Genomic DNA, 112455 nt, shown 5'->3' on the forward strand with positions numbered 1-112455 from the left:
AGGTAGGGGATGAGGTGTGATTAGGAGTGAAAAGCTAATCGAACCCGGAGATAGCTGGTTCTCCTCGAAAGCTATTTAGGTAGCGCCTCATATGTATCCTCTCGGGGGTAGAGCACTGTTATGGCTAGGGGGTCATCGCGACTTACCAAACCATTGCAAACTCCGAATACCGAGACGGACTGTATGGGAGACACACGGCGGGTGCTAACGTCCGTCGTGAAAAGGGAAACAACCCAGACCCACAGCTAAGGTCCCAAATTTTGTGCTAAGTGGAAAACCATGTGGAAAGGCACAGACAGCCAGGAGGTTGGCTTAGAAGCAGCCACCCTTTAAAGAAAGCGTAATAGCTCACTGGTCGAGTCGGTCTGCGGGGAAGATTTAACGGGGCTAAGCACAGAACCGAAGCTTGGGGTGCATAACTTTGTTATGCGCGGTAGAGGAGCGTTCCGTAAGCCGTTGAAGGTGGATTGAGAAGTCTGCTGGAGGTATCGGAAGTGCGAATGCTGACATGAGTAACGATAATGCGGGTGAAAAACCCGCACGCCGAAAGCCCAAGGTTTCCTTGCGCAACGTTAATCGGCGCAGGGTGAGTCGGCCCCTAAGGCGAGGACGAAAGTCGTAGTCGATGGGAAGCAGGTTAATATTCCTGCACCTCGCGTAAGTGCGATGGAGGGACGGAGAAGGTTAGGTGTACCAGGCGTTGGTTGTCCTGGGGAAAGGCGGTAGGTTTGGATCTTTGGCAAATCCGGGATCCTCTAAGACCGAGCACCGAGACGAGCCTTTAAGGCGAAGTCACTGATACCACGCTTCCAGGAAAAGCTCCTAAGCTTCAGCTTACGCAGACCGTACCGTAAACCGACACAGGTGGGTAGGATGAGAATTCTCAGGCGCTTGAGAGAACTCGGGTGAAGGAACTAGGCAACATGGCACCGTAACTTCGGGAGAAGGTGCACCCTTTTTGGTGGCTCGTGCGAGCTATAGCTGAAGAGGGTCGCAGTAACCAGGCCGCTGCGACTGTTTATCAAAAACACAGCACTCTGCAAACACGAAAGTGGACGTATAGGGTGTGACGCCTGCCCGGTGCTGGAAGGTTAATTGATGGGGTCAGCCGCAAGGCGAAGCTCTTGATCGAAGCCCCAGTAAACGGCGGCCGTAACTATAACGGTCCTAAGGTAGCGAAATTCCTTGTCGGGTAAGTTCCGACCTGCACGAATGGCGTAACGACAGCGGCGCTGTCTCCACCCGAGACTCAGTGAAATTGAAATCGCTGTGAAGATGCAGCGTTCCCGTGGCAAGACGGAAAGACCCCGTGAACCTTTACTATAGCTTTACACTGAACGTTGAGTTCGTCTGTGTAGGATAGGTGGGAGGCTATGAAACTGTGGCGCTAGCTGCAGTGGAGCCATCCTTGAAATACCACCCTGTCGTGCTTGACGTTCTAACCTGGGCCCATTATCTGGGTCGGGGACCGTGTATGGTGGGTAGTTTGACTGGGGCGGTCTCCTCCTAAAGAGTAACGGAGGAGCTCGAAGGTACGCTCAGCGCGGTCGGACATCGCGCACTGTGTGCAAAGGCATAAGCGTGCTTGACTGCAAGATCGACGGATCAAGCAGGTAGGAAACTAGGACTTAGTGATCCGGTGGTTCTGTATGGAAGGGCCATCGCTCAACGGATAAAAGGTACTCCGGGGATAACAGGCTGATACCGCCCAAGAGTTCATATCGACGGCGGTGTTTGGCACCTCGATGTCGGCTCATCACATCCTGGGGCTGTAGTCGGTCCCAAGGGTATGGCTGTTCGCCATTTAAAGTGGTACGCGAGCTGGGTTCAGAACGTCGTGAGACAGTTCGGTCCCTATCTGCCATGGGCGTTGGAGATTTGAGAGGGGCTGCTCCTAGTACGAGAGGACCGGAGTGGACGAACCTCTGGTGTTCCGGTTGTCACGCCAGTGGCATTGCCGGGTAGCTATGTTCGGAAGCGATAACCGCTGAAAGCATCTAAGCGGGAAGCGCGCCTCAAGATGAGATCTCCCGGGGCACAAGCCCCCTGAAGGAACCATGTAGACTACGTGGTTGATAGGTCAGGTGTGTAAGTACAGCAATGTATTGAGCTAACTGATACTAATGATCCGAGAGGCTTGACCATATAACCTCAAGTTGCCTTGGCTTTACGACAACGTCGTAAGAGCATCCAAGTGCACGCTACGTCACAAGAACTACGAGAGGCAGGCGCCTTATCCAGCTGTATCGGATGGCGACGCTCCAACCGCCTCCCTGGTGAAATTAGCGCTGTGGAACCACCCGATCCCATCCCGAACTCGGAAGTGAAACGCAGCTGCGCCGATGGTAGTGTGGCTCAAGCCATGCGAGAGTAGGTCATCGCCAGGGTTTATACCCAAAACCCCGCTGCTTACGCAGCGGGGTTTTTCTTATTAAGTGAAGGCACTGCATTTTCCGGGTGCCTTCCGCCCCAAGGGCAAGATCGCGAAGCTGGCGCTGCAAGCGCTGCTGCAACCGTCTCCCTGGTGAAATTAGCGCTGTGGAACCACCCGATCCCATCCCGAACTCGGAAGTGAAACGCAGCTGCGCCGATGGTAGTGTGGCTCAAGCCATGCGAGAGTAGGTCATCGCCAGGGTTTACACCCAAAACCCCGCTGCTCGCGCAGCGGGGTTTTTCTTTGTGCGCGCGAAATGCGGGTAGTGCCGGCCGATGGCCGGCAACCCGACGGCGTTACATCGCCCCATAGATCCACGCCATGCGTGGAGGCCCTCTGCGAGGAACCATGGCGCCAACCAAGGTTGGCAGCTACCAACAGCAGGCCCACACAGCGATCATTTGCCGGCCAGCGGCAGGCACTACAAGTAGATCCACGCCATGCGTGGATGCTCTCTGCATGGAACCACGGCGCCAACCAAGGTTGGCATCTAAAACTGCAGGGCGCGATCACACACAAAAAAGCGGCGCCCTTGCGGGCGCCGCCTTGGCTTGCTTCAGTACTCAGTCGAGCAAGCTCGACGCTACTTCGCCGCAGCCGGGGCCTTGTCCTTCATCATCGCGTCGCGGGCTGCCTTGAACGGGTTGCCTTCGTACCAGTTCGGCCAACGATCACCACCGGCCAGCTCCTTGCCGACACCGTACATCAGCTGCAGGTCTTCGACGGTGCCGTCCAGCTTCCAGGTGGCCGCATCGAACTCGTCCTTCGGGCCGTGGTAGCGGTTGGCGCCGTAGTCGGCTGCAGCCTTGCGGCCCGCGTCCACGCCACCCTCGCGCAGGTCTTCGCCGCCATCGGCGTACAGGGCCGGCACACCGGCCTTGGCGAAGTTGAAGTGATCGGAACGGAAGTAGAAGCCACTCTGTACCGAGGTCTCGCCGTGCAGGGTACGGTCCTGAGCCGCGGCCAGCGGCTTGAGGATGTCTTCCAGCTCCGAGCTGCCGAAGCCGGTGACGGTAACGTCCTTGGCACGGCCGGCCACCGACATCGCGTCGATGTTGATCACGCCGGCGATCTTGTCCAGCGGGAAGGTCGGATGGGCAACATAGTACTTCGAACCCAGCAGGCCGGATTCTTCCAGGGTCACCGCCAGGAACACCACCGAGCGCTCCGGCTTCGGCTCCTGGTGGGCCATGGCTTCAGCCACCTCGAGGATGCCGGCCACGCCGGTCGCGTTGTCGACCGCGCCGTTGTAGATGTTGTCGCCGGTCTCGCCCTCGTGCTTGCCCAGGTGATCCCAGTGCGCCATGTACAGCACGGCCTCGTCGGCACGCTTGCTGCCGGGCAGTACGCCCACCACGTTGCGCGATTGCTTCTGCGCGATCTGGCTCTTCAGATCGACTGCAGCGGTGGCCTTCAGCGGCACCGGCTTGAAGCCGCGCTTGCTGGCGTCCTTGTAGGCCTGCGCCAGGTCCAGGCCGGCACCGGCGAACAGCGCCTTGGCAGCGTCGGCACTCAGCCAGCCCTGCACCGGAATGCGGGCTTCCGGGTCATCCTTGGCCGGCAGGTCGTACTGCGGGCCTGCCCAAGAGTTCTTCACCACATCCCAGCCGTAGGAAGCGCCGGCGGTGTCGTGCACGATCAGCGCGGCAGCGGCGCCCTTTCGCGCAGCCTCCTCGAACTTGTAGGTCCAGCGCCCGTAATAGGTCATGCGCTTGCCGTCGAACAGCTTCGCGTCATCGACATGGAAGCCCGGGTCGTTGACGAACATGACGACCGTTTTGCCCTTCCAGTCCTGGCCGGCGTAGTCGTTCCACTTCTGCTCCGGCGCGTCGACGCCGTAGCCGACGAACACCAGGTCGCTGGCATCGACCTTCACCTCGGCCTGGCCGGTACGGGTACCCACCACCATGTCGGTGCCGAACTTCAGCTCGGTGGTCTTGCCGCCCTGGGTGATCTTCAGCACGGTCGATTCGTCGGCCGTGGTCTCGGTCATCGGCACATCCTGGAACCAGCTGTCGCCGTTGCCGGGCTGCAGGCCGATGCGCTGCATCTGGTCGCGGATGTAGTTGACCGTCAGTTCCTCGCCCTTGCTGCCCGGGGCGCGGCCTTCGAATTCATCCGAAGCCAGCGTCTTGACCATCTCGGCGAAGTCGCCGGCGTTGATCTCCGGCGAGAACGCATGGGCCGCCGGCTTGGCAGTGGCGGTGTCGGTGGCCGGCGCGGGCGCCGGAGTGTCTTCGCCTTTGCAGGCACTGAGCGCGGCCGCAGCGGCCAGGCACAGGAGGAGTTTGCGGGGCATCGTCGATTCCTGGAAAACAAAGGGCGGCCGCACCACGTGTACGACCGGTAACAGCGAGTATCACCGAACCGATGGGCGCGGTGTGCTCAGTCCGCCGGAGCGGTTTCGGTGTCGAACGGGATCGGCTCGGCGCCGGTGACCGGGCCGATGCGGGCCGTGCGGTGCACGTACAGCACCACCTCGCGTTCGAACTGCAACGGGCCGTCCACCACGGCATTCGGACCGATGATCACGCGTGGCTTGCGGCTGGCGGTCAGCGAGACGCTGAAGTTCGGCTTGCGCACGTGCACACCGCCCTTGACCTGCGAACCGATGCCCACGGTGATGTCACCGTTGACGGTTTCCACGTCGTTGCCGACGCGGCTTTCGACCAGCCCGATGCCACCGTTCACGGTGTCAACGCCGCCTTCGATCTGGCTGCCGCGATCGCTGAAGATGCTGCCGTTGACGGTGCTGACGCTGCCGTGTGCGATCACTTCGCGGCCCAGGCGTACGCCGCCGTTGACCGTTTCGATCTTGCCGGTGCGCGCGCGATCGGCGACCTTGACCCCGCCGTTGACGGTGTCGATGCTGCCGGTCTCGACACCTTCGCCGACACGGATGCCGCCGTTGACGGTGTCCAGCTTGCCGTAGCGCTGGCCGGGTTCGGCGCTGATGCTGCCGTTGACCTTGCTGATGTTTTCCTGCGCTGCCACTGGCCCGGTGACCAGCAGTACGCCCAACAGCAGCGGAATGGAGAGAGCTTTCATGGGGACCTCGATGGATGTGCGGCTGGCAGGCCGCGTGCGGAGATGTCACCATTCCCCGGTACCCCCTGCAACTGCCTGAAGTCACTGGAAAGCCCTTGCGCAACAACGCCTTCCCATCACGCCGACATCACATCGCCGCTGCTCGCGGCGGGCGCTGCCTGCTGTTGGGGCTGGCCCTGGCACTGGCGTTGCCGCTGCCGGGTGCCGCGCAGACCACGCGCGAGACCGAGCGCAAGCTGCAGAAGCTGCGCAGTGAGCTGAAGGGCGTGGCGCAGGAGCGCCGGCAGATCGAAGGCCAGCGTGGCCAGGCCTCGCAGCAGCTGCGCGAGGCAGATGAGAAGGTGGCCCGCACCGGCCGTGCGCTTGCGCAGACCGAGACCGCGCTGCGCGAGCAGGGAAGGGCCCTGGCCGAGGCCGAACAACGCCGCAGCACGCTGCAGGTCAACCTCGCCCAGCAGCATCGCGAGCTGGCCGGCCTGCTGCGTGCGGCCTACCAGCTGGGCAACCACGCACCATTGAAGCTGCTGCTGTCGCAGGACACGGTGGCCGATGCCAATCGCGCCCTGGCCTACCACCGCTACCTGCAGCGTGAGCGGGCCCAGCGCATCACCACGCTGACCGCCGACCTGAAGGAACTGGAAGCGCTGCAGGCGCAGATTGCCGAGCGCAAGCAGAAGCTGCAGGGGGCGCAGCAGGACCAGAAGCAGCAGGCAGCGGCGCTGGAAGCCGACCGCCGCGATCGTGCAAAGACCGTGGCCTCGCTGGACGAGCGCTTCAAGGACCAGCGCGAGAAGGAACAGGCGCTGGGCCAGGACGCCAAGGCGCTGGAAACACTGCTGGCCAATCTGCGTGCGGCCGCCGCCCGTGCCGAGGCCGAGCGTCGCGCGGCTGCGCGCCGTGCGGCCGCGGAGAAGGCCGCTGCCGAACGTGCCGCACGCCAGGCCGCGGCACATGGACGGCCGCCACCGCCCACCAAGGTTCCGCCGGCGGTGGCTTCCGCACCGGCGCCGAAGGTGGGGGGCCTGGGTTGGCCGTTGTCCGGCAACCTGCTGGCCCGCTACGGCGGCAAGCTGCCTGACGGGCGTACCAGCAGCGGCGTGCTGATCGGCGCACCGGCCGGCAGCACCGTCACCGCCGTGGCCGACGGTACCGTGGTGTTCTCCGACTGGATGACCGGCTACGGCATGATCCTGATCGTCGACCACGGCAATGGCTACATGAGCCTGTACGCCCACAACGACACCCTGCTCAAGGACGCCGGTGCACGGGTCAGCCGTGGCGATGCGGTGGCCAAGGTCGGCAACTCGGGGGGCCAAGGGGTCACCGCGCTGTACTTCGAGCTGCGTCGTGGCGGGCAACCGGTGAATCCGGACAGCTGGCTGCAGCGGCGCTGAATCCCGGCTCGCCACGTGCGGGCTGGATTCAACGGGAATTTAGCTGTGCTTCGCGCATAATCGGTGCATGTGCCTTGGGCACCATGCCACCGTCGACAGGAGTGATCCATGCGCGCAGCCCGTACCGCCACCCTCTTGCTGGCCCTGTTGCCAGCGCTGTCCTGGGCGCAGCAGACCGCGCCCGCCCCGAGCCAGGAAACCGGCGGGCAGGCAGCGAGCAGCGAGGAGGCGGTGACCTCGAAGGTGCCGCTGGAGGACATCCGCCGCTTCGTGGCCGTCTACAACGCAGTGCGGGCCGCCTACGTCGATCCGGTCGATGACAAGAAACTGATGCAGGCAGCGGTGCGTGGCCTGCTGCTCGACCTCGACCCGCACAGCACCTACTTCAACAAGGAAGACGCGCAGGCCTTCGACGAACAGGCCACCGGCGCCTACGAAGGCATCGGCGTGGAGCTGCAGCAGCAGCCGGACAACGCCAGCATGAAGGTGATCTCGCCGATCGACGACACGCCGGCGGCCAAGGCCGGCATCCTCGCCGGTGACCTGATCATCGCCATCGACGGCAAGCCGATCAGCGCGATCGATGCCAGCGAACCGCTGCGCGGCCCGGCCGGCAGCAAGGTGGTGCTGACCATCGTGCGCGAAGGCAAGCCCAAGCCGTTCGATGTCAGCCTCACCCGCCAGACCATCCGCGTGACCAGCGTGCGCAGCCGCTTGCTGGAACCGGGCTATGGCTACATCCGCCTGAGCACCTTCCAGGCCGACACCGGTTCGGACTTCCAGAAGCACGTGCAGCAGCTGCAGAAGCAGTCCGGTGGCCAGCTCAAGGGCCTGGTGCTGGATCTGCGCAGCAACCCGGGTGGCCTGCTGACCGCTGCCGTGCAGGTGGCCGACGACCTGCTCGACAAGGGCAACATCGTCAGTACCCGCGGCCGCATCAGCATCAGCGATGCACGTTTCGATGCAACGCCGGGCGACCTGCTGAAGGGCGCACCGGTGGTGGTGCTGGTCGACGCCGGTTCGGCCAGTGCCTCGGAAGTGCTGGCCGGCGCACTGCGCGACAACAAGCGCGCCCGCGTGGTTGGCAGCCGCACCTTCGGCAAGGGCTCGGTGCAGACCGTGCTGCCGCTGGACAACGGTGACTCGGTGAAGCTGACCACCGCGCGCTATTACACCCCCAGCGGCAAGTCTATCCAGGCCACCGGCATCGTGCCGGAGGTTGAACTGAAGCCGGCCGCGACGCCGGCGGACGATGCACTGCCGGCCAGCCTGAGCGACTACAGCGAAGCGACCCTGCCCGGCCATCTGCGGGGCGATGACGAAGGTACCGAGGGCTACCACGCCGGTGCGGTGCTGCCGGGCGATGGCCCGATCAGTGACGCATTGGCCGAGCTGAAGACCCCCGGCTCGGTGGCGGCCCGCCTGAAGGCAGAAGCCGCCAAGGCGGACGCAGCCAAGGCAGCGAAATCGGCTGCGGTGAAGCCGGAAGCGAAGGTAGAAGCCAAGCCCGAAGCCAAGCCCGAAGCCAAGCCCGAAGCCAAGCCCGAAGCCAAGCCCGAAGCCAAGCCGGAAGCGAAGCCCGAAGCCAAGCCCGAAGCCAAGCCCGCACCTGTCCCGGCCAAGCCCTGATTCTGTAGAGTCGGGCCATGCTCGACTGCGCTACGAACGAGCGGGCGAGCGTGGAGCCGGCCAGTGACCAGCACCATCAGGGATCAGAAGCCGTGCCGCTTGCGCAGCCGACGCGCGATCGCGGCGCGCACATACACGCCGTACAGCAGACCGAACACGAAGCCGCCGATGTGCGCCCACCAGGCCACCATGCCGAAGCTGGGGCCGATATGGGCGAACACCACCTGCAGCGCCGCCCAGACACCAATCAGCAGGTAGGCCGGGGCGCGCACGAACTCCAGGAACAGGCCGAGCGGAATGACCACGCCCAGCCGGGCGCCCGGGAACAGGGCCAGATAGGTGCCGATCAGTGCGGACACCGCGCCGCTGGCACCGATGATGATCTGGTCCGGGCTGCCCATGGTGTAGATCGCCACCAGATTGGACACCGCACCGCCGACCAGGAACAGCAGCAGCAGCCGCCACGGCCCCAGCACCCGCTCGGCGGGCAGGCCGAAGATCAGCAGGAATACCAGGTTGCCCAGCAGGTGTGACCAGTCCGCGTGGAGGAACAGGGCCGTGAACAGGCGCAGCACGCTGCCGTCCTGCAGGGTCGCCCACCAGTCCAGCGGGTGGGTCAGGCCGGTGGACAGGGCGCCCCAGTCCAGCCAGAGGCTGCCCCGGGCGTCGTCCGGACGCGAGATCGACCACAGGAACGCCAGCCACAGTGCCGCAAACAGCACGGGCGTGGCCCAGCGCAGGGCCGCCTTCTTGCGCGACGGGAGGGAGACGAACATGGGCAATAGCCTAGCGTGCGGGCGCTTACGGCGGGGATTGTCCTGTTCAGCTTCTGGGACGAAAAAAGCGCCTGCGCTGTTATTGTTTCATTAACAGCTCTGGGTAATACTCGCATACGGCGTCGTATGTCGGGAGGGGAATCCGGCGCGCTCCGAAGGGCCCCAAGGCCTGCCGGGCGCAGGCGCACTCAGAGCACCATCACCGCTTACCGGAGAGAGAACTACGATGCAAACCGCTTCCACCATTGCCCGTCTGACCCTGCTGGCCGTCGGCGTTGCCGGTGCGCTGGCCGCCGCCGACGCCAACGCTGCTGCCTTCCAGCTGAAGGAAAACAGCGCCAAGGGCCTCGGCCGCGCGTTCGCCGGTTCCGGCAGCGCCGAAGGCGACGCCTCCATCATCGCCGTCAACCCGGCCGGCATGCGCCAGCTGGAAGGCACGATGGTCCAGGGCGACCTGAGCGCCATCAGCTTCAAGGCCGAGTTCAAGGGCCAGGGCCGCAATGCGGCAGGCCGCCCGCAGACCGGTGGTGACGGCGGCGACGCCGGCATGATCGCTCCGGTCCCGGCTGCGTACTTCCACATGCCGATCGGCGAGAAGGCCCACTTCGGTGTGTCGCTGACCGCACCGTTCGGCTTCAAGACCGAATACGACAACGGTTGGGTGGGTCGTTACAGCGGCCTGAAGACCGATCTGAAGGCCATCGACCTCGGCTTCGCCGCGTCGTATGACGTCAACCCGTACGTGTCGTTCGGCGCGTCGGTGTTCGTCGAGCACCTGACCATCGAGCTGAGCAACGCCGTCGACTACGGCAGCATCCTGGCCGGCGCCGGCGCTCCGGGCTTCGCCCCGGGCAGCGCGGATGGCACCCTGAAGATCGAGGGTGACAACAATGCCGTGGGCTGGACCGTCGGTGGCCTGTTCTCGATCGACGAGAACACCCACATCGGCCTGAGCTACCGTTCGAAGGTCGAGCACAAGATCACCGGTGGTGATGCGACCTTCAGCGGCGCCGACCGCGCCCGTTCGCTGCTGACCAACTCGCCGCGTACCCGCGGTTGGTTCATGGACACCAGCGGCAAGGCCACGGTGACCATGCCGGCCTCGGCCACCCTGAGCGTGACCCACAAGGTCAACGACCGCTGGACCGTGATGGGCGACGTGACCCGTACCGCCTGGTCGACCGCCTTTGACAGCGTCACCGTCGACTACGCGTCGCCGCAGGCGGACTCGGTCCTGGAGTTCGGCTACCGTGACACCACCTTCGTGTCGCTGGGCGCCGACTACAAGCTGAGCGACACCGTCACCCTGCGCGGTGGTGTTGCGCTGGACCAGACCCCGACCACCGATGCCCACCGCGACGTGCGCGTGCCGGATACCAGCCGCAAGTGGCTGTCGCTGGGTGTGGGCTGGACCCCGTCGGCAAACACCGAGTACAACTTTGGCTACACCCACCTGTTCACCAGCGATCCGAACGTGAACGTGCGTGCGACCACTGCCAACCAGGGCAACTCGCTGTCGGGCAAGTACAAGGTCCGTGGCGACGTGCTGGCGGCTTCGTTCCAGTACAAGTTCTGATTCGGGCCTCGGCCTGACGCAGCACACGGAAGGCCCCGCGCAAGCGGGGCTTTCTTTTTCTGTGGCCACGGGCCATCCACGCGTGGTATGGATCTACTGAAGAGCGCAGCCATCCACGGTGCGGATCCACGACAATAGCGCCATGAACCTGTCCGATCCGAACTTCCAGCTGGAGCTGGCTGCCAACATCGCCGTCGCCGGCTCGATCCTGCTGGCCGGCCGCAACAACGTGCACACCTGGTGGCTGGGCATCGTCGGTTGCGCACTGTTTGCCGCGGTGTTTGAGCGCTCACATCTGTACGCGGACATGGTGTTGCAGTTCTTCTTCATTGCCATCAGCGTGCTGGGCTGGTGGCAGTGGCTGCGTGGCGATCACGGTGCGCCGCTGCCGATCACCTCATTGCGACCGCGTGCATGGGCCTGGCTGGCGCCGCTGGCGGTGGTGGCCACGTTCGGCTACGGCTGGATGCTGACCCGCCTGACCAACGCCTACGCGCCCTACATCGATTCGGCGGTGCTGGTGCTGAGCGTGATCGCGCAGATCCTGATGATGCGGCGCAAGCTGGAATCGTGGTGGGTGTGGCTGTTGGTGAACACCGTGGCGGTGCCGCTGTACTACAGCCGTGGCCTGCACCTGACCTCGATCCTGTACGTGGGCTTCTGGATCAACGCGCTGGTGGCGTTGCGTCATTGGCGGCACCTGATGCGCAACGAGGCCAGGGCGGCCGATGCCGCTGCCTGAGCGTGCTGCGCGGGGGCTGGTGGTGGGCAAGTTCTGCCCGCTGCACCTCGGCCATGAACGACTGATCGACTTCGCCGCCACGCGCTGCCAGCAGCTGCTGGTGATCGGCTGGTCGCAGCCGGGCTTTGCCGGCTACAGCGCCGAGCGCCGTGAGCGCTGGCTGCGTGCGCGTTTCCCGCAGGCGACGGTAGCAGTGCTTGACGACGCGCGACTGGCGGCATTGTGCATGCAGCATGGCTTGCCAGTGCGAGCGCTGCCGCAGGACAGTGATGACGAACAGGTGCAGCGCGACTTCACCGCCTGGCTGTGCCTGAACCTGTTCGGTGGGCCGGTGCAGGCGGTGTACACCGGTGAGGACTATGGAGACGGCTTCGCGCAGGCGTTGGCCACGCACTTCGGCACACCGGTGCGCCATGAGCGGCTGGAGCGCGCGCTGGACGTCGGGCAGGCCTGTGGCACCCAGCTGCGCACCGATCCGCATGCGCATCGCCATGGCCTCGCATCGCAGGTGTATGCCGACCATGTGCAGCGCGTGGCCTTCATCGGTGGCGAGTCCAGCGGCAAGACCACGCTGGCGCGCGTGCTGGCCGAGCGCCTGCAGACCGCCTGGGTGCCGGAGTATGGCCGCACCCTGTGGGAGCAGCAGGGGGGAGAACTGGCGCCGGACGATCTGCTTCGCATTGCAATGACACAGCCACAGCACGAAGACGAGGCCGCGCGGCGCGCGCATCGCTGGCTGTTCTGCGATACCACGCCGTGGGTAACGCTGGGGTACAGCGGCTGGATGTTCGGCACGGCGCCGGAGCCGCTGCGGCAGGCGGCACGACGACGCTACGACCTGCTGTTCCTGTGCGCGCCGGATATTCCGTTCGACCAGGATGGTACGCGCGTGGGCGAAGCCTTCCGGTCGCAGCAGCATGCGTGGTACCTGGCGCAGCTGCAGGCAGAGGGTGTCGAGTACGTGCTGCTGGAAGGCGATCTGGAGACGCGCATCGTACGCGTGCAGGGCGAGCTGGCGAAGCGGGCGGACAACCGGTTCAGTGTCACCCCGCCACTGTAGAGCCGATCCAGTGCCCGCTGCACCATGCAGGCCGAGCGTGGGCTCGGCTCTACAGGAATAAAAAGCACAAAAAAACCCCGCTTTCGCGGGGTTTTTCGTTCACCGCATGACGCAGGCGATCAGTCGCCCAGGGTCAGCAGGGAGGCGTTGCCGCCGGCGGCGGTGGTGTTCACCGTCACCGTCTTTTCGGTGGCAAAGCGCAGCAGGTAGTGCGGGCCGCCGGCCTTCGGGCCGGTGCCGGACAGGCCCTGGCCGCCGAACGGCTGCACGCCGACCACCGCACCGATCTGGTTGCGGTTGACGTAGACGTTGCCGACGTGGACGCCGTTGCTGATGCGGTCGACGGTCTCGTCAATGCGCGAATGCACGCCCAGGGTCAGGCCGTAGCCGGTGGCGTTGATCTGGTCGATCACCGCGTCGAGCTGGTCGCCCTTCCAGCGGATCACGTGCAGGACCGGACCGAACACTTCCTTCTGCAGCTGGCCCAGGTCCTTCAGTTCGTACGCACGTGGCGCGAAGAAGGTGCCATTGGCCGCTTCGGCAGACAGCTCGGCGGCAGCAATCAGGCGCGCTTCGCGGTCCATGCGTTCGGCGTGGTCCTGCAGGATCTTCAGCGCGTCGGCGTCGATCACCGGGCCGACGTCGGTGGACAGCAGGCCGGGGTTGCCGACCTTCAGTTCCTTCATCGCGCCGGCCAGCATGGTCATCACCTTGTCGGCGATGTCGTCCTGCACGAACAGCACGCGCGCGGCCGAGCAACGCTGGCCGGCAGAGGTGAAGGCCGAACCGATCGCGTCCTTGACCAGCTGTTCCGGCAGTGCCGAGGAGTCGGCAATGAAGGCATTCTGGCCACCGGTCTCGGCAATCAGCACACCGATGGCGGCGTCACGTGCGGCCATCGCGCGGTTGATCGCACGGGCGGTGTCGGTGGAGCCGGTGAAGGCCACACCGGCCACGCGCGGGTCGGCGGTCAGCGCGGCACCGACGGTGGCACCGTCGCCCGGCAGGAACTGCACCACCTCGGCCGGCACGCCGGCGTCATGCAGCAGCTTCACCGCGTAGTAGCCGATCAGGTTGGTCTGCTCGGCCGGCTTGGCGATGACGCTGTTGCCGGCGGCCAGGGCGGCAGCGACCTGGCCCAGGAAGATCGCCAGCGGGAAGTTCCACGGGCTGATGCAGACGAACACGCCACGGCCGTGCAGTTGCAGCTCGTTGGACTCACCGGTCGGGCTCGGCAGCTTCTCGGCGTGGCTGAACTGCTCGCGCGCCTGCTTGGCGTAGTAGCGCAGGAAGTCCACCGCTTCGCGCACTTCGGCGATGCTGTCGGGCAGGCTCTTGCCGGCTTCCTTCACGCACAGCGCCATGAACTCCGGCATGCGCGCTTCCAGCTGGTCGGCGGCGTGCTCGAGGATGGCGGCGCGGCTGGCGGCCGGGGTGCGGTTCCAGGCCGGCTGCGCGGCCACGGCGTTGGCCAGGGCCTTCTGCACGGTGGCGGCATCGGCGGCCAGCCACTGGCCGACCACTTCGCGGGTGTCGGCCGGGTTGGTCACCGGCAGCGCGGCGCCGGCCGGGTTCGCACCCGGCACCAGCGGGGCGGCCTGCCACGGCTTCACTGCAGCGTTGATCTGCTCGGCGAGGGCGCGCAGTTCGTTGTCGTTGGCGAGGTTGGCGCCCATGGAGTTCTTCCTGTCGTGGTTCTGGCTGCGCAGCAGGTCAACCGGCAGCGGGATCTTGGGATGCGGAATCGATTCGAACGAAGCGACCATCTCGACCGGATCGCGGATCAGGTCGGCGATCGGCACGCGTTCGTCGGTGATGCGGTTGACGAAGCTGGAGTTGGCGCCGTTTTCCAGCAGGCGGCGTACCAGGTACGGCAGCAGGTCTTCATGCGAACCGACCGGCGCATACACGCGGCAGGGCAGGTTCAAGCGGTCGGCCGGCACCACTTCGGCGTACAGGTCGTCGCCCATGCCGTGCAGCTTCTGGTGCTCGTACACGCCGCCATTGGCGATGCTGCGCACGGCCGCGATGGTGTGCGCGTTGTGCGTGGCGAACATCGGGTAGATCGCGTCGGCATGCGTGAACAGGCGCTTGGCGCAGGCCAGGTAGGAGACATCGGTGTTCTGCTTGCGGGTGAACACCGGGTAGCCCGGGTAGCCTTCGATCTGCGCGCGCTTGATCTCGGCGTCCCAGTAGGCGCCCTTGACCAGGCGCACCTGCAGGCGGCGACCGGCGCGGCGGGCCATGTCGGCCAGGTGGTCGATCGTGTACGGCGTGCGCTTCTGGTAGGCCTGCACGACCACGCCGAAGCCGTCCCAGCCGGCCAGCGAGGCGTCGGAGAAGACCTGCTCGATGATGTCCAGCGACAGTTCCAGGCGGTCGGACTCTTCGGCGTCGACGGTGCAGCCGATGCCGTAGCTCTTGGCCAGTTGTGCCAGTTCCAGCACGCCCGGCACCAGGTCCTTCAGCACGCGCGCGCGCTTGGCGTGCTCGTAGCGCGGGTACAGCGCCGACAGTTTGATCGAGATGCCCGGCGCGTTGTTGACGTCGCCGTCCGGACGGCCGCCGCGTGCCTTGTGGTCGCCGCCGATGGCGTGGATCGCACGACGGTAGTCTTCCAGGTAGCGCAGCGCGTCCTTCATGGTCAGCGCGCCTTCGCCCAGCATGTCGAACGAGTAGCGGTAGTTCGCGTTGTCGCCCTTGTGCGAGCGCGACAGCGCTTCGCTGATGGTGCGGCCCATGACGAACTGGTGGCCCATGATCTTCATCGCCTGGCGCACGGCCAGGCGCACCACCGGCTCACCGACGCGGCCGACCAGGCGCTTGAACGCGCTGGGCGCATCGGCACGGGTGGCGTCGTTCATCTGCACCAGCTTGCCAGTCAGCATCAGGCCCCAGGTGGAGGCGTTGACCAGCACCGAGTCGCTGCCGCCCAGGTGCTTTTCCCAGTCGGCATCGGCCAGCTTGTCGCGGATCAGCTTGTCGGCGGTGTCCTGGTCCGGAATGCGCAGCAGCGCCTCGGCCACGCACATCAGCAGCACGCCTTCCTCGCTGCCCAGGTCGTACTGGCGCATGAAGGCTTCGATCGCGCCCTGGTCCTTGGCACGCACGCGCACGCGGCCGACCAGGTCGGCGGCCAGCGCCTGCACCTTGGCCTGCTCTTCGGCGGGTAGGCGGGCCTGCGCCAGCAGCTCGCGCACGTGGCTGGCCTCGTCCTTCAACCAGCCATCGGTGATGGCCTGGCGGAACGGGTTGGGGGGCGCCGGCAGTTCCGGCGACAGCAGCGCGCCGGGACGCGGAGCGTCGTGGGCGGCAGGGGAGGAGGAAGGTGCGTTCATGCCGGTCCGGCCAGTGGAAAACTTGGCGATTTTAATCATTTTTGCGGGTTGCGGAAGTGCCCAACAGCCACCTTCGTGAAGCGCTGATAGCCCCTAGCTGCAGTGGATTCAGCGTGTTCAGCAAGCTTGGCAGGATTTGTGCTGAATTCGTCATTCGTGCCGCCGACCTCATGCTGTGTTGCAGCATGGTAAAAAGTGTGAATGCACCCTTGCTACCGGCGAGAGGGCGGGGCTACCATCGAGACGTTTCCCGCGGCAGGAACGCGGTTGCGACATGATCGAGGTGCTTCCAGCTCCGGATGGGTCAGGTACGCAGCTGCGGCTGCGTCCCCCACGGGCGCTCGATGCCCGGCAGTTCGTCCTGTTGTTCACCGTGTTGTCGGGTGCGATGTGGCTGGTGTCCGCCCTCGGGTGGTTGGCCGGCAATGCATTCGCCCCCCTGTTCGCGCTGCTGTACAGCCTGGTGCTGGCGGCGGCACTGCGTGCCTTGTGGCGCAGTGGTGAACGGCAGGAGGAGATCCGGGTAGTGCCGGCGTACGTGGAGGTCATCCCCGTACCCGGTGGATCGCCGGTGTTCCGGGCCCACCCCCACTGGGTGCGCCTGCTCACCGACGACGAGAGGGTCCGGCTGGCATCCAGCGGCCGGCAGGTGGAGGTGGGGAGTTTCCTCGCGCCGGCCGAACGTCAGACGCTCGCAGAGACACTTGAAAGCTTGCTCGCCGCCAGCGATGGCGGCAACCGACGACGCTAAGGGTCTAGGCAATGAAGCAAAGCAGCAGGTGGGGCACGAAGTGCGTTGCAGCGGTCGCCGCCATGGTGGCCGGGGGACTGATGCCGGCGTTGGCCTGGGCCCAGGCGGCCGATCCCAAGCCGTGGCAGCTGAACATGGGCAAGGGGGTGACCCAGACCTCGCGCCTGGCCTGGGAATCGAACAATCTCTCGTTGATCATCTGCACGGTGATCGGCGTCATCGTGTTCGGGGCGATGGCCTACGCCATCTTCAAGTTCCGCAAATCCAAGGGCGCGGTCGCCGCCACCTTCAGCCACAACACCAAGGCCGAGATCATCTGGACGGTGATCCCGGTGATCATCCTGATCGTGATGGCATGGCCGGCCACGGCCAACCTGATCAAGATGTACGACACCCGCGATGCCGAGATGACGGTGAAGGTCACCGGCTACCAGTGGATGTGGAAGTACGAGTATCTCGGCGAGAACGTCACCTTCACCAGCCGCCTGGACCGCGAGTCCGACCGCGTGCGGCAAAGTGGCATCGTGCCGACCCGCGAGACTCACCCGCATTACCTGCTGGATGTCGACAACCGCCTGGTGCTGCCGGTCGATACCAAGGTGCGCTTCGTCATCACCTCCGACGACGTGATCCACGCCTGGTGGGTGCCGGCGCTGGGCTGGAAGCAGGACGCCATCCCCGGTTTCATCAATGAGGCCTGGACCAGCATCGAGCAGCCCGGCGTCTACCGCGGCCAGTGCGCCGAGCTGTGCGGCAAGGACCATGGCTTCATGCCGATCGTGGTCGAGGCGGTGTCCAAGGAAGAGTTCAAGCAGTGGCTGGCGCAGCGCAAGCCGGCGCCGCCCGCCGAGCCGGCAACGCCGGCGGCACCTGCCGAACCGGCTGCACCGACTGCACCGGCGAGCGAGGCACCGGCTGCGCCTGCTGCTGCAGAAGCGGGCAGCGCGCCTGCCACCGCGGCCAGTGGAGCGTGATGTAAAGCCCGCGGCCGTTCGCGGCCGTGGTGACAACCGATTCTGAGAGGTGTTTTGCAATGGCGCACTCGGCAGTTGGGCACGACGATCACCATCACCAGCAGAGTTTCTTCGAGCGTTGGTTCTTCTCGACCAACCACAAGGACATCGGCACGCTGTACCTGGGTTTCAGCTTCATCATGTTCATCATCGGTGCGGCGATGAGCGTGGTGATCCGCGCCGAGCTGGCACAGCCGGGCCTGCAGTTCGTCAAGCCCGAGTTCTTCAACCAGATGACCACCGTGCATGCGCTGGTGATGATCTTCGGTGGCGTGATGCCGGCCTTCGTCGGACTGGCCAACTGGATGATTCCGCTGCAGATCGGCGCGCCGGACATGGCGCTGCCGCGCATGAACAACTGGTCGTTCTGGCTGCTGCCGGTGGCCTTCAGCCTGCTGCTGCTGACCCTGTTCCTGCCCGGTGGCGCACCGGCCGGTGGCTGGACGCTGTACCCGCCGCTGTCGCTGCAGGGCGGCTACAACGTCGCCTTCAGCGTGTTCGCGATCCACGTGGCCGGCATCAGTTCGATCATGGGCGCGATCAACATCATCGCCACCGTGCTGAACATGCGTGCGCCGGGCATCGACCTGCTGAAGATGCCGATCTTCTGCTGGGCCTGGCTGATCACCGCGTTCCTGCTGATCGCGGTGATGCCGGTGCTGGCCGGTGCGGTGACCATGCTGCTGACCGACAAGTTCTTCGGCACCAGCTTCTTCAACGCCGCCGGTGGCGGTGACCCGGTGATGTACCAGCACATCTTCTGGTTCTTCGGGCACCCCGAGGTCTACATCATGATCCTGCCCGCCTTCGGCGTGGTCAGCGAGATCATCCCGACCTTCAGCCGCAAGCCGCTGTTCGGCTACCAGGCGATGGTGTACGCCACCGCCGCGATCGCGTTCCTGTCGTTCATCGTCTGGGCCCACCACATGTTCACCGTGGGCATGCCGCTGGGCGGCGAGATCTACTTCATGTTCGCCACCATGCTGATCTCGATCCCGACCGGCGTGAAGGTGTTCAACTGGGTCAGCACCATGTGGCGTGGCTCGCTGACGTTCGAGGCGCCGATGCTGTGGTCGGTGGCCTTCGTCATCCTGTTCACCATCGGTGGCTTCTCCGGCCTGATGCTGGCCATCGTGGCGGCGGACTTCCAGTACCACGACACCTACTTCGTGGTCGCCCACTTCCACTACGTGCTGGTGACCGGCGCGGTGTTCGCGCTGATCGCGGCGGTGTACTACTGGTGGCCGAAGTGGACCGGGCGGATGTACAGCGAGAAGTGGGCCAAGGTGCACTTCTGGTGGTCGATCGTGTTCGTCAACCTGCTGTTCTTCCCGCAGCACTTCCTCGGCCTGGCCGGCATGCCGCGTCGCATCCCCGATTACAGCGTGGCCTTCGCCGACTGGAACCTGATCAGCTCGATCGGTGCGTTCGGCATGTTCGTCACCCCGTTCATGATGGCGGCGATCCTGCTGTCCTCGCTGCGCAACGGCGAGAAGGCCGAGGCCCGTTCCTGGGAGGGCGCGCGTGGCCTGGAGTGGACGCTGCCGTCGCCGGCACCGGCGCATACCTTCACCACGCCGCCGACCATCCGCCCGGGGGATCTGGCGCATGACGACATCACGCATTGAGGTGGGGCATGCATAACGAGAGCCCGCTTCCGATCGGTAGCGTCGAGCCAGGCTCGACTGACGAAAAGCAGCCGAGCATGGCTCGGCTCTACAACAACGAAGAGCAGCCGGCCAGCGGTCGGCTCTACCAGGGCGGAAGCATCGAACAGCAGCGCCAGCGTGCGAAGCGCACGGCGATGTGGGTCGGCGCCATCGCCGTGCTGGTCTACGTCGGCTTCATCCTCAGCGGGGTGATCGGCCGATGAGCGAGGCACCGGCCAGCACACCGTCCCGCAGCGCCGGGCTGCCGCGCCTGATCGGTGTGGCGGTAGCGGTGTTCCTGCTGACGTTCTCGCTGGTGCCGCTGTACCGCATCGCCTGCGAGAAGGTGTTCGGCGTGCGTCTTGAGCGCGGCCCCGGTGGCGAAGCCAGCGCAGGTGCAGCGGCTGGCAAGCGCACCGTGCGCGTGGAGTTCGATGGCGGCGTCAATTCGCGCCTGCCGTGGTCGTTCCATCCCGAGCAGCTGACCATGGACGTGGTGCCCGGCGAACTCAACGAAGCGCTGTACTTCGCCCGCAATGACAGCCAGCAGGCAGTGGTCGGCAGCGCGGTGCCTTCGGTGGCGCCGGCGCGTGCGTCGGGCTTCTTCAGCAAGACCGAGTGCTTCTGCTTCACCGCGCAGACGCTGCAGGCCGGCGAGAAGCGCGACATGCCGGTGCGCTTCATCGTCGATCCGGACCTGCCGCCGGAGATCAAGACGATCACGCTGTCCTACACCTTCTACCGCAACGACGCGCTGTCCGATCGGCTGGCTCCGGCCGCCACCTCGGAAGGCGCGCACGCCGCACCCTGACCCCGGATACCGACATGGCCCAGACACCGACCGACGCCAACGTGTACTTCGTCCCGGCCCAGAGTAAATGGCCGTTCGTGGGTTCCATCGCGATGATGGTGACCATGGTCGGTGTGGCCAGCTGGCTCAACGATGCCAGCTGGGGACGCTGGACGTTCTACATCGGCATCGCGATGCTGGTGCTGACCCTGTTCTGGTGGTTCAGCGACGTGGTGCGCGAATCGCAGGCCGGCAACTACAACCATCAGGTCGATGGCTCGTTCCGGATGGGGATGATCTGGTTCATCTTCTCCGAAGTGATGTTCTTCGGTGCGTTCTTCGGCGCGCTGTTCTACACCCGCAACCTGGGCCTGTCGTGGCTCAGCGGCGAAGGCCGCGGGGTGATGACCAACGAGCTGCTCTGGCAGGGCTATTCCGCCGGATGGCCGACCAATGGCCCGGCGGCGATCGGTGGCGCGTTCCAGACCATTCCGGCCTGGGGCCTGCCGCTGATCAACACGCTGATCCTGCTGACCTCCGGCGTGACCCTGACCATTGCCCATCACGCGCTGAAGGCGGGCAACCGTCGCCAGCTGCTGATCTGGCTGGGCCTGACCGTGGTGCTCGGCCTCGGCTTCCTGACCCTGCAGGCGGAGGAGTACATCCACGCCTACAAGGAACTGAACCTGACGCTCGGTTCGGGCATCTACGGTTCAACGTTCTTCATGCTGACCGGCTTCCACGGCGCGCACGTGCTGCTGGGCACGATCATGCTGATCGTGATGTGGCTGCGTTCGGCCAAGGGGCACTTCACCCGCGACAACCATTTCGGTTTCGAAGCCGCCGCGTGGTACTGGCACTTCGTCGACGTGGTGTGGCTGATGCTCTTCATGTTCGTCTACGTGCTTTGACCGCGCACGTATCGGTGGCCTCAGCCGCCGATGCCGTGCGGTTTGATCCAGCCCATGTAGATGCTCACGATCACCAGTACGATCAAGGCCACCGACACCCCGATGCGGCGTGTCAGTGCGTTGACCGTGCGCTTGGTCTGGCCGCGGTCGACCAGCAGGTAATACAGGCCGGCGCCCAGATTCCAGACGATGACGATCAGAAACGCGATTACCAGCAGGGTCTTCAGCGAATCACTCATGCGCGGCTCGAGGGCAGGGTGGATGCGCCTATCTGACCGCGTTTGCGCGGACTTGTCATGATGCGCCAGCACACGCGCGTGATCGGCTGGCTGTTGGCGCTGCTGGCGATGGCTGCTTTCACCGCGTTGGGGCTGTGGCAGCTGCAGCGCATGCATGCCAAACAGGCAATGTTGGATGCACAAGGTCCAGCCGTGGCACAGGCGCTGCCACTGGCGCAGGCTCTGGCGGCGCCCGGCGCGTTGCACGGCGTGGCCGACCACGGCCGCTTCCTGCCCGGCGTGGTGCTGCTGGACAACCAGACCCGGCATGGTCGCGCCGGGGTGAAGATCTATCGTCCGTTCCGCAGTGACGGAGGCAGCGTGCTGCTGGTCGACCTCGGCTGGCGCGCGCTGCCGCCGGATCGCACGCTGCCGGATGTGCCGGCGCCGCCTTCGCCGGTGGCGGTGCGTGGGTTGTTGGCGCCGCCGCCGTCGGCGGGACTGGCACTGGGCGCGGCGTTCTCCGCTACCGATGAAGCCGGGCGTTGGCTGGCCAGCCGTTTGCCCGCCGAAGGCCTGGCGCGCGCGCTGGGGCTGCAGGCGTTACCCGAACGCGTCCTGCGCCTGGACCCGGCACTGCCATTCGGCGACGAACGCGATCTGGACCTGCTGCCGAACACGCTGCCGCCGCAGCGTCACCTGGGCTACGCCGTGCAGTGGTTCGGCCTGGCCCTGACCGTGCTGGTGGTCGCGCTGGTGCTGGAGTGGCGCAGGAGACGTGCCGTGGCCCGGTAGTGCCGGCCGCTGGCCGGCATCCCCTCGGATTCCTGGATGCCGGCCAGCGGCGAGCACTACCGGGGCACCACACCCGCATCCCTTACCCAACCATGAGAAAATGCCCCGCATGAACACTGCTACGTCCCCGCAGGCGCGCGGCTCCGGCCGCCGGACCCTGGTGCTGCTGTTTGCCGTGTTCTTCGGGGCGATGGCACTGGCCGCCGTGCTGCGCTTCTCCGGCTGGCAACCGACCGGGCACCGCAATGCCGGCCAGCTGCTGAAGCCGCCGGTGGACCTGCGCCAGCAGGCGCCGACCCTGGCCAGCGGCCAGCCCTACGCCTGGAACCCCGAGGCCCGTACCTGGCGCCTGCTGGTGGCGCCGGCCGGTGCCTGCGACGCGCAGTGCGTCACTTTGTCGCAGGGACTGGGCAAGGTGTGGCAGCTGTTCGGCCATAACGCCGATAATGTCGAAATCCTGTGGCTGGGAACGCCACCGGCGTCGATCGCCTCGCTGCCCGCGCTGCGGCCGCTGGCTCCGTCGCCAGCACTGCGCGCGGCCCTGCCCGGCGTCGACGATCCGGCTGGCCTGCCGGTCTACGTGATCGATCCGAACGGCTTCGTGATCATGCGTCATGCCCCGGGCACCGACCTGGGTGGCCTGCGCAAGGACATGGCCACGTTGCTGAAACTGAAGTGAGTCCCGTTTGATGAGCCTTTCCGCGCGTCCGGCGCTGCACCGCAATTTCCACCGCCTGGCGTGGTTCGCCATGATCATGACCGCGAGCACGATCATGTTCGGCGCGTTCGTGCGCCTGTCCGATGCCGGCCTGAGCTGCCCGGACTGGCCGACCTGCTATGGCCAGGCCACCTGGCCGCAGCACGTGGAAGAGACCATCGGCCACCCGGCGGCGGAGATCCGCCCGCTGGAGACCCACAAGGCCTGGCGTGAGCAGGTGCACCGCTTCCTGGCTGGCGCGCTGGGCATCGAGATCCTGACCCTGGCCCTGTTGGCCACGCGCAAGCGGCGATTCGGAAGCACGGCGGTGGTGACCGCCTGCGTGCTGGTGGCGGCCGGCATACCGCTGTACATGATGGGCTGGCATGGCACGGCCAGCGTGCTGGCGTTGATCGGTGAGGCGATCCTGCTGATCGCCGCGCTGCGCTGGAGCAACATCGACCTGGCGCGCGCTGCATTGCTGACCCTGGCGGTGGTGATCTTCCAGGCCTTGCTGGGCATGTGGACGGTGACCCTGCTGCTCAAACCCATCGTAGTGATGGGCCATCTGCTCGGTGGCATGCTGATGTTCGGCCTGCTGGTGTGGATGGCCTGGCGCGCGACGCACATGCCGATCACCCTGGCCGAGGCGCCGAAGCTGAAGTGGCTGCTGCGCATCGGCGTAGCGGTGCTGGTCACCCAGATCGCGCTGGGGGGCTGGGTCAGCGCCAATTACGCGGCGCTGGCCTGCGGCGGTGGCAGCGCCTCGCTGGACAACTTCCCGCGCTGCGCCAACCAGTGGTGGCCGCAGCACAACTTCGTCGAAGGCTTCACCCTGTGGCGTGGCATCGGCGTGGACTACGAAGGCGGCGTGCTGGATGGCGCCTCGCGTATCGCCATCCAGATGGCGCACCGCCTGTTCGCGGTGGTGGTGGCTGTCTACCTGCTGTGGCTGGGCGTGCGCCTGTTCCGGTTGCCGAGCATGCGTGGCTGGGCCAGCGCGTTGATCGCGCTGCTGGTGCTGCAGGTCACCCTCGGCATCCTCAATGTGAAGCTGGCGCTGCCGCTGGAAGTGGCGGTGGCCCACAACGGCGTGGCCGTTGCCCTGTTGTTCGTGCTGGTCAGCCTGCTGGCCCGCCTGCGTGCCCCGGACTGATTCCATGTTTTCCAATTACCGCCAGTACTGGGACCTGACCAAGCCCAAGGTCGTTGCCCTCATTGTCTTCACCGCCCTGGTCGGCATGGTCCTGGCCATCCCCGGCGTGCCCAGCTGGGAGCAGGTGCGCGCAGGCGTGCTCGGCTTCCTCGGTATCTGGCTGGCCGCTTCGGCCGCCGCGGCGATCAACCAGCTGCTGGATGCGCACATCGATGCGCAGATGGCGCGCACATCGTGGCGTCCGCTGGTGGTGGGCAAGGTCAAGCCGTGGCAGGTGCTGGTGTTCGCCGGCGTGCTGATCGTGTTGTCGATGGTCATCCTGGTGCTGTGGGTGAACCTGATCACCGCCGTGCTGACCTTCGCCTCGCTGATCGGCTACGCGGTGATCTACACCGTGTACCTCAAGCGTGCGACCTCGCAGAACATCGTCATCGGTGGCCTGGCCGGCGCGATGCCGCCGATGCTGGGCTGGGCTGCGGTGACCGGCATGCAGGGTTCGTCGGACTGGGCGTACTCGTCGCTGCTGGTGCTGATCATCTTCATCTGGACGCCGCCGCACTTCTGGGCGCTGGCGATCTTCCGCCGCGAGGATTACGCCAAGGCGGAAATTCCGATGCTGCCGGTGACCCACGGCGTGGTGCACACCCGCAAGCAGATCATGGTGTATTCGGTGGTGCTGGCGCTGGTCTGCCTGCTGCCGTACCTGGTGGGCATGAGCGGTGCGTTCTACCTGGGCGGCGCGATCGTGCTCAATGCGGTGTTCCTCTGGTACGCCTGGCGCATGCTCAATCCGCCGGACGAACTGTTCTCGATGAAGATGTTCTATTACTCCATCGTCTACCTGATGGCGCTGTTCGCCTTCCTGCTGGTGGACCACTGGATCCTGCCCTGGTTGTGAGGGGCTGCCCTTTGTAGAGTCGAGCCACGCTCGACTCAGGCCCGGTCTGATGGCGGGAGCATCCACGCACGGCGTGGATCTACTTGAACCGCGGTTGCTGCGTCGCCATTGCTGTTCCTGACCGCAAAGGAAAGGAAGGCGCAGGGATGCATTCGATCTTCCGTTGGACCACCGCGCTGCTGCTGGCGCTGGGTGTGGCCCTCACCGCGCATGCCGATGACACCGCCGCGCAGATCCGCCAGCATGCCGGTGAGCACCGCCTGCTGGTACTGGGCGAATTCCACGGCACCCGCGAGACCCCGTTGCTGGTACGCCAGCTGGTGGACGACTACAGCCGCAACGGCCCGGTCCTGCTGGCGCTGGAACTGCCACGCGCCGAGAACCCTGTGCTGCGCGACTATCTGGAATCCGATGGCGGGGCCAGGGCGCGCCGGCACCTGCACGGCCGCGCGTTCTGGACCGTGCGCGATGACCAGCATGATGGTCGCCGCAGCCGCGACATGCTGGCGATGATCGAAGGCCTCCGTGTGCTGAAGGCGCAGGGGCGCGTGATCGAAGTGGTTGGCTATGACGTCAATGCCAGCAGTGGCGGCAACCAGGCGCGCGATGACTTCATGGCAGCCGAATTGCGACGGCTCTATCGAGGGTTGCCAGACAATGCACGCATGCTGGTGCTGACGGGCAATGTCCACGCCATGCTGCGGCGGCCGGAAGGTATGCCGCCGGAAATGCAGAGGCAGCCGATGGCCTCCCAGCTGCGGGACCTGGATATCTACAGCGTGCGGTTGGGTGCGCTGCGTGGCCAGGCGTGGGCGTGCGCGGACCGTTGCATGGCGCGGCCACTTCCAGAGCAGGTGGCCACGGCGCCGCGGGTCGATGCCGATGCGAAACGGCCGTACGACCTGTGGGTGTGGATGCCGGAGTTGAGCGTCGGCACGCTGGTGGGCCCGTAACGGCAGGCAACCCATCCACGCATGGCGTTGATCTACTGGTGGTTCACGCCATCGGTGGGAGTAGAGCCACGCCATGCGTGGATGGGCTCTCACGGAACCCGGCGCAGCCAGTGTCGGGTTTCGCCCGGGAGGGCTGCAACTGCGCCCATCGACCAAGCCGTCGCGCTGTAGGGTTTTGCCGCGCTGTCAGCTTCCTGCACGCAAGGCGTCACAGATACCGACTGTTCCACCAGACCGGATCATCAACAGTAGATACACAGGTATTGCGGGATGACTCGCAATTCTGTGGAGCAATCAATGAGATGTCATGTTTCTCTGCCCATCGTTCTGTGTGCCGCGCTTACCAGCCTGGCTGGCAATGCGGCAGCAGAAATAAAAGCACTGAGTCGGGCCAACTGCATTGGATTCATCAACGAATCCGTGACCTATGAACGGCCCCAGTTTCGCAATTTTCAGGGGTCGGCCGTAACCAGGCACGTTCCCCTCGGGAACATTGAGCCGAAGCATGCTTTCGGTGCGCCTAACAATGGACTGTACTCCTGGCGATTTTACGCAGGCGATGGCAGTGATCCAGAACGAATGGTTGTTCACGGATATCACACATGGGTGCTGGGCGGACGCGTATTTACGCAACCCATGAGTGCGGTCGATTGCCAGCTTTCGGAGTGGTGAGCATCATGAAGATTCTTTGCTTTATCGCATTCTCGCTGGCCATGTCGATGTCAGCTCAAGCATCCCAGAATGAACCTGCTCCCGATGCGGTAGGGAGCTGGCTACACCAACGCGCCATGCAGGCTGCAATGCAGGAGGCCTCGGCAATGGGAAGATCGTCCGCCAGCGTGGGCAGCTACCAGATGGTGAAACTGGCAGACCTTGATGCCCCCCGAGAAGTGAAGCAGCAGCTTCGCGATGACATCGAACGATCCAACGGTGTCGTGCGGGTTGCAGCAGGGAGCATCCCAACGCAGGCCGAAATGCTGGCTGCCGTGCCGCGGACTCACCGCTCAACTCCAGAACTACGCCAGCGCCTGCCGCAGCCCCCCAGCAGGCTGGAAAGCAGCCTGCTGGGCGCAGCCGAGATGATTGGCATGGAGCCCAGTGGTGCGTTGGAGGGTGGAAAGTCCTCGGGCTTGAGCCGTTTCTACCGGCTGGAGGGTGTCGGCATCGTGGAGTTCAGCGAGAACAACTTCCTCGCTGCGGGCATGCAGATCGAGGTCATCGCGGAGGCGCAGAACACCGTGGTGGACGGCAAGCCCGCTCACCTCGGGAAGGTTGTGGATAGTGTCGGCCGTACTCGGGTTGAGCTTGCCTGGACGGGAGACAGCAAGACCTACAGTCTGACCGTCACGGGCGAGCCGGGCAGCGACGTGGAGCGCAACGCCCGAGTGCTGCACGACATCGCCGCGGCCATCGTGGATTAGCGGCGGCGTATGCGTCATCCACGCATGGCGTGGATCTACTGCGGGTTCACGCCATCCGCGGTTTGGTAGATCCACGCCGCGCGTGGATGGGCTCTCTACAAAAACCCGCGCGCCCAATCAGGGCGCGCGCTTCGCATACCGCTGCGCGATCACACCGCAGACGATCAGCTGGATCTGGTGGTAGATCATCACCGGCAGCACGATCGCGCCGAGACTGCCGCCGGCGAACAGCACCTTGGCGATCGGCACGCCGGTGGCCAGGCTCTTCTTCGAACCGCAGAACACGATGGCGATCTCGTCCTCGCGGTTGAAGCGCAGGCGACGCGCGATGAAGGTGATCAGCGGCATCGCGATGCCCAGCAGCACGGCGGCCACGACCGCCACGGCCAGCAGCGAGAGCAGCGGCGTTTTGCTCCACAGGCCCTCGGTGACGGCTTCGCCGAACGCCGAATACACCACCAGCAGGATCGTGCCCTGGTCGGTGTAGCGCAGCAGCGCGCGCTGCTTCTCCACCCAGCCGGCAATCCACGGCCGCAGCAGGTGGCCGGCCACGAACGGCACCAGCAGCTGCAGCATGATGCCGCCGATCGCGTGCAGTGGGTCATGCACGCCGCCGGAGGTGCCGGCCAGCGCGGTCAGCAGCAGCGGGGTCAGGAACACGCCGAGGATGCTCGACAGTGAGGCACTGCACACCGCTGCCGGCACGTTGCCGCGGGCCATCGAGGTGAACGCGATGGACGACTGCACGGTGGAGGGCAGGGTGCACAGGAACAGCACGCCCAGATACAGCTCCGGAGTCAGCAGCCAGCCCGACAGTGGCTTGAACATCAGCCCCAGCAGCGGGAACAGGAGGAAGGTGCAGGCCAGGATGGTCAGGTGCAGCCGCCAGTGCAGCATGCCGCCGATGATCGACTCGCGCGGCAGGCGCGCACCATGCAGGAAGAACAGCGCGGCGATGGCGACGGTGGTGACATCGTCGAGCACGATGGCGGCGGCACCCTTCATCGGCAGCAGCGAGGCCAGGCCGACGGTGCACAGCAGGGCGAGGGTGAAGTTGTCCGGTCGCAGGCGCGACCACCAGCGGGTCATGGTGGGCAGAGTCCTTGGTGCGGAGGGTGGTTCAGGGCGAGATGACCGGTGTGGCCAGGCGCTGGCGGGTGGCGGCTTCCAGCGACTTCAGGCCGGCGCGCTGGCCGAGCTGAAGCGCCTGCTCCGGGCTGGCATGCTCATAGCGGGCATTGACCAGGCCGAGCACGGCACCAGCGCGGTTGCCGGAGGCGCAGTGCAGCAGCACCGGCCCCTGGCTCTGCTGCAGGGCCTGGTGCACGGCGCGTACATTGGCCGCATCCAGGCCCTCGGCGCCGGCCACCGGAATGCGTACGTAGCGCAGGCCCAGCGATTCGGCCGCGTGGATTTCATCGAAGCCCCGGTCCTCGCCAGGCTGGCGCAGGTCGATCACCGTGCGCACGCCCTGCGCGGCGAGGGCCTGCAGCTGTGCGGCGCTGGGCTGGCCACCGGCATACAGGCCGGGGCGGACTTCGTTGAGCGGTGCATCTGCGGCCAGGGCCGCCAGCGGCAGGCAGAGCGACAACAACAGCAGGCAGGTCAGGCGCAGCAGCATGGTCCTCTCCGTGAAAACGTTCTGCCGCTACAGGCGCAGTCCGGCGCGCGCCTTCAGCAGCTCGCGCAGTTCGTATTTGTCAGTATCGTCCAGGCCCTGCTGACGCTGCTTTGCCAACAACTCCTCCAGACGTTGCACCAGCAGCTGTTTCTCCAGCTGGGCCACCGCGTCGTGCAGTTCCTGGGTCCAGCTGGCTTCGGTGCCAGGCAGTGTCTGCGCCGCCAGTGTGTGCAGCGACGCCTGTTCCTCACGCCCGTCGAAGTGTTCCAGCAGGGCGCCGGTGCTGATGTCCGGGCGCTGTTCGACCAGCCCCAGCAGCTCCAACAGCAGTTCCACACCGGGCAGGCGCAGGCCCTGGAAGTGATGCTGGCCGCCCAGCGTCAGCGCCAGCGACGGCTGCTGCAGCAGCACGGCGATCGCGCCGCGCACCAGACTGCGCTTGGCCACGGGCTGGATCGTCCGCTGCGGCTGCCGTTGCGGCATCGGCGCGCGCGTGACCTGGGCAGTACCGCCCAGGCCGGTCAGCTGCGCCAGCTGCTGCTTCATCAGGTCGCCGAAGGCACCGTCGGGAATCTGCGCCAGCATCGGCTTGGCCCGCTCGGCCAGGCGTGCCTTGCCGTCCAGCGTGCCCAGGTTGATCTCGCGGGTCAGTTCATCGAAGAAGAACTGCGACAGCGGCGTGGCCTGCTTCAGGCGCTCGTTGAAGGCCTCGGCGCCTTCCTTGCGCACGATGGTGTCGGGGTCCTCGCCATCGGGCAGGAACAGGAAGAAGGCCTGGCGGCCATCCTTCATGCGCGGCAGCACCGACTCCAGCGCCTTCCAGCCGGCGCGGCGGCCGGCGGCGTCGCCGTCGAAGCAGAAGAACACATCCGGTGCGTTGCGGAACAGCAGCTCGGCATGGTCCGGCGTGGTCGCGGTGCCCAGTGTTGCCACCGCCTGGGTGACCCCGAACTGGAACAGCGAGACCACGTCCATGTAGCCCTCGACCACGATCAGCCGCTCGATCTTCTGGTTGGCCTGGCGCACCTGCCACAGGCCGTACAGCTCGCGGCCTTTGTGGAACAGCGCGGTCTCGGGCGAGTTGAGGTACTTGGGGCCGTCGTCCTTCTCGAACACGCGGCCGCCGAAGGCGATGACCCGGCCGCGGCGGTCGAAGATCGGGAACATCACCCGGTCGCGGAACTTGTCGTAGACGTGACCGCGATCGTTCTTGGAGAACAGGCCGGCGCGGTCGAGCAGCTTCATCCGCCGCTCGTCCTTGCCCAACGCATCGCGCAGGCCGCTGTAGCCATCCGGCGCGTAGCCGATCTGGAAGCGCGCGCGGTTCTCTTCATCCACGCCGCGGCCATCCAGGTAGCTGCGGGCCTTGTCGCTGCCCTGCAGGTTGCTCTGGAAAAACTTCGTGGCCGCCTCAAGCGCCGAGTACAGCTCGCGGCTGTCGTCCTGCTGCTGGGGGCTGCGCGGGTTCTCGCTGCGCGGCACTTCCATGGCTGCGCGCTTGGCCAGTTCATCCACCGCGTCGAGGAACTCGAGGCGGTCGTAGTTCATCAGGAAGCTGATCGCGGTGCCGTGCGCGCCACAGCCGAAGCAGTGATAGAACTGCTTGGTGGGCGAGACCGTGAACGACGCCGAGCGCTCGTCATGGAACGGGCAGCGGGCGGCGTACTCCTTGCCCTGGCGCTTCAACGGCACGCGGCTGCCCACCACCTCGACGATGTCGGTGCGGGCCAGCAGATCGTCGATGAAAGCGTCGGGGATACGGGCCATGGGCAACAGGGCAGGGCGCGGTACAGGACCACGCGACGGAACCGGGGGCGGTTGCCCTAGTTTACCCCCTGTCGGGCACCTGGCTGGCGGTGGCCGGATCGATGCCGGCGGCGGCCAGGTGATGGCGCGCGCGCAGGCGCTCATCGATCACCGCGGTCATCAGCGCGCCAACGAAGAAGACCACGGTCGCGTAGTAGATCCAGACCAGTGAGATCACCAGCGCGCCCATCGAGCCGTAGGCACTGCCGGGGGCCACGGTGGCGATGTAGACGCCGATGCCGTAGCGGCCCAGTGCGAACAGTGCCGAGGTGATGACGCCGCCGATGAAGGCCTGGCGCCACGCCACGCGGCGGTCGGGCAGGTAGTGGTACATGAAGGCGAACCCCACCGCGTACAGCAGCAGGCTGGTGACGTACCCTAACGCGGGGAGGATCGAGGGCAGTTGCGCGAAGGCCACCTGCAGTACCGTGGTGGCAGTCATCGACAGGATCAGCAGGAAGCCCAGGGCCAGCACCACGCCGAACGAGAACACACGCTTGCGCAGCCATGCCTTGATGCCCTCCAGGCGCACGCCACTGGTGCGGAAGATCAGGTTGAGCGCGTTCTGCAGCTGCGCGAACACGGCGGTGGCGCCGACGAACAGCAGCAGCGTGCTCCACAGCCCCGCCAACGAGCCGACGTCGGGCTGGTTGTCGGCGTTCTTCAGGACGGTTTCGGCCACCGTAGCCGCGCTGCTGCCAGCCACCGAGCTGATCTGGTCGATCAGCGCCTGCTGTGCCGGCGGGTACAGCGAAGCGGTCAACCACAGCAGCAGCACCAGCAACGGCGCCATCGACAGCAGCGCGTAGAAGGAGACGGAAGCTGCTTGGGTCAGCACGTCGACGTCGATGAAGCGCTTGGCCACCGCCATCGGGAAGCTGTCCTGCAGGCGCTTGATGTACTTGTGCAGTGACACGGGAACGTTGGGCTCGGGTTCAACCATGTGTGCGGTTGTAGCAGGCGACCGACGAAGGTGCGGTGAAGCGAGTGCATCAATGGGGTCAGAGCCCTTCCGCGTCGCGGAAGGGATCCGACCCCAAGTGCTGGATTACGCCAGCTGCTGCTTGACCAGCTTGGACACCAGGCCCATGTCGGCCTGGCCGGCGAGCTTGGGCTTCAGTGCGCCCATCAGCTTGCCCATGTCGGCCGGGCCGGAGGCGCCGGTTTCGGCGATGGCGGCCTGGATGGCGGCCACGATCTCGGCTTCGCCCATCTTGGCCGGCAGGTAGGCTTCGATGACCACGATCTCGGCGCGCTCGATCTCGGCCAGGTCCTCGCGGTTGGCGGCCTCGTACTGGCTGACCGAGTCCTTGCGCTGCTTGACCATCTTGTCGAGCACGGCGATCACGGCGGTGTCATCCAGTTCGATGCGCTCGTCCACTTCACGCTGCTTGATGGCGGCATTGATCAGGCGGATCACGCCCAGCTTGTGCTTCTCGCCCGCCTTCATGGCGGCCTTCATGTCTTCGGTGAGCTGCTGCTTCATGCTCATGAGGAACCTCGTGGTGGTAGGTGGGGCGGGGCGGATGCCCGAACCCGGAAACGCAAAAAGCCGGCGACGCTCGCGCGTGCCGGCTTCGGCTCCATCGCGACGGGCAGGCCCGCCGCAATGAAGATGCGTCCGATCAGTACAGGCGCTGACGCTTGGTGACGTCGCGCGACGAGCGGCGCAGCTGACGCTTCACAGCAGCGGCGGCCTTGCGCTTGCGCTCCTGGGTCGGCTTTTCGTAGAACTCGCGCTTGCGGGTTTCGGCCAGCACACCGGCCTTTTCGCAAGTGCGCTTGAAGCGGCGAAGAGCAAACTCGAAGGGCTCGTTCTCGCGGACTTTGACGCTGGGCATGGAATCTCCGGGACACAGTAGAACCGGGTCACGCCCGGCGAGCCGCACATTATAGCGGCGAATAGACAAACTGCAAGCGACCAACCCTGAATACGGGCCGGCGGTTCGAAAGCAGTGAGATCTGCACGTCCCCCGAGGGGGCGGCAGGGGCGTCATAATAGCAGGCATGCGAGTCCTTGGCATCGAATCTTCCTGTGATGAGACCGGCGTGGCGGTGTATGACACCGACCTGGCCGGCAGCGCGGCCCTGCGCGCCCATGCGGTCTACAGCCAGATCGCCCTGCACGCCGAATACGGTGGTGTGGTGCCCGAACTGGCCAGCCGCGACCACGTCCGCAAGCTGCTGCCGCTGGTGCGCCAGACCTTGGCCGACGCCGGTCTGGGCGTAGGTGATATCGACGGCGTGGCCTATACGGCCGGTCCCGGTCTGGTCGGCGCACTGCTGGTCGGCGCGGGCGTGGCGCGGTCGCTGGCCTGGGCGCTGGAGGTGCCGGCGGTGGGCGTACACCATATGGAAGGCCACCTGCTGGCCCCGCTGATGGAGGACGACCCGCCGGAAGCGCCGTTCGTGGCGCTGCTGGTGTCCGGTGGCCATACCCAGCTGGTGGCGGTGGACGCGATCGGCCAGTACCGCCTGCTGGGCGAGACCCTGGACGACGCGGCCGGCGAGGCCTTCGACAAGACCGCCAAGCTGATGGGCCTGCCGTACCCGGGTGGCCCGCAGCTGGCCAGGCTGGCCGAGCAGGGCACGCCGGGCGTGTACCGCTTCGCGCGACCGATGACCGACCGCCCGGGGCTGGATTTCAGCTTCTCCGGCCTGAAGACCCAGGTCCTGATGGCCTGGCGCGACAGTGACCAGAGCGAGCAGACCCGTGCCGACATCGCCCGGGGCTTTGAGGACGCGGTGGTCGAGACCCTGTCAATCAAGTGCGAGCGCGCGCTGGAAGCGGCCGGGACCAACGTGATCGTGGTTGCCGGCGGTGTAGGTGCCAACAAGCGCCTGCGCGCCCGCCTGCAGCAGATGGCCGAGCGTCTCGGCGGCCGTGCCTGCTTCCCGCGGCCGGCACTGTGCACCGACAACGGCGCGATGATCGCCTTCGCCGGCGCGCTGCGGCTGCAGGCCGGCCAGCACAGCCCGCCGAAGGTGGACGTCACCCCCCGCTGGGACATGGCGACCCTGCCGGCGGTGTGAGCCCCCGGCCGCGCGAACCGCTCGATCGGCGTTTGTAGAGTCGAGCTTGCTCGACTGGGCGCAATGACGAACACAGAGCAGTCGAGCAAGCTCGACTCTACAGGCAGGCCTCCGTAGCGCCGGGCCACGTCCGGCGAACGTATTACCGGCGCACTGCCAACGGCGACGCCGCCAATACCGTTGTCGCCCGCTCATGGCGCTGCAGCCAGCCCAGCGTATGCGGGCAGCGGGCGTGGATCAGCCGTCCGATCGCCGCCAGGTCGGCACCGATGTCGCGTTCCAGGATGGGTTCGTGGTGCGCGATGCGGTTGCGCAGGTGGCGAATGCGTCCGATGTCAGCGTGGATGGCTTTTCTGATGACGCTGGGATGAGCTGAGGGTGCATGCCGCAGAACTCCATTGAGTGCGGGTATCCACAGCGTGTCGTCGAAGCGACAGGTGAAAAGCTGCTGCCAGAACACCATCGGCAGCTTGGCGACGATTTCGGGTGTATCGGTCGTGCGGCCAGCAACCTGTTCCAGTGCTGCACGTGCGGAAGTACAGGACGAGGTTGGCAGCCTGCGTCGGAAGGCATCATTCCAAGGCCAACGCGGGCCATGATGCTGGGCGAGCACGGTAGCAGCGGCGTTACGGGTGACCACTTCGCACAGATGGACCGGCATCATCAGTGCACCGCACATCCGCATGTTCCAGAGGTACAGGGATTCGGCCGTGACGTCGGGGCTGCAGGTCGATGCGATTCTCTCGTAAGTAGACAGACGCTCCGCTGACAACGCACGCCGCAGTACATCGTGTGGAGCCATCGTCATGTGCGGTGGTGAAGGAGGGATCGATGTTCGCGAGAGTGGGCGGCGGCCACCATCAGGGAACGTCGTTGTCTGCGCGGCTGATTCTCTGCGTTTGACCTCGGACGACTACCTGACCTGCCCTGTCGGAATTGGCCTTGACCGGTGATCTCGTCTTTACCTAATCTGCGTGCCTGCGCCACCGGGACCCGCGGCTGTTCAACAGCTCCCCCCGGGGACAAACGGTAGTACCAAAGGGCCCTGCTAGCGGGGTCCTTTGTCTTTTCTGGAGCCGCGCCCCTGCCGGCCACTCACCGCCCGTTCCGGGCAGGCTCACCGTCGTGCCGTTACCATGGCCCCCTGTATTCGGGCTGGTTAAGCGCAATGGACAAGGTTTTCATCGAGGGGCTGACGATCGACGCCCTGATCGGTATCTACGATTGGGAACGACGGATCCGCCAGGACCTGGTGTTCGACCTGGAGATGGGCTTCGACAACCGTCGTCCGGCGGCCTCCGACGACATCGCCCACACCCTGAACTACAAGGCGGTCAGCAAGCGCCTGGAGCAGTTCGTGCGCGAGTCGGAATTCGGCCTGGTCGAAACCCTGGCCGAGCGCTGCGCACAGATCGTGCTGGACGAATTCGACGTGAAGTGGCTGCGCCTGAAACTGAGCAAGCCGGGCGCGGTGCGTGGCGCGCGCGCGGTGGGCGTGATCATCGAGCGCTCGCGGGACTGATCCGGTAGTGCCGGCCGCTGGCCGGCACCCCCAACAACAACGACAACGCAAGGAGACAACTGATGGTGGACGCGGTGGTGGCGGTACAGTGGCTGGAAAAGCTGCAGAACACACTGGAACCCTATCCCGGCGCCTACCTGGCGTTGATGATCTCGGCGCTGCTGATCGCTGCGGGCTTGGCCAACTGGGTTACCAAGCGCATCCTGGTGCGTGGCCTGCGGCGCCTGCTGCAGCGCCTGCCAGGTGCCGAGTCCGGGCGCGGCAGCCATCTGATGCGGGTCATCTCGCGCCTGTCCAACGTGGTGCCCAGCCAGGTGATCGCCTCGGGCATCACCCTCATTCCCGACCTGCCACCCGGCCTGGTCAACGTCATCATCAAGCTGTGCATCGTATGGGCCGTGCTGACGGTGTCGATGGCGTTCTCGCATGCGCTGGACGCGGCCAACAGCCTGTACGAACGCAAGCCCGATGCGCGCAACAAGCCGATCAAGGGCTACCTGCAGGTGGTCAAGATCGTGGTGTTCGTGGCCGCCGGCCTGTCCATCATCGCCACGCTGCTGGGGGTGAAACTGGGGCCGTTGGTGACCGGCCTGGGGGCGGCCACGGCGGTGCTGATGCTGATTTTCCAGGACACCATCCTGTCGCTGGTGGCCAGCGTGCAGATCAGTGGCGATGGCCGTGTGCGCATCGGCGACTGGATCGAAATGCCCAGCCAGAACGCCGACGGTGACGTCATCGATATCGCGCTGCACACCGTCACCGTGCAGAACTTCGATAAGACCATCACCACCATTCCGACCAAGAAGCTGGTGACCGAGTCGTTCAAGAACTGGCGCGGCATGCAGGAGGCCGGTGGCCGCCGCATCAAGCGCGCGCTGTACCTGGACCAGCACAGCGTCGGCTTCCTGGACGAAGGCGACTTGGCCTTCCTCGGCCAGTTCGCGCTGCTGCGTGATTACCTGCAGGAGAAGGAGCAGGAGCTTGGCCAGTGGAACGGGCGCCTGCGCGAGCAGGGCGTGGCCGAGGTCAACAGCCGCCGGGTGACCAACCTGGGTACCTTCCGGGCCTATGTGGAGCGTTACCTGCGCAGCCACCCGGGCATCCATACCGACATGACCCTGCTGGTACGCCAGCTGCAGCCGACCACCGAAGGCCTGCCGCTGGAGCTGTACTGCTTCACCCGCAGCACCGCCTGGGGCGAGTACGAGGCGGTGCAGTCGGACATCTTCGACCACCTGCTGGCGATCCTGCCGGCCTTCGGCCTGCGGGTATTCCAGGCCTCCAGCGACGCCATGTTGATGGCCGGGCAGCGCCAGCTGGCCGGCTCGGAGTAAGCTGCGGTGCCCCCGGCGGGGCCATACGGACCCCGCTGGTGGCTGAAACTGAATGAACAAACCCCTCGCCAAATCGCCCGGGATCGCTAGAATGCCGGGCTTGTAAACGTTTTCATCAAGGACTGCCGGTGGCCTCCGATCGCATCGAATCCCTCATTGCCCAGATGACCGTCGAGGAAAAGGTCGGCCAGCTGGGTGTCTTCGCGGACATGGTCCGCCCGTTCGCCCCGGACGTGAACCCGGAAGCCAACGTGCGCAATGCCGACCAGGTGCTGCAGCAGGTGCGCGAGGGCAAGGTCGGCTCGCTGTTCAATGGTGTGGGCGCCGAACTGGGCCGCCGGATCCAGCAGGTCGCCACCGAAGAGAGCCGCCTGGGCATCCCCGTGATCCTGGCGGCCGACGTCATCCACGGCATGCGTACCGTGTTCCCGATTCCGCTGGGCGAGGCCGCCAGCTTCGAGCCGGAGTTGGCCGAGCGCACCGCGCGCGCCACCGCCATCGAAGCGACGGCCGCTGGCCTGCACTGGACCTATGCGCCGGCCGTGGACATCGCCCGCGACCAGCGCTGGGGCCGTGGCGCCGAAGGTGCCGGTGAGGACGTGGTGCTGGGGTGTGCGTTCGCCGCCGCCCGCGTGCGTGGCTTCCAGGGCAGCGACCTGCGCGCCGCCGATTCGCTGCTGGCCACGCCGAAGCACTTCGCCGCCTACGGCGCGGTGATGGCGGGCATGGAATACAACATGGTGGACATCTCGCCGCAGACCCTGCGTGACGTGCATCTGCCGCCGTTCAAGGCCGCCTTCGATGCGGGCGCGATCACCGTGATGTCCTCGTTCAACGACATCAACGGCGTGCCGGCCAGTGCCAATGCCGAACTGCTGACCGACATCCTGCGCGGTGAGTGGAAGTTCCCGGGCGTGGTGATCTCCGACTACACCGCCGACATGGAACTGGTCGCGCACGGCTATGCCGCCGATGACCGCGATGCCACCGCCAAGGCGTTCACCGCCGGCCTGGACCTGAGCATGCAGAGCGGCTTCTACGCCGAGCACCTGCCGGGCCTGGTCGAGAGCGGCGAGGTGCCGATGGCGGTGCTGGATGAAGGCGTGCGCCGCATCCTGTGGCTGAAGGAAACCATCGGCCTGTTCGACGACCCGTACCGTTCGCTGGACCCGGCGCGCGAAGCCGATACCTCGCACATTGCCGCACATGACGCGCTGTCGCGCGATGCCGCGCGCCGTTCGATCGTGCTGCTGAACAACCGTGAAAACGTGCTGCCGCTGCAGAAGACCGGGCAGAAGATCGCGCTGATCGGCCCGTTCGTGCAGGACCGCGAGAACATTGAAGGCTGCTGGACGCTGTTCGGCGACAAGCAGCGCTACGTGGACCTGGAAACCGGCGTTCGCGCCGCCATCGGCGATGACGCGCTGCTGGAAATCGTGCCGGGCTGCGAACTGGAAGTGGCCATCCCTGGTGGCACCGAAGCGGCCGTGGCCGCCGCGCTGCGCGCCGACGTGGTGGTGCTGGCGCTGGGCGAGCCGCAGCGTTACAGCGGCGAAGCGCAGTCGCGCGTGGAAATCACCCTGCCGCCGGCACAGCAGGCGCTGGCCGAAGCGGTGGCGATGACCGGCAAGCCGCTGGTGGTGTTGCTGCGCAATGGCCGCGCGCTGGCGCTGCAGGGCGCGGTGCGCAATGCACAGGCCGTGGCGGTGACCTGGTACCTGGGCACCCAGACCGGCCATGCCGTGGCCGATGTGCTGTTCGGTGACTACAGCCCGTCCGGCCGCCTGCCGGTCAGCTTCCCGCAGGTGTCCGGCCAGCAGCCGTACTTCTACAATCACCCGCGCACCGGCCGCCCGGAACTGCCGACCATGTCGGAGTTCAAGGCCCGCTGGCGCGAGATTCCGAACGAGCCGCTGTACCCGTTCGGGCATGGTATCGGCTACACCACCTTCGCCTACGGTGCGCCGCAGCTGAGTGCGGCGCAGCTTGGCTGGGACGACAGCCTGACCATCACCACCACGCTCACCAACAGCGGCGACGTGGCCGGCGAGGAAGTGGTGCAGCTGTACATCCACGACCGCGTGGCCAGCCGCGTGCGTCCGGTGCGCGAACTGAAGGACTTCCGCAAGGTGGCGCTGCAGCCGGGCGAGTCGACCGAAGTGGTGTTCACCCTGACCCGCGAGCAGCTGGCGTTCACCGGCCGCGACGGCGTGCTGCGTGCCGAGCCGGGCCAGTTCGACCTGTGGGTCTGCGCCTCGTCGGCAGCAGGCGAAGCCGTGCAGTTCGAGCTGCTGAAGGCCTGATCGAGAAAAAGGGGACGGAGGGGATTAAGTCGTTTGTGCCACTAACGACTTAATCCCCTCCGTCCCCTTTTTTGTTGTCCTCACTGGGGCGGCGCTACCATCGGTGTTCTTGAACCGATGGATGCCCGCGCATGCGCACGATCGCTGTGTTGATTCCCGCCCTGTTGCTGGCGGCCTGTTCGCAGCCGGCACCGCCGGCCGAGCCTGCGGTGGACGCACCGCCGCCGATGGAGGCCAGTGTTGCGGCGACGCCTGCGGCTGAACCGGCGAAGGCTGCTGCCGAGCCGGCCGGCGCCGCACCGACGGATGCGCCCGCGGAAGACGCGCGTGCACGCATTGAGACGCTGCTCGGCGACGCCGCGCAGTACGAGAAGGTGTTCAACGCGTTCAAGTCCGCGGTGGTCGGCGGTGATCGCGCTGCGGTGGTGGAGGAAGTGCGCTTCCCGCTGAATATCGCTAACGGAAGGAAGATCACCGGCCCCGGTGAGTTCCAGCGCAACTACGAGAAGATCATCACCCCGGCGGTGGTCAAGGCGGTGTCCGAACAGGACTTCGGCAAGGTCTTCGTCAATCAGCAGGGTGTGATGATCGGCGATGGCCAGGTGTGGTTGAACGGGCAGTGCCTGGACCAGGCCTGCACGAAGACCGAGGTGAAGGTCATCACCATTCAATGAACGCAGACGGCCCCGCGTGCGGGGCCGTTGCGGGAAAACGTGCCGGCCAGCGGCCGGCACTACCATCCTGTCAGGTTTTCGGGGTGAGCTTCAGCAGGCGCGCCTTGTTGCCGTCCTCCAGCAGCCACAGTGCGCCATCCGGGCCCTGTTCCACTTCGCGGATGCGCTCGCCCATGTTGAAGCGTTCGGCTTCGCGCGCGCTGTCGCCGTCGAAGGCCACGCGCACCAGCGAGGTGGAGGACAGGCCGCCGATGAAGCCGCTGCCCTTCCACTGCGGGAACAGGTTGCCGCTGTAGATCACGAAGCCGGCCGGCGAGATCACCGGCGTCCAGGTCACCTTCGGCGCGGCGAATTCCGGGCGGGTGCTGTGGTCGGGAATCGGCCGGCCGTCGTAATGGTCACCATTGGAAACGATCGGGTAGCCGTAGTTGGCGCCGCGCACGATCAGGTTCAGCTCGTCACCGCCGGCCGGGCCCATCTCGTGTGCCCACAGCTTGCCGTTGGCATCGAAGGCCATGCCGAGGATGTTGCGGTGGCCCAGTGACCACACCTGCGCGGCCACGCCGCCCTGCGAGGCGAACGGGTTGTCGGCAGGCAGGCTGCCATCATCGTTGAGGCGGATGATCTTGCCGAGGTTGCCGCCCATGTCCTGCGCCGGATCGAACTTCTGGCGCTCGCTGGAGCTGATCCACAGCTTGCCGTCCGGGCCGAAAGCAAGGCGATGCCCGTAGTGGCCTTCACCACTCACCTTCGGGCTCTGTCGCCAGATCACCTTCAGGTCCTTCAGCTGGCCGGCACCGTTGGCATCCAGCGCCAGCGTGGCACGGGCCACGGCAGCGCCGCGGGTGTCCAGCGTGCCTTCCTCGGCATAGCTGAGGTAGATCACGTGGTTGCTGGCGAATTGCGGGTGCAGGATCACGTCACCGAAGCCGCCCTGGCCGCCGTAAGCGACCTTCGGAACGCCGGTAATCTCATGCTTCTGGCCGCTGGCCAGGTCCAGGTGCTGCAGCTTGCCGCGCTTTTCAGTGACCAGCAGGCTGCCGTCCGGCAGGAAGGTCATCGCCCACGGCTGGTCGAAGCGGCTGATTTCGGTGGCGGTGAACGGGCGCTGGTCGGCAGTGGTGGAGGCTGCGGGCGCTGCGGTCTGGGCGCCGTTGGCGGCCGGGTCGGCGGCATTGCAGGCGGAGGTGGCAAGGATCGGCACCAGGCCGAGGGCGAGCAGCAGGGGCGTGCGGGTCATGGGTATCTCCAGTGCGGGGATGCGGATGGCCGGGCTGTCCCTTGTATACCACTGGCGTCGTGAGCGTCGTGGCCCGAAGGTCCTGCGACCCCTGTGCGAGCGCGGCGGGATCGTCTAGGGTGGGCACGCCCGGGCAAAGCGTGCCCGTCTGCCTGCCAAGGATCTGCAATGAACACTGCCATGCCCCACAAGCCCTCCACCGCCTTCATCGCCGCCTCATGGGTGGCCCTGCTGCTGGGTGCGGCGGCCTACCTGATCGGTCTGTTCAACGCCACGATGGCGCTCAACGAAAAGGGCTACTACCTGACCCTGCTGCTGTTCGGCCTGTTCGCGGCGGTGTCGCTGCAGAAGAGCGTGCGTGACCGCGTCGAGGGCATCCCGGTGAGTGGCCTGTACTACGCGCTGTGCTGGTTCGCACTGTTGTCGGCGTTGATGCTGCTGCTGGTTGGCCTGTGGAATGCCACGCTGGCACCGAGCGAGAAGGGTTTCTACGGCATGGCGTATGCACTGTCGCTGTTCGGCGCGGTGGCGGTGCAGAAGAACACCCGCGACCTGATCGCCGCCGGTGGCGGTGAAAGCAAGCGCAGCACGGCCGTGCCGCCGCTGCCGGAACAGGAATGATGCAGCAATGGTGGCGCCGGGCCATGCCCGGCGTTGCCGCATAACGGGTCCGTCAGGGGCCGCGTGCCAGGCGCGGTTCCACCTGCTGCGCTTCCTCCCAGCCACGGCGCACGGCACTGCGTGCCTGCGCCCATTCCAGCCGGCTGCGGCCACGCTCGCTGGCCCAGCGCGACTCCAGTTCAGCTTCGACCTGTTCGTAGGCGCGGATCATGTCCTGCGCACGCGCGGCATGGCCGATGCGGTAGGCCGGTTCATAGTCCTCGAAGAACAGCTGATCGTCGTAGTACGGCTCGGCGGTGTAGCGCTCGCGCCAGTAGTTGCTGACCGCGTCACGCGGTGTGCTGTCGTCCGGTACGCGGCCGGGGATCTGGTACTCGGTCATGGAAGGGCTCCGTTGTGGACGAAGCCTGATCATGTCTGCGTGGCGGTTAACGGCCCGGTCCGGCAGCGTGATCGCCAGATCAATCCGCCGGGCATGGCCCGGCGCTCCGCTCACCCGGCGTCGGCATCCTTGCGCGGCAGCTTGTAGATCACCGCGCCGATGGCAAACGCGACCAGTGCGGCGGCGATGTTCTGCCAGCTGGCACTGGCGAACAGCGCAACGCACAGCAGCAGCGCCAGCACCGGAATCAGCGGGCCACCGGGCAGCTTCAATGCACCGGGGCGGTCGGCGTAGAGCTTGGCCAGTACCAGCACTGCCGCGGCAGTACCGATGTAGGCGAACAGGCGCGTGGTCATCGACAGCAGCGCCAGCTGCACGAACGAACCGGACAGGGCCAGGCCGAGTGCGATCAGACCCTGGCACAGGATCGACGCGGCCGGCGTGTGGAAGCGCGGATGCACCTGGGCCAGGATCTTCGGGCCGTAGCCATCGCGGGCCAGCGCGAACAGGAAGCGCGGGCCCATCATCATCGTGTTGCTGTTGGTGCCGAGGATGGAGATGGTCGCGCCGATGGTCAGGATCAGCGCCAGTGCCTCGCCACCGAAGCCGGCGGCGGCATCGGCCAGCGGCGTGGCCGAGCTGGCCAGGCCGGCCAGCGTGCCCTGCGCCACCACCTGCACCGCGCCGTAGATGACGGTGACGGTGATGATCATGGTGATCAGGGCGAATGGAATATCGCGGCGCGGATTACGGTACTCGCCGGCGGCGGCCGGGATGTTCTCGAAACCCGCGTAGGCATACAGCAGCAGCAAGGCGGCTTCGCCCATGCGCTGCAGGTCATGCGGGTCCGGGCGCTGGCCGGAGAAGGCCAGCTGCGGATCGATGTAGAACGCACCGATGGCCACGAACAGCAGCAGCGGCAGCATCTTGCCGATCACCAGCACCACGCCGGTGCGCGCGGCCGAGCGCACGCCGATGATGTTGACGCCGGTCAGGAAGCCCAGCGACACCACGATCACCGCGATGCGCCCCATGCCGGCACCGGCCCACGGCCAGAAACGCGCGACGGCATCGGCCAGCGCGTTGCTGAGTGCGGCCGCCGAGCTGATGCGGGTCAGCCAGATCATCCAGCCGATCTCGAACCCGGCGAAGCGCCCGAACGCCTCGCGTGCATACAGGTAGCTGCCACCGGGCTCGTCGAAATAGCTGGCGGCCTGCGCGTAGCACAGCACCAGCAGGGCGACCACGATGCCGGCGGCGACCACGCCCCACAGGCTGAAGGGGCCGAGCAGGGCGACGGTGGCGGCCGGCAGCAGGTAGATGCCGCTGCCGATCACATCGTTGATCGACAAGCCGACGATCTGCCAGCGGCTGACCGCGCGCTGCAGCTGCGGTTCGTCCTGCGCGCTCAACGGGCGTCTCCACGCAGTGCGGGCAGTTGCCACTGGGCCTGCAGGCGCGTGTACTCGGCGCGCGGCAGCAGCACGAAGCGCGGCGCATCCTGCGGCCGCAACCAGTCCAGCAGGGCCTGCATGCGGGCCTGCGGCATGGCGGTGCAGCCAGCCGTGGCCTCGCCGGGCTGGCGCCACAGGTGGGCGAAGATGCAGCTGCCCTTGCCGGGCTGGTTATCCGGGTTGTGGGCGATGACGAAGCCTTCCCGGTAGCGCACGTCGCCCTTGTTGTGCAGGTCCAGCCGCATCGGCTCGGTGGAGCCCTTGACCGCTGCACTGCCGACCTTCTTTTCATCCACGATGCGGTTGTAGAACGGAGAGCCGGGCACATCCATGCAGTAGCTGCTGTCCAGCATCGGCTGGTAGGGCATGGCCGTGCCGGGGCGTGTAACGGCATAGCCGAACGCGCTGCCCAGCGCGAACACGCCGGCCGGGCTGCGGCCATCGCCTTCCTGCTTCTGCGGGCCGTCGGCCTGTGCCGGATGCAGGCCCAGGCCCCAGGCGCTGCCGGTACGGCCGAGCGCCACCGGGAACGCCTGTCCATGCGCGTGCCAGCCCTTGCCATCGCGCACATAGGCCTGCAGCTGGCCCTCGGTGCTGTCCCAGCCATCGCTGGTGACCACGATCAGCTGGCGCGCACCATCCAGCGGCGCCGCGTATACGGACACCGCTGCAGCAAGCAGCAGCGCAGCGGTAGCGAGGCGAACCAGCGATCTCATCAACAGGTGCTCCGGTCAGGAATCCAGCAGGTGGTCGATCCGCTCCAGGTTCACCGCGAGCTGCTGCTGGCGATCCGGATTGGCGTGGCAGAGCAGCACGAACAGGAAATCGAGCAGCGCGTGCATGGCGCTACGGTACAGCAGCTGCGCGACCTGCGGCGTGCGGTCGTGCGCACACACCACCAGCGTTGCATCCGCATGCGCGCGCAGCGGGTTGGCGGTGTGGCGGGTGATGGAAATCACCTTGCCACCCATGTCCTGGAACTGGCGCGACAGCTGCGAAAGCTGGGGCAGGTTGCCGAACTCGGAGAACATCAACAGCACGTCACCCGGGCGTGCCGCCGACAGGTTGGCCAGCATCAGGATCGGGTCGGTATGCGGCACCACCAGCAGGCCGAGCAGCGACAATCGCATGGCGAACTCACGCGCGTACAGGCCGTCATCACCCAGGCCGTACACGAACAGCTTCGGCGCGCCGTCGATCAGCTGCACGATGCGCTCGATTTCCCCGCGTGGATTGGCCTGGCGGGTTTCCTCCTCGGCTTGTGCCTTGCTGCGGCGCAGGGCCTCGCCCAACCGCAGGTAGTCGTCGCCGCTGTCGGGTTCGCTGGGCGCCTGTTGTGGATCGGCACCGGCGCGTGCCACATCCTGGCCGATCGAGTACTTCAGGTCCGGGTAGCCCTTGAAGCCGAGCTTCTGGCTGAATTTCACCACGCTGGACTGGCTGATGCCCAACGCGCTGGCCAGCTGCTGGGACGAGTAGTCGCGCAGCAGGTGTGCGTTGTCGAGGATGAAGTCGGCGATGCGGCGCTCGATGGCCGACATCTGCCCGCGCTCGGAACGGATCTTCAGCAGGGGCGGCATGCGGGGAGTCCGGGCAAGGATAGGCGCGTTGCGGTTGGCAGCGTAGAGCGTGTCATGGAATGGGCCGGGCGGGTGCCAGACGCGAGGGGGATACTGGGTAGAGCAGAAGCAGGAGCATCCACGCATGGCGTGAATCTACGGGGTGCAGTTGTTGCCTTTGACGTTGAGTCCGCCTTCAAGCGAGCCGAGCACCGCAGGTCCGGCGAGGGCGAAGAGGCGCGGGTGTCTGAGCGCAGCGAGTTCCGCGCCGTCCCTCGCCGGACCGAGGAGCGCAGGGCACCGGCGTGCGCAGCACGTCGGCTCGCGGCTGGCGGAGCGTTTCTTTTGGTTACTTTTCTTTTCGCGAAAAGAAAAGTAACGCCCGACCAAGCATCAGATACGCACGGCCCTTGTAGAGTCGAGCCATGCTCGACTGCGCGGTTCAACCCAGCATCTCCAACCCGCGCACTTCAGTGATACCCAGCCCCGGCACGTCGCTGATGCTGATCTCCGATTCGTTGAAATGCACGCCACCGCTGACCGGGTCGAACTGGCCCAGCGAGGGGCCGTCGAGGTCGACCTTGGTGATCACATCACTCTTGGCCACCGCGAGGTGCACAGCCGCAGCCACGCTGATGCTGGACTCGATCATGCAGCCGATCATGCACGGCACGCCGTAGATGCCGGCGATGTCGGCGATGCGGATCGCGTTGGACAGGCCGCCGGTCTTCATCAGCTTGATGTTGATGATGTCGGCTGCGCGCTGCTGGATCAGGTCCATCACCTGGCTCGGGCTGAACACGCTTTCGTCGGCCATCACCGGTGTGTTGACGCGGTCGGTGACGTACTTCAGGCCACTGATGTCGGCGGCCTTTACCGGCTGCTCCAGCAGTTCCAGCACCACGCCGGCTTCTTCCAGCGTGCGCATTGCGTGCACGGCCTGCTTGGCGGTCCAGCCCTGGTTGGCGTCCAGCCGAAGCAGGGCGCGGCCTTCCACGGCGGCGTGGATCGCCTTGACCCGTTCGATGTCCAGACCGATGTCCTTGCCGACCTTGATCTTCAGCGACTCGAAGCCGCGTTCGATCGCCGACAGCGAATCGGCCACCATCTTGTCGATGTAGTCCACGCTGATGGTAATGTCGGTGGTGATCACCGGGTCGCCGCCACCCAGCATCTGGTACAGCGGCGCGCCATGCAGCTGTGCCCACAGGTCGTACAGCGCGATCTCCACCGCGGCTTTGGCGCTGGTATTGCGCTCCATCGCGGTCTGCACCAGCGTGCACAGATGGTTGAGGTTGACCACGTCCTGGCCGATCAGGCGCGGTGCGATGAAGTGGCGGATCGCCTCGATGATCGAGCCGTGGGTATCACCGGTGATCACCGCGGTGGCCGGCGCTTCGCCGTAGCCGGTGTGGCCGGTGTCGGTGCGGATCAGCACCACTACGTCTTCCACGGTTTCCACCGTGCGCAGGGCGGTCTTGAACGGTGTTTTCAGCGGCACGCGCAGCATGCCCAGTTCGATGGCAGTGATCTTCATTCAGGGGGTCTTGGCACGCAGGCGTTGGATGTTGGTGATGCGGTCGATGTAGCGGACGCTGTCGCTGGCCATCATCGGCTCCAGCGGGGTGACCGAAACACCATTGAGATGGGCCTGCACACGCTTGCCGTCAGCACCGAACCAGCTGCCGCCCGCCGTATCGTGGATCACCCATGTGCGGCCGTCGACGTGGCCGATGGCCATCATCACGTGGCCGGGGATGTAGACCAGATCGCCCACCTGCAGATCGGTGACGGCGCGGTCGCGCACGGCCTTGCCGTCCTTGCCGGTGAACGGTACGCGGTCCAGCGCCGGACTGATCGCCTGAGCACTGGTATTGCGCGGTAGGAGCACGCCGAAGCTGCGGTAGATCTCGGAAACGAAACCGCTGCAGTCGCGGGTGTCGTAGTCGTGGCCCCAACCGTAGCGCTCGCCGAGGAACTTGAAGGCCTGCTGCAGCAGCAGGCGTGGGGTCAGCGGCAGGTAGTCGGCGGCGGTGTCCTGCGAGCGCGGCAGCAGCGCCGGCACCAGCTTCAACCGGCCATCGGCTTCGCGTACCGGCAACTGCACCACCCACGAGGCGTGCGCCTGCTGGCCGTTCACCGGCTCCGACGCCGGCCAGTCGGCCAGCACCGGCAGGCGCACGCCCATGTCCAGCTGCAGGCGCGAGACGCGCGGTTCTTCCGGGGTGTAGGCGGTCTGTGCGGTGGCGCCGGTGACGATCCGGTACGGTCCCTTCGCGCCGTAGCCGAGCACGGTGGCTTTGTCGCCGCTGGCGATGGCATCGGCCTCGATCCATGCGCTGTAGCGCTCGCTGTGCACGAACAGCCAGCGGCCGTCGGCGCTACGATGGACCACGGCAACCTTGTCGCCGGGGAACAGCGCCGATTCCTGGAAGCGATCGATGTCGGTGTCGCCGATGCTGCTGAAGACGCGCTCGCGGGTGGGGAAGGTACGCAGTGCCGCGCGCTTCACCACCAGCCCGTATTGCGGTGTCGTCTGCGCGGGAATGGACTGCAGGCCCAGATTGGCTTCGGTCGCGCTGCGCAGTGCCGTCGCAATGGCTTTGCCCTTGTCGTTGTACAGAGTGCGGGTGGGCCAGCTCGACAGCGAGGTGATGCTGGCGCGCACCGCCGCCGCATCAAGCTGCGCGGGCAGTGCGGCGATGTCCTGGATGTGGCTGTCCTGTGACCGCATCCGTGCGTTCTGTGCCTCGATCTGGCTGCGGTCCAGGATCGGCACATCGGCGTTGTCCAGGCGCGCGGCCCAGTACTGGGGGGTGAGGTAGGCCTCGTGCAGGCCGATCACATAGGGCAGCGGCGCGCCGGGATCAGGCCTCGGGGAAGCGAGTGCGAAGGCCGGTGCGGCCAGCAGGCACAGGGCCAGGGTCAAGCGGCGTGGCCAATGCCGATGCCGTTCGCGGGAAGCCAGGATCATGCGCTGCACACCCTCCTCGAATGCCTGCTGGAATATTTATTCCTTTTGGCATCGAAAGCAAGAATAAATTATTGACCGGCATCCCGGCCCGTGTTACACAGCCGTTACCACCCGCGCTGGGGAAGTGTCGCTGTGGATCCTGCCGTTCGCAAACCACGTCTGCCTGCCACTGCCGGCCTGTGTGCCGCGCTGCTGCTGTGGGCGTGGTCGGCGGGAGCGGAGCCGCCACCCTCGGCCATCCAGTTTGCGCGGGTCGTGCAGATGATCGACGCGGGACGGTTCTCCGAAGCCGGCAGCGAACTGAACACCTGGTTGGCTGCGGACGCGGCGGAGCCTGGCGTCAGTTTCGACGACATCGCGTTCCAGGAAGAACGCATGCGCCGCATCCGCCTGGATTTTTCCCTCGACGAGACCGCCGCCAAGTCTGCCGTGCGCCGCTGGATTCCGGACCTGACCGACGAGGAATTCGCGCGCTGGGATCAGCTTGGCCTGATCGAGCATCTCGACATCGATGGCACGCGTTGGTATTTCAAGCGCGCACCGTCGAACCTGTTCCTGCTCAGCGACGAGGCACGTGCGCGCCGCCGCGCGGATGCACCGATGCCGGCGCCGGGCCCAAACGAGGTGCTCAACGCGCACCACGCACGCGTGCTTGCCGCAGCGGAACAAAGTGGCCAGGCGTCGGTACTGCCGCAGCGCATTGAATTCACCCAGTCGCTCACGGTGAAAGCCGATGCGGTGCCGGCCGGCGAGACCGTACGCGCCTGGATTCCGTACCCGCGCGAGATACCCGGCCAGCAGGAGCAGGTGCAGTGGCTGGGCAGCACCCCGGGCAAGGCGCGCGTGGCACCAGCCAGCACCCTGCAGCGTACCACCTATCTGGAAGCCAAAGCGGTGGCCAGGCAGCCGACCCGCTTCGAGGTCCGCTATGCGGTCACGATCCTGGCCCGGCATACCGCGATCGATCCGGCCAAGGTGCAGCCGACACCGGCCGATCCGGCACTGAAACCCTACCTGTCCGAGCAGCTGCCGCACGTGCGCTTCACGCCGGCACTGAAGCTGTTCTCCGACCAGGTGCTGCAGGGCGAGACACGTCCGTATGAAGTGGTGCGCAAGCTGTTTGCTGCCGTGGATCGCATTCCATGGGCCGGTGCGCGCGAATACTCGACGATCAGCAACATCAGCGATTACGCGCTGCATGCCGGGCATGCCGACTGCGGCCAGCAGACCCTGCTGCTGATCGCACTGCTGCGTATGAACGGCATTCCCGCACGCTGGCAGTCGGGCATGGTGTTCTCCGGCGATGGCAGTGGTTACAACAACCTGCATGACTGGGGGCAGGTCTACCTGGCGCCGTATGGATGGCTGCCGATGGACGTGACCACCGGCGCACTGGCCAGCGACGTGCCGGCCCTGCGCGATTTCTACCTGGGTGGCCTCGACGGCTACCGCATCGCCTTCAACGACGATTTCGGCCAGGCCCTGGTGCCGGCCAAGCAGCACTTCCGCTCGGAAACGGTCGACTCGCAGCGCGGCGAGGCCGAGTGGGCAGGCGGCAACCTGTACTTCGACCAATGGAGCTACGACTTCCAGTGGCGGGTACTGCCAGCCGGGCAACGCTAGCGCGACACATCGCATTCCACACCATTCAATTCTTGCAGGAGAGAGCAGGGGATGAAGGCTTACAGCATCAAGCGGGCGGCGTTGTGCGTCGCCCTCGGGGCGTGTCTGGGCGTGATGCTGCCCGGCACCGCAATGGCGCAGAACGTGAGCGGCGCGGTGGCGGGCCGCGCCACCGCCGGTGATCAGGTGACCGTGGTCAGCAACAGCACGGGCCTGATCCGCTCTGTCACGGTCGGTGCCGATGGCAGCTATCGCCTTGGCCAGCTACCGGTGGGCGACTACCAGTTGCAGCTCAGCCGTGATGGCCAGAAGCTGGGTGATCAGGTTGCTGTCAGCGTCGCGATCGGCGGCACCACCACGGTCAATCTGGCAAGCGGCGGCGGCGTCACCAATCTCGATGCACTGCAGGTGGTCGGCACACGCGTGGTCAATCGCGTGGATGTCTATTCCACCGAAACATCCTTCAACATCAATCGACAGGAAATCTCGCGCCTTCCTGTGGCGCAGGACCTGTCTGCGGTCGCACTGATGGCGCCTGGCGTGGTCGGCGGCAACTCGTCCTTTGGTGGCTTGTCCTTCGCCGGCTCGTCGGTGGCTGAAAATGCCGTCTTCATCAATGGCCTGAATGTCACCGACATGTACACCCGTCGCGGCTTCAGTACCGCGCCGTTCGCCTTCTTCAAGGAGTTTCAGGTCAAGACCGGCGGATACTCGGTCGAGTTCGGCCGCTCCACCGGTGGCGTGATCAATGCGGTGACCCGTTCGGGCAGCAACGAGTTCGAAGGCGGCGTGGAAGTCACCGCTGAACCCAGTGCATGGCGCTCCAGCGGCGGCGACCACTTCCATCGTGATGGAACCCCGCATTCGTATGGCAGCCGCGACAACAACTCGTTTCTGAAGACCAACGTGTGGGGCTCCGGTCCGATCATCAAGGACAAGCTGTTCCTGTTCGCGATGTATGAAGACCGCAGTGACAAAGGGCACAACACCTCGTCCGATGGCAGTACCTGGTTCAAGAATGATTCCGGCAACGGCTTCTGGGGCACCAAGCTGGACTGGAACATCAACGACAACCACAGCCTGGCGCTGCTGGCGTTCTCCGACGAAGGTGACGTCACCAACGCCTCGTATGGCTACAACTGGAACGCAGACCAGCTCGGTGCATGGGGCGGTGATTCGGTCACCGAGACGGGTGGTCGCAACTGGTCGGCCACCTATACCGGCCACTTCGGCCAGAACTTCACCGCCCGCGCCATGGTCGGCCAGAACAACCAGCGTGCGTTCACCAATTCGTCGCTGGATCAGGCGTGCAGCCCGGTGTTCACCGACAGCACCTACGGCCCGCGCCTGGGCAAGCTGCAGGGCCTGCGCGCAGGCTGCCACCCCACAGGCACGGCAGTGGCCGAGCGTGACGATACCCGTGACGTGGCGCGACTGGACTTCGAATGGCAGCTGGGTGATCACCTGCTACGCTTCGGTGTCGACCGTGAGCTGATGACCACAAAGCAGTCCACCCGCTACCCCGGTCCGACCGAGTTGAGCTACACGGCCTACGTAGCGCGACCTGGCGATGAAGTCTGGGACGGTGCCAATGCCTACGTGCCAGCAGGCGTTACCGAAATGCTGCGTGCGCGCAACCGCAAGTCGGGAGGCACGTTCGAGACTGAAGCCAATGCCTTCTACGTGGAAGACATCTGGAACATCACTCCGAACCTGATGCTCAACCTCGGCGTGCGCTGGGACCGTTTCGAAAACCGCACCGCCGCCGGCAAGGCGTTCATCAAGATGGACGACCTGGTCGCGCCGCGTGTGGGCTTCTCGTGGGACATGCGCGGTGATGGCAGCACCAAGCTCTTCGGCAACGCCGGCCGCTACTACCTGCCGGTTACCAACAACATCAACGTGAACTTCGCCGGTGGTCTCACCGACGAATACAGCTATTACGTGCTCAATGGCTGGGAACAGAAGACCTCGCCGACAGGCTCGCCGTACATGGCACCGATCGTCGGCCAGCAGATCGGGCCGACCGACACCCGCATGAACACCGGCGGTGCCGACCTGCGCCAGAGCGTGGACCGCGATCTCAAGGCGGTCTACCAGGACGAGTACATCCTGGGCTTCCAGAACATGATCAACCAGACGTGGTCCTGGGGCGTCAACGCCACCTATCGACGGATGACCCGTGCGCTGGATGACATCCGCATCAACTACACCCCGTGCGGCCCGACCCCGAGCACGCTGTGGCCGATCGCCAATCCGGGCGAGAGCCTGACAATCTGGGGCGACAAGAGCATCGGCTGCGCCAACGAAGGCTGGATCACCATCGATACCGCCAACAGGGGCTATCGCAAGGGCGGCAGCGGCGAGGTGATCGGTTACTCCAAGCCCAAGCGTACCTACAAGGCGCTGGAGTTCCAGATCGACCGTGCATGGGACGAGAAGTGGATGTTCAACGCGTCCTACCTGTGGTCGAAGAGTGAAGGCAACTTCGAAGGACCAGTGAACTCCGATACCAACTACGGTGATACCGGCATGGTCCAGTTCTGGGACCACCCCGCCACCAACGAGCGCTACGGCGTACTGTTCAACGACTTCCGCCACCAGTTCAAGCTGCGAGCTGCGTACGCACTGAACAAGCAATGGTCCTTCGGCACCACGTTGCAGGTGCAGTCCGGTGGCCCGATCACTGCGTATGGCGTGATGTGGCCAAACGACTCCATCGCCGGTGGCAGTACCTCCAGTGAAGGTAGTGGCGGTGGCACCGGTTGGCTGTGCGTGGCCAACTGCTCCGGCCCATACAACCAGCGACAGTTCGAGTACAGTCCGCGCGGCGCGTTCGGTCGCCTGCCATGGACGTGGACCATGGGCGCCAATGTGACGTGGCGTTTGCCGGTGGAAGGCATCGACCTCAGCGCACGGCTGTCGGTCTACAACCTGTTCAACAATCAGAAGACCATCAACGTGCACCAGCGCTATGAAGCGCAGCCCGGCCAGTACCGCGAGGCGACGTTCGCCACCGGGACGCGCTGGCAGGCTCCGCGCTATACACAGTTGGTGGTGACCTGGAATTTCTGAGGCTGCATCCCGTGCCGTCCGTGTGGGCGGCGCGGGCATTGGAAGGGAAGCGTGCATGCATCATCTGCTGATCCTCGCAGCGGCACTGGCCGCACCCTCCGCTTTGGCGGTCGATACCGCATCCATCGATGCCGATGTCGCCGCCGTGGTTCGCGCCGAACATCTCCCCGGGCTTGCGATGGCGGTGGTCGAGAACGGACAGGTGGTCTATCGCCATGCTGAAGGTAAGCGTGACGATGGCGGCCGCATCGACGAGGACACGCTGTTCAAGATCGCCTCCAACAGCAAGGCGATGACCGCCGCACTGCTGGCGCGGCTGGTGCAGCAGGGCAGGCTGCGCTGGGACGATCCGGTGCAGCGCCATCTGCCGGAATTCCGAATGCACGATGCATGGGTGGGGCAGCAGATGCAGGTGCGCGACCTGCTGATCCACAACAGCGGTCTCGGTCTGGGCGCCGGTGACCTGATGCTGTGGCCGGAACCGAACACGTTCTCCCGTGCCGACATCATCGCCGGGCTGGCACACCTGAAGCCGGTCAGCAGTTTCCGCAGCCGTTATGCCTACGACAACCTGATGTATGTGGTGGCCGGTGAGGTGGCCGCTGCGGCCGCTGGCAAGCCGTACGACCAGTTGATGCGCGAGCAGGTGTTTGAACCACTCGGCATGACGCGCTGCCAGGTGGGGGCCTGGTCGGTGAAGCGCGTAGGCAACGTCGCGCAGCCACATGCCTGGCGTCGTGATCGCAATGAGGTGGTGAACGCTGACGGTGCCATCAGCCCGGACCTGCCGTCCATGGCTGCCGGAGGCATCCGCTGTTCGCTGCGCGACATGACGCGCTGGATGCAGGTACTGCTTGATCCTGCCGTGGTGCCGGATTGGTTGGACAGTGAACAGCGCCGCACGTTGTGGACATTACACATGCCGATGCCGCTGGGTGAGCGCCAGCGGCGCTGGGACAACGCGCATTTTTACGGCTACGGCTATGGCTGGCGCGTTTCTGACATGGATGGGCAGTGGAAGGTGGCACACACCGGCACGCTGTCGGGGATGTACTCGTCGCTGGCGCTGCTGCCCGACCGCAAGGTGGGTGTGGTGATGCTGATCAATGGCGAAGGCGAGGATGCGCGTACCGCGTTGATGCAGGCCGCGCTGAAGCGCTTCACCGCAGCGGACGATGCGCGGCCTGCGATGGAGTACCTGGCCGAATTGAAGGCAGACCAGGCAACGCGGGCGGCGACCGGCCATTCGCGGCCGTCCACCGTTGCGGCGCAGGAGACGAGCCGCACGGATCTGCCACGCTGGCAGGGCCGTTACCGCGATCCGTGGCTGGGCCCGGCCTCACTGTGCCCGGGCGCGGACGGCCTGCGCTTCAGCGTGGACAAGTCGCCAAAGCTGCAGGCGGCCGTGCTGCAGTTGCAGGGGCGCTGGCTGCTGCGCTGGGATACGCTGGGCGAAGACGCACAGGCCTGGCTGCAGCCCGGTGACGGTGCACCGCCCACACTGGACCTGCGTGCCATCGATCCGGACATCGACTTCAGCTATGACTTCCAGGACCTGCATTTCACTCGTACTGGCGACTGCCCTGGCAGCGAGCGCCAGCGCCGCTGAGCCGCCGCGTGTTTCGCCGGCCACTGATGCCGCCAGCGCCGGATTCGTGGAGATCCGCACGTTGTCGCCAGGCATCGAGATGGACATCCGCTACGCCGGCGCGAACAACTTCACCGGCGCGCGCGTGCCGGGTTACGAGGGGCCGTCCTGTTACCTGCTGGCGCCGGTGGCGAAGGCACTGGCACAGGTGGAACAGGACCTGCGCGCGGATGGCTTTGGCCTGCGCCTCTACGACTGCTACCGGCCGGTGCGTTCGGTGCAGGCCTTCATGGCCTGGGTGAACGATCCGCGCGAGCGCTCGCGCAAGGCTCTGCAGTACCCGGATCTGGACAAGCCAAGGCTGCTGGCCGACGGCTACATCGCCGAGCGCTCCGGCCATAGCCGCGGTGCCACGGTGGATCTGGGGCTGCTGGATTGCGGCAGTGGTGCATGTAGGCCGATGGACATGGGTACCGACTTCGATTTCTTCGGTCCACGCGCGCATACGCAGACGAGCGGGCTGAGCGCTGCGCAGCAGGCGAACCGCAAGCAGCTGGTGCAGGCGATGGCGCGCCGTGGTTTCGTCAACTATCCGCAGGAGTGGTGGCACTACACCCTGCAGCCCGAACCGGACCCGGGCACCGCATACGACGTCCCCGTGCGGTAGGGACATCGGCAGAGGGGCGCTGCTGTTGGTAGGTGTCGACCTTGGTCGACACGGTAGATCCACGCCATGCGTGGACGCCTTTCGTTCAATCATCGGAGTATTCGATTTCGATGGAGATTTCATCCACGCATGGCGTGGATCTACCGTGGCCACCAGATCGGGTCCGGGGCAGATCCCTTACACTGGCCGCCATCCCACCGTTGCCCACCCGATGAACCTTCCCCTGCACTTCGGCCTGCTCGGTACCCTCGAAGCGGGCGCCATCGCCCTGCTGGTCGGGCTGCTGGTGTACTTCCTGTGGTCGCAGCTGTGCCGGCTCCTGCACTGGACGGTCGGCCACGCGATCGGCTGGTCCTGCGTCATCGCCGTGATCATCTCCGCCGGCATCGATGCCTGGAAGCTGTTCTACATGGGCATCGTGCGTCTGGAGTCGCCGCTGTATGCGCGTCTTTTCCTCGCCACCATCCACGATCCGAACGAACTCGGCAGCCGCGTGGTGCTGGAAATCGCCGGCGCGCTCGCTGGTGTTGCCCTCGGCTGGGTGGTGTTCAGTTCGCGGTCATCGGCTCAGAACGTCGACTGACGCAGGTTTTTCGTTCGCTGCCGGTTAAATCAGGCAGCGCTGAATGCGCAGCTTATGAGCCACTCACTTCATGCTAACCACCGCGCTAAAGCATGCGCGTAGGCGAGTGGTTAATCGTGCGTGTTGACGCCGGTCGCGAGGCAAAATCGATTCAGAAAGGCGGTGGCAGGGTAGGTGCCGTGCGGAGACAACACGCCGCGCAACACCACCCAATTGGTAGGAGACACCCCTGATGACTATTCGCAACCGCAAGCCCCTGATCGCCCTGATCGTCGCCGCCGGCAGCGTGCTGGCCATTCCGGCGATGGCCCAGTCGGCCAAGCAGCAGGCCGCGCAGGCACAGAACGAGGCCGCGCAGGCGCAGCAGTCGGCGGCACAGGCAGGGCAGGCGGCTGACCAGGCGACCAACGCGGCCGCAGCGGCTTCGGCACAGGCCAATGGCGGTGGCCAGACCTGGGCCAGCATCGATACCGATGGCAACGGCACCATCAGCAAGACCGAGGCGCAGGTGAACGCAGGCCTCGCTCAGGTGTTCGACCAGGCCGATACCAACAAGGACGGCGAGCTGAGCGCCGATGAGTACAAGGCCTACGTGGCCGCCCAGCAGGCCGGTGCAGGTGCCGGCGCGGCGCAGGGCCGCTGATCCACGCCTGATTCGGGAAGACCGGTGCATGGGGACCCGGGCGGCTGCGGCCGCCCGGGTTTTTATCGTCACCAGCACCCCTGTATCCTTGTGCGATGAACACCTCCACGCCTGCGCCGTCGCGCGCCATCGGCCTGGTCGGTTTTGACGGTGACGATACGCTGTGGAAGAGCGAGGACTACTACCGCAAGGCCGAGCAGGATTATCTTGACCTGCTGTCGCGCTACGTCGACGTGCATGACACGCAGACCGCGCGCCACCTGCTGGAAGTGCAGCAGCGCCATCTGGGTACCTTCGGCTACGGCGTGAAGAGCATGACGCTGTCGATGATCGAAGCGGCCATCGACATCACCGGCCAGCGCATCGAGGCCAAGGACATCCAGCGCATCCTGGACATCGGCCACGACACCCTGCGCCACCCGGTCGAACTGATCGACGGTGTGCGCGAAGCGGTGGCGGCCATCGCCGAGCACTACCCGGTGGTGCTGATCACCAAGGGCGACCTGTTCCACCAGGAAGCGAAGATCAAGGTCGCCAACTTGGCCGAGCTGTTCCCGCGCATCGAGATCGTCTCCGAGAAGGACCCGGAAACCTACGCCCGCGTGCTGGCCGAATTCGACCTGCCGATGCAGCGCTTCGTGATGGTCGGCAACTCGCTGCGCTCGGACATCGAGCCGGTGGTGACCCTGGGCGGCTGGGGCGTGCATACGCCGTACGCAGTGACCTGGGCCCACGAGACCCAGCACGGCGTGGCCGACGACGAACCGCGCATGGTCACTGCCGATACCGCCCATGATTGGCCGGCCGCACTGGCCGCGATCGAGGCCAAGGCCTCGGCGGCGGCCTGACAGGACCCGGCGGCTGCGGCAGAATCGGGGCATGAATTACCGACTGCGCGTGTTGCTGTTGTCCTTGCTGCTGGCGCCGGCCACCGTGCTGGCCCAGCAGACCGCCGAGCGTTCGGCTGCGTATGAGGTGGCAACCGGCGACAGCTGGGTTGATGCCCAGCTGCAGGACATCAACCATTACGCCGAACGCTACCCGGATGCCTTTCTCGATGAGGTATCGCGCTATGCCGACGTGCCCCGTGGCTACATCAGCGCGCTGTTCACCACCCATGGCTGGCAGGCCGGGGACATCTATTTCGCCTGCTTCTGGGCCAAGGCCAGCGGCCAGACCTGCCGCGACAGCGTGCGCGCCTTCAGCCAGGACCCGGACGGCGGCTGGGAAGCGGTGGTGAAGCGGATGCCCACCAGGCCGGACAACCTGCATTACCGTGCCGTGCGCCACGCCATCGTGGCCAGCTACCAGCACTGGGACCGGCCGATCACCCTGGATGCCACCCTGAAGCGCCAGCTCAAGCGGTAGTGCCGGCCGCTGGCCGGCAATTGCACCCTTCCAGGCATCCGGAGATTGCCGGCCAGCGGCCGGCACTGCCGGTTTGTCTCATGTTGCTCTGCATATCGCCGCCACCGCGCGCTCCGGCGACAATACGGGTCCGAGCTGTTCCCCCGTTCCCGTAATCGAGTGACTGATGAGCGCCTCTTTGGTTTCGCCTGATGTGATCCGCCGCCTGTTCGCACAGGCCATGTCCCGCATGTACCGCACCGAAGTGCCGCTGTACGGCACGCTGGTGGAACTGGTGGAGCGGATCAACGCGCAGGTGCTGGAGCAGGACCCCGCTCTGGCCGCGCAGCTGCAGCGCAACGACGAGCGCGCACGCCTGGATGAAGAGCGCCACGGCGCGATCCGCGTCGGCACCGTGCAGGAACTGGCGACGCTGCGCCGCCTGTTCGCCGTGATGGGCATGTACCCGGTCGGCTACTACGACCTGTCGGTGGCCGGCGTGCCGGTGCACTCCACCGCGTTCCGCCCGCTCACCGGCGCCGCGCTGGCGCAGAACCCGTTCCGCGTATTCACCTCGCTGCTGCGCCTGGAGCTGATCGAAGACGAAGCGCTGCGTGCCGAATCGGCAAAGATCCTTGCACGTCGCCGCATCTTCACCGAGGGCGCGCTGGCGCTGATCGAGCAGGCCGAGCGTGACGGCGGGCTGTCGCAGGCCGATGCCGAGCGCTTCGTCGAGGAAGCACTGGAAACCTTCCGCTGGCACGGCGATGCCACCGTCGACCTGCCGACCTACCACGCCCTGCACAACGCGCATCGCCTGGTGGCCGACGTGGTCAGTTTCCGTGGCCCGCACATCAACCACCTGACCCCGCGCACGTTGGATATCGACGCGGCGCAGGCGGCGATGATCGAGCATGGAATGGCGGCCAAGGCGGTGATCGAAGGCCCGCCGCGCCGTGCGTGCCCGATCCTGCTGCGCCAGACCAGTTTCAAGGCGCTGGAAGAAGCGGTGCATTTCCCGGACAGCGAGGGTGGCGATGCCGGTACGCATACTGCGCGCTTCGGCGAGATCGAACAGCGGGGGCTTGCGCTGACCCCAAAGGGCCGCGCGCTGTACGACCAGCTGCTGTCGCAGGCCCGCGATGCCGGTGGCGAAGGCAGCACCGGCGGCGACTATGGCCAGCGCCTGCAGGCGGTGTTCGCCAGCTTCCCGGATGACCATGACACGCTGCGCCAGGAAGGCCTGGGCTATTACCGCTACCAGCTGACCGACGCCGGCCGCGCCGCGCCGGAGCGCGTGGCCGATCTGCCCGCCGAAGTGCTGGTGGCCGCCGGCCTGGCCACCGCCGACCCGATCGTCTACGAGGATTTCCTGCCGGTCAGTGCGGCAGGCATCTTCCAGTCGAACCTGGGCGGTGAAGAACAGCGTGCCTATGCCGCGCATGCCAACCGCGAGGCCTTCGAGCAGGCGCTGGGCGTGGCGGTGAATGACGAGTTCGAGATCTACGAGCGGCTACAGGCCGAATCGCTGGCGGCGCTGCGCACCGCGTGAAGGTAGAGCCGGCCGCTGGCCGGCTGTTCTGGGGAGCCGGCCAGCGGCCGGCTCTACCAGAGTCTCCGGATCTCAGCCCTTCATCGTGCCGGTATCCAGCCAACGCTGGTGCCACGACAACGCTTCCGGCAGCAGGTGCGGGGTGTGCTTGCCGTAGCTCTCGCGGCTGGCGCGGTCGAAGTAATCCTGCAGCTGCGGGCGGAAATCCGGGTGCGCGCAGTTGTCGATCAGCACCTGCGCGCGCTTGCGCGGGGTCAGGCCACGCAGATCGGCCAGGCCCTGTTCGGTGACGATCACCGACACATCGTGCTCGGTGTGGTCGACATGGCTGGCCATCGGCACGATCGCCGAGATGGTGCCGTTCTTGGCGGTGGACGGGCTCAGGAACGCCGACAGGAAACCGTTGCGGGCAAAGTCACCGGAACCGCCGATGCCGTTCATGATCCGCGTGCCCATCACGTGCGTCGAATTGACGTTGCCGTAGATGTCCACCTCGATCATGCCGTTCATGCCGATGCAGCCCAGGCGGCGCACCAGTTCCGGATGGTTGGAGATTTCCTGCGTGCGCATGATGATGCGCTCGCGGTAGAAATCGATGTTCTCCTTGAACGTCTCATTCGCCTGCGGGCTCAGCGCGAAGCCGGTGCACGAGGCGTAGCTCAGCACGCCCTCGCGCAGCAGGTCGAGCATGCCGTCCTGGATCACTTCGGTGAACGCGGCCAGGTCGCGGAAACCGCTCTTGGCCAGGCCAGCCAGCACGGCGTTGGGGATGTTGCCCACGCCCGACTGCAACGGCAGCAGGTTCGGCGGCAGGCGGCCCTTCTTCACCTCGTGCTTGAGGAACTCGATCAGGTGCGAGGCGATCTGTTCGCTGGTCGCATCGATCGGGCTGAAGGGGCTGTTGCGGTCCGGGCCATTGGTACGCACCACGGCCACGATCTTGTCCGGGTCGCAGCGCAGCGCGGTATCGCCGATGCGGTCGTTGGCGTTCACCAGCGGAATCGGCTTGCGGTGCGGCGGCAGCGCGGTGCCGTAGTAGATGTCATGCATGCCGTCGACGCCGGCCGGCTGCCATTCGTTGACCTCGACGATCACCTTCTTGGCCAGGTCCAGCCAGGTCTTGTTGTTGCCCACCGAGGTGGAGGGCACCAGCGAACCGTCTTCGCGGATGGCCGAGACTTCGATCACGGCGGTATCGATTTCGCCATAGAAGCCGAACCACACGTGCTGGGCCACGTGGCTGAGGTGGATGTCGATGTAATCCAGCTTGCCCTCGTTGATGCGGTTGCGCGCATCCGGGTCGCTCTGGAACGGCATGCGCATGGCGATGCCATCGGCCTTGGCCAGCGCGCCATCGAGTTCCGGCGCGGTGGAGGCGCCAGTCATCAGGCTGATCTGGAAGGGCTGGCCCTGGGCATGCACCGCTTCGATGCGGCGGGCCAGTTCGACGGGAACGGCCTTGGGATACCCGGAGCCGGTAAAGCCGCTCATGGCCACGGTTTCACCGGGCTGGATCAGCGCGGCTGCGGCCTCTGCGGAGACCACGCGGTCACGAAGACGCGCGTTGGCGATGCGATCAACAGACATGACGACACGTGTTGCTGGGGGGAATTCCGATTATCGGCCATCCTCATCCGTACGGGGGGTTCTACCTTCGTGGAATGGCTTTTCCCGCAGGGGTCACCCAAACCCGCCGGTTTTGTTTTGCAGTGCAGCGTGCAAAGTGCTTTCGCAGCCCGCACGATGGACCTGCATCCCGACGTGGGGGAGGGAGCAGAGCCCGCTGGCAGTTCGCTGCAAGCGGGCTTTTTTATTGCCTGTCGTCCAGTATGAATACGCGGTCTCCATTATCGGTAGTGCCGGCCGCTGGCCGGCAACCCCAGTAACCTTCGGCAGGATCGTCGGATCTGCCGGCCAGCGGCCGGCACTACCGGGTCATCGGATTCGCTGGGCAGCGGCCGGCGTTAACGGGTCGATACAATCAGCCCATGACCCTCGCCCCCGCTGACGTGCCCGCCTCCCTGCAGCCTCTTGTCGACCGCGCCTTGGCGCGCCTGGCCCAGGTCCTGCCAGAGCCCATCCCGGCCAACCTGCTGCCGTTGCTGACCCGGCTGGCGGTGAGCAGCGACTTCGCGCTGGACACCCTGGTGCGGCAACCGGCCTTGCTGGCACAGCTGGCCGCGCCCGGCTGCCCGCCGATCCCAGCGCCGGTGCTCGATCCGCTGCAGCCCAGCGACTGGCCGGCGCAGATACGGCGCTGGCGCACGGCAATGTCCACACGGCTGATCTGGCGCGACCTGACCGGTCTGGACGACGTGGCCCAGACCCTCGCTGGCGCAACCGCCCTTGCCGAAGATTGCCTGCGGCTGGCGCTGGACGCCCTGCAGCAGGAATTCGCCCAGCGTCACGGCGTGGTCCGCGACGGCGAAGGCGCGCCGCAGCAGTTGGTGGTGTTCGGCCTTGGCAAGCTGGGCGGTGGCGAGCTCAACTTCAGTTCCGATGTGGACCTGGTCTACGCCTATCCGCAGGGCGGTGAATCCGATGGACCGCGTCCGTTGGCGGCCGAAGAATATTTCGCCCGCCTCGGCCAGCGCCTGGCCAAGCTGCTGGATGAAACCACCGTCGATGGCTTCAGCCACCGCGTCGACCTGCGCCTGCGTCCGTTCGGCAGCGCCGGCCGCGTTGCACTCTCGTTCGCAGCGATGGACCAGTATTTCCAGCGTGAGGGCCGCGACTGGGAACGCTATGCCTGGCTGAAGGCGCGCGCGGTGGCCGGCGATATCGAGGCCGGTGAAGCGTGGCTGCAGACCCTGCGCCCGTTCGTATACCGCCGGTACCTGGATTTCACCGCGCTAGACGGCCTGCGCGAAATGAAGGCGGCCATCACCGCTGAAGTCGCACGCCGCGAACTGCACGACGACATCAAGCGCGGTGCCGGTGGCATCCGCGAAATCGAATTCCTGTGCCAGGCGCTGCAGCTGATCCGCGGTGGTCGTGAACCGGCATTGCGCGAGCGTCGGCTGCTGGTGGCGCTGGACGCACTGGTGGCCGCCGGGCAGATCGCGCCCGAGGACGGCAGTGCGCTGCGCGAGGCCTACCTGTTCCTGCGGCGCCTGGAAAACCGCCTGCAGATGCTGCGTGACGCGCAGACTCACGTGCTGCCCAGCGACGCACTTGACCGCGAACGCATCGCTGTTGGGCTCGGCTATCCGGACTGGGAGGTCCTGCGCGCGGCACTGGCCGTGCAGCAGCAGCGGGTCAGTACCGAATTCGCCGCACTGCTGGCGCCGCGAAAGGGCCAGGCCGCGCCCGATGCACTGGCCAACTACTGGCGCAGCCTGCCCGAGGGCAGCAATGCGCCGCTGCTGGCCGAAGCCGGTTTCCTCGATGCCAACGGCGCCGACCAGTCGCTGCGCGATTTCGCGCAGGGCACCGGCGTGAAGTCGTTGTCCGATGCCGCGCGTGCGCGGCTGGATCGCGTGCTGCCCGCGTTGCTGCATGCGGCCACGCGTTCGCCGCAGCCCGATGCCGCGCTCAAGCGCGTGCTTGGCCTGCTGCAGGCGGTGCTGCGCAGGACCAGCTATCTCGCGCTGTTGGACGAACAGCCGAGTGCGTTGGCGCGTCTGGTCGATGTGCTGGCGCGCAGCGCGCTGCTGGCCGAGCGCCTGGCCGCGTACCCGCTGCTGCTGGACGAACTGCTGGACGTGCGCGTGTCCGGGCCGATGCCGGATGCCGACGGCATGCTGGCCGAGTGCCAGCAGGTGCTGGCGGTGGAAGATCCCGAATCCGCACTGCGCTGGCTCAATGAAACGCGACTGGCGCTCAGCTTCCGCATGGCGATGGCCACGCTGGATGGCCGCCAGGGCGCGGTGGACAGCACGCGGCAACTGGCTGAGCTGGCGCAGGCCGTGGTGGTCACCGTGTTGGCGATGGCCGAAGCGGACATGCATGCCGCACACGGCGAGATTCCCGGCGGGCGCTTCGCGATCATCGGCTACGGCAGCCTTGGTGGGCTTGAGCTGGGCTTCGGTTCCGACCTGGACCTGGTGTTCCTGCACGACAACCCGGCCGGCGTGGATGCCAGCAATGGCGCGCGTCCGCTGGAGCCGGGGCGCTGGTATGCGCGCCTTGCGCAGAAGGTGATGGCGCTGCTTGGTGCGGTGACCGCCGCCGGGCGCCTGTACGACATCGATGTGCGCCTGCGCCCGGATGGTGGCAAGGGTTCGCTGGTGTCTTCGTTGGCCAGTTACACCGAATACCAGCGCGAACGCGCGTGGACCTGGGAACACCAGGCGCTGGTGCGCGCGCGTGGCGTGGCCGGCGATGCCAGCCTGCTGGCCGACTTCGAGCAGGTGCGTGCGCAGACGCTTGGGCGTGAGCGCGACACGGGTGTGCTGTACGCGGACGTGCTGAAGATGCGTGGCCGCATGCGCACCGAACTGGACCGCAGCGATGCCGCGCGGCTGGACCTGAAGCAGGGCGCGGGTGGCGTGGTGGACCTGGAGTTCCTGCTGCAGACCGGCGTGCTGGCGCGCGGTGCGCAGCATGCGGCGTTGCTGCAGCCGCGCGACACGCCGTCGTTGATCGATGCGTTGGCGGTTGCTGGTTTCCTGCCGGAAGGCACCGCACAGGCGTTGCATGGAGCGCATGCCACGTTGCTGGAGGTAGGCCTGGCCTGCACGCTGGATCGACGTCCGCGACTGGCACCGACCACGCCCGCGATTGAAGAGGCATGTGCCGCGATTACCGCCGCGTGCATTGCCGCGGAGCTGCCATTCGCCTGAGTGGGGGCACCCGCCAGCGCAATGGCCTGCTTTGGGTGGGTGCCGACCGTTGGTCGGCACCATCTGTCGGCAGCGATGAGTTCTGCAGGGCGTGCCGACCAACGGTCGGTACCCACCGGATCATTGGCCGGCGATGGCCTGCTGTTGGTAGATGCCAACCTTGGTTGGCATGAATGCAAAGCGCCAACCAAGGTTGGCAACTACCAAAGCTATGGCCCGGCGATGACCCGCCGGATCAATGATCTGAGCGTTGGCCTGCTGTTGGTAGGTGCCAACCTTGGTTGGCACAACCCATCCGCGTTCATGACCCCGGCAACAGCGTGCCAACCAAGGTTGGCACCTACCAGAGCAACGGCGGTCAGCTGGTGGTTCGCAGCGGCGCCATCTTCCACAACAGCGCGCGGAACGGGGCCAGCAGGCAGACGCCAATCGCCAGCTTCACCGCCAGGTCGCCGGCAGCCCAGCTCACCCACGGCAGGGTCGAACCGGCAAACGCGATCGACCAGAAAATGGTGGTATCCACCGTCGCGCTGCAGGTGGTGGCCACCATCGGTGCGCGCCACCAGCTGCCACGGCGCAGGCGGTCGAACACGGTGATGTCCAGCAGCTGCGCCACGATGAAGGCCGAGCACGAGGCAATGGCGATGCGCGGGGTGGCCACCCAGATCGACAGCAGCACCGCCACCGCGAAACCGATCCACGCCACGCGGCGGGCGGGGCCCGGGCCGAAGCGGCGGTTGATCAGGTTGCTGACCAGGAACGCGACCGGATAGCTGAAGGCACCCCACGTCAGCCAATCGTTGATCGGGTACTGCACCAGTACGTTGGACAGCAGCACCACCGCGCCCATGGCCAGCACCGCCAGCACGAGGGCGCGCGGGGTCAGCGGGGCAAACACAGGGGCAGGACGCACGGACATGGCGAGCCAGGGGGACAAAGGGGATCGCCCATTATCCGCCCGGCCCGCGGCAATGCCAAAACCGGCCGTTCAGCTTTACAGCGTTTCGCTCATCACATCGCCGGCGGCATAGGCGGTCGGCACATAGGCCAGCGCCTGGCCCTGCGCGCTCTTCACGGTCCAGCCGGCACCCGCGTCGGTCGGGTCGAAGCGCACCTGCTGGCCGACGACGAAACCGGCAATCGGGTCATCACCTGCAGCCGCCGGCCATTGCAGCGTTGCGGTCTGGTCGGCCTTGCCGGGCACCTGCAGGTGCACCTGGCGATCACCGGCTGGCGTGGTGGCGACCTGCTTCACTTCCATCGGTGGCAGCGGCACCGCCGGCGTGCGTGCGGCGACCTTGCCGTTGCGCTCGCTGGCCTTGAACGGGGCCTTGGACAGTTCGGCCAGTCCCATCGACGTGGCCAACGGAATCGACAGCACGATCAGCGACGTGACCAGCACGCTGGTCTGGCCGCTGTTCAACTGCGGCGCGGCGCCGGCATGGACGGTGGGCACCACCAGCGCCGAAAGCAGCAGGGCAGTGGCGGGAACGCGCAGGCAACGGAACATGGAGACCTCCTGGTCAGGGTGGGGACGGCGGCTCAGCGCCGGGTATCGAAGATGTCGCGCGGGCCGGTGGCCTCGGGCAGGTATTCCAGCGGGCGGCCCTGGTTGTCCTTCAGCTGCCAGCCCTGGTCGGCGCCGGTCGGTTCGAAGTTCACGGTCTGGCCCACGGTGAACTGCACGGCGGGATCGCCGATGCCGCGCGGGTACTGCATCGATGCGGTGTTCTGCGGATCGTTGGCATCGCGCAGCAGCACTTCGCGGCGGCCATCCACGGTGGTGGCGATCGCGCTCACCTGCATCTGCGGCAGCTTGATCTGCTGCGGGCGGGCCAGCGGCTGGCCAGCGTCGGCGGCATCCTGGGCTTCCTTCGCCGCCGCCGCGCGGGCCGACGTCACCATCTGTGTGGACATCTCCAGGCTCGGTCCCTGCGGGCCCGGGTCGTGGATGATTACGATGCGGCGCTCTGCATGAGCGGCCGTGGACCAGGCCAGGCTTGCGACGATCAGCATCGGCATCAGGACGGCGGGCAGGGTACGCATGTCGTTCTCCTTGCTGGATTCAGGGCGTGGCGGCGGCAGCACCAGCTACCGGCACGTGAGGGATCACCAGTTCCTGCTGCAGCTGGCTGCGCTGGTGCAGGAAATCGAACACCGATTCCACCGTCACCACCGAATAGTTGCCGGAGATGCGTTCGCCGGCCGGATGGTCAGTGGTGGTGGCGTTGGCCACGAACAGGCGCGCACCCACGCGCTTGCCGAGGCCGATATGCAGCACGCTGGGCTGGTACTTCTGCTGGCGCAGCCACTGCTGCGCCTGTTCGCGCTTGACGATGGCCGGCGCGCCTTCGGTCTGCGCCATCGCCGCGGCCAGCACTTCCAGCACCCACTGGTTGGAGTTCTGGTAGTCGGTGGCAAACGGGTAGGCAACCACGTTGTATTTGGTTTCGTGCAGCGCCTTCGGTTGGATCGACGGCGACACCAGCATCGCTTTCAACGCGGCACGCAGCGGCGCCGAGGGCACGCCGATGCGCAGGTCGGTATGGCCGCCGCTCTCGCCGACGAAGTTGCCCAGCCCTTCGTGGTACAGCTGCGAGCTGTCGGTCTTGCAGCGGTTGAGCAGGTGCATCGCGCGCCAGCGGCCATTGTCCTCACGCACCAGGAAGGCCAGGTGGCTGTGGCGCAGGCCGTAGCGGCTCAGGTCCTGGCCACCGCGCGCGGCCACCACCACGTCCACATCGGGCAGCGCGTCCAGGCGCTCAGCGGTGGTCCAGGCCACGTCCAGCATCGCCGCCTGCGCGGCCACGCTCGGGTAGCGCTCGCGGCATTCGGTGCTGTTGGCCCAGGCCGGTGCGGTCGCCAGCAGGCTGGCGATCAGCAGCGCGGCGCGCGGCAGGCGGGAGAAACGATCCATGTCGATACCTTCAACGGCGGGCAGGCCCGCGCGCCGATCATACGCTGCTCAGCGCAGGGGACGATCCACGCCCTTGCGCTGGAGCTCCTTGTCGCAGGCATCGCTGATCGGGGCCACCGGCAGGGGCGGGCGCTGGCCCTTCGGGTCGCGCAGCGCCGGTTGTTCGCGGTACGCGTCCAACTGCTGCTGGCATTGATACGAAATCGGATCCAGCTCGGTGGGCGTGGTGGAGCAGGCAGCGAGCAGGGCCAGGGGCAGCAGGAGCAGGGTACGCATGAAGACGTTCAGAGTGATGGGGGAAGCTGGACTCTAACCGCGGTACCGGATCGAAATGTTCAGAAAACGCTGGGCACCCGGCATTACCGTGATGCCAGGCGCCCAGGATTGCCGGCCAGCGGCCGGCACTACCCCAATGCCAGGCGCTGTTTCAGTTCTGCCGCGATCCGCGCGGTCTCGCGCAGTGGCTCGATGCGGTCGTACTGCCAGTCCAGCCAGTGCGCCTGCAGCCGGCCGCGCTCGCGCAGCTGCTGCTGGAAGCGTGCCAGCCGCCCCTGCACGGTATCGGCCAGCGCCACCATCACCGGCATGCGCGTGGCGCAGGCTTCAGACAGCAGGTTCACCGAATCGGGCGAGACCACCACGCGGTTGGCCCAGCCGAGCAGGCCGCCATAAGGATTCGTACCGTCGCCGCCGTCGCCCCAGATCACGTGCGGCAGGTCGGCGAACGTCGCGCGCAGGATCTCGGCCAAGGCCGGTGGCGTGCGCCGCGAAGTCGTGGCCAGCAGGCTGCCGCCCTCGCTGCGGATCTGCTCGGCCAACGCCTGGAACACGCCCACCATCGCGGTCTCGTCCCAGGGCGCCAGCGGTGTCGGCCCGCCCACCAGCAGCGCGGTGCGCGGGCCGGGCAGGGTACTGAAGCCGGCGAACGCGGCGCGGCCCCAGGCCAGCCAGTCATCGTCCACCGGATTGAGGCTGCCGAGCAAGGTCAGCACGTTGCTGCCACGCAGGGCATCGTGTTCGGGCACCACCACCATGTCCCAGTGGCGGGCATTGATGCGCGGGTCGAGGATCTGCACCACTTGGCTGCCACGTGCGCGCAGCACGCGCAGTGCGCCGGCGGCCTGACGGCCACAGCCGATCGCCAGCGGCGGTGCGTCCGCGGCCAGCGTCGCGAATGCCTCGCCATAGCCGTTCACATCACCGGGCAGCCGCCGCGGCGACAGCCAGCGCCAGGGTGCGCGGGGCTGCAGGACCAGCGGCCGATGGGTGCCCTGGCGCAGCGCAGAGGCCAGCGCGACCGCCTGGCGGACATTGCCCGCACGGCCGTCCGTGACCGTCCAGGGCGCGCTCGATCGTTTCACCTGTGGCATTAATTCGTTTCAGCCCTGCTGGGTGTTGCAACAGTCGCGACACTCTACACTGCGGCTCGTCGTTTCGCCCCGCGCCGCCCGCGGGCACTGACTTCCCTTAGCCGCCCTGGAGATCCACCGATGTCCCACGCGCTCGACGCTGCTGCCCTCGACCAGCTGTTCCGTACTGCCCGCACCCAGAACGCTTTCCTCGACAAGCCGGTCCCGGCCAGCCTGCTGCAGGAACTGTACGACCTGGTGAAGTGGGGCCCGACCGCCGCCAACACCACGCCGGCCCGCTTCGTCTTCGTCACCTCGAAGGAAGCCAAGGCCAAGCTGGCCCCGGCCCTGTCCGAAGGCAACCACGACAAGACCATGGCCGCCCCGGTCACCGTCATCATCGGCTTCGACCTGGACTTCCACGAGAAGCTGCCGTACCTGTTCCCGCACACCGATGCCAAGGCCTGGTTCGACGGCCCGCAGGAAGGCCGCCACGAAGCCGCCATCCGCAACGGCAGCCTGCAGGGCGCCTACCTGATCCTGGCCGCACGCGCGCTGGGCCTGGATGCCGGCCCGATGTCGGGCTTCGATGCCGCCAAGGTGGATGAAGCCTTCTTCGCCGGCACCTCCATCAAGTCGAATTTCCTGGTCAACCTGGGTTACGGTGACTCGGCGGGCCTGTTCCCGCGTCTGCCGCGCCTGTCGTTCGACGAAGCGGCGCGCATCGCGTAAGTCGTTGTATCGGTTTCGGGCCTGCCGTCCCGTGGCAGGCTCTTGCTGCACCGTGTACCCACCCTACGATCCGGAGAGTTCCTCAGATGAGCGCCACCCGTAAACTGCTGCTGCCGCTGGCCCTGACCCTGGCCATCGCCGCCTGCTCCAAGCCGGCCGACACCGCTGCCCCGGCTGCTGACGCTGCCGCCCCGGCCACCACCGAACAGGCCGCCACCCCGGCTGCCGATGCCGCTGCCGCCGCGCCGGCCGCCGAAGCGATCAAGATCGCCTCGGGCACCTACAAGCTGGACCCGACCCACACCGACGTGCTGGCCCAGTGGAGCCACTTCGGCTTCTCCAACCCCAGCGCGCACTTCGGCAACGTTGAAGGCACCCTGGTGTACAACGCCGAAGACGTGACCAAGTCCACCGTGGAAGTGAAGCTGCCGCTGAGCGGCCTGAACAGCTTCACCGCCAAGTTCGACGAGCACCTGAAGAGCGCCGACTTCTTCGACGCCTCCAAGTTCGCCGATGCCACCTTCAAGAGCACCAAGGTGGAAGCCGCTGGCACCAACAAGCTGACCGTCACCGGCGACCTGACCATCAAGGGCATCACCAAGCCGGTCACCCTGGACGTCACCGTCAACGGCGGCGGCGAGCACCCGATGGCCAAGGTCCCGGCCGCCGGCTTCGATGCCACCACCACCCTGAAGCGCAGCGATTTCGGCGTCGGCGCGTATGCCCCGAACGTCAGCGATGAAGTGAAGATCCGCATCACCACCGAAGCCACCGGCGAAAAGCCGGCCGCTTGATGCACCCCGCTCACTCGTCGTGAGAAGGCAGAAGGCCCGCTGAAAAGCGGGCCTTCTTTTTTGGGCGTGGGGGACGCCTTGGTAGGCGCCAACCTTGGTTGGCACACGAGCACTCCGCAGCCCAACCGAGGTTGGCCACTACCGGTTCATGCAGGGCGGGAGAATGCTTTGGTAGATGCCAACCTTGGTTGGCGCACGAGCACTCCGCGGGCCAACCAAGGTTGGCCACTACCGGTTCATGCAGGGCCGGAGAGTGCTTTGGTAGGTGCCAACCTTGGTTGGCACACGAGCACTCCGCGGGCCAACCAAGGTTGGCCACTACCGGTTCATGCAGGGCCGGAGAGTGCTTTGGTAGGTGCCAACCTTGGTTGGCACACGAGCATTTCGCGGGCCAACCAAGGTTGGCCACTACCGGTTCGTGCAGGGCCGGAGAGTGCTTTGGTAGGTGCCAACCTTGGTTGGCACACGAGCATTTCGCGGGCCAACCAAGGTTGGCCACTACCGGTTCATGCAGGGCCGGAGAGTGCTTTGGTAGGTGCCAACCTTGGTTGGCACACGAGCATTTCGCAGGCCAACAAAGGTTGGCCACTACCGGGTACGCGTGTTCAGCGCAGCGCGCCCAACCACGCCCCACACGCTTCGCTCGGGCTCTGCTTGGCCTTCACCGCCAGCCCGCTCACGCGCACGAAGGTCTGCGCCGCCTGCGCCACGACCTGACGTGCGATCAGCGCGGCCTGCTTGGTCGCGGCCTGCTGCTTGCGCAGCTGCACGATGTTGATCGACGGCCGGCCCACCGGCGCGTACTTCTGGTCGCGGCGCAGCACATCGGCTACCTGCGCCACTTCGAATTCGGCCTGCAGGTAGCGGTGTTGTGCTTCCACCAGCTCACGCAGCGGTACGCGCAGGGCAGCGGTGTCGGCGAAGGCGGCCAGTGCCGCGTCGCAGGCGGCGTCATCGGCAAAGCGGGTACGCAGCGCATCCACGCTGGCCAGGGTCAGTTTGGCCATGTGGCCCTCGTTGCTGCAGGAAAGGAGCGCGATTGTCGCATTGCTTGGCGTGCTCCGGGCCGGGAGGCTTTCGCTTTGGTAGAGTCGACTGTTAGTCGACTGCTCTTGGCGCGATGCCGGAAACCCCCGCGCTGCGCGCGATAGTCGACTAACAGTCGACTCTACCTGGCTGGCATTTCAGGCGCAGCCGCATCCACGGAAGGAAGACCCATGCAGGACACGCAGTACTGGTTGAACGAATTCTGGACGGGCCTGAGTGTGCTCGACCTGCTGGGCGGCAGCGTGCTCGGTACGCTGCTTGGCCTGGTGCTGGGCATCTTTGCCTGGCGCTGGTTGCACCGCCGGGGTTGGTTGCAGCGGCGCAAGCGCTGGCATCACTGGCTGCTGGCCAGCTACGTGGTGCTGCTGCCGCTGGCCACCGCCTTCTTCGGCCTGCAGCTGGGCTTTACTGCTGGCGCGCACCGCGCGCTGTTCAAGCAGCTCGATCATTTCCAGCCGCACCTGCAGACCCTGGTGGAAGGCTGGAGCGAAGGCTTCACCGATTCGCTGGACGACCCGCGCATGCGCGAGGCATTGCGCAGCCAGGGCACGGTGGGGGATGTGGCCGATACCATCGCTTCGGCCTACCTCAGCGAACATCCGTTGCCCGGTCTTGATCGTCTTGGCAACGGCCCGTTGGCGCGCGGCACCGGTTGGGTGATCGGCAAAGTGCGCGAAGGCCTGCTGCGCGGCATGGTGGAAGACACGCTGGTGGACAAGGCCGGCACGCTCGGCCTGGAGCCCAAGGTGGTGCGCGAGGCGCTGACCATGCATGTGGATGAGCTGCTGCACACCCGTGGCGTGCTGCGACTGGTGAAGGCGCAGATCAACGGCATGATGCCCGGCGTGTACTTCGGGCTGCTGTTGCCGTTGCTGATCATCGCGCTGCTGGTGGCGCTGGAGATCTGGGCCGCGCAGCGGTTCGGGTGGAAGCGGCAGGTGGCATCCAACGCGGTAGTGCCGGCCGCTGGCCGGCAGTTGCAGGTTGCTGCCGAAGGTTCATGAGGTTGCCGGCCAGCGGCCGGCACTACCCATTCGAAGGCGTGCGGACCAACGGTCCGCACCCACCGGCTGCCCGATCAATCGCCGTCGGTTTCGTCCGGGTGGGCCTTCCAGTAGCCGGTGGAACGGATCCAGTCGCGCGGCACGCCCAGGTGGCCTTCGATGAACTTGCGCATCATCCGTGCGCGGCGCGATTCGGTGGCGATCCAGTAGAAGACATCACCTTCCGGGGCTTCGAAGTCGGTCAGCATGTCTTCCAGCAGCGTGCTGCTGGCCGCCGGGAAGCCATTGCGCTCCAGCCAGTGGATACGCACGTTCTCGTACTGCGGCAGGTCCTGGCGTTCGGCTTCATCGCTCACTTCGATGAAGGCCTGCACCTCGGCATCCTCCGGCAGCACGTCCAGCCAGCGGGCGATGGCCGGCAGCGCGGTTTCATCGCCAATCAGCACATAGGCGTCGTAGCTGTCGGCCACCACGAACGAGCCGCGCGGGCCGCCGATCACCAGCGTGTCGCCAGCCTTGGCCTGCTCGGCCCACGGCCCGGCAATGCCCTGGTCGTGCAGCACGAAGTCGATGGCCAGCTCGCCGGTTTCGTGGTCCCACCAGCGCGGCGTGTAGTCGCGGGCCGGTGAGGGCTCCTTGCCGGCCGGATAGCTGCGGCCTTCGGCAGTGACCACCGGCAGCACCATCTCGCCGCTGGCATTGGGGAAGAACAGCTTGATGTGGTCGTCGGCGCCGGGCGAATCGAAACCGGCCAGCTCGGCGCCGCCCAGCACGATGCGGCGCATGTGCGGGGTGACCTCTTCGGTGCGCAGCACGGTCAGTTCACGGAAGCGCACATCCAGGCGCAGGCGCGTGTTGTTGTGTTCGGTCATGGGGTTACCTGTAAAGGTGTCGCGCGGGGGCGCGCGGCGTAGGGGCGACCTGGCTGGAGTCAGTCTGGCTGGGTCGTTGAAAAGGATTGGCTCTCGCTACCGGCCGTACCGTTGAGCAGCGCGGACGCCCGCGTCAGCAGCGCCGCTACCTCTTCCGCCTCGCCCTCGGCCCAGCGGCCGTGGTGATGCACCAGCGCCCGCTTGAACTCGCGCAGGGCACCGGCCAGCGGCGGCGGCAGCGAGGCCTTGGTGATCTCGCGGGCACGGTCGAAGGCACGTCGCTGCGCCAGCCGCACCTGGGTGCGCTGCACCTTCAGCTCGAACTCGCCGGCGGTGGTGATGCGGAAGATCCGCTTGCCGTCCACTTCCTCGGCCTCGATCCAGCCGGCCTGCTCGAAGCTGGCCAGCAGCGGGTACATGGTGCCGGCGCTGGGGGTGTAGGCCTGCATGAACTGGTTGCTGATCAGCTGCATCAGCTCGTAGCCGTGGCGCGGCTGCTCGCCGATCAGGGCCAGCACCAGCAGGCGCAGGTCGCCGCGGCTGAGCACCCGCGGCTGGCCGTTGCGGCGTGGCACTTCCGGATTGGTGGAACGGGCTCTGGGAGAAGCGGTACGGCTCATTTCGATATATCGGTAAACGAGTGTGCAAACGATATATCGATATATCGAAGCCGACAATCATCGATCCGGCCACAAGCAGGTCAGTTTTGGGCCACGGCCAGCCCCGCGCACAGCAAAAGGGGCGCCCCTTGCGAGGCGCCCCGGCAACACTGTGGAAGGGAGTGAGGCAGGGCCAGACGGCGGACCGAAGCGGGCGAGGCCAACACTCGAGGCCTACCCTGAGGGCAGGGCGGGGGGCGATCCAGAGGCAGGTGCGACACGTTGTCGCCCGTTCAGCGCCAGCACGCGGAGCCGATACAGGTGGGCATGGCGCTGCCCTACAACCGTCATCGGCAGCGGTAACACTGCGTCCTGCACATGGGCGCAGCGGCCCGCAAGCGACAGCCCGCGCAGCCAACAAGGCCCGCCGCAGGGCCTTCAGCGGGCCCGGCAAGCCCCTTGCGGACACTGGCCGGTTGCATCCATACGCCTGCGTAGCCAAGTGACGAAAGCCCTTGGTGCGCTACACTTTGCGGTCTAGAAATCTATACAACAGTCGCGCGCGTGCGTGCGGTTATGGGAGCGCTAATGAACTGGTTGAACGAGGTGCTGAACAACGACCCGAATCCTGTGGAAACCCAGGAGTGGATCGAGTCGTTGAAGGCCGTTATTGATGTCGAGGGCTCCGAGCGCGCGCATCAGCTGCTGGAAGGCATGGTGGAACTGACCCGTCGTTCGGGCGCCTACCTGCCGTTCTCTCCCACCACCGAATATGTCAATACCATCGAACCGCAGTTCGAGGCCAAGAGCCCGGGCAATGCCGAGCTGGAATGGCGCATCCGTTCGATCATCCGCTGGAACGCGATGGCCACCGTGGTGCGCGCCAACCGCAAGCCGGGTGACCTGGGCGGCCACATCGCCTCGTTCGCCTCCGGCGCCACCCTGTACGACGTGGGCTTCAACCACTTCTGGCGCGCCCCGAGCGAGAACCACCCGGGCGACCTGCTGTTCATCCAGGGCCACAGCGCCCCGGGCATCTACGCGCGTTCCTTCCTGGAAGGTCGCATCAGCGAAGAGCAGCTGGACAAGTTCCGCATGGAAGTGGACGGCGGTGGCCTGTCCTCGTACCCGCACCCGTGGCTGATGCCGGAATACTGGCAGACCCCGACCGTGTCGATGGGCCTGGGCCCGCTGGCCGCCATCTACCAGGCGCAGTTCATGCGCTACCTGGAAAACCGTGGCCTGATCGAGAAGTCCGACCGCAAGGTGTGGTGCTTCATCGGCGACGGCGAGAGCGACGAGCCGGAAACCCTGGGTGCGATCGCCCTGGCCGGCCGTGAAGGCCTGGACAACCTGATCTTCGTGGTGAACTGCAACCTGCAGCGCCTGGACGGCCCGGTGCGCGGCAACGGCAAGATCATCCAGGAACTGGAAGGCGTGTTCCGTGGCGGCGGCTGGAACGTGATCAAGCTGCTGTGGGGCGGTTACTGGGATGCCCTGCTGGCCAAGGACAGCGACGGCGTCCTGAAGAAGCTGATGATGGAAACCGTCGACGGCGAATACCAGAACTGCAAGGCCTTCGGCGGCGCGTATACCCGCGAGCATTTCTTCGGCAAGTACCCGGAAACCGCCGCGATGGTGGCCGGCCTGAGCGACGACGACATCTGGCGCCTGAACCGTGGTGGCCACGACCCGCACAAGGTGTACGCCGCCTACCACCAGGCCGTGAACACCAAGGGCATGCCGACCGTCATCCTGGCCAAGACCGTGAAGGGTTACGGCATGGGCAGCGCCGGTGAGGCACTGAACCCGACCCACCAGACCAAGAAGCTGGACGACGAAGCGGTGCGCCACTTCCGCGACCGCTTCAACATTCCGGTGACCGACGCGCAGCTGGCCGACGGCCAGGTGCCGTTCTACCACCCGGGCCCGGATTCGCCGGAAGTGCAGTACCTGCAGGAACGCCGTGCCGCACTGGGTGGTTACCTGCCGCAGCGCCGCCGCAAGGCCGACAAGACCTTCGTGGCGCCGAAGCTGGACGCCTACGAGCGCCTGCTGAAGAGCAGCGGCGAGCGCAGCTACTCCACCACCATGGCCTTCGTGCAGAGCCTGAACATCACCCTGCGTGACAAGGAACTGGGCCCGCACATCGTGCCGATCGTGGCCGACGAAGCCCGTACCTTCGGCATGGAAGGCCTGTTCCGCCAGATCGGCATCTACGCGCCGTTCGGCCAGAAGTACAAGCCGGTCGATGCCGACCAGCTGATGTTCTACCGCGAAGACCAGAGCGGCCAGGTGTTGCAGCAGGGCATCAGCGAGCCGGGCGCGATCGCCTCGTGGATGGCGGCCGGTACCAGCTACTCGGTCAGCAACGTGCCGATGCTGCCGTTCTACATCTACTACTCGATGTTCGGCTTCCAGCGCGTGGGCGACCTGGCCTGGCAGGCAGCGGACATGCGTACCCGCGGCTTCCTGCTGGGTGGCACCGCCGGCCGCACCACGCTGAACGGTGAAGGCCTGCAGCACGAAGATGGCTTCAGCCATCTGGTGGCCGGTGGCATCCCGAACGTGCGCAGCTACGACCCGACCTTCGGCTTCGAAGTGACCGTGGTGCTGCAGCACGGCACCAAGCGCATGATGGAAGACCAGGTGGACGAGTACTACTACGTCACCCTGATGAACGAGAACTACACCCACCCGGAAATGCCGGAAGGTGCGGCCGAAGGCATCATCAAGGGCATGTACCTGCTGACCGACGCCGGCAAGCCGAAGAAGGGCGAGCTGCGCGTGCAGCTGCTGGGCTCGGGCACCATCCTGCGTGAAGCCATTGCCGCCGCCGAGCTGCTGGACAAGGACTTCGGCGTGACCGCCGATATCTGGAGCTGCCCGAGCTTCAACGAACTGCGTCGCGATGGTTTCGACGTGGAACGTGCCAACCGCCTGCATCCGGAAGGTGAGCAGCGCAAGGCCTACGTGACCGAGCTGCTGGAAGGCCGCCAGGGCCCGGCGATTGCCGCCACCGACTACGTGCGTGCGTATGCGGACCAGATCCGTGCGTTCGTGCCGATGTCGTACACCGTGCTGGGTACCGATGGGTTTGGTCGTTCGGATACGCGTGCGAACCTGCGTCGGTTCTTCGAGGTTGACCGGTACTACATCGCGCATGCCGCGATTGCGGCGCTGGCGAAGGAAGGCAAGATGACCGCGAAGGATGTGGCCCGGGCGATCAAGCAGTACAAGATTGATCCGGAGAAGGCTAACCCTGTTGGGGTTTGATTGATATGATTGTGGTGTGTAGGTCTCGGGCCTGCACACCATTATTCAAAATGCAATACTAAATAGTAGGTCAGTGAAACGCCTTGAGATTGCAGACAGGTATTCCCATGTCAGATAAGAATCTCGAAATGAACGAATGTGCGAGCAGTAGCGACGCAGTTCGTCGTATGCAATTTCTCCAGCGAGTGCATGACGAAAATTTTCACCCTGAAATTGCCCGCTTGGATCTGTCGCGTCGAATGGTGCACCTTGTCCTCCATCTAGCGAAGTATAGTGGAGATATGAGAAATGCGGAGCTTAATGGTGATCATGAAGGATACAGGCGAGCTGTTGTTGATGCCATTATTATCGCTTCGTCGGGATCAACGGCGCTGCACATTAATCTGATAGATGTTTGTGTGCTTCACGGGGCAAGTGATCCTGGTGAGTTCCGGGATCAAATGATGATTAGCGTGGGCCGAATTGCAAAGGCTGTGGAATCGCTCGATCACGTTGAAAATTATCCAAGTCGAAAAGTTCTGAATGAAGAGTTTCCTCGGATATTCTGGTCCGCATACCGGGAGGTCGAGCGCCTGGAGGGCGATGTGATCAAGCTTGTTAATTCTCGGCTTTCTTCGGTACGCTCAAAGCACATTTTCTATAGAGAAATCATGGATGGTTTAGGTAATGACCTTTTGGAGTGACGAAACTCTGAGGGAAAGACTTCCGCCGCTTGTTCGGCCTTTTGACGGTGGCAATATAAGTTGCGCCTCATACGAGCTGGGATTGGGTAAGGAGGCCTACATTACGCCAGTTCATGATGCAAAAATATCGGAGCGAGTAAAGCAGAAGCTGGATCGAGATGGCTCAGTGCTGATCCCCAAAGGCCAATTCGCTTTTCTCATTACCGATGAAATTATTAATGTTCCAGAAGATGCAATAGCTTTTATTTCCATCAAGGCGGGAATCAAGTTTCGCGGCCTCGTCAATGTCTCCGGATTTCACGTCGATCCCGGGTATAAAGGGCGTCTTGTATTCTCCGTGTTCAATGCTGGGGCTGCGGACGTAAAGCTGCACTGTGATGAGCGCGTCTTTCTAATTTGGTTTGCATCGCTAGATAAACCCAGTTCCTCTCCGAAAAAAGGGAAGGGGTTCATGTCAATTCCTTCCGGCTTGCTTCACGGTCTTGCGGAAGAGTCGCTATCTCTGCCGGTTCTCGACAAACGTCTCCTTGACGTGGAAGGGAACGTGAAAAAAATTCTCTGGACAGCATGGATCACCGTCACGCTTGCGTCGCTTGGCTTCAGCTTCTGGAAGGTGGTTGGGCCAGCAGAAGTTCCGGCTCCAAAGCAGTTCTATCCTGTAAACGGTCCAGTTATAGAGAAAACTCCGGTAATGTTTGACTACCTGCGACCTCCCGAAAATGGCCTGCCGGCAAGGGCAGGGGCACGCGGGACTACTGGTGGTAATCAAGATGCAGATAAATCTGTTCGCAAATAGTGTCGAGCGGCGAAGCGCTGTTCTTTCTGACTGTGGGTACTATCGATACTCGCTAGAGCGGGAATGGGAAAGTTCTCGTAAGCGAGTAGTTTTTATTGGGTTGAATCCATCGACAGCTGATCATTTGCAGGATGACGCCACAATCCGCGTTTGTCGAAATTATTCGAAACGTTGGGGTTTCGGTTCAATGGTGATGGCCAATCTTTTTGCCTACAGGTGCACTGATCCGCAGGGGCTACTTTCGGCTGTGGACCCCGTCGGTCCAGATGCTGATCGTTGGCTCAATTCTCAGATTGCAACTGCAGATCTCGTCGTTTGTTGCTGGACATCACTAGGAAAGCGGCTGGGCCGTGAGGCTGCTGTGCTGCGACTTATTGAAAAGCCGCACTGCCTTACCCAACTCGCTGACGGGTCGCCGGGTCATCCGCTCTACAAAAGGCGTGATCTAGTCCCTATTCCATTGGATAGATCCAAACTTGGCTTTTGAGCCTTAAGACAGAAGATGGCTAGCCGCGGGTTATATGCGTTCGCCCCGCGGCGCCAAGCATTGCATTTAAGAGGGTTCAAGCTGAGTTGATCGGAGCGCAGCGACTCGATCTCTCAGATCCTGGAGTCCGGTCGTCAAATCAGCATGACTAGGCCCATATTCCAATGCGCGAATATTGTATGAAACGTGCCAATCCCTCTGTTCCCATGAACTGTTCGCCCCCTGCCGAACTAGAACGTAATGAGGTCTAGTTCCCGATGCTGTGATCCGAACATCCTCCAGTGTAAGCAACAAATCAGGGTCATCCAAACTGCAGCCAATAAAGACGGCGGTATGGGTGAGGAAAATTGCACGCAGCATCGCGTAAAATTCAGGATGGTTCTTCTTCGCAGCGTGATACTCAGCTTTCGTAAAGACCATTTTCTGCACGTCGTCGATCGATCCGTGGGCCTTGATTATGACGCGAGTGTCGCTTCGAATCTCATCTCCAAGCGAATTGCTATAATATGGAAGAACCTTATACCCCTCATTTCCGTTCGCAAGGCAAAGTTTTTCATATATTTTATCAAAATTCGTTGTAATCACAATTCTGGAGTCAATCTCCAGAATTATTCTGTGCAGATCGCTAGGGCCAAATCCAGGATTATTGAATTCTCTTGTTAAAAACTGTTGGTAGTCGCCTGCGTCTGACTCGAATGAAATTGCTTGCAGCGCTAGCAGGTATCGCCTTTCCTCAACAAGCCTCCTTATCCCGCGCGCTTTCTCTGCGTCCGGAACCAGAGCAGCCGCTTGCATGAGAAACTCGTTCCAGATCTTTGGATGATCGCCGTTGGCATCGACCGATGAGGCCGACACGCCAGCGCCTAGAAACAATACACATCGCCTGCGCGCAACTTCTCCAACCAACGCTTCGGGCCAAATCATTGGTTAGCCTTATGCAAGTTGTTGAGAAGTTTTAAGCATACGGCGCTCAGCGTTCTAGTATAAGACTCAACCTGGGCGTACTGACTCCCAATTACACCATCTGCACTATTAAGCTTGTGAATTGGTGACTTGGCTGACTGCGCCATTGGAACCAGGCTAAACAAGTTTGGTATGTGTCCCAGTTCTAGATCCTTAGATTCAAGCTTGTGCGCACGTAAGAAAGTCATGGCGTCGTCAACGGTGCCTGGGATTTCCCGCATTATTTGGTCATATGACTTGACTGGGCGTCGACCTGACTTAAATGTGCGAGTAACGTACTGCTGCACAGAGTATCCGATAAACCTAAAGTGCTTCGTGGTATCCACCACGATCGGGTATCCTTCAAGGACGCCCGGATGGTCAGTCATTCCATCTTCTATGGAACGGTCATATTGCTGCTTCCAGCTGGCGATCCAGGTGGAGATATTCCTAATTCCGAGCAAGCTGAAAATATCACAGCCAAATGGCGTAACTATATAGTCGCACGCAAGAATTACGGATCTATTTAAGGCGCCCAACGAGGGGCCGACGTCAAAAACTACGTAATCGTATTTGTCTGCCACCTCGCCTAGCAGCTGCTTGCACCAGTTAGTAACTCTGTATCCGCCGATTTGACGCGCCTGCAGTCCAGTCCACGCGTCACTAAGCTGATCTTCAATGATGGAGAGACGGGGGTGACCAGGGATTATATCTGTTTGAAATCTATTGTCCTTGGCAAGGATCGGCACAATCTGCCTATCGATCTGTGATTCGCCATGCTCAATAGGACGGAGGTACGCATACAAAGACTTGATCGGGGACCCATCAGCGTAGATCTCTTGACAAGTTGCGTCATCTAGTACCGCTTGCGTTGCGTTGCACTGAGGGTCTGCATCGACGAGCAATACCCGCTTCCCGAGTTCTGAGTTTAGGTAAGCGACCACGTTGCAGGCGAGTGTGGTTTTGCCCACCCCACCTTTATTGTTGAAGAAGACAATCGACTTCATGCTCACTCCGGACACTGTGAATAGCTCGCTTGAACTTCGTCTGATATGACAGTCCGTCAGCGAGATGCATTACAAGAATAGATCAACGCGGGCGTATGGGGAACCGGTCGTCAAGTTGGCGGCCTCCGTCCCTTGCATGTTGCGGCCCACCCTGTCAGAATGATGACTATGGTGCCCATTCTGACGACGCCGCAAGGCGAGCTCTATCAGGAGGATTGCATGAGCATGCTTTCCCGATTGGAATCAAATTCAGTGGACCTTGCTTTTGCTGATCCGCCATTTAATCTCGGAAAAGAGTATGCATCCAAGATAAACGACGACCTCGCAAGTCATGAATATGTCGCATGGTGCGAAGATTGGCTGCTGCAAATGATTCGTGCCCTAAAGCCTGGCGGCACGTTGATGCTTTGGAATCTTCCAAAATGGAATCTGCTTCTTGGTGCATTTCTCGCAAAGCACCTGACGTTCAGAAACTGGATTTCAGTTGATATTAAGTACAGTTTGCCCATAAGTGGGCGACTTTATCCGTCTCACTACTCGCTTCTATATTTTGTGAAGGGGGATCGGCCAGCTATCTTCCATCCCGACCGCACGCCAATTTCCTGCTGCCGTCATTGTGGCGGCGAATTGAAAGACTATGGCGGCTACAAGAATAAGATGAACCCGAAGGGCGTTAATCTTTCAGATGTTTGGACCGACATTCCCCCTGTGCGTCACTCTAAGTACAAGAAGAGGGCTGCAAACGCGTTGTCATTGAAGCTAATGGACAGAATTATTTCCATGTGCACCAACGAAGGCTCGTTGGTGCTCGATCCCTTCGGTGGCTCGGGGACAACCTTCGTCGCGGCCGAGCTCACTGGACGTCGCTGGATCGGTAGTGAACTTGAATGTTCCGATATTAAGGCGCGATTCGCGGATCTCGGCTCGGACGCCAGCCATATGAGGTCTATATACAAGGATAAGAACGTTCTGTTTACCGCGGCCGATATAAATAGAAGAAATAAGCTAGGTCGCCCTCTGTCCAATAGCTATCGAATCGAACAGTCAGCGATTGACGATTGCGATTGTGATAGTGGGGGCACAAGCTAAGCCTACTTCTTCCTGGCCTGCCCATCATTTCCTCGGGGAAGATACTTGAAATCAAGATCGTCCGTTAGCGAGTCTTGCTCGACTATGATAATTGAAAGCATGCCAGATTTAATGCTTGAGCCCATTTGACTCCACATACGTAGATAGGGCGATAGTTCTCCAATATTGCCGATTCGGTCTGTGAGGTGCTCGTATAGCTTCCTGCTCGGAAGTACAAGGATGCCTGCATTAATTACTCCGGCCGAAATCGCGATCGTGAGTTTATTAATGCTGCGATGTGAAGACGAAATGTTTCCGGTTTCCCATTCAATAGCGACATTCAATCCGGATTTGGTCCTCGTCATGAAGTCGAAGTGGCCGAAACTGGATGTTATGGGCTCTTGGTAGGGCATTAAGTCCGGAAAGGTCATTAATTCCGTTTGAAGCTGAAGCCTCTCTATCCCTACCTGGGCTTCAGGTATCCATCTCTCCCTATTGACCATGGCCTCGAAGAAGTTCGATCTTAAATATCCAACCCCGTTGCGTTGCCATTGCCCATCGATCCTTGACTTCGTTCGTAGAGTCAAAGTTTCCGATTCTGGCGGGAACTTGATGCTCTCAATGGAGCGCACAACTGAACCATGAATGACATTCCAGTCATCGGACAGGCAAATATTACCCCTGTCAAAAATTACGATCGTCCGAATCCACTTCACTATTTCTTCTCAGGCAAATTTTGAGTTAGCCTCGCAACATCCCAGCCGAGAGAGCTGGCAAGTTCACACAGCACCGTAAACGTTATGTTCCGTTCGCCGCGCTCAATTCCCCCGACATAAGATCTGTCAAGTCCTGAGTTCGCTGCCAAATCCTCCTGCGTCCATCCCAGTTCCTTCCGGCGCGCGCGGACCCTGCAACCAAGTTCCTTGAGCGGATTCGTGTTCATGTCTCAAGCATGAATCAATTGGAGACTATAGTTCCACGGACTATCATCCCCATTTATGAAAATGCCTTGTGACGTCACATTGATCAACGCGACTTTCAATTTCGCTTTCCGTAGCCGACGTCAAATCTATTAGAGCCTCTGTTGGTGTAACGGCTTCCTTACAAAGTTTGGTCCGACACATTCCGAAAAATCGGCAAGCGTAAAGTAGACACTTCGCCCCGCTTGGCTCCTGCGGGTCACGAGAAATCAGGCGATGGAGAAGTCCCGTATTGCCGAAGAGTAGATTGCCTACGCGCGCAGCAGGTCGAGCTGGGAATGGCGGTCGGTGAGGTGTGCCGAAGCCTGGGAGTTGCGGAGACGCCGTTCTACGTCTGGCGCAAGAAGTACGGCGGGTTGGGTTCGTCTGAGCTCGAGCGCATGCGATTGCTGGAGGAGAAAAGCCGCAAGCTCAAGCAGTTGGCGGCAGCCCCGAGCCTGGACGAGGTGATGCTGCAGGCGGTGGTCGCAAATAGACTCTGAGGCCTGCCCAGAAGCGTGCCTGGTTGGGGCGATTGCAGGAGCGATTTGGTAGCAGTGAGCGACGTGCGCCGCGGATCGTGTCGATGTCGTGCTCGGCGTTTTCCTACATGCCCAAGGCGCGTGACAGATAGTGCTATCTGCCGGCGGATGCATGAGATTACTCAGAAACGGATTCACCAAGGCTGTGAGCGCGTGCTGGTGATGCTGAGCCGGGCGGGCTGGCGGGATAACCAAAAGCGCGGACATCGCATCATTGTCGGCCCCGCCGCAGCCGTCGCCGGCAACCGATCAAGGTGGCCACGGCACCCGCCCTCTTCGATGGACGTCGTTTCCCGTTGCCACCGGCGCTGGATCGCTTCACGCACGAGTGTCTGAAGATGGTTGTGGATCATTCCTTGCGTACAGACGACGTGGCCGAAACAGTGGTGCGGCTGGTCTGGCCGCTCGACGGTGCAGGCCTGACGAGAAAGTTGGACAACGGCAGTGAGTTCGCCCACAAGGTCATGGACCGCTGGGCCTATGAGGACGGTGTGGAGCTGGATTTCTCCCCGAGTGATACGCCGACGGACAATGCGATGGTGGACGCTTCAACGGCCGACTCCGGCAGGAGTGTCTGAACGAGCATTGGTTTTTTTTCGTTGGCCGAAGCAAGGAGAAAGTGGAAGCGTGGCGGCGCTTCTATAACGAGGAGTGCCCTCACAGTGCGTTGGCATGGAAAACCCTCAGCGGAATTCAGCTGAGAACAGCCATCCTAAGTGAATTTCCTGGCACCAAAAGAGGGTGAAATCTCTACGGCCTGATGTCCCTGCAATTTGGGGTGGGCGAATGCTACACGGGGGGTGGCGGACTGGATCACCTTCTACAACGTATAGCATCCCCAGCAGGAACGGAAGATGGTGACCCAGTGTGCGGCCCTTGTCGCTACGTCAATCGCATGACGTGAGCAGAAACCGTTGGGTCATTCCAACTCTACGCCCACGCACACTGCGACCGGTGCCAGGCTAGCGAATCAGGACTGGCCGAAAGCTCAGCCGATGCTGGGGACGCCAGTTCCTTGCCGACAAGGTCGCTATAGCTTGACTGATGCAATGCAGGCGCCAGAGACACCCGCAAGGACATCGGGTCTATGGCGATAAGGTAGAGGTCAAAAAGGGTATGAACGTCTGCGCGCAACAGCAGGCCGTTGCTGACCACGCTACTCGACTGGCCGGAATAGGGCCGGATGTGGGCCGCCTCAAGCGCATCGACCACATTGCATCCCGTCATAGCACAGCGGCCGCCGTATGCGTACAGCAGTGCCCTACGAAAGGCGGGCTGCCCACGGCGCCGAACGATAGCTGCCAGCACACGTTGCCTCTCGTCCACCTCGTCCGCTGGGGAGTAACTGCCAGATGCCTCCGCCGCTTTGGCCTCCTGCTCCAACAGTTCCCTTGTAGGACCAGAGACCGACGTGAGCGTCTCACCGGAGAGTCCGAGGAGCTTGGCCAGTTTCGGCTCAACCTTTGCACCCACGTTCGATGCTGGAAGAAGTCCGGGTAGCCAGGGCCTACCTGCCTGATCTAGAACATGGGAGATGTTCTGCATGCGGTACTCCCAGGCCTTGGACGTGCGTCCGTGCCGGGTAGCCAGTTCCCGATAGACCCTTGCCTTCTCAAGGGTCAATCCATCGGCGAGACGCGCCTCCATTTGGCGATACGCCTCGACGGCAGCGGCCAGTTCGTCGTCAGTCCACCTGCTCACACCCTTCCCCCGTCCTCGACCGCGCATGGCGCTCCTGGGAAAAGTATGCCGTAAACGACACAATGAGGCGCTAATAGCTTGAGGCGAAGGAGCGCAGTGTGTCGGCGCAAATCGCAGCCTGTTCAGGCCCGTCGACGCGTCTCGTATGTGGAGTTCAGTTGCAAAGCCCTAATCGGCCGGAAGTAGTCGGCTACTCCAGCGCTGGAGTAGAGGTTGAACGCAAGGCCTCTCATTGGCTTGGCCCATGAAACCTAGGATGAGCAACTGTGATGAGGAATTGTCCACCAGCAGAGCGGGATCACCTCGGCAAGTGAGCTCGAAGTGCCTTGCTTCAAAGCGTCCGGCAACGAGCGCCGCATCTTCAGCTGCTAGGCTTATGGCTTCATGGCGCATGACAGCAAACTCTGCAGCCGAGACCTTGGGGTAGGCCTTCAGCTCCAAATCGCCCTCTGGCTGGTGGAAGTGGGCGAGCGCTGAACCAGTCAGCGCTGCCAAGCACAGTACTGCGTACGTCAGAGACTTCATTGGAAGTCCTGCAGATCAGAGGCGAACGGATAATGGGGCTGCGGCGACAGCCTGCAGCCTATTGCTTGAGGTTCAAGCCTTGGGTGCTACTCCCGTACATGCAGCCGCTCAGCAACCTGCGCAGTCAACGCCACACAAGCCATCTTCAACCCTTCCATCACCCGATCCCCTACGTACTCCTCGGGCGCGCCGTTCTGCCGAGTGCGCTCCGCAGCCAGCATCAGCTCCGCCACCACGCGCAGACCCGCCAGCGCGCAATCCGCGTCCGCCAACTGAAGACGCCGCCCGGGCAGTTGATGCCGCTCCGGCCAAGGCTGGCCGTCCGCAGCCGCACCAGTTCCGATGCGGTGCAGCGTGGCGACGAAGGCGTTGGGATCGACGGATGGTTCGCGCTCGGGTTCGGCGTTGTCCGGATCGTACTGCGCGTGCAGGGAACGGAAGTCCGATGTGTTCATGGCAATGCTCCGTACAGGACAGATAGCAACGCCACCGATAGAGGCGGCGGACGGTGCGTGGTTCGAAAGCCGGACAGTAACCAAGCCGGTGGGTCCGAGGACCCCCACGCACCGCCCGCCATGGAACGCGAACGGATTGCCAGCCGGCGCCACCCAAAAGGTGACGCCGGCTGACAAGCGCAAAACACAAGGTTACTGAGCGGGCTTTCGAACCCCGCGCCACCCTTTTTCGGTGGCATGCCAAGGTGTACTCGCATGGTTGCGAGATGCCAAGAAACCGTAGACCGCAGAGGCCGTAAATGCTGACGCTTACGGCATTGTTGCATGGAGCAGGCGTGGCAGAACCCTTGCGGTGCGGTGGTTTCGGCCGGTGTTAAGTTATCGCCGGAATGCGCATTGAAAAGCACGGTTTGTAGCTCTTCGGGATCCCAAAAGCGACACGTAGCCCACATGCCCCATTCGCGCAGCGTGCCGATTGCGACACAACTTAACTTTGCAGCGCCACCCCCGGCCGAGGCCACAGCGCATCGTCGCGCTCCAGGTCGTAGTCGCTGCCGAACCCCAGTGCTGCTTCGCGTGGAGGAAGGTCTGCGTAGCAACTCAGCAGGTACTCATCCATGCCGGCATCGCGATGGTCGATGGCGAACAGGTGGAGGAGCTCCTTGTCGAACGCTTCCAGCCATGCGGGGTCGATCTTGGTCATGGTTATCCTCCAGGGAGGGAGGGGAGGATGGCTGGAGTGCATCTCAAGACGTGGGACGCGTGCTTGACTAGGTTCCGAATCTCGCAGTGATCTGATTGCACGAGGCGCAAGGTCGGGGTAGAACGGGGCAGACTCGCTACGGCGCATCATAGCTAAAGAAGGCGAAAGAGCATGGAAGCATTGAAGGCGAACCAGCCTGTTCCTGGCGAGTACTTCCTCCTGATGCCAGATACCACGCGTGGAGGAAAGGGGCACGGCGTTGTGTTCGAGAACGCGAAGCGGCTGCGCATCCCACCTCGCCTGATCCTGCGACCTGAGGAAGGAGGTTTTCCGCCCATGGCGGAGAAGCCCTTGCTGGTTCACTCAGAAAAGAAGGGGAGCCTCCCAGAGGATCTGGAGGGGGGCTTGAGCGGCTACTGGATGGTCTCCGAACGACTACGCGACGCTCTTGTCTCTGTGGATCCGGCTGGATTTGAGTTTGTAGAGTGTGACTACCGCCTTGCCGATGGATCCAAAGGGCCGCGGTACCTCCTGTGCGATGTAACCCGTGAGCTCGATGCGGTGGACGAAGAAGCCTCGAAATTTCGGATCATCACTGACGCAGGCTATCGAGGTGGGAAGTTCTACGACCTAAGGGGCGGAGCCAGTCTGGCGTTCCGCAAGCGGGTCATCGGTCAAGCCAGAATATTCCGGACGCCTTACTCGGGAAACCTCGTCTTCTGCGACAGAGAGCTCCGCGACGCTGTGTGGAACGCTGGAATCGGTGGGCCGCGCGTATCGCGGGGCCTCTGGTTCACCGACGCGGCCAGCATCTGAGTCAGAGCTCTGAGGATCGGACTCTTGGGTGCCTTCTGGATTCGCTTCAACTGCTTACGAGCAACTCCGATTCACATTCACAGCGTGAGATGACAAGCATGGGATCAACTTCCACCCACCAGCCGCGCAAGGGCGAGTTCTTCAAGCTACGACCGGATGCTACCCGTGGAGGAAAGGGTCACGGGGTGGTCTTTGATAACGAGGACGCGTTGCTTGCGACTCCCAGGCTGATCCTCTTACCCGAAGCCGGTGGCTTCCCTCCACTGCGTGAAACCCCGCGCTTGGTCTATCGGGAGCGGCAGGGTGTCCCTCCACAGGACCTGGAAGGCGGGTTGAGCGGCTATTGGCTGGTCTCCGAGCGTCTGCGCCAGGTCATGGAAGAGATCGACCCTGACGCGTTCGTTTTCGCTGATACCGACTACCGCTTGGAAGACGGTTCAAAGGGGCCAAACTACTTTCTTTGCGACGTGGTCCGCACGCTGGATGCGTTGGATGAGGAAGCCTCCCGGCTCAACATCGTGATCAGCGATGAGTACAAGGCAGGGAAATACTACCGCCTGACCGGTGATGTCCGGTTGGCGTTCAAACGCGAAGTGCTGGGTTCGGCTCACGTGTTCAGATTGCCCTTCCATGGCGGGGTTTTCTGCGACCGAACGTTCAAGAATGCGGTGGAAGCTGCCGGCATCGTCACGGCCAAGAGATCCAACGGGCTCTGGTTTGAAGATGTGGTGAACTGCTGAGTCGGTCCCGGCGGCGCCAACTTCGCGACCGATGCTGCAAGTATGCGGAGTGCGGTACATGCCTCAAATTTGGAGAGGAACAAGCACATGCCCTCGTCAAAACGTAATCAGCCTGTGCCCTGGTGAATTCTATCTGCTGATGCCCGACACGACTCGAAGGGGAAGAGGGCATGGCGTTGAGATCGAGAATGAGGACGCACTGCTGAGGCCTCCCAGGCTGATCATCCGCCCCGAAGAAGGCGGCTTTCCTCATCTGTCGCAGAGACCGCGTCTGGTGCTCGATCCAAAGCTGGGGGATCCACCGCAGGACCTCGAAGGAGGAATGAGTGGCTACTGGTTGGTATCAGAGCGCCTCAGAATGGCCTTCACCGAAATAGATCCCGTCGCCTTTGAGTTCGTGGAGTGTGATTACGTGCTTCCGGACGGCACAGAGGGCCCAACGTACCACCTGTGCGAGGTTGCTCGCGAGCTGGATGCCGTCGATGAGGAAGCATCGAAGTTCCGGGTCATCGTCGATGAGGGCTATCCGGGCGGGAAGTTCTACGACCTTCGTGGCGGAGCAAGCTTGGCATTCAAGAGGGACGTAATTGGGGACAGTCATGTCTTCAGGAGCCCGTACTCCGGCGATCTTGTCTACTGCGATCGCATGTTCCGGGATGCCATACGCGCTGCGGGAATTGGAAGCGAGTGTGAAATGCGTGGTCTGAGGTTCAAGGACGCAGCCAATGTCTGATATGGCGCGCGTCATTCTAAGCATAATCCGCATGTAAAAATTGAAGACGGCTGCGGCGCGTCTCATGGAACGGGATCGGTAGTCGAACTTAAGATCGATTTCATTTTTGTCCGATTGCTTGCCGGTGCAGAACGGTTTAAAAAGCAGTCATGCCTATTCAGTGCTTGAGTTGAAGGCAGAGCGGTAAGAGGCAGGTCGCATCGGTACTTCAGAGCGGCCAGAGGAATTGGAGAGAAGCAGTAGTGCGCTATGTCGGTGGAGGGGACTTCAGGCTGAGAGCGCGCGGGGATGACTCGAAGAAGGCATGGAAGGCTGACACCCTCTGATAAGCTCTTGGCACGCTTATTTGGATTGATTCTGAGGTGAGACAAGCAATGAATTCGAATCTGCCAAAGAAGGGCGAGTTCTTCGAGTTGCGCCCAGATGCCCGACGGCGCGGCAAAGGGCATGGCGTCGTTTTTGAGAACGAGTCTTCCTTGAAGACGCCTCCAAATTTCCTCTTGCGTCCCGATCAGGGGGGCTTCCCGCCTCTGCCCGAGACCCCTCGCCTGGTGTATTACCCAAGCGAAGGGTGGCCACCGGAGGATCTTGAGGCTGGGATGAGCGGCTATTGGCTCGTTTCCGGGCGTCTCCGCGAGGTGATGGCGGCCGTGGACCCAGGTGCTTTTGCGTTCAGGGAGACTGACTATCGACTCGCTGATGGAGCAATGGGTGGCCCCTATTTCCTTTGCGATGTCATCAGGACCATCGATGCCTTGGATGAGGCAGCATCCCAGCTGAAGATCATTGTAAGTGACGACTATGAGGAGGGGAAATACTACGATCTGACGGGCGACGTGCGTCTGGCATTCAAGCGGGAGGCCATCGGCGATGCCCACGTATTCCGCCTCCCCTACTACGAGGGAGTCTTCTGTGACCACATTTTCAAGAGCTCAGTAGAAGGTGCCGGCATCGTAGCCGCCAGGGCATGCAACGGGCTTTGGTTCGAAGACGTTGTGAACTGTTGAGCCGGACGGCCCTTCGAAGATTGAGTAGTACTGCGGTTTCGAGCCCAATCTTTAATGACAATGCGATTGGGCGTGTTCTCTAGTGACAGACACCGTAGCTTGCTTTCTTGCTGGGGCGTGGCGAACGAAAATGAACGAGGAAGTGATGAATAGAGTCGACCCTTCTACAGCTCGCTTCTGTGTGCTCAGCTCTGACATGGGTGCACCGAGTTCGCGCCGTTTCACTGCTGACGTGTGCTGTAATCGGGTTGTGCGGAATGCGCTGATTGAGTCTGGAGTTGGCGTTGCGCCTGCCACGTGTGACGTTCTTCTCACAGAGGCTGGGGAGCCTTGGTCGATGGCTGGACAATAAATCTGCTCCGAACGTTTGAATCTGCGAATCCATTCATTGCTGAAATCGAGGGTTGCTCATGGGAGCTGAAAATACGCCAGTGGACGGTGAGTTCTATCTCCTCCGGCCGGACGTGCGCGGGGGCGGGCGCGGCCACGGAGTGGTGCTGGAGAACGAAAACGAGTTGCCACTACCGGAGCATCTAAGCGAACCACCATCGGCGGGCGGAATTGGCTCCATGAATGAAATCCCTCGATTGCGGTATGACAGCCGGATTGGCGAAATGCCGGAGGATTTGCAGGCGGGCTTCAAGGGCTACTGGCTGGTGTCGGAAGCGCTGAAATCTGCCATGCAGACCATGGATGCAGACGGCTTCTCTTTCATGAAATGTGAGTTCCGGCTCGAAGACGGCTCAGAGGCGGCGCCGCACTACTTGTGCGAAGTGGTCAGAGTGCTGGATGCGATTGACGAGGATGCGTCATCGGTGAAGATCCTTACGGACGACTATCCGAATGGGAAGTACTACAGCATTGGCGGCGGGGCCAAGTTTGCATTCCGCAAGAGTGTGATTGGCACGGCGCATGTTTTCAGAACGCCCTATACATCGAATGCTTTCTGTGATCGGGCCATGAGGGACTTCCTGATAGAGAGTGGGTTCGGCCGGCATCCTAATGCGCGCGGAGTTCGTCTGACCGACGCTTCCGACATTTGAAGACCCAGCATCTCCAGGGGTGAGGTAGAAAGGGATGTCAACTGCCAAGACAATTCTCCAGAGCCATCACATCTTGGAGCAGGCGCTGTTCACCAGCAGTCCATTGCTGAAAAAACTGGATCAATTCAACCTGCTGGGCAAGGATACATCGGCCAATCGGCTTTATTTGCCGGTGATAGGTGATCTCGCCGATGATTTGGATACTTCACCCCACAGGGGCCGTACGCGTAGCTCCTACACGGATGGAGTGATGGACTACCTCGAAAGCCTGAGCGAGACTCGAGACGGCCGCGCTGCCCTGGTGAACGACGTTGAGACACTTCAAAGAGTATCGGCGAGGGTTGAGCGCTTTCGAGACACGCTGAAAGTGGCGCTGATAAACGGCGACGCGTTTGCAACAACGCCGAACGGAATGACCGATGCGGAAGCAAACGCTGTCAATAGGAAGCTGTACTCCCACTTCGCTCAATACGATGTAGATCATGCAGGTCAGATCAATGCGTTGAAACTTATGGGCGGTGTCGAGTCCGAGTGGGCGGCGGTCACCCGTTCTGATTCGAGGGTTTCGCGAGTTATTGATGAAATCTACGGGGCGCCGGGTAACTTGGTGCGCGGATCAAGCAAGGTGGATATGTCAGCTCGTGAAGTCGCGGGCAGAATGGAAATGCGCCTGGCCATATCTGACGCGGTGAGGGCTGGTCGCTTGACAATGTCTGAGTCAACGGCTGCTCAGGTACGTAGGGCGCTGCTGGATGATCTGCCCGAGATCGATGGCGCGGCTCGGGGCTTCTACGATCTGACATCGGGACCGCTCGGGAACTACAAGCCCGTCTCGCAGCGCGGTTTTGTCTCTATGGAGGCGCTCCTCGGCGAAGCCTCCACCAGCCAACTGATCCGCTCCGGCGGCCTGCTCGCATCCGGCGCCGACGCTGTCGTTACCGCCCGTCGCACCTCGCAGCTGCTGGAAGAGGGCAACGGCACCGCCGCCCAGTCCGAACTCACCCACGCTCTGGCACGGAACGGCGGTGGCTGGGTCGGTGGCATGGCCACCGCATCGGTGATCGGCACGTCCAGCTTCATCCCTGCGGCTATCGTCGCGGGCGATGCGCTGCTGATGAGCAAGGCGTTCGACAAGGGCGCCGATCTGCTCGACAACCGCAGCGTCTACCGGCAGACCGACAAGGCCGATGTCACGTGGCAGTTCAATGGCCTGAACTGGCAGCGCCAGGCGGTCATGGACAGCGCGGGCGACGGCCTGGGCAATCCGGCTGAGCGCAGTGTGGGCGCCAGTTACGAGAAGGCCCGCGAGCTGGGCGCATACGCCCACGTAAAAGCGGTAGAGCTGGCGCTGGGCAAGGCGCCGCCGCCGCAGGATCCTTTCAGCATCCCGGCGAAGGACGGCGAGGGCCGTCTGGACAATCCCAACTGGCACCGCGATGCGCAGACCGAGCAGTGGACGCGGCAGGTCAAGATTGGCGTGTCCGGCGTTAATGACAGGGGGGTGTACGAGACGCAGACCGCCACCCCCGAGCGCGCCGACGAGTTGAATCGCGAGGCGGTGCAGCGCATCGAGAACAACATCGCCAACGGCAAGGCCGCCATTGCCGCCAGCTATCTGGAGACCTACGCCGCTACTCGTGCCAGCGACTTCGTGCCGCTGGTGCCGGAGGCGGTGGAGCAGGCCCGTGCCAGGCCCGACGCCGTCCAGGGCTCCGACAGCCATCTTTACCAGCGCGACGAATCAGGGCAGTGGAGCCATGCTGGCCAGATCGCGCAGGGCAACATGGCGCTGGAGTTGGAGCTGACCCGCACCATCCAGCAGCCATCACTCGATCAGTTCAACCAGACCATTGCCGCGTTGGACGCGCGGCCATTGCCGTCTGCGGCGGAAGTGAACCAGAACGAGCTGCGCCACAGCTACTACGCTGCGGGCGTTGCGCTGACCCCGGCGTGGGAGCAGGCGGTTGCGCTGGCCACGGCGCGCACGCGCGAGCAGCACGGCATTACGGGACCCACATTGCAGGAGCTGGGGCCTGTAGCCGAGGGCAACGCCGGCGCCTCCCGGCCCATCACCCATTACCAGGTAGGCCAGGATGGCGTGGCACGCGCCGTCGCGACCACCAGTACGCAGGAGCTGCAGGCCGCATGGAATGAGGTGCGCGCGCGTGCCAATGAGCAGGCGCCGGTGCCGGACTCGCCCGAGCTACGTATTGCAGCGCTGTCGGCGGGTGAGCAGGAGGCGTACCGGCAGGCACTGCAGGAGGCAAATCGGCTGGGTGCTGCGCAGGTGGATGCAGGACAGGCTGCACGAGCGGCCGCGCAGGTGGTACATGGCGACAAGCCATCTGAGCAGGACGTGAGCGCGGAAGTACGGCCGGAAGAGCCGGCCACTGCGCAGCCTATCGCGCCTGCAGCGGTTGCGGCGGCGCCGCCAGCGGTAACGGTCACGCCACCGCCTACGCCCGCCCCACAGGACAAGCCCGAGTCTCAGCGGCACGCCGAGCAGCGCGATCCGCTGCGGCGTGAGGCGGAGCCCGAACCTCAGCCCCATCCAAACAACGAGGCGCCCACCGAAAACCGTACCGCCTCACAGACGCCGGAGCCCACCGGGCCTATGCAGGCGCACTCAGCCGCACCTGAACGCGCGACGCCACACGCTGCCGCGTCTCTGGCAGCGGCAGGGCAGGAAGCGCCCACGCAGCGCACGGAGCAGGCATCGGAGCAGGAGCGGATGGCCCCGGTGCCTGCGGTTGCTCCCACTCCAAAGCAGGACATGGCAGTTCAAGATGTGGAACCGGTGCCCTTCAAGGAGCCGCTGCCTGCTGAGCCTGCGCGCGATCCATGGCCTTTGGAGCAGGAAGCGGCACAACACGTGCCAGAGCCCGAACCGGCTCCGTTGGGTGACCACGAGCCAGTCACTGCGGCTGTCACTGTTCCTGCCGAGCCTACGACGGCGCCAAGCCATGAACCGGCCGCGTTCGCACCGGAACCGGATGAGGCTTCGGGCCCGAACCGGGCGCCGCAGGACCCCACGCAGCCCGGTCATCCCGATCATGCGCTGTATCAGCAGATCCGCGAGGGCGTGGAAGCGCTGGACGCCAAGCACGGCCGCAGCTTCGATGAAGTCAGCGAACGCATGACCGCCAGCCTTCTGGTACTGGCCAAGGACAACGACCTGGAGCGGGTGGACCATGTGCTGGTGAGCAACGCTACGCGCGAACACCCAGCTGGGCACATGCTGTTCGTGGTACAGGGTGAGCCAAGCAATCCTGCACATCAGCGCGCTGCGATTCCGACCGAGATGGCGGCGCAGACACCGGTGGAGGAGTCACTGCAGCAGTTCGACTCTGTCAGCCGTGAAGCGCATCAGCGTGCGCTTGCCAATCAGATGGACCAGCAGCTGGAAGATCAGCGGGTGCAGCACGACATCCAGATTCGTGCGGCGAGCATGTGATGAGCAAGGCACGCGCTGCACTGGCGACCTGCAGGAAGGACTGAAGATGACGCCACATGGAAAGCGCCGGAACCGCGGGTTGCCTACTTGCGCATGCCCAAATAAGGCAGCCTCGCCACTGCCTGCACGCCGAGTGTAACGGGCAAAGCGGCGCGACAATCTTCCGATAGAGGGGGATCGTATTCATCTGTCTCCCCCTCCGAACTGGACCGCGTAGACGCAGGTTCTCGCTGTATCACCTCCATCGGAACGATAGGTCAACAGGGTGGTATCCATACCCTGGTTACCACCGGTGATGGGGCGCCGGTACTGCCTGATGCCCCCTCTCTGAAATGGCACTTCTCCTCCGGTCCTGTATCCGAGGGCTTCGAGGGCTCGTCCGGCACTTTCGGCTTCCCAGTAGCACACGGCATTCGGAGCATCCGTCACTGGCTGCTTGCCCAGCTGATAGAAGATCACCTCTTGGCTGGGGAACTCACGTGCCGACTCAACCGACAGATAAGACGCCCCATAGTTGTAGCCGTCCGTCGTCGCCAGGTCCTTTGCGATGTGCCTGATGCTGACCTTTTCGTCTGGCACGAGCGAGACACCTATCGCCGTGCCGAACTTGTCCGGACTGATATCCGCCCGTGACCTGAGCGAATCCGCATAGGCGAGAATCCGCTTCTGCAGCTCGGTCATGGAGATGCGGGCAGGGTGCGTATCTGCGGCAGCGGGACGTTCATTGAGGGCAGACGTATCCGGCGATCGCGCACATGCAGACGTCAGAGTAAGCATGGCCGATAGTCCGGAAATTGCGCCAGCGCGAGCTAGATGCGACATCATATGACGCGGAAGCAGTAGAGGCCGCCAAGCCGAGATCGCGGGAAGCGAGGCTGGCGCCCCTTGGATTGCGGTGCCCATCGGCAAGTCCCTTGCAGTGGAGAGGTCACTATACGGGGCTGACCCCGACTGACTCTACCGGCGGGGTATTGATCGCCCACGTTTGCTGGCTGGTTCACACATTCAGCATGCCAGTCGTGGCCCCAACTTTGTCCTCCACCTACCGCCCATCCCACCTATGCCATCATCCGGCCAGGACCGCAGCACCCATCAAGGCTGAACAGGCATGGAGCAGGCAACACGCTACACCGCAACGCTGTACCTGGCCGCCCCCGGCACTCCGTTAAGAAGTGGGGGCATTTCGCCGCGCGGCCATATGTATCTGCAGGTGGCCGCGGGCGACGAGGCCCACAGCTATGGCTTCGCACCACCGCGCCAAGTGCCGGGCGAAACCCGCTCCGGCGTGCAGTACGCGCAGGTGCGCCACGATGATGCGGACGAGCATCTGGACCCGTACTACAGCCGCACCCTGGAAATCACCGAGGAGCATTACGGCTGCCTGCGTGATTTCGCTGAGGAACCGGCCGAGTTCGAATTTGATGTGGATCGCCCGGCCACCATCAATCGCTGCAGCGATTTCGTCTGGGCGGCGCTGCACTACGCCGGCCTGCATCCGCTGCCGGCGCCGCTGGATGGCGGCAGTAACCTGGGCGAGTTCGCGGTGTTGTTCAACCTGCCGGAAATCCAGTGCATTGCTGCGCCGTTCCCGGGCAGCGATCTGAATGCCGAAACCCATCACGCGATGCCCGAGCGCGAGGCCGAACATCATCGCCAGGGCGACCGTGCCAGCGATGAGCCGCCGCCGACGCCGATTGAAGTGGCCGGCACGCTGCTGGACCCTTCTCATCCCGACCATCGTTTGTTCGCGCAACTGATCCAGAAAGTGGCCGAACTGGATGCGGCGCATGGCCGCCCGTTCGATGCCGCCAGCCAGCGCATCAGCGCCAGCCTGCTGGTGCTGGCCAAGCAGAACAATCTCTCGCGCGTGGACCACGTGCTGCTCAGCCGGCCGACGAAGAGCAGACATGCGGCAGAGAGCATCTTCATCGTGCAGGGCGATCGCAACGACCCGGGGCACCGCCGCGCCAGCATTGCCACTGAGGTGGCGGCCACGACCGATGTGGCCGATTCGCTGCGGTTGAAGGAGCAATGACGCGGCCACTGCGGCGGGGGGCGGTGGTACTGGCGGTGCTGGGCGCGCTGGCGGCATGCCGTGCGTCACCAGCGCCTGAGGTTGCGCCGCCCCTGCTGACGCGCGCACAGGCCGAGTCCCGCACGGTTGTGCCGTTCACGCGGGCCGTGCAGTTGCAGAAGGCCGGTCGGATTGCCGAGGTCACGTTTGATTTGCCGGCACCCCAGAAGCCGGCCATTCCGATTCTGAACATCGGGTTGCGGCTGCACGATACCGACGCGCGACGGCTGCTGGATGCTTCGGAGAAGATCACTCTCGGACGTTTGCCAGCGCGGCTACGCCTGGAGCGGATTGATGGCAGCTCGGCTCGTCATGTACAGCTCTGGCAGCGTACCCGCGATGGACGCGACTCGCAGAAGATCGCCGATGATGGCGTGGTTACAGACCTGACGACGGGGAGTGTGGACATCAATAGCTTGACCGAGGCCGGGTTGTACTCTGAAGACGTGCTCTATCGCACGCTGCAGCTGGCGCAGGTCGGAGGCATTGCACCCGGGCGCTACGTTCTGCTGGTCGACCTTGTGGAGGATCGACCCCAGCTGGATGGCCTGAAAGCAGAATTGATCGTTGGCTACCAATCACTAGGAAAGTAGACATGCACAAGGACGATGCCGAACGCTACAGCGTAACCATCCATCTGGCGGCCCCCGGCACGCCGCGCTACGGCCGTGATGCCGAGGGAAACAGGTTTCTGCTGGAGCCTTCGTTCGCGGGGCACATGTTCCTGTCGCTGCGCCGTTCGGGTGAACCCTTGCCGGAGAGCATTGGTTTCACCCACGCAGGCACCAAGGACGAGCCGAACAGGGGCAAAGTCGATGACATGGACGTGTCGGTCTACGACAAGCCCCGCTTCGAGCGCACGATCGAGATCAGCAAGGAGCAGTACGACCGCATCCTCGAGTTCTCGGCGGACCCGAAGAAGCACGGATTCGACATGAACTACGACTTCTTCTCCAATGCCTGCACCGATTTCGCATGGGGTGCCCTGAACCACGCAGGCCTGCGCCCGGTCGGGCTGGCCGGGGAGATCAGCAACTACGAGGGCGCCACCAAGGTCCTGGACAACATCCGCGCGGTCAACGCCATTCCGCAGCAGGTGAAGGGCAGCGAGCTGGACAAGGTGCAGTGGAACCCGATGCCGAAGCAGACCTTCCGCGAGTGGATGTTCACCGAGAACGGCGAGCAGTGGCGCGGCAACAGCACCCTCGCGGCAAGCGGCACGCCCGCAGACCCGGCGCATGACGATCATGCCCGCCTCAACCAGATCCATCAGCAGGTGGCCGACCTCGGCGCTTTCGGGGCGCGCAACGGCAATGTCAGTGCCAGCCTGCTCGCGCTGTCGAAGGAGCAGCAGTTCTCGCGCGTGGACGAGGTGGTGCTGGGCGAGCAGCGCGGTGATACCGCACCGAAGCTGTTCATCGTGCAGGGGGACCGCAGTGACCCGGCACACCAGCGCGCCAGCATGCCGGCGGAGGTGGCTGCGCAGGCACCGGTGGAGGCCTCGTTCGATCGGGTCGCGCAGTTGCAGCAGAATGAGCCGCAGCGAGACGCGCAGCGCCTGCAGGAGGAGCAGCAGCTTCAGCAGAGCCACGGCCCACGGATGGCATAGCGGCGGGCGCAGCATCGAGGTCGAGCGTCGGCCATGCCCGCGCCGGCGCACGCCACGCCCCCCACCTGCTACCATTCCCCGGCAACCCCAGCCAGCCCACCCGCGCAGACAGATGCAGGTCGGGCCGTCGCAGTACGGCCCAGCGAGCCAGGACACCTTCCCGTGCCCATTCAAGGACGCTCGCATGTTCCGTAATCCTCTCTTCCGTTCGGCCGCTCTGGCCCTCGCTGTATCGCTTAGCCTCGGCGTGCCTTCGGCGTTCGCCGACAACGCACCTGCCGCCAGCGCCAGCACCGCCGTGCAGCGCCAGGCCGTGGCCAAGGGCCTGTACGAGCTGGCCTACAGCCCGAAGCAGAACGCCGTGTTCGTGGCCTCGTCGGGAGGCTTCGGCGATGACGCCGGCCCGGCCCAGGTGCTGCGCCTGAACCCGGCCACGCTGGCCGTGGAAACCCGCATCCCGTTGGAGCGCAAGGCGTTCGGCGTGGTGCTGGATGACGCCCACAACCGCCTGTACGTGGGCAACACCGTGGACCTGTCGGTGACCGTGGTCGACACCGCGCAGAACAAGGCCGTCGGCACCCTCCAGCTGATGGAGAAGAAGACCGGCAAGGACGGCAAGGCCGCCTACACCCACGACCTGCGCGAGCTGGTGGTCGACAGCGCCGCCAACCGCCTGTACGTGACCGGCCACAGCAGCCAGCCGGACGTGAGCAGCGTGCTGTTCGTGATCGATACCACCACGCTGAAGGTGATCAACACCATCGACGGCCTGGGCAATGCCAAAGCGCCGGGCCTGGCGCTGGATGCGGTCAACAAGCGCGTCTACACCAGCAACCTGCTGGCCGATCTGGTGGTGGTGGGCACCGATTCGAACAAGGTGGTGGCACAGCACAAGATCGCCGCCGAGCAGCCGATGAACATCGCGCTGGACCCGGCCGGCAAGCGCCTGTTCGTGACCGACCAGGGCTCGGAATTCCTGCGTGGCTACCAGGCCAAGAGCAGCGGCCTGGTCAGCAAGCACCCGGGCCAGCGCGTGCTGGTGCTCGACCGCAGCACCGGCAAGGAACTGGCCAGCATCCCGACCGATGCCGGCCCGCTGGGCATCCTGCTGGATGCACCGCGCAAGCGCCTGTACGTGACCAACCGCGAAGCCGGTACGGTGACCGCCTACAACAGTGACAGCTACCAGAAGGTGGCCACCTATACGGTGCCGACCCATCCGAACAGCCTGGCGCTGGATGCGAAGAACAACGTGTTGTTCGTGAGCATCAAGAACGGCGAGAAGGACGACAAGGGCGCTGACGAGAGCGTGGCGCGCATCCAGCTGTAACTGCGGTGCCCAAGCTGTAAACGAGGGGGCAGGGCGCAATGCGCTGCCCCCTTTTCAAGCCGCAGCGATTACCCCATCCGCGGCGCAGGATTCTGCATTTCCTGCGCCTGCACCTCGACCTGCGGCTGCACACCCAGCCCCAGCTTCTGCATCGACTGCTCCACCGGCGTCTGTACCGCCACAGCCGTCGGCATCATCGCCCGCAGGTGCGCCGGATTGGCCGGGTCGCCCTGCACCACGAAGACGTTGTGCCCGGCCGGATGCTGGGCCGTGGCATTGCTGACCAGCACATGGTCGACCTGCTGCAGGCCCTGCTCGCGGGCGAGCACGGTCAGGCTGGCGGTCAGGCGTTCGCTGGTCTGGTCGAACGGACGGCCATGCTGGGCGTCCAGGGCGGCCACGCCCTGGCGGATCTGCTGGTTGAGGCCGTACTCGGGATGGTTGGGGGTGATCTCTGCCATGGCGATCGGACGGTAGCGCTGGGTCGTGGTGGACCCCGCCAGTATAGATCCGGCCCGTGAAGCGCGCCCGAGGGGTTAGTCCGCCGGCCGATGGTCATAGCTGATCACTCGCTCTGCCAGCCAGCGCCCATCCACGCGGCGCCAGACCTGGATGAAGCGGGCCTGGCCGGTCCAGTGCTCGATGCCCTTTGCATCACGCTCATGGAAGCGGTGGTCGCCAATCTCCAGGGCGCGGTCATCGTGCAGCGGAAACACCTGCAGCGAGCTTTCCACCAGTTCGCGGCGCAGGTGGGTGTGGCTGACACGCGTGCTCTCGCACAGGGCGGCCACGCTGCGGCGGAAGTCGTCGCGCTTGCTGGCGGACTTGCCCGCCTTGTCATGGAAGAACTCCATGTCTTCAGTGGTCATGGCTGCCGCTTTGTCAGCGTCGCAGTCGTCGAACGCGGCAGCGAAAAGCTGCGCGTCGGCCTGGCGGATCTGCTCGCGCAGGGTCTCGGTAGCGTTCGGCGTGGTGGCCAGGCCGGCAGCAAGCAGGGGCAAGGTAAGCAGCAGCATGGCGAAACTCCCGGAGATGGTTCACGCAGGCTCGCATGGCGTTTGGGCCGCTGCAGCCGGCTTCCGATGAAACGGCCCTTCTTCGGAGTGAATGCCCGCATTGGCGGCCCGGCTCCGGCGGCGTCGCCTGTGCAGGCGATGTCATGGCGATCGGCGATTCCGTCACGGTCGCGATAGGCGGCGGCCAATAGCCTGAAAGCCTCCCCTTCCACAGGAGCTCCCATGCCTGCTTCCCGCATCCGCCTGCACGTTGAAGACACCGGTGGTGACGGCCGCCCGGTCATTCTGATCCACGGCTGGCCGCTGTCTGCCGATGCCTGGAAACAACAGGTGTCGATCCTGCGCGATGCGCAGCATCGGGTGATCAGTTACGACCGGCGCGGCTTCGGCCGTTCCGATAAGCCAGCCGAGGGCTATGACTACGACACGCTGGCAGCGGACCTGGCCGGGGTGATCGAGGAGCGTGACCTGCACGACGTCACCCTGGTCGGCTTCTCGATGGGCGGCGGTGAGGTGGCGCGCTATGTGAGCAATCATGGGCAGGACCGTCTGCACAGCGTGGTGTTTGCAGCGGCGGTGCCGCCGTTCCTGCTGCGCAGTGATGACAACCCGGAAGGCCCGCTCACCCAGGAAAAGGCCGATGAAATGCGCAGCGGTCTGGAGAAGGATCGTGAGGCGTTCTTCGATGGCTTCACCCGCGATTTCTTCAGCGCCCATGGCCAGTTGATGGTGACCGAAGAGACGCGTCAGGCGGCGATCGCGTTGTGCCATCAATCCGACCAGAACGCAGCGCTGGGGTGCATGAAGGCGTTTGCTACCACCGACTTCCGCGAAGACCTGAAGAAGATCACGGTGCCTACCTTGATCCTGCACGGTGACAGCGATGCCATCGTGCCGTTTGAAGGTTCTGGCCAGCGCACGCACCGAGCCATTCCGGGCAGCGAAGTGGTGATCCTTGAAGGCGCGCCGCATGGCTGCAACACCAGTCATGCTGATCACTTCAATCTGGCGCTGTTGAACTTCCTGAAGCAGTAAGCTGCGGCGATGCGCGAGCCGAAGACACCACCGTGGAAGAAGCCCAAGCCCAAGGGGCAGGCGCCGCAGCCGTTGTCGCCTGCGCAGAAGGAGGCAGCCCGGCAGCGTGCGGAAGAGAACGGGCGGCGTTATCCCAATCTGGCGGACAACATGTGGGCCGCGAAGCTGCCGCGCGGATCGTGATCTGTAGAATCGAGCCATGCTCGACTCCGCTCTGCATCCATCCATGCATGGCGTGGATCTACTGCAACAGCAGCCGAGCATGGGCTCGACTCTACAGGTCGACCAGCGGCTTCCAGCCGGGTTCCAGCCAGGGTGAGATCTCGCGCTGGCGGACGGTGATTGACTCCGTCGGCACCCCAGCCAGGCGCGCAAGCTCCGCACGCAACCGTTCGGGGTCCACCGGCACTGCCGTAGCCACCTGCAGCCGATCCCCCTGATGCCTCACCTGCACCGGTAGCGTGGCGTGCGCTTCATGCTCGCCGCCGGTGCGACCGATCGGGTAGCGCATCGTTACCGGCCGCGACAGCTGCGCCAGTGCTGGCTGCCACGCCTGTAGTACGAGGGGCTGCCCGGCAGCGGGAACATGTACTCCAGCAATCGTAGCCGGGTAGCCGGTGATGCTCTCGACCATGACCTGGAAGCGCGCGCCATCCGGCACGACCAGCACGGTGGCGATCAACGTGAAGAGCGAAACGAACACCGCTGCGAGGTTCCAGCTGCGCGGCGCGGAGGCCGGGCGAGTTGCGGTACGCAGACCTGGCTTTCGCCGCAGCTTGCGCGCGTAGATGCGCCGGTCCTTCCTGCGCGGGCTGCTGCTGTGCTCGGGCAGGTTCAAGGGAACCCGTGGAAGGCGCGCCACGCGGGCCTTGATCAGGCGCGACAGCAGCATCCAGGCGATCACGAACGCCAGCAGCGGAAGCAGCGTTCGCACCCACAGATACAGCGTGACCATCCACAACACCTCTACATACGACCATCCATGCTCATCCACATCCTACCGGGACCGCGCGCCGGTTGTCGTATCCGCCAGCCGACAAGCACAGGGCGCTTGGTTAGGATGGTCCTTTGTTGTCATGGATGAACCGATGGTCTCTGCTGCTACCCGCTTCTGTCGTATCTGTGGTCCTGGCCCGATCCTGCTGGCACTGCAGGTGGTGGCGCTGCTGGCGGTCGCCCTTGCAGTCGGCTTCTTCCACTACCGTGTGGGACTGCTGCTGGAGCCGGTGGATGACGCATGCGGTGGGCCCGACCCTGTCGCGCGCATGCAGGTGGCCGAACAACTGCTGGCGCGGTCCACTGCGCTTGCACCGTGGCAACCCTTGCAGTGGATTCCGATGGCGGGCGTGGTACTGGCGCTGCTGGGCGCGATGTCGATCAGCGTCTACCGGCTGGGCCGCCTGTCGGAACGCCTGCGACGTGCCAACTGGGGGCTGATGGCGCTGCACGCCGCGATCCTGGCGCTGGCCCTCAGGGCATTGCACCTGTACGACCTGGCATGGACCGGCGTGGCCAAGTTGTCCCCAGCGGCGTGCCTGGTGGAGCTGGGCGAGCAGGGCAGGTTGCCGCTGGCACAGGCACAGCAGGTGGTGTTCGAGATCCTCACCCATGAGCATGCACCGCTGCTGCGCAATCCCGATGATCTTGCCCTGGTGCTGGTCGCGTTGATGCTGATGGCGATGGCTGCAGGATTCATGTTGTGGCGGGCGATCGTGCGCGAACGTCAGGTGCAGTCGCCCGGCCCATAGCGGGTGTGGGGCCGGCCGCGCGCCCGCAATCGCGCTAGAGTCAGCACTTCGCCCCTGCAAGGATGTGCTGATGCGTTGGTTGCTGCGTGCGGTGCCATTGCTGCTGTGTTCGTTGGCGGTACACGCCGCCGAGGTGGATCGCCGGATCGCGATGACCATCGACGACCTGCCGTGGGCGCGGGTGGACGAGATCGTTCCGCCGGACCTGCAATCGCGGCACGAAGCGCTGATGGCTCAGCTTCGTCAGGCGGGTGTGCCGGTGGTCGGCTTCGTCAACGAGAACAAGCTTGAGATCAACGGGCACGTGCAGCCCGCGCGGGTGCAGATGCTGCGCGACTGGCTGGACGCCGGGTATGTGCTGGGCAACCACACCTATTCGCACATGGATCTGAACGCCAGGGGTGTGCCTGCGTTCCAGCAGGATTTTCTGCGTGGTGAAACGGTGCTGCGGCCGCTGCTGGCCGAGCGCGGACTGAAACCGCAGTGGATGCGCCATCCCTATCTGCGTGCCGGACGCACACCGGAAGAACGCGCGGAGATGGACGTGTTCTTCAAGCAGCATGGCTACCGCGTGGCACCGGTGACGGTCGACAACGGGGAGTGGGTGTGGGCCTTCGCCTATGCCAACGTGATGAACGAGCAGCCCGATTCCCCGGCGCGCGAGGCGACGCTGGCGCAGCTGCGCAAGGGCTATGTGCCGTACATGCTGAACAAGCTGGACTACTACGAGAAGCAGTCGCAGGCGCTGCTGGGCTACGCGCTGCCGCAGGTGTGGCTGATGCACGCCAATGAGCTCAATGCAGCCACCTTCGCCGAACTGGTGGCGGCGACCAAGCGGCGCGGCTATCGCTTCATTTCACTGGATGAGGCGATGCGCGATCCCGCTTACGCGCGTGGCGCCGAGGGCTACAGCGGTCGCTATGGCCCGAGCTGGCTGCACCGCTGGGCGATGGCGGAGAAGAAACCGAAGGACTTCTACGCCGGTGAACCGGAAGTGCCGAAGTGGGTGATGAAGCTGGCGAAGGTAGACTCGGAATGAGGCTCAGCGCTTGACGGCCAGCACGCCGTCAAGCGCCAGTTCGGCCTTGAACCCCGCCTTTTCCAGGCGCTTGGCCACTTCACGCGGCACGTCGCGGCCGCTGGTCAGCTTGTTCGGGGCGCCGGTGTAGTGGAACAAGCGACCGCCCTTGCGGATGACGCGGGCGAGGTGGTCGTAGAACACCTGCGAGTACAGTTCGCCGGCGATGCCGAAGCGCGGCGGGTCGTGCAGGATCGCGTCGACGCTGTTGCTGGCCACCTGTTCGATCTGCTGCGAGACATCGCCGTGGCTGAACTGCAGCCGGCCACCGGCCGCAGCCGATTCCGGATCCGGCGACCACGGATTGAGCGTGCGCAGCCACATCACGTCGGCATTCTTCTCGAACGAGCGGATCTGACCGACGCCGGCCTCCAGCGCGCAGGCGGCGAAGTAGCCCAGGCCACCGCAGGTATCGAGGATGACCTTGCCGGCCGGGGCGACCAGCTCGACCTTGCGGCGCGCATCCTCGAACGGTGACAGCTTGGAGGTCGGCAGCATCTTGATGCCGTCGATCTCGAAGGTCGGTGCGCCCCATTCGGTGGGCACCAGCTTGATCAGCGAGCCGCTGTAGCGCGAGATCGGTGCGAAGTCCTCGCCGTCCCAGTAGTACAGCGTGCGGTCCTTCAGCTTGCCCGGCCACGGGTAGCGCTGGCCACGGAAGTGGAAGCCGTCGGCATCCAGCACCACGCTGTCCTGGCCGCGGCCAAGGTCGAGCGAGCCCTGCCATTCAGCAGCGCCCTTGTCATGGGCACGGCGCAGGGTGTCAGCGCTGTCGCGGGTCAGCAGGGGGCCGGTGTAATGGGGCACGGCGGGTACCGGGGCGGTTCGGGGGAGGGCATGGTACCGCAGCTGTTGCCGGGGTCACGCGTGGCTGCTGTTGCGCTAGATCCACGCCACGCGTGGATGCCAGCATGGCGGAGCCGAGCGTGGGCTCGGCGCTACAGCTGGCTGGTGCAGCTATAGCCGTGTGTGGTTCCTTCCCCTGAAATCACGCCGACGCCACGCGACGGCTGCATGCCTACTCGCGCGCACGACCGACGATGGACCTCCTGGGTTTCCGGTGGCTGCCGATCAAAGTCGTAGCGCAGGCTACCGTCTTCCTGCATCAGCCAATGCACGGTGACGCGCTCATGGCGACCATCACCGAGATCCCAGTCCAGGGTGCGCATGATCAGGGTCCGGCCATCGGGCAGCTGCCGGACTTCGTCATAGGCACCTTGGGTCTTCGGCGCGCTTACCGCAAGCAGCAGAAACAGCAGCATTGGCATCGCTCCTCAAAGAAGACAGGTTGTAACCATAGTGCCCTGCGCCGCCATCAGAATCATTGCATCTACGGGCACTTCACCGCATACACCGGCCCAGCCCCGATCAGCATCAGCGCCATGTAGTCACTATCACTGGCCTTTCCCTTCAGCGTCGCGCCCTTGTTGAAGTGGAAGATGCCGAAGCCACCGGCCATGCGGATCAACGCACTGTCGATCTGCTCGGCGTCATCGCGGAAGTAGCGGCTGATCTCGCTGCGGGTGGCCTTGTGCAGCGCATTGGGCTCGCGCTGCCACTGGTCGCCGCGGCTGAAGGAGACGAAGTACTGGCCGCCTTCCTTGTCGATGCGGAAATCGGCCGGCTTGCGCGCGCCGGTGGCGAAGCAGCCCTGCAACGGGTTGGCGCTGAAAGGAAGCCCGGCATCACCACTGCAGGCGGTGAGCAGCAGGAGGGCACCGGGCAGCAGCAGGCGGAGCGTGCGCATGGGATGTCCCGACGGGGCAGGTGCGGCTAGTGTAGGCAGCACACGGGCGTGGTCCGTACAGAAATTCGGCAAGGACACAGGGGTTTTCGGATGGCGAAGGGCAAGGCACCGTGGTGCGGCGTGGCCAGTTGGCTGGGGATCGCTGTGGGTTGGGGCGCGGGCACGTTGGCTGCGCAGGCGGCGGTGGCCGCAGGCGGCAATGGCATGGCTGCGGGATTGGGCGTGGGGGTGCTGGGCGCGGCGCTGGTGGGCTGCGGTCTGGCGGTGGCTTCGCGCGTGCGCGGCGAGCGCTGGCCGTGGATCGGCATCGGTGGTGCGGTGCTGAGTGCGCTGCCGCTGCTGATGTACCTGCTGCGGATGATGTTGAAGCTCTAGCGGTAGTGCCGGCCGCTGGCCGGCACCTGCAGGTTGTGTGCGGCGTTCATGGGGTTGCCGGCCAGCGGCCGGCACTACCAGATGCGGGTCAGGCGCTGCGGTGAATCTCCACCGTCACGTGCACCAGTTCCTCATGAATCGCCAGCGCGTTGCGCACGGTATCGGCATCCAGACTGACGTCGCTGGTGACCACGCTGGCGCTGACCGCGTACTTGCCGCGACCCACCTGCCAGACGTGCAGGTCGGCCAGGCGTGCCGGCCACGGGCCCTGTTCGATTACCTCGCGCACTTCGGCCACCACCGGCGCATCCATCTGCGCGTCGAGCAGGATGCGGCCACTGTCGCGTAGCAGGCCGATTGCCCAGACCGTCACCAGCACGGCGCCGACCAGGCCCATCACCGGGTCCAGCCAAGTCAGGCCCAGCAGCTTGCCGCCAAGCAGGGCGACGATGGCCAGCACCGAGGTGGCGGCGTCGGCCAGCACGTGCACGTAGGCCGAGCGCAGGTTGAGGTCGTGACCGTGCGCATGGCCGTGATCGTGGTCGTGCCCGTGCCCGTGGTGGTGCGCGTGGCCCGGGCTGTCGTGCAGCCACCAGGCGCAGAGCAGGTTCACGCCCAGGCCCACCGCTGCGATCGCGATGGCTTCGTTGTAGTGGATGGGGGCGGGCACCCACAGCCGTTCCAGCGATTGCACGGCCATCAGCGCGGCGATGCCGAGCAATGCGATGGCGCTGGTATAGCCGGCCAGGATCTCGATCTTCCACGTACCGAAGGCGAAGCGCGGATCGTGCGCGTAGCGCCGCGCGCAGCGGTAGGCGAACACCGAGAGGCCCAGCGCCAGCGCGTGCGAACTCATGTGCCAGCCGTCGGCGAGCACGGCCATGGAGTTGAACCACCAGCCGCCGACGATCTCCACCAACATCATGCTGACGGTGAGCCACAGGGCGCGGCGGGTGTTGCGTTCGGCCAGCGGGTTGCCGTCGTCGAAGCGGTGTTCGTGGCGACGGGCGGCGGCGAGGGCGTCCAATTGCATGGCGGTGGGAGCTGGAGTGGATACCCCCATAGGGTATATGATCCTGCCATGGCCCATGTACACAAGAATCGAAAGCAGCTGCTGACCCGGGTACGCCGCATCGCGGGCCAGGTGGCGGCGTTGGAGCAGGCGCTGGACAAGCCCGAGGGGGAAGCGGGGGACTGCGCGGGCGTGCTGGTGCAGGTTGCCGCCGTGCGCGGTGCAGCCCACAGCCTGTTGATGGAGCTGCTGCACGAGCACCTGCAGGAACATGTGGTGGGTGCCGAAGACCCGCAGCAGCGGGCGGACGAGGCTGCGGTGCTGGTGGAGCTGCTGCGCCGCTACGGCAAATAGCAGGGGTAGTGCCGGCCGCTGGCCGGCAACTGCAGGTTGCGTCCGAAGCTCATGCGGTTGCCGGCCAGCGGCCGGCACTACCCGTGGCGTTCGAAGCTCATGCGGTTGCCGGCCAGCGGCCGGCACTACCCGCGGCGTCCGAAGCTCATGCGGTTGCCGGCCAGCGGCCGGCACTACCCGTGGCGTCCGAAGCTCATGCGGTTGCCGGCCAGCGGCCGGCACTACCCGTGCCGGTGTCGCGCGTTCCAGATATGCGTGGCGGCCAGCAGCAGGCTGCCGGTGACCGTCATCGGTGTCTCCCAGTCGTGCGAGGGCAGCGCCAGCGCGCCGGCCAGCAGCAGGCCGAGCCCGGCGCCGGCGGTGGCCCAGGCCAGCACGGGCAGTGGGTGGCGGCGCTCGGCCCGCCACAGCGCGTAGCCGGTCAGTGGCAGGGCGATGGCCACGAACAGCAGGTGGACCCATTCCGCTTCGGCCCAGGTGCCGAACAGCGGCAGCGCGGCGGCAAGCAGGGGCAACGCCAGGCAGTGCAGCAGGCACAGGCTGGACAGGGCGACCGCGCCGGCATCGAGCAGGGCGGCAGAAGGCGACTTCATCGGGGGAGGTTCCTTGCGCAACAAGTGTTATACAGTAACATTTCCGTTCCGCAGCCAACCCGCTCCGACATGAACACTGTTTCCCGCGCCGACCGTCGCCTTCCGGTCACCGTGCTGTCCGGCTTCCTGGGGGCCGGCAAGACCACCCTGCTCAACCAGATCCTGCGCAACCGCGAGGGCCTGCGCGTGGCGGTCATCGTCAACGACATGAGCGAGGTCAACATCGATGCGCAGCTGGTGCGCGAAGGTGGGGCCGAACTGCGCCGCACCGAAGAGACGCTGGTGGAGTTCAGCAACGGTTGCATCTGCTGCACGCTGCGCGATGACCTGCTGCAGGAAGTGCGGCGTCTGGCTGATGCGGGTCGTTATGACTACCTGCTGATCGAGTCGACGGGCATCGGTGAACCGATGCCGGTGGCGGCCACGTTCGCGGTGCGCGACGAGCACGGCTTCAGCCTGAGTGATATCGCGCGGCTGGACACGATGGTGACGGTGGTCGACGGCAGCGCGTTCCTTGCCGACTTCGGCTCGACCCTGCGCCTGGCCGAACGCGGCCAGCAGGCCGGGCCGGACGATGATCGCGGTGTGGTCGATCTGCTGTGCGAGCAGGTGGAGTTCGCCGACGTGATCGTGGTCAGCAAGGTCGACCAGGTGGACGACGAGGTGCTGCAGGACACGCTGGCGGTACTGCGTGGCTTGAACCGGGATGCGAAGCTGCTGCTGTCCAGCTTCGGTGATGTGCCGTTGGCCGAGCTGCTGGATACCGGCCGCTTCGACATGGAGCGTGCGCAACGTGCGCCTGGCTGGGTGAAGGAACTGCGGGGCGAGCACACACCGGAGACCGAAGAGTACGGCATCGGCAGCTTCGTCTACCGTTCGCGGCGTCCGTTCCACCCCGCGCGATTCGCCCGCGCGCTGCAGTCCGGCATGCCCGGCGTGATCCGCAGCAAGGGCTGGTTCTGGCTGGCCAACCGCATGGATTGGGTAGGCGAGTTGAACACCGTGGGCGCGGCGACGCGGACGCAGGCGGCGGGCTTCTGGTATGCCGCGCGCGACCGCGTGCGTGCCGGCCTGGAAGACACTGCGCCGTTGTTGCCGCCGACACCGCTGCCGTACAGCGACCTCGGCTGGGCGCGGCAGCAGGCTGATTGCTGGAGTGCGCCGCTGCCGGGGCTGGAGGAATTCCCGGATGCAGCCGCGCACACGGCGATGCAGCGGCTGTGGCACCCGTTGTGGGGGGATCGCCGCCAGGAGCTGGTGGTGATTGGTGTGCACATGGATGAGCGTGCGGTGCGCGCGGAGCTGGATGCGTGCCTGCTCAATGACCAGGAGCTGCGGGCGGGGCCACTGCTGTGGCAGCAGATGCCACAGGCGTTCCCGGTGTGGAAGCGCTGATGGTGCATTGAGGTCTCTTGGGCTGCCGGCCAGCGGCCGGCACTACCCCGGGTCGATACACCATGCGTGGATGGCCGGCATGGCGGAGTCGAGCATGGCTCGACTCTACAGAATCGAATCCACGCATGGCGTGGATCTACAAGGCGTCATGCCACTGCCAGCCCTCGGTGCTCACGTGCAGCACCTGGGTCGGCCGCAACGCCTGCAGCAGGTGCCGGTCGTGGCTGACCATCACCAGTGCGCCCGGCCATGCCGCAAGCAGTTCCTCCAACGCCTGCAATGCGTTCAGATCCAGCGCATTGCCGGGCTCGTCCAGCAGCAACAGCTGCGGCGCGGGATCGGCGTACAACACGCTGCCCAGTGCGCCTTTCACCCGTTCGCCATCGCTGAGGCTGCTGGCGGCGCGCTGGATGCGCTGTGCATCCAGTCCCAGCAGCGCGAGCCGTGTGCGCAGTTCGCCCGGGTCCGCCCCCGGATTGGCCGCCTGTACGCTATCGAGGATGCTGCGCTCGCCGGACAATCCCAGCAGCTGCTGGTCGAGCAGCGCCAGTGGCGCATGCCGTTGCACGATGCCGCTGCGTGCAGGCAGCTGGCCGCCCAATACACGCAGCAGGGTCGATTTGCCGCTGCCGTTGTCACCGACCACGGCAATGCGCTGGCCGCGGCGGATCTCCAGCTGCAACGGGGCACTGCAGCCATGTGGCAGCACCAGCGCCTCGGCCTGTAGCAGGCGCGTGCTGCCACGGTCACCCGCACCGGCGAACAGTGCCAGTTCCGGCGCCGCGTGCACCGCCGATGCCGCTGCGCGCAGATGCTCTGCGCTGGCCTGCAGGCGTTCGGCCTGCACCTGTTGTGCGCGACCATGGCTGGCTTCGGCGCGCTGCTTCTGGCGGCCGAGCAGGATCGGGGCCTGGTTGGCCTGCTTCGCATCGCGATTGCCGCGTGCCTGGCGTTGCTGCTGGCGCTCGTGCTGTTCGCGTGCACTGCGTTGCTGCTGCCGATGCTGCGCACGTGCTTGGTCAAGCTGGGCGGCGGCGGCTTCACGTTCGGCAGTGCGCACTTCGGCATAGTGCTGCCACGGCCCACCATAGCGATGCAGCCCGCGCCCATCGAGCTCGACGATCTGCTGCATGTGCGCCAGCAGTTCGCGATCATGGCTGATCACCAGCAGGCCGCCGCGCCATTGCTGCAACTGCTCGTACAGTTGCTGGCGATGACGCGCATCAAGGTGGTTACTGGGTTCGTCCAGGATCAGCCAGTCGGCACCGCTGGCCCAGGCGCCGGACAGCGCCACCTGCATGGCCTGGCCGCCACTGAGGCGCGCGGCCGGCTGGGCGGGATCGAGGTCGTCGGGAAGCTGCAGCGCACGCCATTGCTGCTGCAGGCGTTCACGCAGATCCCAGCGGTCGCCGATGCAGGTGAAGTCGGCCTCATCGACGCTGCCGGCTTCGATGCGTGCGAGCGCGGACAGGGCTTCACCCACACCGGCCAATTCACCGACGGTACCGGTAGGTGGATAGCCCGGTGTGGGCAACAGGAACACGCGGCCACTGCCACGCACCTGGCCACTATCGGGCGACAGACGCCCGGCCAGTAGGCGTGCGAGCACGCTTTTGCCAGCGCCATTGGCACCGACCAGGCCGGTGGCGACCGGTTCGAAGGAAAACGTCAGATCGGAAAACAGCACACGGCCGTCGGCCAATCGATACGACACGCGATCGAGCGTGAGGGAATGCGGAGTCATGCGACCTCCATGGATGCCGGGTTCTCCCCTGCGCGCAGGGGCGGGAAGAGTCAGGCCGTCTAGTGGGAAGACGGCGGCATCAATGGCGCATTGGTCGCGAGCCTCTGGGAGGGATGAGGGGAGATTATACCGCCCGCAGGGCATGCGAACTGTAGAGTCGAGCTTGCTCGACTGCTTTTGAGGAGCAGTCGAGCAAGCTCGACTCTACGTGGCACGGCCATCGAGCGCAGATCTACCGGCCTGCGGCACGGTTTCCAGGCGCGCGCTGACGAAGTCGATGAATACCCGCAGCTTCGGAAGCACGTGGCGGCCCGACGGCCACAGCAGGTGGAAGATGCCGCAGGAGTGCACATGCTCGTCGAGCACGGTCAGCAGGCGTCCATCGGCCAGTGCATCGCGCACCGAGTGCACCGGCACGAATGCCAGGCCGATATCGCGCAATGCAAGCGCCACCCGCGCTTCGATGGTATTGGCCACCATGTGTACCGGCAGTTCCTGCGGTGTTTCATGGTCGGGCCAGTGGATCGGCCACAGTTCCAGCTTGCCGGTGCTGGGGAAGCGATAGTGCAGCAGCGTGTGCTGCATCAGATCGGCCGGCGTGCGCGGCGTGCCGCGCCGCTGCAGGTACGCCGGCGAGGCGACGATGCGGCGTGGGAACACGCCCAGGCGTCGAGCGTTCATGCGTGAGTCGCTGGGCTCGCCGACGCGCAGCACGGCATCGAAACCCTCCTCGATGACATCGACCAGGCGGTCGCTGAAATCCAGATCGAGGCGGATGTCCGGATACGCGGACATGAACTCGGCCATCAGTGGCAGAGTGAGATCACCCACCAGCGGCAGACCGATGCGCAGCGTGCCACTTGGTGCGGCATGCGGTTGCGCCAGCTCGGTGCGCGCGGCATCGCGCTCGTCGAGGATGCGCCGGCAGCGTGCCAGGAACAGCTGGCCCTCGGCGGTGAGGGTGATGCTGCGCGTGCTGCGGTGGAACAGGCGCACGCCCAGTGCCTGTTCCAGCCGGGCAACGCATTTGCCGGCGGCCGAGGCCGAGATGCCCTGCAGGCGCCCGGTCTCGACGAAGCTGCGGGTGTCGGCCGCGTGCACGAAGGTCTGCAGATTGGCGAGGTTGTCCAGGACTGACATGGGCGTGCGGGCAATGAAAGCGGCAGGGTAGGTCGGCGCGGCTGTAGCGGACGGCTCCGCCATCGCAACACTGTGGTGCGAAGTGGTGCGGAGCCCGTTGCGGCCTTGCAGTTCCGGCCATCATGCCGATTGCGGACTGCACGGTCCATGATGCCCGGAGCGGCAACCGGCTTTTTGCACGAGGGCGTGGTGCCTAACGTGGCGGGCCTCTCCCCACGGATCACCGCGATGAACGCTGTTCCTTCCCTTGCACCTGCGCCGACGCTGCCGTCGGTGCAGCGGCTGCTGCAGCAGGTCCACCCACAGCGCCTGGTCGGTAC

General features: G+C 64.6%; 109 protein-coding genes and 3 rRNA genes (2 of these 112 cut by a window edge). 65 read left to right on the forward strand and 47 right to left on the reverse strand.

Annotation, left to right across the window (positions count from 1 at the left end; genetic code table 11):
- From MG068_RS01515 to rrf (MG068_RS01525), 3 genes are all read left to right on the forward strand, one after another.
- Positions 1 to 2145: ribosomal RNA gene (locus MG068_RS01515) — 23S ribosomal RNA — on the forward strand (it extends 735 nt beyond the left edge of the window).
- 127 nt (positions 2146 to 2272) lie between these two features.
- Positions 2273 to 2387 (forward strand): 5S ribosomal RNA (gene rrf, locus MG068_RS01520).
- A gap of 133 nt (positions 2388 to 2520) precedes the next feature.
- Positions 2521 to 2635, forward strand: a 5S ribosomal RNA gene (gene rrf / locus MG068_RS01525).
- A 382-nt stretch (positions 2636 to 3017) separates the two neighbouring features.
- Here rrf (MG068_RS01525) and MG068_RS01530 read toward each other — a convergent pair.
- Together MG068_RS01530 and MG068_RS01535 are read right to left on the reverse strand one after the other, a co-directional pair.
- Positions 3018 to 4733 (reverse strand): M28 family metallopeptidase, encoded by a 1716-nt coding sequence (locus MG068_RS01530; protein ID WP_049401620.1) that lies wholly within the window; start codon positions 4731 to 4733, stop codon positions 3018 to 3020.
- Positions 4734 to 4819: 86 nt separating this feature from the next.
- Positions 4820 to 5482: a DUF4097 family beta strand repeat-containing protein gene (locus MG068_RS01535; RefSeq protein ID WP_107431631.1), complete on the reverse strand. Its 663-nt coding sequence runs from the start codon at positions 5480 to 5482 to the stop codon at positions 4820 to 4822.
- Positions 5483 to 5577: 95 nt separating this feature from the next.
- Here MG068_RS01535 and MG068_RS01540 point away from each other — a divergent pair, with 95 nt between their 5' ends.
- On the forward strand, positions 5578 to 6876 hold the full coding sequence (locus MG068_RS01540; protein ID WP_132808909.1) for a murein hydrolase activator EnvC family protein: 1299 nt from the start codon (positions 5578 to 5580) through the stop codon (positions 6874 to 6876).
- Positions 6877 to 6984: 108 nt separating this feature from the next.
- Positions 6985 to 8505, forward strand: a complete 1521-nt coding sequence (locus MG068_RS01545) for a S41 family peptidase (protein WP_132808910.1) — start codon at positions 6985 to 6987, stop codon at positions 8503 to 8505.
- Positions 8506 to 8588: 83 nt separating this feature from the next.
- Here MG068_RS01545 and MG068_RS01550 read toward each other — a convergent pair whose 3' ends face one another.
- The gene (locus MG068_RS01550) at positions 8589 to 9281 is read right to left on the reverse strand and encodes a rhomboid family intramembrane serine protease (RefSeq protein WP_132808912.1); all 693 of its coding nucleotides are present in this window, start codon (positions 9279 to 9281) and stop codon (positions 8589 to 8591) included.
- A gap of 226 nt (positions 9282 to 9507) precedes the next feature.
- On the opposite strand from MG068_RS01550, the gene MG068_RS01555 reads away from it, so the two are divergent.
- The 3 genes from MG068_RS01555 (at position 9508) to MG068_RS01565 (ending at position 12659) form a co-directional block, all read left to right on the forward strand.
- Positions 9508 to 10857 (forward strand): outer membrane protein transport protein, encoded by a 1350-nt coding sequence (locus MG068_RS01555; protein WP_032129717.1) that lies wholly within the window; start codon positions 9508 to 9510, stop codon positions 10855 to 10857.
- Between the two features lie 142 nt (positions 10858 to 10999).
- A complete protein-coding gene (gene pnuC, locus MG068_RS01560; protein ID WP_049421201.1) occupies positions 11000 to 11599 on the forward strand; it encodes a nicotinamide riboside transporter PnuC in 600 nt (199 codons plus the stop codon).
- Complete coding sequence (locus MG068_RS01565; protein ID WP_132808914.1) at positions 11586 to 12659, forward strand: AAA family ATPase; 1074 nt, start codon at positions 11586 to 11588, stop codon at positions 12657 to 12659. Before pnuC ends, MG068_RS01565 begins: the two co-directional genes overlap by 14 nt.
- 119 nt (positions 12660 to 12778) lie before the next feature.
- On the opposite strand, the gene putA is transcribed toward MG068_RS01565, so the two are convergent.
- A complete protein-coding gene (gene putA / locus MG068_RS01570; protein WP_132808916.1) occupies positions 12779 to 15997 on the reverse strand; it encodes a bifunctional proline dehydrogenase/L-glutamate gamma-semialdehyde dehydrogenase PutA in 3219 nt (1072 codons plus the stop codon).
- 274 nt (positions 15998 to 16271) lie between these two features.
- Here putA and MG068_RS01575 point away from each other — a divergent pair, with 274 nt between their 5' ends.
- Genes MG068_RS01575 through MG068_RS01600 form a run of 6 tightly spaced genes read left to right on the forward strand, consistent with a single transcriptional unit; the run spans position 16272 to position 21111 of the window.
- Positions 16272 to 16748, forward strand: a complete 477-nt coding sequence (locus MG068_RS01575; RefSeq protein ID WP_004153894.1) for a DUF2244 domain-containing protein — start codon at positions 16272 to 16274, stop codon at positions 16746 to 16748.
- An 11-nt stretch (positions 16749 to 16759) separates the two neighbouring features.
- Complete coding sequence (gene coxB, locus MG068_RS01580; RefSeq protein ID WP_049421198.1) at positions 16760 to 17722, forward strand: cytochrome c oxidase subunit II; 963 nt, start codon at positions 16760 to 16762, stop codon at positions 17720 to 17722.
- 59 nt (positions 17723 to 17781) lie between these two features.
- Positions 17782 to 19389, forward strand: a complete 1608-nt coding sequence (ctaD, locus tag MG068_RS01585; RefSeq protein WP_004153896.1) for a cytochrome c oxidase subunit I — start codon at positions 17782 to 17784, stop codon at positions 19387 to 19389.
- 8 nt (positions 19390 to 19397) lie between these two features.
- A complete protein-coding gene (locus MG068_RS01590; protein ID WP_132808918.1) occupies positions 19398 to 19634 on the forward strand; it encodes a hypothetical protein in 237 nt (78 codons plus the stop codon).
- Complete coding sequence (locus MG068_RS01595) at positions 19631 to 20221, forward strand: cytochrome c oxidase assembly protein (RefSeq protein ID WP_132808919.1); 591 nt, start codon at positions 19631 to 19633, stop codon at positions 20219 to 20221. Before MG068_RS01590 ends, MG068_RS01595 begins: the two co-directional genes overlap by 4 nt.
- 14 nt (positions 20222 to 20235) lie before the next feature.
- Positions 20236 to 21111 carry a cytochrome c oxidase subunit 3 gene (locus tag MG068_RS01600; protein ID WP_005412024.1) on the forward strand — a complete coding sequence of 292 codons (876 nt, stop codon included), beginning with the start codon at positions 20236 to 20238 and terminating at the stop codon, positions 21109 to 21111.
- A 20-nt stretch (positions 21112 to 21131) separates the two neighbouring features.
- Here the strand turns inward: MG068_RS01600 and MG068_RS01605 are convergent, their stop codons facing one another.
- The gene (locus MG068_RS01605; protein WP_010484233.1) at positions 21132 to 21350 is read right to left on the reverse strand and encodes a twin transmembrane helix small protein; all 219 of its coding nucleotides are present in this window, start codon (positions 21348 to 21350) and stop codon (positions 21132 to 21134) included.
- A gap of 57 nt (positions 21351 to 21407) precedes the next feature.
- On the opposite strand from MG068_RS01605, the gene MG068_RS01610 reads away from it, so the two are divergent.
- The 6 genes from MG068_RS01610 (at position 21408) to MG068_RS01635 (ending at position 27249) form a co-directional block, all read left to right on the forward strand.
- A complete protein-coding gene (locus MG068_RS01610; RefSeq protein WP_132808921.1) occupies positions 21408 to 22124 on the forward strand; it encodes an SURF1 family protein in 717 nt (238 codons plus the stop codon).
- A gap of 109 nt (positions 22125 to 22233) precedes the next feature.
- Positions 22234 to 22803, forward strand: coding sequence for a hypothetical protein (locus MG068_RS01615; protein WP_032129724.1), 570 nt, complete (start codon positions 22234 to 22236; stop codon positions 22801 to 22803).
- 10 nt (positions 22804 to 22813) lie between these two features.
- Positions 22814 to 23977, forward strand: coding sequence for a COX15/CtaA family protein (locus tag MG068_RS01620; protein WP_032129725.1), 1164 nt, complete (start codon positions 22814 to 22816; stop codon positions 23975 to 23977).
- A 4-nt stretch (positions 23978 to 23981) separates the two neighbouring features.
- Complete coding sequence (cyoE, locus tag MG068_RS01625) at positions 23982 to 24875, forward strand: heme o synthase (RefSeq protein WP_010484229.1); 894 nt, start codon at positions 23982 to 23984, stop codon at positions 24873 to 24875.
- A gap of 146 nt (positions 24876 to 25021) precedes the next feature.
- Positions 25022 to 25828, forward strand: coding sequence for a hypothetical protein (locus MG068_RS01630; protein WP_049461906.1), 807 nt, complete (start codon positions 25022 to 25024; stop codon positions 25826 to 25828).
- Positions 25829 to 26505: 677 nt separating this feature from the next.
- Positions 26506 to 27249: a hypothetical protein gene (locus MG068_RS01635; protein ID WP_132808923.1), complete on the forward strand. Its 744-nt coding sequence runs from the start codon at positions 26506 to 26508 to the stop codon at positions 27247 to 27249.
- A gap of 117 nt (positions 27250 to 27366) precedes the next feature.
- Here the strand turns inward: MG068_RS01635 and MG068_RS01640 are convergent, their stop codons facing one another.
- The 6 genes from MG068_RS01640 to rpsU all read right to left on the reverse strand — a co-directional run bounded on the left by MG068_RS01640 (position 27367) and on the right by rpsU (position 32517).
- Positions 27367 to 28338: a bile acid:sodium symporter family protein gene (locus MG068_RS01640; protein ID WP_019662218.1), complete on the reverse strand. Its 972-nt coding sequence runs from the start codon at positions 28336 to 28338 to the stop codon at positions 27367 to 27369.
- Positions 28339 to 28369: 31 nt separating this feature from the next.
- Entirely contained in the window at positions 28370 to 28870 is a 501-nt protein-coding gene (locus tag MG068_RS01645) for a protein tyrosine phosphatase family protein (RefSeq protein ID WP_132808925.1), read from the reverse strand.
- A 27-nt stretch (positions 28871 to 28897) separates the two neighbouring features.
- Positions 28898 to 30637: a DNA primase gene (gene dnaG / locus MG068_RS01650; RefSeq protein ID WP_132808927.1), complete on the reverse strand. Its 1740-nt coding sequence runs from the start codon at positions 30635 to 30637 to the stop codon at positions 28898 to 28900.
- Positions 30638 to 30698: 61 nt separating this feature from the next.
- Positions 30699 to 31619: a YihY/virulence factor BrkB family protein gene (locus tag MG068_RS01655; protein WP_132808928.1), complete on the reverse strand. Its 921-nt coding sequence runs from the start codon at positions 31617 to 31619 to the stop codon at positions 30699 to 30701.
- A gap of 105 nt (positions 31620 to 31724) precedes the next feature.
- A complete protein-coding gene (locus MG068_RS01660) occupies positions 31725 to 32168 on the reverse strand; it encodes a GatB/YqeY domain-containing protein (RefSeq protein ID WP_005415013.1) in 444 nt (147 codons plus the stop codon).
- Positions 32169 to 32301: 133 nt separating this feature from the next.
- The gene (gene rpsU, locus MG068_RS01665) at positions 32302 to 32517 is read right to left on the reverse strand and encodes a 30S ribosomal protein S21 (RefSeq protein ID WP_002808376.1); all 216 of its coding nucleotides are present in this window, start codon (positions 32515 to 32517) and stop codon (positions 32302 to 32304) included.
- Between the two features lie 166 nt (positions 32518 to 32683).
- Here rpsU and tsaD point away from each other — a divergent pair, with 166 nt between their 5' ends.
- The gene (tsaD, locus tag MG068_RS01670) at positions 32684 to 33709 is read left to right on the forward strand and encodes a tRNA (adenosine(37)-N6)-threonylcarbamoyltransferase complex transferase subunit TsaD (RefSeq protein WP_072169028.1); all 1026 of its coding nucleotides are present in this window, start codon (positions 32684 to 32686) and stop codon (positions 33707 to 33709) included.
- 142 nt (positions 33710 to 33851) lie between these two features.
- Here the strand turns inward: tsaD and MG068_RS01675 are convergent, their stop codons facing one another.
- On the reverse strand, positions 33852 to 34517 hold the full coding sequence (locus MG068_RS01675) for a hypothetical protein (protein ID WP_132808930.1): 666 nt from the start codon (positions 34515 to 34517) through the stop codon (positions 33852 to 33854).
- Between the two features lie 360 nt (positions 34518 to 34877).
- On the opposite strand from MG068_RS01675, the gene folB reads away from it, so the two are divergent.
- From folB to MG068_RS01695, 4 genes are all read left to right on the forward strand, one after another.
- A complete protein-coding gene (gene folB / locus MG068_RS01680) occupies positions 34878 to 35231 on the forward strand; it encodes a dihydroneopterin aldolase (RefSeq protein ID WP_025878255.1) in 354 nt (117 codons plus the stop codon).
- Between the two features lie 62 nt (positions 35232 to 35293).
- Entirely contained in the window at positions 35294 to 36565 is a 1272-nt protein-coding gene (locus tag MG068_RS01685) for a mechanosensitive ion channel family protein (protein WP_049461899.1), read from the forward strand.
- Between the two features lie 128 nt (positions 36566 to 36693).
- Positions 36694 to 38868, forward strand: a complete 2175-nt coding sequence (locus MG068_RS01690; RefSeq protein WP_132808932.1) for a glycoside hydrolase family 3 N-terminal domain-containing protein — start codon at positions 36694 to 36696, stop codon at positions 38866 to 38868.
- 131 nt (positions 38869 to 38999) lie between these two features.
- Entirely contained in the window at positions 39000 to 39542 is a 543-nt protein-coding gene (locus MG068_RS01695; RefSeq protein WP_132808934.1) for a hypothetical protein, read from the forward strand.
- 70 nt (positions 39543 to 39612) lie between these two features.
- Here the strand turns inward: MG068_RS01695 and MG068_RS01700 are convergent, their stop codons facing one another.
- The gene (locus MG068_RS01700; protein WP_132808935.1) at positions 39613 to 40782 is read right to left on the reverse strand and encodes a PQQ-dependent sugar dehydrogenase; all 1170 of its coding nucleotides are present in this window, start codon (positions 40780 to 40782) and stop codon (positions 39613 to 39615) included.
- A gap of 168 nt (positions 40783 to 40950) precedes the next feature.
- Between MG068_RS01700 and yiaA the strand changes: the two genes are divergently transcribed.
- Positions 40951 to 41403: an inner membrane protein YiaA gene (gene yiaA, locus MG068_RS01705; RefSeq protein ID WP_132808937.1), complete on the forward strand. Its 453-nt coding sequence runs from the start codon at positions 40951 to 40953 to the stop codon at positions 41401 to 41403.
- Between the two features lie 52 nt (positions 41404 to 41455).
- Here the strand turns inward: yiaA and MG068_RS01710 are convergent, their stop codons facing one another.
- The 6 genes from MG068_RS01710 to MG068_RS01735 all read right to left on the reverse strand — a co-directional run bounded on the left by MG068_RS01710 (position 41456) and on the right by MG068_RS01735 (position 47772).
- Positions 41456 to 41785, reverse strand: coding sequence for a hypothetical protein (locus MG068_RS01710; RefSeq protein ID WP_087921301.1), 330 nt, complete (start codon positions 41783 to 41785; stop codon positions 41456 to 41458).
- Between the two features lie 110 nt (positions 41786 to 41895).
- Positions 41896 to 43197, reverse strand: a complete 1302-nt coding sequence (locus MG068_RS01715; RefSeq protein ID WP_132808939.1) for an APC family permease — start codon at positions 43195 to 43197, stop codon at positions 41896 to 41898.
- A complete protein-coding gene (locus MG068_RS01720) occupies positions 43194 to 43955 on the reverse strand; it encodes a L,D-transpeptidase family protein (RefSeq protein WP_132808941.1) in 762 nt (253 codons plus the stop codon). Before MG068_RS01720 ends, MG068_RS01715 begins: the two co-directional genes overlap by 4 nt.
- 15 nt (positions 43956 to 43970) lie before the next feature.
- Entirely contained in the window at positions 43971 to 44819 is an 849-nt protein-coding gene (locus MG068_RS01725; protein ID WP_132808943.1) for a MurR/RpiR family transcriptional regulator, read from the reverse strand.
- A gap of 421 nt (positions 44820 to 45240) precedes the next feature.
- Positions 45241 to 46335, reverse strand: a complete 1095-nt coding sequence (locus MG068_RS01730; RefSeq protein ID WP_012478950.1) for a dipeptide epimerase — start codon at positions 46333 to 46335, stop codon at positions 45241 to 45243.
- Positions 46336 to 47772 (reverse strand): C40 family peptidase, encoded by a 1437-nt coding sequence (locus MG068_RS01735; RefSeq protein ID WP_132808944.1) that lies wholly within the window; start codon positions 47770 to 47772, stop codon positions 46336 to 46338.
- Between the two features lie 132 nt (positions 47773 to 47904).
- Between MG068_RS01735 and MG068_RS01740 the strand changes: the two genes are divergently transcribed.
- The 9 genes from MG068_RS01740 to hglS all read left to right on the forward strand — a co-directional run bounded on the left by MG068_RS01740 (position 47905) and on the right by hglS (position 58850).
- Positions 47905 to 49395 (forward strand): transglutaminase-like domain-containing protein, encoded by a 1491-nt coding sequence (locus MG068_RS01740; RefSeq protein WP_132808946.1) that lies wholly within the window; start codon positions 47905 to 47907, stop codon positions 49393 to 49395.
- Positions 49396 to 49446: 51 nt separating this feature from the next.
- A complete protein-coding gene (locus MG068_RS01745; RefSeq protein WP_132808948.1) occupies positions 49447 to 52470 on the forward strand; it encodes a TonB-dependent receptor in 3024 nt (1007 codons plus the stop codon).
- Positions 52471 to 52525: 55 nt separating this feature from the next.
- A complete protein-coding gene (locus MG068_RS01750) occupies positions 52526 to 54079 on the forward strand; it encodes a serine hydrolase domain-containing protein (RefSeq protein WP_132808950.1) in 1554 nt (517 codons plus the stop codon).
- Positions 54012 to 54725, forward strand: coding sequence for a M15 family metallopeptidase (locus tag MG068_RS01755; protein ID WP_100437721.1), 714 nt, complete (start codon positions 54012 to 54014; stop codon positions 54723 to 54725). The genes MG068_RS01750 and MG068_RS01755 overlap by 68 nt, the downstream gene beginning before the upstream one ends.
- A gap of 211 nt (positions 54726 to 54936) precedes the next feature.
- A complete protein-coding gene (locus MG068_RS01760; RefSeq protein WP_032968343.1) occupies positions 54937 to 55308 on the forward strand; it encodes a hypothetical protein in 372 nt (123 codons plus the stop codon).
- A 232-nt stretch (positions 55309 to 55540) separates the two neighbouring features.
- Positions 55541 to 55951, forward strand: coding sequence for an EF-hand domain-containing protein (locus MG068_RS01765; RefSeq protein ID WP_004139214.1), 411 nt, complete (start codon positions 55541 to 55543; stop codon positions 55949 to 55951).
- A gap of 95 nt (positions 55952 to 56046) precedes the next feature.
- Positions 56047 to 56799 carry an HAD family hydrolase gene (locus MG068_RS01770; protein ID WP_121504735.1) on the forward strand — a complete coding sequence of 251 codons (753 nt, stop codon included), beginning with the start codon at positions 56047 to 56049 and terminating at the stop codon, positions 56797 to 56799.
- Positions 56800 to 56830: 31 nt separating this feature from the next.
- Positions 56831 to 57319, forward strand: coding sequence for a hypothetical protein (locus MG068_RS01775; protein WP_065183823.1), 489 nt, complete (start codon positions 56831 to 56833; stop codon positions 57317 to 57319).
- A gap of 166 nt (positions 57320 to 57485) precedes the next feature.
- Entirely contained in the window at positions 57486 to 58850 is a 1365-nt protein-coding gene (hglS, locus tag MG068_RS01780) for a 2-oxoadipate dioxygenase/decarboxylase HglS (protein ID WP_132808952.1), read from the forward strand.
- 72 nt (positions 58851 to 58922) lie between these two features.
- Here hglS and scpC read toward each other — a convergent pair whose 3' ends face one another.
- The gene (gene scpC / locus MG068_RS01785; RefSeq protein ID WP_132808953.1) at positions 58923 to 60437 is read right to left on the reverse strand and encodes a succinyl-CoA:acetate CoA-transferase ScpC; all 1515 of its coding nucleotides are present in this window, start codon (positions 60435 to 60437) and stop codon (positions 58923 to 58925) included.
- Between the two features lie 401 nt (positions 60438 to 60838).
- On the opposite strand from scpC, the gene glnE reads away from it, so the two are divergent.
- Positions 60839 to 63634, forward strand: coding sequence for a bifunctional [glutamate--ammonia ligase]-adenylyl-L-tyrosine phosphorylase/[glutamate--ammonia-ligase] adenylyltransferase (gene glnE / locus MG068_RS01790; protein ID WP_132808955.1), 2796 nt, complete (start codon positions 60839 to 60841; stop codon positions 63632 to 63634).
- Positions 63635 to 63992: 358 nt separating this feature from the next.
- Here glnE and MG068_RS01795 read toward each other — a convergent pair whose 3' ends face one another.
- From MG068_RS01795 to MG068_RS01820, 6 genes are all read right to left on the reverse strand, one after another.
- On the reverse strand, positions 63993 to 64553 hold the full coding sequence (locus tag MG068_RS01795) for a queuosine precursor transporter (RefSeq protein WP_107432970.1): 561 nt from the start codon (positions 64551 to 64553) through the stop codon (positions 63993 to 63995).
- Positions 64554 to 64628: 75 nt separating this feature from the next.
- A complete protein-coding gene (locus MG068_RS01800; protein WP_004139500.1) occupies positions 64629 to 65144 on the reverse strand; it encodes a hypothetical protein in 516 nt (171 codons plus the stop codon).
- A 32-nt stretch (positions 65145 to 65176) separates the two neighbouring features.
- Positions 65177 to 65680 carry a hypothetical protein gene (locus MG068_RS01805; protein ID WP_004139502.1) on the reverse strand — a complete coding sequence of 168 codons (504 nt, stop codon included), beginning with the start codon at positions 65678 to 65680 and terminating at the stop codon, positions 65177 to 65179.
- Between the two features lie 19 nt (positions 65681 to 65699).
- Positions 65700 to 66551: a DUF2145 domain-containing protein gene (locus MG068_RS01810; RefSeq protein WP_049400079.1), complete on the reverse strand. Its 852-nt coding sequence runs from the start codon at positions 66549 to 66551 to the stop codon at positions 65700 to 65702.
- A 48-nt stretch (positions 66552 to 66599) separates the two neighbouring features.
- Positions 66600 to 66827 (reverse strand): hypothetical protein, encoded by a 228-nt coding sequence (locus MG068_RS01815; protein WP_004139505.1) that lies wholly within the window; start codon positions 66825 to 66827, stop codon positions 66600 to 66602.
- A 128-nt stretch (positions 66828 to 66955) separates the two neighbouring features.
- Positions 66956 to 67921, reverse strand: coding sequence for a mitochondrial fission ELM1 family protein (locus tag MG068_RS01820; protein WP_132808957.1), 966 nt, complete (start codon positions 67919 to 67921; stop codon positions 66956 to 66958).
- Positions 67922 to 68041: 120 nt separating this feature from the next.
- On the opposite strand from MG068_RS01820, the gene MG068_RS01825 reads away from it, so the two are divergent.
- Both MG068_RS01825 and MG068_RS01830 read left to right on the forward strand, forming a co-directional pair.
- Positions 68042 to 68632: a malonic semialdehyde reductase gene (locus MG068_RS01825; RefSeq protein WP_004139510.1), complete on the forward strand. Its 591-nt coding sequence runs from the start codon at positions 68042 to 68044 to the stop codon at positions 68630 to 68632.
- 86 nt (positions 68633 to 68718) lie between these two features.
- Entirely contained in the window at positions 68719 to 69426 is a 708-nt protein-coding gene (locus tag MG068_RS01830) for a YceI family protein (protein ID WP_132808959.1), read from the forward strand.
- 605 nt (positions 69427 to 70031) lie between these two features.
- On the opposite strand, the gene MG068_RS01835 is transcribed toward MG068_RS01830, so the two are convergent.
- On the reverse strand, positions 70032 to 70433 hold the full coding sequence (locus MG068_RS01835; protein ID WP_121504743.1) for a hypothetical protein: 402 nt from the start codon (positions 70431 to 70433) through the stop codon (positions 70032 to 70034).
- A gap of 210 nt (positions 70434 to 70643) precedes the next feature.
- Between MG068_RS01835 and MG068_RS01840 the strand changes: the two genes are divergently transcribed.
- On the forward strand, positions 70644 to 71477 hold the full coding sequence (locus MG068_RS01840) for a hypothetical protein (protein WP_132808961.1): 834 nt from the start codon (positions 70644 to 70646) through the stop codon (positions 71475 to 71477).
- Between the two features lie 74 nt (positions 71478 to 71551).
- Here MG068_RS01840 and MG068_RS01845 read toward each other — a convergent pair whose 3' ends face one another.
- A complete protein-coding gene (locus MG068_RS01845; protein WP_132808963.1) occupies positions 71552 to 72349 on the reverse strand; it encodes a siderophore-interacting protein in 798 nt (265 codons plus the stop codon).
- Positions 72350 to 72408: 59 nt separating this feature from the next.
- Positions 72409 to 72969, reverse strand: a complete 561-nt coding sequence (locus MG068_RS01850) for a PadR family transcriptional regulator (RefSeq protein WP_049399094.1) — start codon at positions 72967 to 72969, stop codon at positions 72409 to 72411.
- Positions 72970 to 73536: 567 nt separating this feature from the next.
- Here MG068_RS01850 and aceE point away from each other — a divergent pair.
- From aceE to MG068_RS21300, 4 genes are all read left to right on the forward strand, one after another.
- The gene (aceE, locus tag MG068_RS01855; protein ID WP_132808965.1) at positions 73537 to 76224 is read left to right on the forward strand and encodes a pyruvate dehydrogenase (acetyl-transferring), homodimeric type; all 2688 of its coding nucleotides are present in this window, start codon (positions 73537 to 73539) and stop codon (positions 76222 to 76224) included.
- Positions 76225 to 76331: 107 nt separating this feature from the next.
- Entirely contained in the window at positions 76332 to 76907 is a 576-nt protein-coding gene (locus MG068_RS01860; protein WP_132808967.1) for a hypothetical protein, read from the forward strand.
- The gene (locus tag MG068_RS01865) at positions 76891 to 77703 is read left to right on the forward strand and encodes a dCTP deaminase domain-containing protein (protein ID WP_132808968.1); all 813 of its coding nucleotides are present in this window, start codon (positions 76891 to 76893) and stop codon (positions 77701 to 77703) included. Before MG068_RS01860 ends, MG068_RS01865 begins: the two co-directional genes overlap by 17 nt.
- The gene (locus tag MG068_RS21300) at positions 77678 to 78190 is read left to right on the forward strand and encodes a DUF1643 domain-containing protein (protein WP_132808970.1); all 513 of its coding nucleotides are present in this window, start codon (positions 77678 to 77680) and stop codon (positions 78188 to 78190) included. Before MG068_RS01865 ends, MG068_RS21300 begins: the two co-directional genes overlap by 26 nt.
- A gap of 66 nt (positions 78191 to 78256) precedes the next feature.
- Here MG068_RS21300 and MG068_RS01875 read toward each other — a convergent pair whose 3' ends face one another.
- Both MG068_RS01875 and MG068_RS01880 read right to left on the reverse strand, forming a co-directional pair.
- Entirely contained in the window at positions 78257 to 79114 is an 858-nt protein-coding gene (locus tag MG068_RS01875) for an SIR2 family protein (RefSeq protein ID WP_132808972.1), read from the reverse strand.
- Positions 79111 to 80139, reverse strand: a complete 1029-nt coding sequence (locus MG068_RS01880) for a ParA family protein (protein ID WP_132808974.1) — start codon at positions 80137 to 80139, stop codon at positions 79111 to 79113. Before MG068_RS01880 ends, MG068_RS01875 begins: the two co-directional genes overlap by 4 nt.
- Before the next feature lie 219 nt (positions 80140 to 80358).
- Here MG068_RS01880 and MG068_RS01885 point away from each other — a divergent pair, with 219 nt between their 5' ends.
- The gene (locus tag MG068_RS01885; protein WP_206138676.1) at positions 80359 to 81228 is read left to right on the forward strand and encodes a DNA-methyltransferase; all 870 of its coding nucleotides are present in this window, start codon (positions 80359 to 80361) and stop codon (positions 81226 to 81228) included.
- 2 nt (positions 81229 to 81230) lie between these two features.
- On the opposite strand, the gene MG068_RS01890 is transcribed toward MG068_RS01885, so the two are convergent.
- Together MG068_RS01890 and MG068_RS01895 are read right to left on the reverse strand one after the other, a co-directional pair.
- Positions 81231 to 81923 carry a BglII/BstYI family type II restriction endonuclease gene (locus MG068_RS01890; RefSeq protein WP_132808977.1) on the reverse strand — a complete coding sequence of 231 codons (693 nt, stop codon included), beginning with the start codon at positions 81921 to 81923 and terminating at the stop codon, positions 81231 to 81233.
- Positions 81923 to 82150 (reverse strand): helix-turn-helix domain-containing protein, encoded by a 228-nt coding sequence (locus tag MG068_RS01895; protein ID WP_132808979.1) that lies wholly within the window; start codon positions 82148 to 82150, stop codon positions 81923 to 81925. The genes MG068_RS01890 and MG068_RS01895 overlap by 1 nt, the downstream gene beginning before the upstream one ends.
- A gap of 315 nt (positions 82151 to 82465) precedes the next feature.
- Between MG068_RS01895 and MG068_RS21305 the strand changes: the two genes are divergently transcribed.
- The 3 genes from MG068_RS21305 to MG068_RS21315 all read left to right on the forward strand — a co-directional run bounded on the left by MG068_RS21305 (position 82466) and on the right by MG068_RS21315 (position 83453).
- Entirely contained in the window at positions 82466 to 82669 is a 204-nt protein-coding gene (locus MG068_RS21305; RefSeq protein WP_489686038.1) for a transposase, read from the forward strand.
- A 293-nt stretch (positions 82670 to 82962) separates the two neighbouring features.
- A complete protein-coding gene (locus MG068_RS21310) occupies positions 82963 to 83286 on the forward strand; it encodes a DDE-type integrase/transposase/recombinase (protein WP_489686039.1) in 324 nt (107 codons plus the stop codon).
- Positions 83283 to 83453, forward strand: coding sequence for an integrase core domain-containing protein (locus MG068_RS21315; RefSeq protein WP_489686043.1), 171 nt, complete (start codon positions 83283 to 83285; stop codon positions 83451 to 83453). The genes MG068_RS21310 and MG068_RS21315 overlap by 4 nt, the downstream gene beginning before the upstream one ends.
- A 185-nt stretch (positions 83454 to 83638) precedes the next feature.
- Here MG068_RS21315 and MG068_RS21185 read toward each other — a convergent pair whose 3' ends face one another.
- The 3 genes from MG068_RS21185 to MG068_RS01915 form a co-directional block, all read right to left on the reverse strand.
- Positions 83639 to 84253 carry an HNH endonuclease gene (locus MG068_RS21185; RefSeq protein WP_240792108.1) on the reverse strand — a complete coding sequence of 205 codons (615 nt, stop codon included), beginning with the start codon at positions 84251 to 84253 and terminating at the stop codon, positions 83639 to 83641.
- Between the two features lie 767 nt (positions 84254 to 85020).
- The gene (locus MG068_RS01910; RefSeq protein ID WP_132808983.1) at positions 85021 to 85389 is read right to left on the reverse strand and encodes a hypothetical protein; all 369 of its coding nucleotides are present in this window, start codon (positions 85387 to 85389) and stop codon (positions 85021 to 85023) included.
- Positions 85390 to 85876: 487 nt separating this feature from the next.
- Positions 85877 to 86092 carry a hypothetical protein gene (locus MG068_RS01915; RefSeq protein ID WP_206138678.1) on the reverse strand — a complete coding sequence of 72 codons (216 nt, stop codon included), beginning with the start codon at positions 86090 to 86092 and terminating at the stop codon, positions 85877 to 85879.
- A 171-nt stretch (positions 86093 to 86263) separates the two neighbouring features.
- Between MG068_RS01915 and MG068_RS01920 the strand changes: the two genes are divergently transcribed.
- From MG068_RS01920 to MG068_RS01945, 6 genes are all read left to right on the forward strand, one after another.
- Positions 86264 to 86908 carry a DUF1629 domain-containing protein gene (locus MG068_RS01920; protein WP_132808985.1) on the forward strand — a complete coding sequence of 215 codons (645 nt, stop codon included), beginning with the start codon at positions 86264 to 86266 and terminating at the stop codon, positions 86906 to 86908.
- Between the two features lie 98 nt (positions 86909 to 87006).
- Positions 87007 to 87648 (forward strand): DUF1629 domain-containing protein, encoded by a 642-nt coding sequence (locus MG068_RS01925; RefSeq protein ID WP_132808987.1) that lies wholly within the window; start codon positions 87007 to 87009, stop codon positions 87646 to 87648.
- Positions 87649 to 87787: 139 nt separating this feature from the next.
- Complete coding sequence (locus MG068_RS01930; protein ID WP_240792109.1) at positions 87788 to 88381, forward strand: imm11 family protein; 594 nt, start codon at positions 87788 to 87790, stop codon at positions 88379 to 88381.
- Between the two features lie 374 nt (positions 88382 to 88755).
- A complete protein-coding gene (locus tag MG068_RS01935; RefSeq protein WP_132808991.1) occupies positions 88756 to 89388 on the forward strand; it encodes a DUF1629 domain-containing protein in 633 nt (210 codons plus the stop codon).
- 410 nt (positions 89389 to 89798) lie between these two features.
- Positions 89799 to 90431: an imm11 family protein gene (locus tag MG068_RS01940; protein ID WP_132808992.1), complete on the forward strand. Its 633-nt coding sequence runs from the start codon at positions 89799 to 89801 to the stop codon at positions 90429 to 90431.
- Between the two features lie 34 nt (positions 90432 to 90465).
- Positions 90466 to 93885 (forward strand): XVIPCD domain-containing protein, encoded by a 3420-nt coding sequence (locus MG068_RS01945; protein WP_132808994.1) that lies wholly within the window; start codon positions 90466 to 90468, stop codon positions 93883 to 93885.
- Positions 93886 to 94068: 183 nt separating this feature from the next.
- Here the strand turns inward: MG068_RS01945 and MG068_RS01950 are convergent, their stop codons facing one another.
- On the reverse strand, positions 94069 to 94566 hold the full coding sequence (locus MG068_RS01950) for a hypothetical protein (protein ID WP_132808996.1): 498 nt from the start codon (positions 94564 to 94566) through the stop codon (positions 94069 to 94071).
- A 427-nt stretch (positions 94567 to 94993) separates the two neighbouring features.
- On the opposite strand from MG068_RS01950, the gene MG068_RS01955 reads away from it, so the two are divergent.
- The 4 genes from MG068_RS01955 (at position 94994) to MG068_RS01970 (ending at position 98898) form a co-directional block, all read left to right on the forward strand.
- Complete coding sequence (locus MG068_RS01955; RefSeq protein ID WP_132808998.1) at positions 94994 to 95920, forward strand: XVIPCD domain-containing protein; 927 nt, start codon at positions 94994 to 94996, stop codon at positions 95918 to 95920.
- Entirely contained in the window at positions 95917 to 96552 is a 636-nt protein-coding gene (locus tag MG068_RS01960) for a hypothetical protein (RefSeq protein WP_132808999.1), read from the forward strand. Before MG068_RS01955 ends, MG068_RS01960 begins: the two co-directional genes overlap by 4 nt.
- A gap of 2 nt (positions 96553 to 96554) precedes the next feature.
- The gene (locus tag MG068_RS01965) at positions 96555 to 97568 is read left to right on the forward strand and encodes an XVIPCD domain-containing protein (protein WP_132809001.1); all 1014 of its coding nucleotides are present in this window, start codon (positions 96555 to 96557) and stop codon (positions 97566 to 97568) included.
- A 184-nt stretch (positions 97569 to 97752) separates the two neighbouring features.
- Complete coding sequence (locus MG068_RS01970; protein WP_132809003.1) at positions 97753 to 98898, forward strand: YncE family protein; 1146 nt, start codon at positions 97753 to 97755, stop codon at positions 98896 to 98898.
- A gap of 68 nt (positions 98899 to 98966) precedes the next feature.
- On the opposite strand, the gene MG068_RS01975 is transcribed toward MG068_RS01970, so the two are convergent.
- Together MG068_RS01975 and MG068_RS01980 are read right to left on the reverse strand one after the other, a co-directional pair.
- On the reverse strand, positions 98967 to 99359 hold the full coding sequence (locus tag MG068_RS01975; protein ID WP_132809004.1) for an XVIPCD domain-containing protein: 393 nt from the start codon (positions 99357 to 99359) through the stop codon (positions 98967 to 98969).
- Positions 99360 to 99434: 75 nt separating this feature from the next.
- Positions 99435 to 99914 (reverse strand): DUF4440 domain-containing protein, encoded by a 480-nt coding sequence (locus tag MG068_RS01980; protein ID WP_132809006.1) that lies wholly within the window; start codon positions 99912 to 99914, stop codon positions 99435 to 99437.
- 222 nt (positions 99915 to 100136) lie between these two features.
- Between MG068_RS01980 and MG068_RS01985 the strand changes: the two genes are divergently transcribed.
- Positions 100137 to 100949, forward strand: coding sequence for an alpha/beta fold hydrolase (locus MG068_RS01985; RefSeq protein WP_132809008.1), 813 nt, complete (start codon positions 100137 to 100139; stop codon positions 100947 to 100949).
- 9 nt (positions 100950 to 100958) lie between these two features.
- Positions 100959 to 101132 (forward strand): hypothetical protein, encoded by a 174-nt coding sequence (locus MG068_RS21015; RefSeq protein WP_165929916.1) that lies wholly within the window; start codon positions 100959 to 100961, stop codon positions 101130 to 101132.
- Between the two features lie 91 nt (positions 101133 to 101223).
- Here the strand turns inward: MG068_RS21015 and MG068_RS01990 are convergent, their stop codons facing one another.
- On the reverse strand, positions 101224 to 101904 hold the full coding sequence (locus MG068_RS01990; RefSeq protein ID WP_132809010.1) for a hypothetical protein: 681 nt from the start codon (positions 101902 to 101904) through the stop codon (positions 101224 to 101226).
- Between the two features lie 133 nt (positions 101905 to 102037).
- Between MG068_RS01990 and MG068_RS01995 the strand changes: the two genes are divergently transcribed.
- Together MG068_RS01995 and MG068_RS02000 are read left to right on the forward strand one after the other, a co-directional pair.
- Positions 102038 to 102697, forward strand: a complete 660-nt coding sequence (locus tag MG068_RS01995) for a hypothetical protein (RefSeq protein ID WP_182267155.1) — start codon at positions 102038 to 102040, stop codon at positions 102695 to 102697.
- Positions 102698 to 102767: 70 nt separating this feature from the next.
- On the forward strand, positions 102768 to 103736 hold the full coding sequence (locus tag MG068_RS02000; protein WP_132809012.1) for a polysaccharide deacetylase family protein: 969 nt from the start codon (positions 102768 to 102770) through the stop codon (positions 103734 to 103736).
- A gap of 3 nt (positions 103737 to 103739) precedes the next feature.
- On the opposite strand, the gene MG068_RS02005 is transcribed toward MG068_RS02000, so the two are convergent.
- The 3 genes from MG068_RS02005 to MG068_RS02015 form a co-directional block, all read right to left on the reverse strand.
- Complete coding sequence (locus tag MG068_RS02005; protein ID WP_132809014.1) at positions 103740 to 104582, reverse strand: class I SAM-dependent methyltransferase; 843 nt, start codon at positions 104580 to 104582, stop codon at positions 103740 to 103742.
- A gap of 131 nt (positions 104583 to 104713) precedes the next feature.
- Positions 104714 to 105037 carry a hypothetical protein gene (locus tag MG068_RS02010; RefSeq protein WP_132809016.1) on the reverse strand — a complete coding sequence of 108 codons (324 nt, stop codon included), beginning with the start codon at positions 105035 to 105037 and terminating at the stop codon, positions 104714 to 104716.
- A gap of 68 nt (positions 105038 to 105105) precedes the next feature.
- The gene (locus tag MG068_RS02015; RefSeq protein WP_132809018.1) at positions 105106 to 105522 is read right to left on the reverse strand and encodes a hypothetical protein; all 417 of its coding nucleotides are present in this window, start codon (positions 105520 to 105522) and stop codon (positions 105106 to 105108) included.
- 90 nt (positions 105523 to 105612) lie between these two features.
- Here MG068_RS02015 and MG068_RS02020 point away from each other — a divergent pair, with 90 nt between their 5' ends.
- Positions 105613 to 105897: a hypothetical protein gene (locus MG068_RS02020; protein ID WP_132809020.1), complete on the forward strand. Its 285-nt coding sequence runs from the start codon at positions 105613 to 105615 to the stop codon at positions 105895 to 105897.
- A gap of 88 nt (positions 105898 to 105985) precedes the next feature.
- On the opposite strand, the gene dmeF is transcribed toward MG068_RS02020, so the two are convergent.
- Positions 105986 to 106930 carry a CDF family Co(II)/Ni(II) efflux transporter DmeF gene (gene dmeF / locus MG068_RS02025; RefSeq protein WP_132809022.1) on the reverse strand — a complete coding sequence of 315 codons (945 nt, stop codon included), beginning with the start codon at positions 106928 to 106930 and terminating at the stop codon, positions 105986 to 105988.
- Between the two features lie 48 nt (positions 106931 to 106978).
- On the opposite strand from dmeF, the gene MG068_RS02030 reads away from it, so the two are divergent.
- On the forward strand, positions 106979 to 107263 hold the full coding sequence (locus tag MG068_RS02030) for a metal-sensing transcriptional repressor (RefSeq protein WP_132809024.1): 285 nt from the start codon (positions 106979 to 106981) through the stop codon (positions 107261 to 107263).
- 221 nt (positions 107264 to 107484) lie between these two features.
- Here MG068_RS02030 and MG068_RS02035 read toward each other — a convergent pair whose 3' ends face one another.
- Entirely contained in the window at positions 107485 to 107856 is a 372-nt protein-coding gene (locus tag MG068_RS02035; RefSeq protein ID WP_014645760.1) for a MerC domain-containing protein, read from the reverse strand.
- A 69-nt stretch (positions 107857 to 107925) separates the two neighbouring features.
- Between MG068_RS02035 and MG068_RS02040 the strand changes: the two genes are divergently transcribed.
- A complete protein-coding gene (locus MG068_RS02040) occupies positions 107926 to 109251 on the forward strand; it encodes a GTP-binding protein (protein ID WP_100433956.1) in 1326 nt (441 codons plus the stop codon).
- Positions 109252 to 109387: 136 nt separating this feature from the next.
- Here MG068_RS02040 and MG068_RS02045 read toward each other — a convergent pair whose 3' ends face one another.
- Positions 109388 to 110995, reverse strand: coding sequence for an ATP-binding cassette domain-containing protein (locus MG068_RS02045; protein WP_132809026.1), 1608 nt, complete (start codon positions 110993 to 110995; stop codon positions 109388 to 109390).
- A 204-nt stretch (positions 110996 to 111199) separates the two neighbouring features.
- Positions 111200 to 112135, reverse strand: coding sequence for a LysR family transcriptional regulator (locus tag MG068_RS02050; protein WP_107432530.1), 936 nt, complete (start codon positions 112133 to 112135; stop codon positions 111200 to 111202).
- A 228-nt stretch (positions 112136 to 112363) separates the two neighbouring features.
- Between MG068_RS02050 and MG068_RS02055 the strand changes: the two genes are divergently transcribed.
- Positions 112364 to 112455 carry the 5' portion of a serine hydrolase domain-containing protein gene (locus MG068_RS02055; RefSeq protein WP_132809028.1) on the forward strand. It continues 1087 nt past the right edge of the window, so the window shows 92 of its 1179 coding nt (coding positions 1-92); its start codon is at positions 112364 to 112366; its stop codon lies beyond the right edge, outside the window.

Origin of the sequence: Stenotrophomonas sp. ASS1 (assembly GCF_004346925.1) — a bacterium.
In the GTDB taxonomy this organism is placed as follows: domain Bacteria; phylum Pseudomonadota; class Gammaproteobacteria; order Xanthomonadales; family Xanthomonadaceae; genus Stenotrophomonas; species Stenotrophomonas maltophilia_A.

Coding starts and splice junctions, on each gene's coding strand:
- MG068_RS01935 (WP_132808991.1), top strand. CDS start 88,756: ATGAATTCGAATCTGCCAAAGAAGGGCGAGTTCTTCGAGTTGCGCCCA.
- scpC (WP_132808953.1), bottom strand. CDS start 60,437: ATGTCTGTTGATCGCATCGCCAACGCGCGTCTTCGTGACCGCGTGGTC.
- MG068_RS01575 (WP_004153894.1), top strand. CDS start 16,272: ATGATCGAGGTGCTTCCAGCTCCGGATGGGTCAGGTACGCAGCTGCGG.
- MG068_RS01725 (WP_132808943.1), bottom strand. CDS start 44,819: ATGCCGCCCCTGCTGAAGATCCGTTCCGAGCGCGGGCAGATGTCGGCC.
- MG068_RS01635 (WP_132808923.1), top strand. CDS start 26,506: ATGAAGATTCTTTGCTTTATCGCATTCTCGCTGGCCATGTCGATGTCA.
- MG068_RS01755 (WP_100437721.1), top strand. CDS start 54,012: ATGACTTCCAGGACCTGCATTTCACTCGTACTGGCGACTGCCCTGGCA.
- MG068_RS01860 (WP_132808967.1), top strand. CDS start 76,332: ATGTCAGATAAGAATCTCGAAATGAACGAATGTGCGAGCAGTAGCGAC.
- MG068_RS02015 (WP_132809018.1), bottom strand. CDS start 105,522: ATGCGCACGCTCCGCCTGCTGCTGCCCGGTGCCCTCCTGCTGCTCACC.
- putA (WP_132808916.1), bottom strand. CDS start 15,997: ATGAACGCACCTTCCTCCTCCCCTGCCGCCCACGACGCTCCGCGTCCC.
- MG068_RS01535 (WP_107431631.1), bottom strand. CDS start 5,482: ATGAAAGCTCTCTCCATTCCGCTGCTGTTGGGCGTACTGCTGGTCACC.
- MG068_RS01545 (WP_132808910.1), top strand. CDS start 6,985: ATGCGCGCAGCCCGTACCGCCACCCTCTTGCTGGCCCTGTTGCCAGCG.
- MG068_RS01830 (WP_132808959.1), top strand. CDS start 68,719: ATGAGCGCCACCCGTAAACTGCTGCTGCCGCTGGCCCTGACCCTGGCC.
- MG068_RS02010 (WP_132809016.1), bottom strand. CDS start 105,037: ATGCTGCTGTTTCTGCTGCTTGCGGTAAGCGCGCCGAAGACCCAAGGT.
- MG068_RS01945 (WP_132808994.1), top strand. CDS start 90,466: ATGTCAACTGCCAAGACAATTCTCCAGAGCCATCACATCTTGGAGCAG.
- MG068_RS01760 (WP_032968343.1), top strand. CDS start 54,937: ATGAACCTTCCCCTGCACTTCGGCCTGCTCGGTACCCTCGAAGCGGGC.
- MG068_RS02000 (WP_132809012.1), top strand. CDS start 102,768: ATGCGTTGGTTGCTGCGTGCGGTGCCATTGCTGCTGTGTTCGTTGGCG.
- MG068_RS02035 (WP_014645760.1), bottom strand. CDS start 107,856: ATGAAGTCGCCTTCTGCCGCCCTGCTCGATGCCGGCGCGGTCGCCCTG.
- MG068_RS01885 (WP_206138676.1), top strand. CDS start 80,359: ATGAGCATGCTTTCCCGATTGGAATCAAATTCAGTGGACCTTGCTTTT.
- MG068_RS21300 (WP_132808970.1), top strand. CDS start 77,678: ATGCAGATAAATCTGTTCGCAAATAGTGTCGAGCGGCGAAGCGCTGTT.
- MG068_RS01980 (WP_132809006.1), bottom strand. CDS start 99,914: ATGCTGCTGCTTACCTTGCCCCTGCTTGCTGCCGGCCTGGCCACCACG.
- MG068_RS01615 (WP_032129724.1), top strand. CDS start 22,234: ATGAACACTGCTACGTCCCCGCAGGCGCGCGGCTCCGGCCGCCGGACC.
- MG068_RS01995 (WP_182267155.1), top strand. CDS start 102,038: ATGGTCTCTGCTGCTACCCGCTTCTGTCGTATCTGTGGTCCTGGCCCG.
- ctaD (WP_004153896.1), top strand. CDS start 17,782: ATGGCGCACTCGGCAGTTGGGCACGACGATCACCATCACCAGCAGAGT.
- MG068_RS01950 (WP_132808996.1), bottom strand. CDS start 94,566: ATGACCGAGCTGCAGAAGCGGATTCTCGCCTATGCGGATTCGCTCAGG.
- aceE (WP_132808965.1), top strand. CDS start 73,537: ATGAACTGGTTGAACGAGGTGCTGAACAACGACCCGAATCCTGTGGAA.
- MG068_RS01925 (WP_132808987.1), top strand. CDS start 87,007: ATGGGATCAACTTCCACCCACCAGCCGCGCAAGGGCGAGTTCTTCAAG.
- MG068_RS01530 (WP_049401620.1), bottom strand. CDS start 4,733: ATGCCCCGCAAACTCCTCCTGTGCCTGGCCGCTGCGGCCGCGCTCAGT.
- MG068_RS01695 (WP_132808934.1), top strand. CDS start 39,000: ATGCGCACGATCGCTGTGTTGATTCCCGCCCTGTTGCTGGCGGCCTGT.
- MG068_RS01990 (WP_132809010.1), bottom strand. CDS start 101,904: ATGGTCACGCTGTATCTGTGGGTGCGAACGCTGCTTCCGCTGCTGGCG.
- MG068_RS01660 (WP_005415013.1), bottom strand. CDS start 32,168: ATGAGCATGAAGCAGCAGCTCACCGAAGACATGAAGGCCGCCATGAAG.
- rpsU (WP_002808376.1), bottom strand. CDS start 32,517: ATGCCCAGCGTCAAAGTCCGCGAGAACGAGCCCTTCGAGTTTGCTCTT.
- MG068_RS01955 (WP_132808998.1), top strand. CDS start 94,994: ATGGAGCAGGCAACACGCTACACCGCAACGCTGTACCTGGCCGCCCCC.
- MG068_RS01620 (WP_032129725.1), top strand. CDS start 22,814: ATGAGCCTTTCCGCGCGTCCGGCGCTGCACCGCAATTTCCACCGCCTG.
- MG068_RS01840 (WP_132808961.1), top strand. CDS start 70,644: ATGCAGGACACGCAGTACTGGTTGAACGAATTCTGGACGGGCCTGAGT.
- MG068_RS01640 (WP_019662218.1), bottom strand. CDS start 28,338: ATGACCCGCTGGTGGTCGCGCCTGCGACCGGACAACTTCACCCTCGCC.
- MG068_RS01810 (WP_049400079.1), bottom strand. CDS start 66,551: ATGGATCGTTTCTCCCGCCTGCCGCGCGCCGCGCTGCTGATCGCCAGC.
- MG068_RS01985 (WP_132809008.1), top strand. CDS start 100,137: ATGCCTGCTTCCCGCATCCGCCTGCACGTTGAAGACACCGGTGGTGAC.
- MG068_RS01815 (WP_004139505.1), bottom strand. CDS start 66,827: ATGCGTACCCTGCTCCTGCTGCCCCTGGCCCTGCTCGCTGCCTGCTCC.
- MG068_RS01825 (WP_004139510.1), top strand. CDS start 68,042: ATGTCCCACGCGCTCGACGCTGCTGCCCTCGACCAGCTGTTCCGTACT.
- MG068_RS01630 (WP_049461906.1), top strand. CDS start 25,022: ATGCATTCGATCTTCCGTTGGACCACCGCGCTGCTGCTGGCGCTGGGT.
- MG068_RS01685 (WP_049461899.1), top strand. CDS start 35,294: ATGGTGGACGCGGTGGTGGCGGTACAGTGGCTGGAAAAGCTGCAGAAC.
- MG068_RS01770 (WP_121504735.1), top strand. CDS start 56,047: ATGAACACCTCCACGCCTGCGCCGTCGCGCGCCATCGGCCTGGTCGGT.
- glnE (WP_132808955.1), top strand. CDS start 60,839: ATGACCCTCGCCCCCGCTGACGTGCCCGCCTCCCTGCAGCCTCTTGTC.
- MG068_RS01960 (WP_132808999.1), top strand. CDS start 95,917: ATGACGCGGCCACTGCGGCGGGGGGCGGTGGTACTGGCGGTGCTGGGC.
- MG068_RS01735 (WP_132808944.1), bottom strand. CDS start 47,772: ATGATCCTGGCTTCCCGCGAACGGCATCGGCATTGGCCACGCCGCTTG.
- MG068_RS01820 (WP_132808957.1), bottom strand. CDS start 67,921: ATGCCACAGGTGAAACGATCGAGCGCGCCCTGGACGGTCACGGACGGC.
- MG068_RS01730 (WP_012478950.1), bottom strand. CDS start 46,335: ATGAAGATCACTGCCATCGAACTGGGCATGCTGCGCGTGCCGCTGAAA.
- MG068_RS01845 (WP_132808963.1), bottom strand. CDS start 72,349: ATGACCGAACACAACAACACGCGCCTGCGCCTGGATGTGCGCTTCCGT.
- MG068_RS02045 (WP_132809026.1), bottom strand. CDS start 110,995: ATGACTCCGCATTCCCTCACGCTCGATCGCGTGTCGTATCGATTGGCC.
- MG068_RS01550 (WP_132808912.1), bottom strand. CDS start 9,281: ATGTTCGTCTCCCTCCCGTCGCGCAAGAAGGCGGCCCTGCGCTGGGCC.
- cyoE (WP_010484229.1), top strand. CDS start 23,982: ATGTTTTCCAATTACCGCCAGTACTGGGACCTGACCAAGCCCAAGGTC.
- MG068_RS21015 (WP_165929916.1), top strand. CDS start 100,959: ATGCGCGAGCCGAAGACACCACCGTGGAAGAAGCCCAAGCCCAAGGGG.
- dmeF (WP_132809022.1), bottom strand. CDS start 106,930: ATGCAATTGGACGCCCTCGCCGCCGCCCGTCGCCACGAACACCGCTTC.
- MG068_RS01895 (WP_132808979.1), bottom strand. CDS start 82,150: ATGAACACGAATCCGCTCAAGGAACTTGGTTGCAGGGTCCGCGCGCGC.
- MG068_RS01865 (WP_132808968.1), top strand. CDS start 76,891: ATGACCTTTTGGAGTGACGAAACTCTGAGGGAAAGACTTCCGCCGCTT.
- MG068_RS01875 (WP_132808972.1), bottom strand. CDS start 79,114: ATGATTTGGCCCGAAGCGTTGGTTGGAGAAGTTGCGCGCAGGCGATGT.
- MG068_RS01655 (WP_132808928.1), bottom strand. CDS start 31,619: ATGGTTGAACCCGAGCCCAACGTTCCCGTGTCACTGCACAAGTACATC.
- MG068_RS01565 (WP_132808914.1), top strand. CDS start 11,586: ATGCCGCTGCCTGAGCGTGCTGCGCGGGGGCTGGTGGTGGGCAAGTTC.
- folB (WP_025878255.1), top strand. CDS start 34,878: ATGGACAAGGTTTTCATCGAGGGGCTGACGATCGACGCCCTGATCGGT.
- MG068_RS01880 (WP_132808974.1), bottom strand. CDS start 80,139: ATGAAGTCGATTGTCTTCTTCAACAATAAAGGTGGGGTGGGCAAAACC.
- MG068_RS02030 (WP_132809024.1), top strand. CDS start 106,979: ATGGCCCATGTACACAAGAATCGAAAGCAGCTGCTGACCCGGGTACGC.
- MG068_RS01920 (WP_132808985.1), top strand. CDS start 86,264: ATGGAAGCATTGAAGGCGAACCAGCCTGTTCCTGGCGAGTACTTCCTC.
- MG068_RS01600 (WP_005412024.1), top strand. CDS start 20,236: ATGGCCCAGACACCGACCGACGCCAACGTGTACTTCGTCCCGGCCCAG.
- MG068_RS01940 (WP_132808992.1), top strand. CDS start 89,799: ATGGGAGCTGAAAATACGCCAGTGGACGGTGAGTTCTATCTCCTCCGG.
- MG068_RS01835 (WP_121504743.1), bottom strand. CDS start 70,433: ATGGCCAAACTGACCCTGGCCAGCGTGGATGCGCTGCGTACCCGCTTT.
- MG068_RS01590 (WP_132808918.1), top strand. CDS start 19,398: ATGCATAACGAGAGCCCGCTTCCGATCGGTAGCGTCGAGCCAGGCTCG.
- MG068_RS02040 (WP_100433956.1), top strand. CDS start 107,926: ATGAACACTGTTTCCCGCGCCGACCGTCGCCTTCCGGTCACCGTGCTG.
- MG068_RS01720 (WP_132808941.1), bottom strand. CDS start 43,955: ATGAGATCGCTGGTTCGCCTCGCTACCGCTGCGCTGCTGCTTGCTGCA.
- MG068_RS01675 (WP_132808930.1), bottom strand. CDS start 34,517: ATGACGATGGCTCCACACGATGTACTGCGGCGTGCGTTGTCAGCGGAG.
- MG068_RS01915 (WP_206138678.1), bottom strand. CDS start 86,092: ATGACCAAGATCGACCCCGCATGGCTGGAAGCGTTCGACAAGGAGCTC.
- MG068_RS01930 (WP_240792109.1), top strand. CDS start 87,788: ATGCCCGACACGACTCGAAGGGGAAGAGGGCATGGCGTTGAGATCGAG.
- tsaD (WP_072169028.1), top strand. CDS start 32,684: ATGCGAGTCCTTGGCATCGAATCTTCCTGTGATGAGACCGGCGTGGCG.
- MG068_RS01645 (WP_132808925.1), bottom strand. CDS start 28,870: ATGCTGCTGCGCCTGACCTGCCTGCTGTTGTTGTCGCTCTGCCTGCCG.
- coxB (WP_049421198.1), top strand. CDS start 16,760: ATGAAGCAAAGCAGCAGGTGGGGCACGAAGTGCGTTGCAGCGGTCGCC.
- MG068_RS01850 (WP_049399094.1), bottom strand. CDS start 72,969: ATGAGCCGTACCGCTTCTCCCAGAGCCCGTTCCACCAATCCGGAAGTG.
- MG068_RS01765 (WP_004139214.1), top strand. CDS start 55,541: ATGACTATTCGCAACCGCAAGCCCCTGATCGCCCTGATCGTCGCCGCC.
- MG068_RS01775 (WP_065183823.1), top strand. CDS start 56,831: ATGAATTACCGACTGCGCGTGTTGCTGTTGTCCTTGCTGCTGGCGCCG.
- MG068_RS01795 (WP_107432970.1), bottom strand. CDS start 64,553: ATGTCCGTGCGTCCTGCCCCTGTGTTTGCCCCGCTGACCCCGCGCGCC.
- MG068_RS21185 (WP_240792108.1), bottom strand. CDS start 84,253: ATGCAGAACATCTCCCATGTTCTAGATCAGGCAGGTAGGCCCTGGCTA.
- MG068_RS01595 (WP_132808919.1), top strand. CDS start 19,631: ATGAGCGAGGCACCGGCCAGCACACCGTCCCGCAGCGCCGGGCTGCCG.
- MG068_RS01805 (WP_004139502.1), bottom strand. CDS start 65,680: ATGCGTACCCTGCCCGCCGTCCTGATGCCGATGCTGATCGTCGCAAGC.
- MG068_RS01970 (WP_132809003.1), top strand. CDS start 97,753: ATGTTCCGTAATCCTCTCTTCCGTTCGGCCGCTCTGGCCCTCGCTGTA.
- MG068_RS02020 (WP_132809020.1), top strand. CDS start 105,613: ATGGCGAAGGGCAAGGCACCGTGGTGCGGCGTGGCCAGTTGGCTGGGG.
- pnuC (WP_049421201.1), top strand. CDS start 11,000: ATGAACCTGTCCGATCCGAACTTCCAGCTGGAGCTGGCTGCCAACATC.
- dnaG (WP_132808927.1), bottom strand. CDS start 30,637: ATGGCCCGTATCCCCGACGCTTTCATCGACGATCTGCTGGCCCGCACC.
- MG068_RS01745 (WP_132808948.1), top strand. CDS start 49,447: ATGAAGGCTTACAGCATCAAGCGGGCGGCGTTGTGCGTCGCCCTCGGG.
- MG068_RS01610 (WP_132808921.1), top strand. CDS start 21,408: ATGATGCGCCAGCACACGCGCGTGATCGGCTGGCTGTTGGCGCTGCTG.
- MG068_RS01555 (WP_032129717.1), top strand. CDS start 9,508: ATGCAAACCGCTTCCACCATTGCCCGTCTGACCCTGCTGGCCGTCGGC.
- MG068_RS01750 (WP_132808950.1), top strand. CDS start 52,526: ATGCATCATCTGCTGATCCTCGCAGCGGCACTGGCCGCACCCTCCGCT.
- MG068_RS01700 (WP_132808935.1), bottom strand. CDS start 40,782: ATGACCCGCACGCCCCTGCTGCTCGCCCTCGGCCTGGTGCCGATCCTT.
- hglS (WP_132808952.1), top strand. CDS start 57,486: ATGAGCGCCTCTTTGGTTTCGCCTGATGTGATCCGCCGCCTGTTCGCA.
- MG068_RS01965 (WP_132809001.1), top strand. CDS start 96,555: ATGCACAAGGACGATGCCGAACGCTACAGCGTAACCATCCATCTGGCG.
- yiaA (WP_132808937.1), top strand. CDS start 40,951: ATGAACACTGCCATGCCCCACAAGCCCTCCACCGCCTTCATCGCCGCC.
- MG068_RS01910 (WP_132808983.1), bottom strand. CDS start 85,389: ATGAACACATCGGACTTCCGTTCCCTGCACGCGCAGTACGATCCGGAC.
- MG068_RS01710 (WP_087921301.1), bottom strand. CDS start 41,785: ATGACCGAGTACCAGATCCCCGGCCGCGTACCGGACGACAGCACACCG.
- MG068_RS01800 (WP_004139500.1), bottom strand. CDS start 65,144: ATGTTCCGTTGCCTGCGCGTTCCCGCCACTGCCCTGCTGCTTTCGGCG.
- MG068_RS01975 (WP_132809004.1), bottom strand. CDS start 99,359: ATGGCAGAGATCACCCCCAACCATCCCGAGTACGGCCTCAACCAGCAG.
- MG068_RS01605 (WP_010484233.1), bottom strand. CDS start 21,350: ATGAGTGATTCGCTGAAGACCCTGCTGGTAATCGCGTTTCTGATCGTC.
- MG068_RS21305 (WP_489686038.1), top strand. CDS start 82,466: ATGGCGGTCGGTGAGGTGTGCCGAAGCCTGGGAGTTGCGGAGACGCCG.
- MG068_RS02050 (WP_107432530.1), bottom strand. CDS start 112,135: ATGTCAGTCCTGGACAACCTCGCCAATCTGCAGACCTTCGTGCACGCG.